General features: G+C 49.5%; 120 protein-coding genes, 5 tRNA genes and 3 pseudogenes (1 of these 128 cut by a window edge). 90 read left to right on the top strand and 38 right to left on the bottom strand.

The window, feature by feature from the left end; translation table 11 throughout:
• The 4 genes from ACTHUR_RS09470 to topA form a co-directional block, all read left to right on the top strand.
• Window positions 1-112, top strand: the 3' portion of a protein-coding gene (locus ACTHUR_RS09470) for a sigma-54-dependent transcriptional regulator (RefSeq protein WP_004520182.1). 1163 nt of this gene lie to the left of the window's left edge; the window shows 112 of its 1275 coding nt (coding positions 1164-1275); its start codon lies beyond the left edge, outside the window; its stop codon occupies window positions 110-112.
• A 235-nt stretch (window positions 113-347) separates the two neighbouring features.
• The gene (gene dprA, locus ACTHUR_RS09465; protein ID WP_004520183.1) at window positions 348-1538 is read left to right on the top strand and encodes a DNA-processing protein DprA; all 1191 of its coding nucleotides are present in this window, start codon (window positions 348-350) and stop codon (window positions 1536-1538) included.
• 24 nt (window positions 1539-1562) lie between these two features.
• Entirely contained in the window at window positions 1563-2018 is a 456-nt protein-coding gene (locus tag ACTHUR_RS09460; RefSeq protein ID WP_004520184.1) for a DUF494 family protein, read from the top strand.
• A gap of 73 nt (window positions 2019-2091) precedes the next feature.
• Window positions 2092-4398 carry a type I DNA topoisomerase gene (gene topA / locus ACTHUR_RS09455; RefSeq protein WP_004520185.1) on the top strand — a complete coding sequence of 769 codons (2307 nt, stop codon included), beginning with the start codon at window positions 2092-2094 and terminating at the stop codon, window positions 4396-4398.
• Between the two features lie 113 nt (window positions 4399-4511).
• Here topA and ACTHUR_RS09450 read toward each other — a convergent pair whose 3' ends face one another.
• Complete coding sequence (locus ACTHUR_RS09450) at window positions 4512-4862, bottom strand: hypothetical protein (protein ID WP_079453718.1); 351 nt, start codon at window positions 4860-4862, stop codon at window positions 4512-4514.
• 366 nt (window positions 4863-5228) lie between these two features.
• Between ACTHUR_RS09450 and rsmD the strand changes: the two genes are divergently transcribed.
• The 48 genes from rsmD to rplQ all read left to right on the top strand — a co-directional run bounded on the left by rsmD (window position 5229) and on the right by rplQ (window position 38588).
• The gene (gene rsmD / locus ACTHUR_RS09445; protein WP_004520186.1) at window positions 5229-5801 is read left to right on the top strand and encodes a 16S rRNA (guanine(966)-N(2))-methyltransferase RsmD; all 573 of its coding nucleotides are present in this window, start codon (window positions 5229-5231) and stop codon (window positions 5799-5801) included.
• A gap of 122 nt (window positions 5802-5923) precedes the next feature.
• The gene (locus ACTHUR_RS09440) at window positions 5924-6175 is read left to right on the top strand and encodes a YfhL family 4Fe-4S dicluster ferredoxin (RefSeq protein WP_003679513.1); all 252 of its coding nucleotides are present in this window, start codon (window positions 5924-5926) and stop codon (window positions 6173-6175) included.
• A gap of 98 nt (window positions 6176-6273) precedes the next feature.
• A tRNA-Tyr gene (locus ACTHUR_RS09435) sits at window positions 6274-6357 on the top strand.
• Window positions 6358-6388: 31 nt separating this feature from the next.
• Window positions 6389-6462 (top strand) — tRNA-Gly (locus ACTHUR_RS09430).
• 9 nt (window positions 6463-6471) lie between these two features.
• Window positions 6472-6546 (top strand) — tRNA-Thr (locus tag ACTHUR_RS09425).
• 48 nt (window positions 6547-6594) lie between these two features.
• Window positions 6595-7779, top strand: coding sequence for an elongation factor Tu (gene tuf / locus ACTHUR_RS09420; protein ID WP_004520187.1), 1185 nt, complete (start codon window positions 6595-6597; stop codon window positions 7777-7779).
• A 6-nt stretch (window positions 7780-7785) separates the two neighbouring features.
• Window positions 7786-7861 (top strand) — tRNA-Trp (locus ACTHUR_RS09415).
• Between the two features lie 131 nt (window positions 7862-7992).
• Window positions 7993-8268, top strand: a complete 276-nt coding sequence (secE, locus tag ACTHUR_RS09410) for a preprotein translocase subunit SecE (RefSeq protein WP_004521090.1) — start codon at window positions 7993-7995, stop codon at window positions 8266-8268.
• 2 nt (window positions 8269-8270) lie between these two features.
• Window positions 8271-8804 (top strand): transcription termination/antitermination protein NusG, encoded by a 534-nt coding sequence (nusG, locus tag ACTHUR_RS09405; protein ID WP_003680697.1) that lies wholly within the window; start codon window positions 8271-8273, stop codon window positions 8802-8804.
• 104 nt (window positions 8805-8908) lie between these two features.
• Window positions 8909-9343, top strand: a complete 435-nt coding sequence (rplK, locus tag ACTHUR_RS09400) for a 50S ribosomal protein L11 (protein WP_002220151.1) — start codon at window positions 8909-8911, stop codon at window positions 9341-9343.
• Window positions 9343-10038 carry a 50S ribosomal protein L1 gene (gene rplA, locus ACTHUR_RS09395; protein WP_003677918.1) on the top strand — a complete coding sequence of 232 codons (696 nt, stop codon included), beginning with the start codon at window positions 9343-9345 and terminating at the stop codon, window positions 10036-10038. Before rplK ends, rplA begins: the two co-directional genes overlap by 1 nt.
• Before the next feature lie 223 nt (window positions 10039-10261).
• Complete coding sequence (rplJ, locus tag ACTHUR_RS09390; RefSeq protein WP_003680699.1) at window positions 10262-10762, top strand: 50S ribosomal protein L10; 501 nt, start codon at window positions 10262-10264, stop codon at window positions 10760-10762.
• A gap of 57 nt (window positions 10763-10819) precedes the next feature.
• Window positions 10820-11191 carry a 50S ribosomal protein L7/L12 gene (gene rplL, locus ACTHUR_RS09385; RefSeq protein WP_003677916.1) on the top strand — a complete coding sequence of 124 codons (372 nt, stop codon included), beginning with the start codon at window positions 10820-10822 and terminating at the stop codon, window positions 11189-11191.
• 189 nt (window positions 11192-11380) lie between these two features.
• On the top strand, window positions 11381-15559 hold the full coding sequence (gene rpoB, locus ACTHUR_RS09380) for a DNA-directed RNA polymerase subunit beta (RefSeq protein ID WP_004521091.1): 4179 nt from the start codon (window positions 11381-11383) through the stop codon (window positions 15557-15559).
• Between the two features lie 156 nt (window positions 15560-15715).
• The gene (rpoC, locus tag ACTHUR_RS09375) at window positions 15716-19891 is read left to right on the top strand and encodes a DNA-directed RNA polymerase subunit beta' (RefSeq protein ID WP_004521093.1); all 4176 of its coding nucleotides are present in this window, start codon (window positions 15716-15718) and stop codon (window positions 19889-19891) included.
• 329 nt (window positions 19892-20220) lie between these two features.
• Complete coding sequence (gene rpsL / locus ACTHUR_RS09370) at window positions 20221-20592, top strand: 30S ribosomal protein S12 (protein ID WP_002218431.1); 372 nt, start codon at window positions 20221-20223, stop codon at window positions 20590-20592.
• Window positions 20593-20709: 117 nt separating this feature from the next.
• Entirely contained in the window at window positions 20710-21180 is a 471-nt protein-coding gene (gene rpsG / locus ACTHUR_RS09365; RefSeq protein WP_002240962.1) for a 30S ribosomal protein S7, read from the top strand.
• An 18-nt stretch (window positions 21181-21198) separates the two neighbouring features.
• Window positions 21199-23304 carry an elongation factor G gene (fusA, locus tag ACTHUR_RS09360; protein WP_003749269.1) on the top strand — a complete coding sequence of 702 codons (2106 nt, stop codon included), beginning with the start codon at window positions 21199-21201 and terminating at the stop codon, window positions 23302-23304.
• An 88-nt stretch (window positions 23305-23392) separates the two neighbouring features.
• Window positions 23393-24577, top strand: a complete 1185-nt coding sequence (gene tuf, locus ACTHUR_RS09355; protein WP_004520187.1) for an elongation factor Tu — start codon at window positions 23393-23395, stop codon at window positions 24575-24577.
• A 17-nt stretch (window positions 24578-24594) separates the two neighbouring features.
• On the top strand, window positions 24595-24906 hold the full coding sequence (gene rpsJ, locus ACTHUR_RS09350) for a 30S ribosomal protein S10 (protein ID WP_002642322.1): 312 nt from the start codon (window positions 24595-24597) through the stop codon (window positions 24904-24906).
• Window positions 24907-25158: 252 nt separating this feature from the next.
• On the top strand, window positions 25159-25803 hold the full coding sequence (gene rplC / locus ACTHUR_RS09345; RefSeq protein WP_004520188.1) for a 50S ribosomal protein L3: 645 nt from the start codon (window positions 25159-25161) through the stop codon (window positions 25801-25803).
• Window positions 25803-26423 carry a 50S ribosomal protein L4 gene (gene rplD / locus ACTHUR_RS09340; RefSeq protein ID WP_003684798.1) on the top strand — a complete coding sequence of 207 codons (621 nt, stop codon included), beginning with the start codon at window positions 25803-25805 and terminating at the stop codon, window positions 26421-26423. The genes rplC and rplD overlap by 1 nt, the downstream gene beginning before the upstream one ends.
• On the top strand, window positions 26420-26734 hold the full coding sequence (gene rplW / locus ACTHUR_RS09335) for a 50S ribosomal protein L23 (protein ID WP_002243944.1): 315 nt from the start codon (window positions 26420-26422) through the stop codon (window positions 26732-26734). The genes rplD and rplW overlap by 4 nt, the downstream gene beginning before the upstream one ends.
• A gap of 5 nt (window positions 26735-26739) precedes the next feature.
• Complete coding sequence (gene rplB / locus ACTHUR_RS09330) at window positions 26740-27573, top strand: 50S ribosomal protein L2 (RefSeq protein WP_003684813.1); 834 nt, start codon at window positions 26740-26742, stop codon at window positions 27571-27573.
• Between the two features lie 5 nt (window positions 27574-27578).
• Window positions 27579-27857, top strand: a complete 279-nt coding sequence (gene rpsS / locus ACTHUR_RS09325; protein ID WP_002215422.1) for a 30S ribosomal protein S19 — start codon at window positions 27579-27581, stop codon at window positions 27855-27857.
• A gap of 8 nt (window positions 27858-27865) precedes the next feature.
• On the top strand, window positions 27866-28195 hold the full coding sequence (gene rplV / locus ACTHUR_RS09320) for a 50S ribosomal protein L22 (RefSeq protein WP_003749277.1): 330 nt from the start codon (window positions 27866-27868) through the stop codon (window positions 28193-28195).
• A gap of 9 nt (window positions 28196-28204) precedes the next feature.
• Window positions 28205-28897 carry a 30S ribosomal protein S3 gene (gene rpsC / locus ACTHUR_RS09315; RefSeq protein WP_004520189.1) on the top strand — a complete coding sequence of 231 codons (693 nt, stop codon included), beginning with the start codon at window positions 28205-28207 and terminating at the stop codon, window positions 28895-28897.
• Window positions 28881-29297, top strand: coding sequence for a 50S ribosomal protein L16 (rplP, locus tag ACTHUR_RS09310; RefSeq protein WP_003684741.1), 417 nt, complete (start codon window positions 28881-28883; stop codon window positions 29295-29297). The genes rpsC and rplP overlap by 17 nt, the downstream gene beginning before the upstream one ends.
• Complete coding sequence (gene rpmC / locus ACTHUR_RS09305; protein WP_003684705.1) at window positions 29297-29488, top strand: 50S ribosomal protein L29; 192 nt, start codon at window positions 29297-29299, stop codon at window positions 29486-29488. The genes rplP and rpmC overlap by 1 nt, the downstream gene beginning before the upstream one ends.
• On the top strand, window positions 29488-29751 hold the full coding sequence (gene rpsQ, locus ACTHUR_RS09300; RefSeq protein WP_003684766.1) for a 30S ribosomal protein S17: 264 nt from the start codon (window positions 29488-29490) through the stop codon (window positions 29749-29751). Before rpmC ends, rpsQ begins: the two co-directional genes overlap by 1 nt.
• Before the next feature lie 227 nt (window positions 29752-29978).
• Window positions 29979-30347 carry a 50S ribosomal protein L14 gene (rplN, locus tag ACTHUR_RS09295; RefSeq protein WP_002215434.1) on the top strand — a complete coding sequence of 123 codons (369 nt, stop codon included), beginning with the start codon at window positions 29979-29981 and terminating at the stop codon, window positions 30345-30347.
• An 11-nt stretch (window positions 30348-30358) separates the two neighbouring features.
• The gene (rplX, locus tag ACTHUR_RS09290) at window positions 30359-30682 is read left to right on the top strand and encodes a 50S ribosomal protein L24 (protein WP_004520190.1); all 324 of its coding nucleotides are present in this window, start codon (window positions 30359-30361) and stop codon (window positions 30680-30682) included.
• 9 nt (window positions 30683-30691) lie between these two features.
• Entirely contained in the window at window positions 30692-31231 is a 540-nt protein-coding gene (gene rplE, locus ACTHUR_RS09285; RefSeq protein WP_003684750.1) for a 50S ribosomal protein L5, read from the top strand.
• A 2-nt stretch (window positions 31232-31233) separates the two neighbouring features.
• Window positions 31234-31539, top strand: coding sequence for a 30S ribosomal protein S14 (gene rpsN / locus ACTHUR_RS09280; protein WP_003684736.1), 306 nt, complete (start codon window positions 31234-31236; stop codon window positions 31537-31539).
• Between the two features lie 14 nt (window positions 31540-31553).
• On the top strand, window positions 31554-31946 hold the full coding sequence (gene rpsH, locus ACTHUR_RS09275; protein WP_003684738.1) for a 30S ribosomal protein S8: 393 nt from the start codon (window positions 31554-31556) through the stop codon (window positions 31944-31946).
• 13 nt (window positions 31947-31959) lie between these two features.
• The gene (gene rplF, locus ACTHUR_RS09270) at window positions 31960-32493 is read left to right on the top strand and encodes a 50S ribosomal protein L6 (protein WP_004464590.1); all 534 of its coding nucleotides are present in this window, start codon (window positions 31960-31962) and stop codon (window positions 32491-32493) included.
• Window positions 32494-32506: 13 nt separating this feature from the next.
• Window positions 32507-32860 (top strand): 50S ribosomal protein L18, encoded by a 354-nt coding sequence (rplR, locus tag ACTHUR_RS09265; protein WP_003749287.1) that lies wholly within the window; start codon window positions 32507-32509, stop codon window positions 32858-32860.
• A 17-nt stretch (window positions 32861-32877) separates the two neighbouring features.
• Complete coding sequence (rpsE, locus tag ACTHUR_RS09260) at window positions 32878-33396, top strand: 30S ribosomal protein S5 (protein ID WP_003684704.1); 519 nt, start codon at window positions 32878-32880, stop codon at window positions 33394-33396.
• Window positions 33389-33574: a 50S ribosomal protein L30 gene (gene rpmD, locus ACTHUR_RS09255; RefSeq protein ID WP_003684808.1), complete on the top strand. Its 186-nt coding sequence runs from the start codon at window positions 33389-33391 to the stop codon at window positions 33572-33574. Before rpsE ends, rpmD begins: the two co-directional genes overlap by 8 nt.
• A 1-nt stretch (window position 33575) precedes the next feature.
• Window positions 33576-34010: a 50S ribosomal protein L15 gene (gene rplO, locus ACTHUR_RS09250; RefSeq protein WP_004520192.1), complete on the top strand. Its 435-nt coding sequence runs from the start codon at window positions 33576-33578 to the stop codon at window positions 34008-34010.
• Between the two features lie 13 nt (window positions 34011-34023).
• Window positions 34024-35337 (top strand): preprotein translocase subunit SecY, encoded by a 1314-nt coding sequence (gene secY, locus ACTHUR_RS09245; RefSeq protein WP_004520193.1) that lies wholly within the window; start codon window positions 34024-34026, stop codon window positions 35335-35337.
• A 4-nt stretch (window positions 35338-35341) separates the two neighbouring features.
• Complete coding sequence (gene infA, locus ACTHUR_RS09240; protein WP_003684714.1) at window positions 35342-35560, top strand: translation initiation factor IF-1; 219 nt, start codon at window positions 35342-35344, stop codon at window positions 35558-35560.
• An 18-nt stretch (window positions 35561-35578) separates the two neighbouring features.
• Window positions 35579-35692 carry a 50S ribosomal protein L36 gene (gene rpmJ, locus ACTHUR_RS09235; protein ID WP_003697674.1) on the top strand — a complete coding sequence of 38 codons (114 nt, stop codon included), beginning with the start codon at window positions 35579-35581 and terminating at the stop codon, window positions 35690-35692.
• A gap of 67 nt (window positions 35693-35759) precedes the next feature.
• Window positions 35760-36122, top strand: coding sequence for a 30S ribosomal protein S13 (gene rpsM / locus ACTHUR_RS09230; protein ID WP_003749295.1), 363 nt, complete (start codon window positions 35760-35762; stop codon window positions 36120-36122).
• A gap of 19 nt (window positions 36123-36141) precedes the next feature.
• On the top strand, window positions 36142-36537 hold the full coding sequence (gene rpsK / locus ACTHUR_RS09225) for a 30S ribosomal protein S11 (protein ID WP_002216249.1): 396 nt from the start codon (window positions 36142-36144) through the stop codon (window positions 36535-36537).
• 19 nt (window positions 36538-36556) lie between these two features.
• Window positions 36557-37177, top strand: coding sequence for a 30S ribosomal protein S4 (gene rpsD / locus ACTHUR_RS09220; protein ID WP_003749296.1), 621 nt, complete (start codon window positions 36557-36559; stop codon window positions 37175-37177).
• A 25-nt stretch (window positions 37178-37202) separates the two neighbouring features.
• Window positions 37203-38189 (top strand): DNA-directed RNA polymerase subunit alpha, encoded by a 987-nt coding sequence (locus ACTHUR_RS09215; RefSeq protein ID WP_003684706.1) that lies wholly within the window; start codon window positions 37203-37205, stop codon window positions 38187-38189.
• A 24-nt stretch (window positions 38190-38213) separates the two neighbouring features.
• Entirely contained in the window at window positions 38214-38588 is a 375-nt protein-coding gene (gene rplQ / locus ACTHUR_RS09210; RefSeq protein WP_039862272.1) for a 50S ribosomal protein L17, read from the top strand.
• 145 nt (window positions 38589-38733) lie between these two features.
• On the opposite strand, the pseudogene cas2 reads toward rplQ, so the two are convergent.
• The 7 genes and pseudogenes from cas2 to ACTHUR_RS09175 form a co-directional block, all read right to left on the bottom strand.
• Window positions 38734-39059, bottom strand: a pseudogene (cas2, locus tag ACTHUR_RS09205) (CRISPR-associated endonuclease Cas2).
• Window positions 39052-39953 (bottom strand): annotated as a pseudogene (gene cas1 / locus ACTHUR_RS09200) (type II CRISPR-associated endonuclease Cas1). The pseudogenes cas2 and cas1 overlap by 8 nt, the downstream one beginning before the upstream one ends.
• Before the next feature lie 176 nt (window positions 39954-40129).
• Window positions 40130-42112 (bottom strand): annotated as a pseudogene (gene cas9, locus ACTHUR_RS09195) (type II CRISPR RNA-guided endonuclease Cas9); the annotation flags it as partial.
• A 269-nt stretch (window positions 42113-42381) separates the two neighbouring features.
• A complete protein-coding gene (locus ACTHUR_RS09190) occupies window positions 42382-43806 on the bottom strand; it encodes an alanine/glycine:cation symporter family protein (protein ID WP_004520201.1) in 1425 nt (474 codons plus the stop codon).
• Between the two features lie 263 nt (window positions 43807-44069).
• Complete coding sequence (gene lysS / locus ACTHUR_RS09185) at window positions 44070-45581, bottom strand: lysine--tRNA ligase (protein ID WP_440361276.1); 1512 nt, start codon at window positions 45579-45581, stop codon at window positions 44070-44072.
• Window positions 45582-45751: 170 nt separating this feature from the next.
• Window positions 45752-47194 carry an aldehyde dehydrogenase gene (gene aldA / locus ACTHUR_RS09180; protein ID WP_440361275.1) on the bottom strand — a complete coding sequence of 481 codons (1443 nt, stop codon included), beginning with the start codon at window positions 47192-47194 and terminating at the stop codon, window positions 45752-45754.
• 312 nt (window positions 47195-47506) lie between these two features.
• A tRNA-Lys gene (locus tag ACTHUR_RS09175) sits at window positions 47507-47582 on the bottom strand.
• Between the two features lie 182 nt (window positions 47583-47764).
• Between ACTHUR_RS09175 and ACTHUR_RS09170 the strand changes: the two genes are divergently transcribed.
• Window positions 47765-48196, top strand: coding sequence for an Ag473 family lipoprotein (locus ACTHUR_RS09170; protein WP_003749309.1), 432 nt, complete (start codon window positions 47765-47767; stop codon window positions 48194-48196).
• A gap of 69 nt (window positions 48197-48265) precedes the next feature.
• On the opposite strand, the gene ACTHUR_RS09165 is transcribed toward ACTHUR_RS09170, so the two are convergent.
• Together ACTHUR_RS09165 and ACTHUR_RS09160 are read right to left on the bottom strand one after the other, a co-directional pair.
• A complete protein-coding gene (locus tag ACTHUR_RS09165; protein ID WP_070695180.1) occupies window positions 48266-49240 on the bottom strand; it encodes a TerC family protein in 975 nt (324 codons plus the stop codon).
• A gap of 33 nt (window positions 49241-49273) precedes the next feature.
• Window positions 49274-49723 carry a CopD family copper resistance protein gene (locus ACTHUR_RS09160; protein WP_036493576.1) on the bottom strand — a complete coding sequence of 150 codons (450 nt, stop codon included), beginning with the start codon at window positions 49721-49723 and terminating at the stop codon, window positions 49274-49276.
• Window positions 49724-49977: 254 nt separating this feature from the next.
• Here ACTHUR_RS09160 and ACTHUR_RS09155 point away from each other — a divergent pair, with 254 nt between their 5' ends.
• Window positions 49978-50190: a glycine zipper 2TM domain-containing protein gene (locus tag ACTHUR_RS09155; protein WP_003684747.1), complete on the top strand. Its 213-nt coding sequence runs from the start codon at window positions 49978-49980 to the stop codon at window positions 50188-50190.
• Between the two features lie 63 nt (window positions 50191-50253).
• Here the strand turns inward: ACTHUR_RS09155 and ACTHUR_RS09150 are convergent, their stop codons facing one another.
• The 5 genes from ACTHUR_RS09150 to ACTHUR_RS09130 form a co-directional block, all read right to left on the bottom strand.
• On the bottom strand, window positions 50254-51174 hold the full coding sequence (locus ACTHUR_RS09150) for a hydrogen peroxide-inducible genes activator (protein ID WP_003749313.1): 921 nt from the start codon (window positions 51172-51174) through the stop codon (window positions 50254-50256).
• Window positions 51175-51177: 3 nt separating this feature from the next.
• Window positions 51178-51441 carry a cell division topological specificity factor MinE gene (minE, locus tag ACTHUR_RS09145; RefSeq protein WP_003680625.1) on the bottom strand — a complete coding sequence of 88 codons (264 nt, stop codon included), beginning with the start codon at window positions 51439-51441 and terminating at the stop codon, window positions 51178-51180.
• 3 nt (window positions 51442-51444) lie between these two features.
• A complete protein-coding gene (gene minD, locus ACTHUR_RS09140; protein WP_003749316.1) occupies window positions 51445-52260 on the bottom strand; it encodes a septum site-determining protein MinD in 816 nt (271 codons plus the stop codon).
• Between the two features lie 26 nt (window positions 52261-52286).
• Entirely contained in the window at window positions 52287-53006 is a 720-nt protein-coding gene (gene minC / locus ACTHUR_RS09135; RefSeq protein WP_003749320.1) for a septum site-determining protein MinC, read from the bottom strand.
• 147 nt (window positions 53007-53153) lie between these two features.
• Window positions 53154-54389, bottom strand: a complete 1236-nt coding sequence (locus ACTHUR_RS09130; protein ID WP_070695181.1) for an FAD-binding domain-containing protein — start codon at window positions 54387-54389, stop codon at window positions 53154-53156.
• Window positions 54390-54514: 125 nt separating this feature from the next.
• Here ACTHUR_RS09130 and ACTHUR_RS09125 point away from each other — a divergent pair, with 125 nt between their 5' ends.
• The 6 genes from ACTHUR_RS09125 to ACTHUR_RS09100 all read left to right on the top strand — a co-directional run bounded on the left by ACTHUR_RS09125 (window position 54515) and on the right by ACTHUR_RS09100 (window position 62923).
• A complete protein-coding gene (locus ACTHUR_RS09125; protein WP_070695182.1) occupies window positions 54515-55357 on the top strand; it encodes an ATP-grasp domain-containing protein in 843 nt (280 codons plus the stop codon).
• A gap of 385 nt (window positions 55358-55742) precedes the next feature.
• The gene (locus ACTHUR_RS09120; RefSeq protein ID WP_070695183.1) at window positions 55743-57134 is read left to right on the top strand and encodes an alanine/glycine:cation symporter family protein; all 1392 of its coding nucleotides are present in this window, start codon (window positions 55743-55745) and stop codon (window positions 57132-57134) included.
• 83 nt (window positions 57135-57217) lie between these two features.
• Window positions 57218-58474 (top strand): D-amino acid dehydrogenase, encoded by a 1257-nt coding sequence (locus ACTHUR_RS09115; RefSeq protein WP_049336835.1) that lies wholly within the window; start codon window positions 57218-57220, stop codon window positions 58472-58474.
• Between the two features lie 180 nt (window positions 58475-58654).
• Complete coding sequence (gene zupT, locus ACTHUR_RS09110) at window positions 58655-59464, top strand: zinc transporter ZupT (protein WP_002224778.1); 810 nt, start codon at window positions 58655-58657, stop codon at window positions 59462-59464.
• Between the two features lie 96 nt (window positions 59465-59560).
• Entirely contained in the window at window positions 59561-62389 is a 2829-nt protein-coding gene (locus ACTHUR_RS09105; protein ID WP_070695184.1) for a valine--tRNA ligase, read from the top strand.
• Window positions 62390-62458: 69 nt separating this feature from the next.
• The gene (locus ACTHUR_RS09100; protein WP_049336837.1) at window positions 62459-62923 is read left to right on the top strand and encodes a hypothetical protein; all 465 of its coding nucleotides are present in this window, start codon (window positions 62459-62461) and stop codon (window positions 62921-62923) included.
• Window positions 62924-63030: 107 nt separating this feature from the next.
• Here ACTHUR_RS09100 and ACTHUR_RS09095 read toward each other — a convergent pair whose 3' ends face one another.
• Together ACTHUR_RS09095 and ACTHUR_RS09090 are read right to left on the bottom strand one after the other, a co-directional pair.
• Window positions 63031-63972: an ABC transporter ATP-binding protein gene (locus ACTHUR_RS09095; RefSeq protein WP_070695185.1), complete on the bottom strand. Its 942-nt coding sequence runs from the start codon at window positions 63970-63972 to the stop codon at window positions 63031-63033.
• Between the two features lie 15 nt (window positions 63973-63987).
• Window positions 63988-64878: an NUDIX hydrolase gene (locus ACTHUR_RS09090; protein WP_049343715.1), complete on the bottom strand. Its 891-nt coding sequence runs from the start codon at window positions 64876-64878 to the stop codon at window positions 63988-63990.
• Between the two features lie 120 nt (window positions 64879-64998).
• Between ACTHUR_RS09090 and ACTHUR_RS09085 the strand changes: the two genes are divergently transcribed.
• The 6 genes from ACTHUR_RS09085 to ACTHUR_RS09060 all read left to right on the top strand — a co-directional run bounded on the left by ACTHUR_RS09085 (window position 64999) and on the right by ACTHUR_RS09060 (window position 72772).
• The gene (locus ACTHUR_RS09085; protein WP_049336840.1) at window positions 64999-65583 is read left to right on the top strand and encodes a beta-class carbonic anhydrase; all 585 of its coding nucleotides are present in this window, start codon (window positions 64999-65001) and stop codon (window positions 65581-65583) included.
• A gap of 18 nt (window positions 65584-65601) precedes the next feature.
• Window positions 65602-66207, top strand: coding sequence for a nicotinate-nucleotide adenylyltransferase (gene nadD / locus ACTHUR_RS09080; protein WP_049343716.1), 606 nt, complete (start codon window positions 65602-65604; stop codon window positions 66205-66207).
• Between the two features lie 58 nt (window positions 66208-66265).
• Window positions 66266-66652 carry a ribosome silencing factor gene (rsfS, locus tag ACTHUR_RS09075; RefSeq protein ID WP_002246503.1) on the top strand — a complete coding sequence of 129 codons (387 nt, stop codon included), beginning with the start codon at window positions 66266-66268 and terminating at the stop codon, window positions 66650-66652.
• Between the two features lie 108 nt (window positions 66653-66760).
• The gene (gene hrpA, locus ACTHUR_RS09070) at window positions 66761-68155 is read left to right on the top strand and encodes an ATP-dependent RNA helicase HrpA (RefSeq protein WP_004520228.1); all 1395 of its coding nucleotides are present in this window, start codon (window positions 66761-66763) and stop codon (window positions 68153-68155) included.
• A gap of 129 nt (window positions 68156-68284) precedes the next feature.
• Window positions 68285-69862 (top strand): lipooligosaccharide phosphoethanolamine transferase, encoded by a 1578-nt coding sequence (lpt3, locus tag ACTHUR_RS09065; RefSeq protein ID WP_440361274.1) that lies wholly within the window; start codon window positions 68285-68287, stop codon window positions 69860-69862.
• Between the two features lie 66 nt (window positions 69863-69928).
• Window positions 69929-72772 carry a DUF3418 domain-containing protein gene (locus ACTHUR_RS09060; protein WP_440361273.1) on the top strand — a complete coding sequence of 948 codons (2844 nt, stop codon included), beginning with the start codon at window positions 69929-69931 and terminating at the stop codon, window positions 72770-72772.
• 447 nt (window positions 72773-73219) lie between these two features.
• Here ACTHUR_RS09060 and ACTHUR_RS09055 read toward each other — a convergent pair whose 3' ends face one another.
• The 4 genes from ACTHUR_RS09055 to ACTHUR_RS09040 all read right to left on the bottom strand — a co-directional run bounded on the left by ACTHUR_RS09055 (window position 73220) and on the right by ACTHUR_RS09040 (window position 75953).
• A complete protein-coding gene (locus ACTHUR_RS09055) occupies window positions 73220-73531 on the bottom strand; it encodes a hypothetical protein (protein WP_070824046.1) in 312 nt (103 codons plus the stop codon).
• Between the two features lie 377 nt (window positions 73532-73908).
• On the bottom strand, window positions 73909-74679 hold the full coding sequence (locus tag ACTHUR_RS09050; protein WP_003681348.1) for a ParA family protein: 771 nt from the start codon (window positions 74677-74679) through the stop codon (window positions 73909-73911).
• Window positions 74680-74746: 67 nt separating this feature from the next.
• Window positions 74747-75376, bottom strand: a complete 630-nt coding sequence (rsmG, locus tag ACTHUR_RS09045) for a 16S rRNA (guanine(527)-N(7))-methyltransferase RsmG (protein ID WP_036493627.1) — start codon at window positions 75374-75376, stop codon at window positions 74747-74749.
• 82 nt (window positions 75377-75458) lie between these two features.
• Window positions 75459-75953, bottom strand: coding sequence for a hypothetical protein (locus ACTHUR_RS09040; RefSeq protein WP_440361272.1), 495 nt, complete (start codon window positions 75951-75953; stop codon window positions 75459-75461).
• A gap of 434 nt (window positions 75954-76387) precedes the next feature.
• Between ACTHUR_RS09040 and ACTHUR_RS09035 the strand changes: the two genes are divergently transcribed.
• The 3 genes from ACTHUR_RS09035 to ACTHUR_RS09025 all read left to right on the top strand — a co-directional run bounded on the left by ACTHUR_RS09035 (window position 76388) and on the right by ACTHUR_RS09025 (window position 79221).
• On the top strand, window positions 76388-77860 hold the full coding sequence (locus tag ACTHUR_RS09035; protein ID WP_070695188.1) for a malate:quinone oxidoreductase: 1473 nt from the start codon (window positions 76388-76390) through the stop codon (window positions 77858-77860).
• 142 nt (window positions 77861-78002) lie between these two features.
• Entirely contained in the window at window positions 78003-78785 is a 783-nt protein-coding gene (trpC, locus tag ACTHUR_RS09030; RefSeq protein ID WP_440361271.1) for an indole-3-glycerol phosphate synthase TrpC, read from the top strand.
• Window positions 78786-78849: 64 nt separating this feature from the next.
• Window positions 78850-79221, top strand: coding sequence for a DUF488 domain-containing protein (locus tag ACTHUR_RS09025; protein ID WP_440361270.1), 372 nt, complete (start codon window positions 78850-78852; stop codon window positions 79219-79221).
• A 72-nt stretch (window positions 79222-79293) separates the two neighbouring features.
• Here the strand turns inward: ACTHUR_RS09025 and ACTHUR_RS09020 are convergent, their stop codons facing one another.
• From ACTHUR_RS09020 to argG, 5 genes are all read right to left on the bottom strand, one after another.
• Window positions 79294-79926: a DUF421 domain-containing protein gene (locus ACTHUR_RS09020; RefSeq protein WP_440361269.1), complete on the bottom strand. Its 633-nt coding sequence runs from the start codon at window positions 79924-79926 to the stop codon at window positions 79294-79296.
• A 14-nt stretch (window positions 79927-79940) separates the two neighbouring features.
• Complete coding sequence (locus ACTHUR_RS09015; protein WP_036493644.1) at window positions 79941-80390, bottom strand: DUF3290 domain-containing protein; 450 nt, start codon at window positions 80388-80390, stop codon at window positions 79941-79943.
• Window positions 80391-80510: 120 nt separating this feature from the next.
• Window positions 80511-80726, bottom strand: coding sequence for a hypothetical protein (locus tag ACTHUR_RS09010; RefSeq protein ID WP_070695190.1), 216 nt, complete (start codon window positions 80724-80726; stop codon window positions 80511-80513).
• Window positions 80719-80934, bottom strand: a complete 216-nt coding sequence (locus ACTHUR_RS09005; protein WP_036493650.1) for a DUF4177 domain-containing protein — start codon at window positions 80932-80934, stop codon at window positions 80719-80721. The genes ACTHUR_RS09010 and ACTHUR_RS09005 overlap by 8 nt, the downstream gene beginning before the upstream one ends.
• Window positions 80935-80977: 43 nt before the next feature.
• Entirely contained in the window at window positions 80978-82321 is a 1344-nt protein-coding gene (gene argG / locus ACTHUR_RS09000; RefSeq protein WP_440361268.1) for an argininosuccinate synthase, read from the bottom strand.
• A gap of 109 nt (window positions 82322-82430) precedes the next feature.
• Between argG and ACTHUR_RS08995 the strand changes: the two genes are divergently transcribed.
• Genes ACTHUR_RS08995 through ACTHUR_RS08985 form a run of 3 tightly spaced genes read left to right on the top strand, consistent with a single transcriptional unit; the run spans window position 82431 to window position 84820 of the window.
• Window positions 82431-83231, top strand: a complete 801-nt coding sequence (locus ACTHUR_RS08995; RefSeq protein WP_070695191.1) for a competence/damage-inducible protein A — start codon at window positions 82431-82433, stop codon at window positions 83229-83231.
• Window positions 83231-83866, top strand: a complete 636-nt coding sequence (locus tag ACTHUR_RS08990) for a phosphatase PAP2 family protein (protein ID WP_070695192.1) — start codon at window positions 83231-83233, stop codon at window positions 83864-83866. Before ACTHUR_RS08995 ends, ACTHUR_RS08990 begins: the two co-directional genes overlap by 1 nt.
• A gap of 3 nt (window positions 83867-83869) precedes the next feature.
• On the top strand, window positions 83870-84820 hold the full coding sequence (locus ACTHUR_RS08985) for a YheT family hydrolase (RefSeq protein ID WP_070695193.1): 951 nt from the start codon (window positions 83870-83872) through the stop codon (window positions 84818-84820).
• Between the two features lie 94 nt (window positions 84821-84914).
• Here the strand turns inward: ACTHUR_RS08985 and ACTHUR_RS08980 are convergent, their stop codons facing one another.
• From ACTHUR_RS08980 to ACTHUR_RS08955, 6 genes are all read right to left on the bottom strand, one after another.
• Entirely contained in the window at window positions 84915-85211 is a 297-nt protein-coding gene (locus ACTHUR_RS08980) for a helix-turn-helix domain-containing protein (RefSeq protein ID WP_003680641.1), read from the bottom strand.
• A 404-nt stretch (window positions 85212-85615) separates the two neighbouring features.
• Window positions 85616-86416 carry a type I methionyl aminopeptidase gene (gene map, locus ACTHUR_RS08975; RefSeq protein ID WP_223168906.1) on the bottom strand — a complete coding sequence of 267 codons (801 nt, stop codon included), beginning with the start codon at window positions 86414-86416 and terminating at the stop codon, window positions 85616-85618.
• A 42-nt stretch (window positions 86417-86458) separates the two neighbouring features.
• On the bottom strand, window positions 86459-87052 hold the full coding sequence (locus ACTHUR_RS08970) for a hypothetical protein (protein ID WP_070649309.1): 594 nt from the start codon (window positions 87050-87052) through the stop codon (window positions 86459-86461).
• A gap of 67 nt (window positions 87053-87119) precedes the next feature.
• Window positions 87120-87731: a BON domain-containing protein gene (locus ACTHUR_RS08965; protein WP_070461240.1), complete on the bottom strand. Its 612-nt coding sequence runs from the start codon at window positions 87729-87731 to the stop codon at window positions 87120-87122.
• A gap of 73 nt (window positions 87732-87804) precedes the next feature.
• Window positions 87805-88398: a phosphoheptose isomerase gene (locus ACTHUR_RS08960; protein WP_003749391.1), complete on the bottom strand. Its 594-nt coding sequence runs from the start codon at window positions 88396-88398 to the stop codon at window positions 87805-87807.
• A 4-nt stretch (window positions 88399-88402) separates the two neighbouring features.
• On the bottom strand, window positions 88403-88750 hold the full coding sequence (locus tag ACTHUR_RS08955) for a YraN family protein (protein ID WP_070695194.1): 348 nt from the start codon (window positions 88748-88750) through the stop codon (window positions 88403-88405).
• 65 nt (window positions 88751-88815) lie between these two features.
• On the opposite strand from ACTHUR_RS08955, the gene rsmI reads away from it, so the two are divergent.
• A complete protein-coding gene (gene rsmI / locus ACTHUR_RS08950; RefSeq protein WP_150540687.1) occupies window positions 88816-89694 on the top strand; it encodes a 16S rRNA (cytidine(1402)-2'-O)-methyltransferase in 879 nt (292 codons plus the stop codon).
• 157 nt (window positions 89695-89851) lie between these two features.
• On the opposite strand, the gene ACTHUR_RS08945 is transcribed toward rsmI, so the two are convergent.
• The 3 genes from ACTHUR_RS08945 to ACTHUR_RS08935 all read right to left on the bottom strand — a co-directional run bounded on the left by ACTHUR_RS08945 (window position 89852) and on the right by ACTHUR_RS08935 (window position 94153).
• Entirely contained in the window at window positions 89852-90661 is an 810-nt protein-coding gene (locus tag ACTHUR_RS08945; protein ID WP_150540688.1) for an alpha/beta hydrolase, read from the bottom strand.
• A 106-nt stretch (window positions 90662-90767) separates the two neighbouring features.
• The gene (locus ACTHUR_RS08940; protein ID WP_036493692.1) at window positions 90768-91757 is read right to left on the bottom strand and encodes a peptidylprolyl isomerase; all 990 of its coding nucleotides are present in this window, start codon (window positions 91755-91757) and stop codon (window positions 90768-90770) included.
• Window positions 91754-94153, bottom strand: a complete 2400-nt coding sequence (locus tag ACTHUR_RS08935) for an LPS-assembly protein LptD (protein WP_349291118.1) — start codon at window positions 94151-94153, stop codon at window positions 91754-91756. Before ACTHUR_RS08935 ends, ACTHUR_RS08940 begins: the two co-directional genes overlap by 4 nt.
• A gap of 69 nt (window positions 94154-94222) precedes the next feature.
• On the opposite strand from ACTHUR_RS08935, the gene amgK reads away from it, so the two are divergent.
• Window positions 94223-95227, top strand: a complete 1005-nt coding sequence (amgK, locus tag ACTHUR_RS08930) for an N-acetylmuramate/N-acetylglucosamine kinase AmgK (protein ID WP_004520257.1) — start codon at window positions 94223-94225, stop codon at window positions 95225-95227.
• Window positions 95228-95311: 84 nt separating this feature from the next.
• On the top strand, window positions 95312-97207 hold the full coding sequence (gene mnmG / locus ACTHUR_RS08925; protein WP_314765966.1) for a tRNA uridine-5-carboxymethylaminomethyl(34) synthesis enzyme MnmG: 1896 nt from the start codon (window positions 95312-95314) through the stop codon (window positions 97205-97207).
• A gap of 156 nt (window positions 97208-97363) precedes the next feature.
• Here the strand turns inward: mnmG and ACTHUR_RS08920 are convergent, their stop codons facing one another.
• Window positions 97364-97951: a GNAT family protein gene (locus tag ACTHUR_RS08920; protein ID WP_314765965.1), complete on the bottom strand. Its 588-nt coding sequence runs from the start codon at window positions 97949-97951 to the stop codon at window positions 97364-97366.
• Window positions 97952-98045: 94 nt separating this feature from the next.
• The gene (locus tag ACTHUR_RS08915; RefSeq protein WP_070765213.1) at window positions 98046-98636 is read right to left on the bottom strand and encodes a 5-formyltetrahydrofolate cyclo-ligase; all 591 of its coding nucleotides are present in this window, start codon (window positions 98634-98636) and stop codon (window positions 98046-98048) included.
• Between the two features lie 78 nt (window positions 98637-98714).
• Between ACTHUR_RS08915 and ACTHUR_RS08910 the strand changes: the two genes are divergently transcribed.
• The 14 genes from ACTHUR_RS08910 to ACTHUR_RS08845 all read left to right on the top strand — a co-directional run bounded on the left by ACTHUR_RS08910 (window position 98715) and on the right by ACTHUR_RS08845 (window position 110277).
• Window positions 98715-98957, top strand: a complete 243-nt coding sequence (locus ACTHUR_RS08910) for a hypothetical protein (RefSeq protein WP_070608453.1) — start codon at window positions 98715-98717, stop codon at window positions 98955-98957.
• Window positions 98958-99135: 178 nt separating this feature from the next.
• Entirely contained in the window at window positions 99136-99864 is a 729-nt protein-coding gene (gene rpsB, locus ACTHUR_RS08905; protein WP_002230071.1) for a 30S ribosomal protein S2, read from the top strand.
• A gap of 123 nt (window positions 99865-99987) precedes the next feature.
• Window positions 99988-100842, top strand: coding sequence for a translation elongation factor Ts (gene tsf, locus ACTHUR_RS08900; protein ID WP_002215087.1), 855 nt, complete (start codon window positions 99988-99990; stop codon window positions 100840-100842).
• 218 nt (window positions 100843-101060) lie between these two features.
• Window positions 101061-101780, top strand: a complete 720-nt coding sequence (gene pyrH / locus ACTHUR_RS08895; protein WP_003708812.1) for a UMP kinase — start codon at window positions 101061-101063, stop codon at window positions 101778-101780.
• Between the two features lie 159 nt (window positions 101781-101939).
• Entirely contained in the window at window positions 101940-102410 is a 471-nt protein-coding gene (gene rlmH, locus ACTHUR_RS08890; RefSeq protein ID WP_036493712.1) for a 23S rRNA (pseudouridine(1915)-N(3))-methyltransferase RlmH, read from the top strand.
• A gap of 145 nt (window positions 102411-102555) precedes the next feature.
• Window positions 102556-103197, top strand: a complete 642-nt coding sequence (pyrE, locus tag ACTHUR_RS08885) for an orotate phosphoribosyltransferase (protein ID WP_003682682.1) — start codon at window positions 102556-102558, stop codon at window positions 103195-103197.
• Between the two features lie 101 nt (window positions 103198-103298).
• Window positions 103299-103694 (top strand): MJ0042-type zinc finger domain-containing protein, encoded by a 396-nt coding sequence (locus tag ACTHUR_RS08880; RefSeq protein ID WP_150540693.1) that lies wholly within the window; start codon window positions 103299-103301, stop codon window positions 103692-103694.
• Complete coding sequence (argA, locus tag ACTHUR_RS08875) at window positions 103691-105004, top strand: amino-acid N-acetyltransferase (protein WP_150540694.1); 1314 nt, start codon at window positions 103691-103693, stop codon at window positions 105002-105004. The genes ACTHUR_RS08880 and argA overlap by 4 nt, the downstream gene beginning before the upstream one ends.
• Before the next feature lie 44 nt (window positions 105005-105048).
• The gene (locus ACTHUR_RS08870) at window positions 105049-105828 is read left to right on the top strand and encodes an exodeoxyribonuclease III (protein WP_003684015.1); all 780 of its coding nucleotides are present in this window, start codon (window positions 105049-105051) and stop codon (window positions 105826-105828) included.
• Window positions 105815-106159, top strand: a complete 345-nt coding sequence (locus ACTHUR_RS08865) for a hypothetical protein (protein ID WP_049330844.1) — start codon at window positions 105815-105817, stop codon at window positions 106157-106159. The genes ACTHUR_RS08870 and ACTHUR_RS08865 overlap by 14 nt, the downstream gene beginning before the upstream one ends.
• A 10-nt stretch (window positions 106160-106169) precedes the next feature.
• Complete coding sequence (locus tag ACTHUR_RS08860; RefSeq protein ID WP_440361267.1) at window positions 106170-106703, top strand: alpha/beta hydrolase; 534 nt, start codon at window positions 106170-106172, stop codon at window positions 106701-106703.
• 159 nt (window positions 106704-106862) lie between these two features.
• Window positions 106863-108971: a TonB-dependent receptor gene (locus ACTHUR_RS08855; RefSeq protein ID WP_440361266.1), complete on the top strand. Its 2109-nt coding sequence runs from the start codon at window positions 106863-106865 to the stop codon at window positions 108969-108971.
• Window positions 108972-109140: 169 nt separating this feature from the next.
• Window positions 109141-109836: a thiol:disulfide interchange protein DsbA/DsbL gene (locus ACTHUR_RS08850; protein ID WP_003749428.1), complete on the top strand. Its 696-nt coding sequence runs from the start codon at window positions 109141-109143 to the stop codon at window positions 109834-109836.
• Between the two features lie 141 nt (window positions 109837-109977).
• Complete coding sequence (locus tag ACTHUR_RS08845) at window positions 109978-110277, top strand: hypothetical protein (protein WP_083314038.1); 300 nt, start codon at window positions 109978-109980, stop codon at window positions 110275-110277.
• A gap of 102 nt (window positions 110278-110379) precedes the next feature.
• On the opposite strand, the gene ffh is transcribed toward ACTHUR_RS08845, so the two are convergent.
• Window positions 110380-111750, bottom strand: coding sequence for a signal recognition particle protein (gene ffh, locus ACTHUR_RS08840; protein WP_003684000.1), 1371 nt, complete (start codon window positions 111748-111750; stop codon window positions 110380-110382).
• Between the two features lie 181 nt (window positions 111751-111931).
• Here ffh and ACTHUR_RS08835 point away from each other — a divergent pair, with 181 nt between their 5' ends.
• Complete coding sequence (locus ACTHUR_RS08835; RefSeq protein WP_070695210.1) at window positions 111932-112744, top strand: cytochrome C assembly family protein; 813 nt, start codon at window positions 111932-111934, stop codon at window positions 112742-112744.
• Window positions 112745-112885 lie beyond the last annotated feature (141 nt).

Genomic DNA, 112885 nt, shown 5'->3' with positions numbered 1-112885 from the left:
TATGAGCCGCGTGGCGCAAAAGGTCGGTTTGGAGCGTACACACCTTTACCGCAAACTCAAACAACTCGGTATCAGCGTATCGCGCCGCAGCGCCGACAAATCCGAAGAATAAGCGCAATATCGGTTCAAACACAAAAGAGGCCGTCTGAAAGCCATCAGGTTTTTCAGACGGCATCGTCATTTGACGGTTTGCTTAGACAAGCAATACTTTATAAAAATAATGGTATGGCTAGGCATTGTTATTTTGCCTTTTAAGCCGACAGAAGTTTTATATCAATAAAATTTTCAGACGGCCTTGATTTACTTCAGGCCGTCTGAAAAAAACATTACGAAAAGGGAACAGATTGATGACGGAAAACGAGCGTTTTGCTTGGTTGCAACTGGCATTTACGCCCTATATCGGCGCAGAAAGTTTTTTGGTGCTGTTGCAGCAATTCGGTAGCGCACAAGCTGCCTTGAATGCGCCGGCAGACAAAATTGCCGCGTTGGTGCGCCATAAACAGGCAGCCGAGTCGTGGCGTAATGCGGACAAACGGGCTTTGGCGCAGCAGTCTGCTGAAGCCGCTTTACAATGGGAAATGCAGGACGGTTGCCGTTTGTTGCTGCTGCAAGATGATGATTTCCCCGAAATGCTGACACAAGGCATTACCGCGCCGCCGGTCTTGTTTTTACGCGGCAATGCAGAGCTGCTGCACACACCTTCTGCCGCGATGGTCGGCAGCCGCCATGCCACGCCGCAGGCAATGCGAATTGCCAAAGATTTCGGTAGGGCGTTGAGCGAAAAAGGCATTCCCGTCGTATCGGGTATGGCTTCGGGTATCGATACCGCCGCCCATCAGGGGGCATTGCAGGCAGATGGCGGCACCATCGCCGTCTGGGGAACCGGTATAGACCGCATTTATCCGCCGTCCAATAAAAACCTTGCTTATGAAATTGCCGAAAGGGGATTGATTGTCAGCGAGTTCCCTTTAGATACGCGTCCGTTTGCAGGCAACTTTCCGCGCCGCAACCGTTTGATTGCCGCATTATCGCAGCTGACATTGGTGGTCGAGGCGGCATTGGAATCTGGCTCATTGATTACCGCCAAGCTGGCGGCAGAGATGGGGCGCGAAGTGATGGCGGTGCCCGGGTCGATAGACAATCCGCATAGCAAAGGCTGCCACAAGCTGATTAAAGACGGGGCAAAACTGGTGGAATGTCTGGACGATATTCTCCATGAGTGTCCGCAGCTATTGCAAAATACGCCTGTTCCATCATATTCTATAAATAAGACGGTAAAACTGAAAAACGATCAAACCAAACATCTGCAACCAAAAACAATAGCGGATGAACCGCAAAGGCCGTCTGAAAACCTATCTGCCGCCCCATCAACAAGCGCTTTATTGGAAGCAATGGGTTACGACCCGATACATCCCGATATTTTGGCGCAACAAACCAATACGGCGGCGGCAGACGTGTACGCACAGCTTTTGGAATACGAACTTGACGGTATCGTTGCCGCCTTGCCGGGCGGCCGTTATCAGCGTGTCAAAGCATGAATTATCTATATTTAAGGAACCAGCATGACCGAAGTCATTGCCTATTTAATCGAACACTTCCAAGATTTCGACAATTGTCCGCCTCCGGAGGATTTGGGTCGCCTCTTGGAAGATGCGGGTTTTGATGCTACGGAAATCGGCAATACATTAATGATGATGGAAGTCTTGTTCAATACGTCCGAATTCTATGCTGAGCCGTTTAACAGCGACTCCCTGCGCGTATTCTGCCGTGAAGAAGCTGACAACCTGCCGCAGGAAGTCATGGGCTTGATGCAGTATTTGGTTGCCGAACACGCAATTACTTATGAGCAACGCGAAATCGTCATTCATGCCCTGATGCACATTCCATCGGACGAAATCACCCTCGATACCGCCAAAGTGTTGGTATTGCTGGTGTTGTGGATGCACAAGAGCGAGTTACCCGTCCTGATAGGCGACGACTTGATGAGTGCGTTGACCGGACAAAACGTGATGCACTAAACCTTTTTTCAGACGGCCTCAATAATAAAGGCCGTCTGAAACATAAACCCAATACATCCAAAAGAGAACAACAATGGCGAAAAACCTATTAATCGTCGAATCCCCGTCCAAAGCCAAAACCCTGAAAAAATATCTGGGCGGTGATTTTGAAATCTTGGCGTCTTACGGTCATGTCCGCGATTTGGTTCCGAAAAGCGGAGCAGTCGATCCTGACAATGGCTTTGCCATGAAATACCAACTGATCAGCCGCAACAGCAAACACGTCGATGCCATCGTTGCCGGTGCCAAAGAAGCTGAAAACATCTACCTCGCAACTGACCCGGATAGGGAAGGCGAAGCCATTTCTTGGCATCTTTTGGAAATCCTTAAATCCAAACGCGGATTGAAAAACATCAAACCGCAGCGTGTCGTGTTCCACGAAATCACCAAAAACGCCGTGCTCGATGCGGTTGCCCATCCGCGCGAAATCGAAATGGATTTGGTCGATGCGCAACAAGCCCGTCGCGCTTTGGACTATTTGGTTGGTTTCAACCTTTCGCCATTGTTGTGGAAAAAAATCCGCCGCGGTTTGAGCGCAGGCCGTGTGCAAAGTCCCGCACTGCGTTTGATTTGCGAACGCGAAAACGAAATCCGCGCGTTTGAAGCGCAGGAATATTGGACGGTGCATCTCGACAGCCACAAAGGCCGCAGCAAGTTCACCGCCAAACTCGCCCAATACAACGGCGCGAAACTCGAACAATTCGACCTACCGAACGAAGCCGCGCAAGCCGACGTGTTGAAAGAACTCGAAGGCAAAGAGGCTGTCGTTACCGCCATCGAAAAGAAAAAGCGCAGCCGCAACCCAGCCGCGCCGTTCACCACATCCACCATGCAGCAGGATGCCGTGCGCAAACTCGGTTTCACTACCGACCGCACCATGCGTACCGCCCAGCAGCTTTACGAAGGTATAGACGTAGGGCAGGGCGCCATCGGTCTGATTACCTATATGCGTACCGACAGCGTGAATTTGGCCGATGAAGCGTTAACCGAAATCCGCTATTACATCGAAAACAAAATCGGCAAAGAATATCTGCCAAGTTCGGCCAAGCAGTACAAAACCAAGTCCAAAAATGCCCAAGAAGCCCACGAAGCGATCCGCCCGACTTCTGTGTACCGCACGCCTGAAAGCGTCAAACCCTTCCTGAGCGCAGACCAGTTCAAACTCTATCAAATGATTTGGCAGCGTACCGTTGCCTGTCAGATGACGCCCGCCAAATTCGACCAAACCACTGTCGATATTACCGTCGGCAAAGGCGTATTCCGCGTAACCGGACAAGTGCAGACTTTCGCAGGCTTTTTGAGCGTGTATGAAGAAAGCAGTGACGACGAAGAGAGCGAAGACAGCAAAAAACTGCCTGAAATGAGCGAAGGCGACAAACTGCCTGTGGACAAACTCTACGGCGAACAACACTTTACCACCCCGCCGCCGCGCTACAACGAAGCCACGCTGGTTAAAGCCCTCGAAGAATACGGCATCGGCCGCCCCTCGACCTACGCCAGCATCATCTCCACGCTCAAAGACCGTGAATACGTTACCCTTGAGCAAAAACGCTTTATGCCCACCGACACAGGCGACATCGTCAACAAATTCCTGACCGAACACTTCGCCCAATATGTCGATTACCACTTCACCGCCAAACTCGAAGACCAGCTTGACGAAATTGCCAACGGCAAACGCCAATGGATTCCCGTGATGGATAAATTCTGGAAACCATTTATCAAGCAAGTAGAAGAAAAAGAGGGTATCGAACGCGCCAAATTTACCACGCAGGAACTCGACGAAACCTGCCCGAAATGCGGCGAACACAAACTGCAAATCAAATTTGGCAAAATGGGTCGTTTCGTTGCGTGTGCCGGTTATCCCGAGTGCAGCTACACCCGCAACGTTAACGAAACCGCCGAAGAAGCGGCCGAACGTATTGCCAAAGCGGAAGCAGAGCAAGCTGAACTCGACGGACGCGAATGCCCTAAATGCGGCGGTCGTCTAGTGTACAAATACAGCCGTACCGGCAGTAAATTCATTGGCTGCGCCAACTATCCGAAATGCAAACACGTTGAGCCGCTGGAAAAACCGAAAGACACCGGCGTCCAATGCCCGCAATGCAAAAAAGGCAACCTCGTCGAACGCAAATCCCGTTACGGCAAACTGTTTTACAGTTGCAGCACTTATCCTGACTGCAACTACGCCACTTGGAACCCGCCCATTGCAGAAACCTGCCCAAAATGCGCGTGGCCGGTTTTGACCATCAAAACCACCAAACGCTGGGGCGTGGAAAAAGTGTGCCCACAAAAAGAATGCGGATGGAAAGAACAGATTGAACCGCCGGCACCGAAAGAGTAATTGGTTAAAGCTTGGATAGAAAAAGGCCGTCTGAAAAATGATTTTCAGACGGCCTTTTTTTAAATATTTTCAATTAAGCTAGAGAAGAATATCCATAAAGTTAAGGAGATGGTTCAATAACATCCAAATTGGTTACAGGTTTTACTAAAATAATTGCCCTGAGAATTTCTTCCATTCATAAAAGTGGTATCTCCAATTCTTTGGGTGGTCATATCCCAAGAATTACCATTTGCTGCACGACCATTAGTATAAGTAGTGTTGCCAATATGCATACTTTCTTGAGACCAATTGCTTCCAGTTCGAGAATTATATCCATTTACATAGGTAGTATCGCCAATTGTTTGGATACTATAAGTATTCCCGCTATTGTCATTGCAAGTGTGAAATGAGTCGCTTCCATAGCAAGCTGCGAAAGAAGAAACTGGTGTTACAAGTAAAGTAAAAAGTAAGACGATATTTTTCATACAAAACCTCAATATTCATTATAGGTAATATGAAAATATAATATAAAAATATAATTTACTCAACTATATTTGATAATTTAACCATCCATATAAAAATCAAACTATTTTGAAGCAAGGAGGAAAAGTCGTTAGATATGTAAATTAAATAAAAAAGTGGGTGTTTGAAAAGTTAGAGATGTCTATAGACATATTAGAATTTAGCCTTTGAAACAATTAACTTCTTTTATTTAGAACAAACTAAGGCCGTCTGAAAAATGAGTTTCAGACGGCCTTGTTGTCTCTAAAAGCAGAGATCGAAATATGGTTTGATAGCAGTTTCACTATATAATTGAGGCCGTCTGAAAAATCGGTATCTTTTTAAGAATTATGGCAAACAACAAACATTCCAAACACAGCAATCAAGTACGTATCATTGGTGGACAATGTAGGGGACGAAAGTTAACATTTTTATCTGCAGATGGTCTGCGCCCGACGCCTGACAGCGTGCGTGAAAAACTGTTTAACTGGCTGGGTCAGGATTTAACTGGAAAAACAGTATTGGATTTATTCAGCGGCAGCGGTGCTTTGGGAATGGAGGCTGCTTCTCGTCATGCGGCAAAAGTGGTAATGGTCGATAACCACCGCCAAACTGTTCAAACACTTCAGAAAAATATCCGTGAATTAGGTTTGAAACAGGCGAAAATCGAATGTTCAGACGGCATGGCTTATCTGGCAAGGCTGTCTGAAAAATTTGATGTTGTGTTCCTTGATCCGCCGTTTGCATGGGAAGATTGGCAAAATCTGTTTATCCGATTGCAAAGCCACTTGAAAAATGGGGCAATGGTCTATATTGAAGCAGGGAAGCTGCCTGAAAAACCGGATTGGCTGGAAATTTATCGGGAAGGAAAGGCGGGAATGAGCAGGTTTGAATTGTTGCTCTATTCGCAAGTTGCTGAATAGTATAGAATTTGAGAATCATTCCCAAGGTGTAAAACATTCTTTCAAACGGATTGTTCCGACGTCATTTGTGCTATAATCCGCGCCCAATCGGTTTTGATAATTTAAGAAAAAAGGAAATAGAAATGTCGCTCTTTATTACAGATGAGTGCATTAACTGCGATGTGTGCGAGCCGGAATGCCCTAATGATGCCATTTCGCAAGGTGAAGAAATTTACGAAATCAATCCAAATTTGTGTACGCAATGTGTAGGCCATTACGATGAGCCTCAGTGCCAACAGGTATGTCCTGTCGACTGTATCTTGATTGATGAAGAGCATCCTGAAACGCACGAAGAGCTGATGGCTAAGTACGAAAAAATCATTCAGTTTAAATAAATAGTGTTTAAAAGCAAAAGCTTGGATGTTTTTGAAGAAATAAATAAAAAAAAATCTTGACGGAAATCTAAGTTGCCAATAAACTAGCGTTCTCTTTTGGAGGGATTCCCGAGCGGTCAAAGGGGGCAGACTGTAAATCTGTTGCGTGAGCTTCGAAGGTTCGAATCCTTCTCCCTCCACCAAAAATTCTTACTTGGAGCAAATAGTGAGTATGCGGGTGTAGCTCAATGGTAGAGCAGAAGCCTTCCAAGCTTACGGTGAGGGTTCGATTCCCTTCACCCGCTCCAAACAATTTCGCCCATGTAGCTCAGGGGTAGAGCACTCCCTTGGTAAGGGAGAGGTCGGCAGTTCAAATCTGCCCATGGGCACCATCTCATTATTACCCTTTCTTTCAAAAGCTTAGATTATAGGATATTGCCATGGCTAAGGAAAAATTTGAACGTAGCAAACCGCACGTAAACGTTGGCACCATCGGTCACGTTGACCATGGTAAAACCACTCTGACTGCTGCTTTGACTACTATTTTGGCTAAAAAATTTGGTGGTGCTGCAAAAGCTTACGACCAAATCGACAACGCTCCTGAAGAAAAAGCCCGCGGTATTACCATTAATACCTCACACGTAGAATACGAAACTGAAACCCGTCACTACGCACACGTAGACTGCCCAGGCCACGCCGACTACGTTAAAAACATGATTACCGGTGCTGCCCAAATGGACGGCGCGATCTTGGTATGTTCCGCAGCTGACGGTCCTATGCCACAAACTCGCGAACACATCCTGTTGGCCCGCCAAGTAGGTGTACCTTACATCATCGTATTCATGAACAAATGCGACATGGTTGACGATGCCGAGTTGTTGGAACTGGTTGAAATGGAAATCCGTGACTTGTTGTCAAGCTACGACTTCCCAGGTGATGACTGCCCAATCGTACAAGGTTCTGCACTGAAAGCCTTGGAAGGTGACGCTGGTTACGAAGAAAAAATCTTCGAATTGGCTGCTGCTCTGGACAGCTACATCCCAACACCTGAGCGTGCTGTGGACAAACCTTTCTTGTTGCCTATCGAAGACGTATTCTCTATCTCCGGTCGTGGTACAGTAGTAACCGGTCGTGTAGAGCGCGGTATCATCCACGTTGGTGACGAGATCGAAATCGTAGGTCTGAAAGAAACTCAAAAAACCACTTGTACCGGTGTTGAAATGTTCCGCAAACTGCTGGACGAAGGTCAAGCAGGTGACAACGTAGGCGTATTGCTGCGTGGTACTAAACGTGAAGATGTAGAGCGTGGTCAAGTATTGGCTAAACCAGGTACTATCACTCCTCACACCAAATTCAAAGCAGAAGTATACGTACTGAGCAAAGAAGAGGGTGGTCGTCACACTCCATTCTTCGCTAACTACCGTCCACAATTCTACTTCCGTACTACTGACGTAACTGGTGCAGTTACTTTGGAAGAAGGTGTAGAAATGGTAATGCCAGGTGAGAACGTAACCATTACTGTAGAACTGATTGCGCCTATCGCTATGGAAGAAGGTCTGCGCTTTGCGATTCGCGAAGGTGGTCGTACCGTAGGTGCGGGTGTGGTTTCTTCTGTAATCGCTTAAGTTTACAGGCCAATAGCTCAATTGGTAGAGTATCGGTCTCCAAAACCGAGGGTTGGGGGTTCGAGACCCTCTTGGCCTGCCAAATAAAAAATTAACCGGCCTTGTGCCGGTTAATTTTTTTGTACTTAAGTTTTAAGATTATTTGGAATTAATTAATGGATCAATGCCACTATCTAAAATAAAGGCGGGTGGGGTATTGATAAGTGAGTAAAGATGACAGAACATCCGTCTGGACGCAAAGAAGACCATCAGAAAAAGGAAGTTGTGGTAAGTAATAAGCCAGCTCCTGAAAAGAAAGAAGGTCTGTTTGCATATTTTAAGAGCTCTTGGACTGAGTTTAAGAAGGTAGTTTGGCCGAGTCGTGATGAAGCGGTCAAAATGACTGTATTCGTGATTATCTTCGTTGCAGTTTTAGCAGCCTTCATTTATACGGCAGATACAATTATTTCATGGTTGTTTTTTGATGTTTTATTAAATAGGAAAGGGTAAAGATGTCAAAGCGTTGGTATGTGGTACAGGCCTATTCCGGTTTCGAGAAAAATGTTCAAAAAACATTGAAAGAGCGTATTGCTCGTGAAAACATGGAAGAATATTTCGGCCAGATTCTCGTTCCTGTGGAGGAAGTAGTAGATATCAAGAATGGCCGAAAAACCATCAGTGAGCGTAAATTCTATCCAGGCTATGTATTGGTTGAAATGGAAATGACTGATGATTCATGGCACTTGGTTAAGAGTACCCCTCGAGTAAATGGTTTTGTAGGCGGTAGTGGAAATCGCCCGATCCCAATTTCTCAAAAAGATGCAGATGCTATTTTGCAACAAGCTAAAACAGGTGTTGAGAAGCCAAAACCAAAAGTTGAGTTTGAAGTTGGTCAGCAAGTTCGAGTAAACGAAGGCCCATTTGCTGATTTTAACGGTATTGTTGATGAAGTTAACTACGAACGTAATAGACTGCGTGTTTCAGTTCAGATTTTTGGTCGTGAAACACCGGTTGAATTAGAGTTCGGTCAGGTTGAAAAGATTTAAGTGGTTTAATTCGCTTGAAAATTTTTTTTTAAGCGGATATAATCGCAAATTCTGTTTGGGAAGCGGAATGGTTCCGCGTTATACCCGTTTTTAGGAGTTCTTAAGTGGCAAAGAAAATTATCGGCTACATCAAACTGCAAATTCCTGCAGGTAAAGCCAATCCATCTCCCCCAGTTGGTCCTGCTTTGGGTCAACGTGGTTTGAATATCATGGAATTCTGTAAAGCATTTAATGCTGCAACCCAAGGTATGGAACCTGGTTTGCCAATTCCAGTCGTTATTACTGCATTTGCGGATAAATCATTCACTTTTGTGATGAAAACCCCTCCAGCTTCTATCTTGTTGAAAAAAGCTGCTGGTCTGCAAAAAGGTAGTTCTAATCCTCTGACTAATAAAGTGGGTAAATTGACCCGCGCCCAGTTGGAAGAAATTGCTAAAACTAAAGAGCCTGATTTGACTGCTGCTGACTTGGATGCGGCTGTTCGCACTATTGCCGGCTCTGCTCGCTCAATGGGCTTGGACGTGGAGGGTGTTGTATAATGGCTAAAGTATCTAAACGCTTGAAAGCTCTGCGCTCTTCTGTTGAAGCTAACAAACTGTACGCAATCGACGAAGCAATTGCTTTGGTTAAAAAAGCTGCTACTGCTAAATTTGACGAGTCTGTTGACGTATCTTTCAACCTGGGTGTTGATCCTCGTAAATCTGACCAAGTTATTCGTGGTTCAGTCGTTCTGCCTAAAGGTACCGGTAAAACAACTCGCGTAGCTGTGTTTACTCAAGGTGCAAATGCAGATGCTGCTAAAGAAGCTGGCGCAGATATTGTCGGCTTTGAAGATCTGGCTGCTGAAATTAAAGCTGGTAACTTGAACTTTGACGTTGTTATTGCTTCTCCTGATGCAATGCGTATCGTTGGTCAATTGGGTACCATCTTGGGTCCTCGTGGTCTGATGCCAAACCCTAAAGTAGGTACTGTTACTCCTAACGTTGCTGAAGCAGTTAAAAATGCAAAAGCAGGTCAAGTACAATACCGTACAGATAAAGCAGGTATCGTTCATGCAACTATCGGTCGTGCTTCTTTCGCTGAAGCTGACTTGAAAGAAAACTTCAATGCGTTGCTGGATGCTATCGTTAAAGCCAAACCTGCTGCTGCTAAAGGCCAGTACCTGAAAAAAGTTGCTGTATCCAGCACTATGGGTTTGGGTGTTCGCGTTGATACTGCAAGCGTGAACAACTAAGAAATTTTCAGGTGATCCAGTTTTCTGGATTGCCTGAATTTGGGCTACTTAAAATTAAGTAGATGTCCAAGACCGTAGGGATCGTAAGATTTAATCGTAACTGCCCTACGCAGACGGTAGTCCTGAAACACATTGCAAGATTGCTTGTAAGATGTCTTTTTAGGTTACCGCGCTGGTGGGATATCATTTCGGTATCCTGTTTATAAACAGTGGGAGGTAGACCTTGAGTCTCAATATTGAAACCAAGAAAGTGGCCGTAGAGGAAATTAGCGCAGCAATTGCTAACGCTCAAACTCTCGTAGTCGCTGAATATCGCGGTATCAGTGTTTCCAGCATGACTGAGCTTCGTGCGAATGCACGTAAAGAAGGCGTGTACTTGCGTGTTCTGAAAAATACTCTGGCTCGTCGCGCAGTAGAGGGTACTTCATTCGCAGGTTTGGCCGATCAAATGGTTGGTCCATTGGTTTACGCTGCTTCTGAAGATGCTGTTGCTGCTGCTAAAGTGCTGCACCAATTCGCGAAAAAAGATGACAAAATTATCGTTAAAGCCGGTTCTTACAATGGCGAAGTGATGAACCCTGCTCAGGTTGCTGAGTTGGCTTCTATTCCAAGCCGCGAAGAACTGTTGTCCAAACTGTTGTTCGTTATGCAAGCTCCTGTATCAGGCTTTGCACGTGGTTTGGCTGCTTTGGCAGAGAAAAAAGCTGGCGAAGAAGCCGCTTAATCGATTTTGTTTCATTTAATCAATTATTTTTTAATACAATATTTGGAGTAAAATAGCATGGCTATTACTAAAGAAGACATTTTGGAAGCCGTTGGTTCTTTGACCGTAATGGAATTGAACGACCTGGTTAAAGCTTTTGAAGAGAAATTTGGCGTTTCTGCTGCTGCCGTTGCAGTTGCAGGTCCTGCAGGTGCTGGTGCAGCTGCTGCTGAAGAAAAAACTGAATTTGACGTAGTATTGGCTTCTGCTGGTGATCAAAAAGTTGGCGTGATTAAAGTTGTCCGCGCTATCACTGGCTTGGGTCTGAAAGAAGCTAAAGACATCGTTGACGGTGCACCTAAAACTCTGAAAGAGGGTGTTTCTAAAGCTGAAGCTGAAGACATCCAAAAACAACTGGAAGAAGCCGGCGCTAAAGTCGAAATCAAATAATTTAATGCTTCCTGTGAAGGCTGGCAGTTTTCTGCCAGCCTTATTTTGCTTCTTCAAATAAGCATCAGGCATTGTTTACATTTATTTGCATAGTCTTGATAAAACCATTGCAAATAAATGTAAATATCAGGTTGATGCATGCCGTTGTTTTAGACGGCCTATTATTTAAAATTGCTTTTCGGAGTGTATATGAGCTATTCGTTTACCGAGAAAAAACGTATCCGTAAGAGTTTTGCAAAGCGAGAGAATGTCTTGGATGTTCCTTTCCTGCTGGCAACCCAAATTGATTCTTATGCGAAATTTTTACAGTTGGAAAACGCTTTTGACCAACGTACTGATGATGGTCTGCAAGCAGCATTCAATTCTATTTTCCCGATTGTGAGCCATAATGGTTATGCACGATTGGAGTTTGTGCATTACACATTGGGCGAACCTTTGTTCGATATTCCTGAATGTCAATTGCGCGGTATTACTTATGCGGCTCCATTGCGTGCACGTATCCGTTTGGTGATTTTGGATAAAGAAGCGTCTAAACCGACCGTAAAAGAAGTTCGTGAAAACGAAGTATATATGGGCGAAATTCCGTTGATGACGCCAAGTGGCTCTTTTGTCATCAATGGTACAGAGCGTGTAATTGTTTCCCAGTTGCACCGTTCTCCTGGTGTGTTCTTTGAGCATGACCGTGGTAAAACACATTCTTCCGGTAAGTTGTTGTTCTCTGCTCGTATTATTCCTTACCGTGGTTCATGGTTGGATTTCGAATTTGATCCAAAAGATTTGCTGTATTTCCGTATCGACCGTCGCCGTAAAATGCCGGTTACGATTTTGTTGAAAGCTTTGGGCTATAACAATGAACAAATCTTGGATATTTTCTACGACAAAGAAACTTTCTATTTGTCTTCAAACGGTGTTCAAACTGATCTGGTTGCAGGCCGTCTGAAAGGTGAAACTGCCAAAGTTGACATCTTGGATAAAGAAGGCAATGTACTGGTTGCCAAAGGTAAACGCATTACTGCGAAAAATATCCGTGATATTACCAATGCAGGCTTGACTCGTTTGAATGTAGAGCCAGAAAGCTTGATAGGCAAAGCATTGGCTGCTGACCTGATTGATCCGGAAACCGGTGAAGTATTGGCTTCTGCTAACGATGAAATTACAGAAGAACTGTTGGCTAAACTTGATATCCATGGTGTAAAAGAAATTACGACCCTTTATATCAACGAATTGGATCAAGGCGGTTACATCTCCAGCACTCTGCGTACAGACGAAACTGCTGATCAGCAAGCTGCACGCGTAGCGATTTACCGCATGATGCGTCCTGGCGAACCGCCTACCGAAGAAGCTGTTGAGCAGCTCTTCAACCGCTTGTTCTTCAGTGAAGACAGCTATGATTTGTCTCGCGTAGGCCGTATGAAATTCAATACGCGCACATACGAGCAAAAACTGTCTGAAGCACAACAAAACTCTTGGTATGGCCGTTTGCTGAACGAAACTTTGGCCGGTGCTGCCGAAAAAGGTGGTTACGTTCTGAGCGTTGAAGACATTGTTGCTTCCATTGCTACATTAGTTGAACTGCGTAACGGTCATGGTGAAGTAGACGATATTGACCACTTGGGTAATCGTCGTGTTCGTTCTGTGGGTGAGTTGACTGAAAACCAATTCCGCAGCGGTTTGGCTCGTGTAGAACGTGCAGTTAAAGAGCGTTTGAACCAAGCAGAATCTGAGAACTTGATGCCGCATGACTTGATCAATGCGAAACCTGTTTCTGCCGCGATTAAAGAATTCTTCGGTTCCAGCCAATTGAGCCAATTTATGGATCAGACCAACCCATTGTCTGAAGTAACCCATAAACGCCGTGTATCTGCATTGGGCCCGGGCGGTTTGACTCGCGAACGTGCAGGCTTTGAGGTGCGAGACGTACATCCGACCCACTATGGCCGTGTATGTCCTATTGAAACACCTGAGGGTCCAAACATTGGTTTGATCAACTCATTATCCGTTTATGCGCGTACCAATGATTATGGTTTCTTGGAAACTCCTTACCGCCGTGTTGTCGATGGCAAAGTAACTGAAGAAATCGACTACTTGTCTGCTATCGAAGAAGGCCGTTATGTGATTGCACAGGCGAATGCCGATTTGGACAAAGACGGTAATTTGATTGGCGACTTGGTCACTTGTCGTGAAAAAGGCGAAACCATTATGGCGACGCCTGACCGCGTTCAATATATGGACGTGGCAACCGGTCAAGTGGTATCCGTTGCAGCATCTCTGATTCCATTCTTGGAACATGATGACGCGAACCGTGCATTGATGGGTGCCAACATGCAACGTCAGGCTGTACCGTGTCTGCGCCCTGAAAAACCGATGGTTGGTACCGGTATTGAGCGCTCTGTTGCCGTTGACTCTGCAACTGCAATCGTTGCCCGCCGCGGCGGTGTGGTTGAGTATGTAGATGCCAACCGTGTTGTAGTTCGTGTTCATGATGATGAAGCGACTGCCGGTGAAGTGGGTGTCGATATTTACAACTTGGTTAAATTCACCCGTTCTAACCAATCTACCAACATCAACCAACGTCCGGCCGTAAAAGCAGGCGATGTGTTGCAACGTGGTGACTTGGTGGCCGACGGTGCATCTACCGACTTGGGCGAGTTGGCTTTGGGTCAAAACATGACCATCGCCTTCATGCCATGGAACGGTTACAACTACGAAGACTCGATTCTGATTTCAGAAAAAGTGGCTGCAGACGATCGTTATACTTCGATTCACATTGAAGAGCTGAACGTTGTCGCACGTGACACTAAACTGGGTGCGGAAGACATTACCCGCGATATTCCGAACTTGTCTGAGCGTATGCAAAACCGTTTGGATGAATCCGGTATCGTATATATTGGTGCAGAAGTAGAAGCTGGTGACGTCTTGGTAGGTAAAGTAACACCTAAAGGCGAAACCCAACTGACTCCTGAAGAAAAACTGCTGCGTGCCATCTTCGGTGAAAAAGCGTCTGACGTAAAAGATACTTCATTGCGTATGCCTACCGGCATGAGCGGTACCGTTATCGATGTTCAAGTCTTTACTCGTGAAGGTATTCAACGCGACAAACGTGCTCAATCCATTATTGATTCTGAGCTGAAACGTTACCGTCAAGACTTGAGCGACCAGTTGCGTATTTTTGATAACGACGCATTTGACCGTATCGAGCGTATGATTGTTGGTCAAAAAGCCAATGGTGGTCCGATGAAGCTGGCTAAAGGCAGTGAAATCACTACCGAATATTTGGCGAGCCTGTCCAGCAAACATGATTGGTTTGACATCCGTTTGGCTGACGAAGATTTGGCCAAACAGTTGGAACTGATTAAATTGAGCCTGCAACAAAAACGCGAAGAAGCGGATGAGTTGTATGAGATCAAGAAGAAAAAACTGACCCAAGGCGACGAGCTGCAACCGGGCGTACAAAAAATGGTGAAAGTATTTATCGCCATCAAACGCCGTCTGCAAGCCGGTGACAAAATGGCGGGTCGCCACGGTAACAAAGGTGTGGTATCACGCATTCTGCCGGTGGAAGACATGCCTTACATGGCTGACGGCCGTCCGGTAGACATTGTACTGAACCCATTGGGCGTACCTTCCCGTATGAACATTGGTCAGATTTTGGAAGTTCACTTGGGTTGGGCGGCAAAAGGTATCGGTGAACGCATCGATCGTATGCTGAAAGAGCAACGCAAAGCCAGCGAGCTGCGTGAATTCTTGAACAAACTCTACAACGGTAGCGGTAAGAAAGAAGATTTAGACAGCCTGACAGATGAAGAAATCATCGAATTGGCTTCTAACCTGCGCAAAGGTGCGTCTTTCGCCTCTCCTGTATTCGACGGTGCGAAAGAGTCTGAAATCCGCGAAATGTTGAACTTGGCTTACCCAAGTGAAGATCCTGAGGTTGAGAAACTGGGCTTCAACGACAGTAAAACTCAAATCACGCTGTATGACGGCCGTTCCGGCGAAGCATTTGACCGCAAGGTTACAGTCGGTGTGATGCACTATCTGAAACTGCACCACTTGGTTGACGAAAAAATGCACGCCCGTTCTACCGGTCCATACAGTTTGGTTACCCAGCAGCCTTTGGGCGGTAAAGCTCAGTTCGGTGGCCAACGTTTCGGCGAGATGGAGGTTTGGGCATTGGAAGCATACGGCGCGGCATACACGCTGCAAGAGATGCTGACTGTGAAGTCTGACGACGTGAACGGCCGTACCAAAATGTACGAAAATATCGTCAAAGGTGAACACAAAATCGATGCCGGTATGCCTGAATCCTTCAACGTATTGGTTAAAGAGATTCGCTCACTGGGCTTGGATATCGATTTGGAACGCTACTAAACAGAAGTTTTCAGACGGCCTTTTAAGGTCGTCTGAAAAAGCGGTTTCAGAATAAGAATGAAGCAATCGGCATTTAGGCCATCTGAAATCAAAAGTACCGTTTCCCAATATCGAAAATCCGCCATGCGGTAAAAATACTTCCTTCAAGGAGCAAAAATGAATTTGTTGAACTTATTTAATCCGTTGCAAACTGCCGGCATGGAAGAAGAGTTTGATGCCATCAAAATCGGTATTGCCTCTCCCGAAACCATCCGCTCATGGTCTTATGGCGAAGTTAAAAAACCTGAAACCATCAACTACCGCACGTTCAAACCTGAGCGTGACGGTTTATTCTGTGCCAAAATCTTTGGCCCGGTCAAAGACTATGAATGTTTGTGCGGTAAATACAAACGCTTGAAATTTAAAGGCGTAACCTGTGAAAAATGTGGCGTAGAAGTGACCCTGTCTAAAGTACGCCGCGAACGCATGGGCCACATTGAATTGGCAGCACCAGTTGCCCATATTTGGTTCTTGAAATCCCTGCCTTCCCGCTTGGGTATGGTACTGGACATGACTTTGCGCGATATCGAACGCGTATTGTACTTTGAAGCATTTGTGGTAACCGATCCCGGCATGACTCCGTTGCAACGTCGTCAATTACTGACTGAAGACGATTACTACAACAAACTGGACGAATACGGCGACGACTTCGATGCCAAAATGGGTGCAGAAGGTATCCGTGAATTGTTGCGCACCTTGGATATTACCGGCGAAATCGAAATCCTGCGTCAAGAGCTGGAATCTACCGGTTCTGACACCAAAATTAAAAAAATTGCCAAACGTTTGAAAGTATTGGAAGCTTTCCACCGTTCCGGTATGAAACTGGAATGGATGATTATGGACGTGCTGCCGGTATTGCCGCCTGATTTGCGTCCGTTGGTTCCATTGGATGGTGGTCGTTTTGCCACTTCCGATTTGAACGATTTGTACCGCCGCGTTATTAACCGTAACAACCGTCTGAAACGTCTGTTGGAACTGCATGCGCCTGACATCATCGTTCGTAACGAAAAACGTATGTTGCAAGAAGCAGTTGACTCTCTGTTGGATAACGGCCGTCGCGGTAAAGCCATGACCGGCGCCAACAAACGTCCGCTGAAATCATTGGCTGACATGATTAAAGGTAAAGGCGGCCGCTTCCGTCAAAACCTGCTGGGTAAACGTGTGGACTACTCTGGTCGTTCCGTGATTACCGTAGGTCCATACCTGCGTCTGCACCAATGTGGTCTGCCGAAAAAAATGGCGTTGGAACTGTTCAAACCATTCATTTTCCACAAATTGGAAAAACAAGGTTTGGCGTCTACCGTTAAAGCTGCGAAAAAATTGGTAGAACAAGAAGTACCTGAAGTATGGGATATCTTGGAAGAAGTGATCCGCGAACATCCGATTATGCTGAACCGTGCGCCAACCCTGCACCGTTTGGGTATTCAAGCGTTCGAACCTATCCTGATCGAAGGTAAAGCGATTCAGTTGCACCCATTGGTGTGTGCCGCATTTAACGCCGACTTTGACGGTGACCAAATGGCTGTACACGTTCCATTGAGCTTGGAAGCACAAATGGAAGCACGCACGCTGATGCTGGCTTCAAACAACGTATTGTCTCCAGCCAACGGCGAACCAATCATCGTACCTTCTCAAGATATCGTATTGGGTCTGTACTACATGACCCGCGACCGTATCAATGCCAAAGGCGAAGGCAGCCTGTTTGCCGATGTGAAAGAAGTGCATCGTGCATACCATACCAAACAGGTTGAACTGGGTACGAAAATTACCGTACGTCTGCGCGAATGGGTAAAAAACGAAGCAGGTGAGTTTGAGCCTGTCGTTAACCGTTACGAAACGACTGTCGGCCGTGCATTGTTGAGCGAAATCTTGCCTAAAGGCCTGCCGTTCGAGTACATCAACAAAGCGCTGAAGAAAAAAGAAATTTCTAAACTGATTAACGCATCATTCCGTCTGTGCGGTTTGCGTGACACAGTTATTTTTGCCGACCACTTGATGTATACCGGTTTCGGTTTTGCGGCTAAAGGCGGTATTTCCATTGCGGTTGACGATATGGAAATTCCGAAAGAAAAAGCAGCCTTGCTGGCTGAGGCTAATGCCGAAGTTAAAGAAATCGAAGACCAATACCGTCAAGGTTTGGTGACCAACGGCGAACGTTACAACAAAGTGGTCGATATTTGGGGTCGTGCCGGCGATAAGATCGCTAAAGCGATGATGGACAATCTGTCCAAACAAAAAGTTATCGACCGTGACGGCAACGAAGTTGATCAAGAGTCCTTCAACTCTATTTACATGATGGCCGACTCTGGTGCCCGTGGTTCTGCAGCTCAGATTAAACAGTTGTCCGGTATGCGTGGTTTGATGGCCAAACCTGACGGCTCTATTATCGAAACGCCAATTACCTCTAACTTCCGCGAAGGTTTGACTGTATTGCAATACTTTATTGCGACCCACGGTGCGCGTAAAGGTTTGGCGGATACCGCGTTGAAAACGGCAAACTCTGGTTACCTGACCCGTCGTCTGGTAGACGTAACTCAAGACTTGGTCGTTGTTGAAGACGATTGCGGTACTTCAGACGGCTTTGTCATGAAAGCAGTAGTACAAGGCGGTGACGTAATTGAAGCGTTGCGCGATCGTATTTTAGGCCGTGTTACAGCATCAGATGTTGTTGATCCTTCAACTGGCGAGACTTTGGTTGAGGCAGGTACACTGCTGACTGAGAAATTAGTTGATATCATTGACCAATCTGGTGTTGACGAGGTTAAAGTCCGTACGCCAATTACTTGTAAAACCCGTCATGGCTTGTGTGCACACTGTTATGGCCGCGACTTGGCGCGCGGTAAACTGGTTAACGCTGGTGAAGCTGTAGGTGTAATTGCTGCACAATCTATTGGTGAGCCAGGTACTCAGCTGACCATGCGTACGTTCCACATCGGTGGTGCGGCATCTCGTGCGGCTGCTGCCAGTCAAGTGGAAGCCAAATCCAATGGTACAGCTCGTTTCAGCAGCCAAATGCGTTACGTTGCCAACAACAAAGGCGAATTGGTTGTCATTGGCCGCTCTTGTGAAGTAGTGATTCACGACGATATCGGTCGCGAACGTGAACGTCACAAAGTACCTTACGGTGCAATCCTGCTGGTACAAGACGGCGAAGCCATTAAAGCCGGTCAAACTTTGGCAACTTGGGATCCGCATACCCGTCCGATGATCACCGAACACGCAGGTATGGTGAAATTCGAAAACGTGGAAGAGGGTGTTACCGTTGCGAAACAAACTGACGATGTAACCGGTTTGTCTACTTTGGTAGTGATTGACGGCAAACGTCGTTCTTCTAGTGCTTCTAAACTGTTGCGTCCGACTGTCAAACTGTTGGATGAAAATGGTCTGGAAATTTGCATTCCTGGTACGACTACCCCAGTTTCTATGGCATTCCCGGTCGGTGCGGTGATTACTATCCGTGAAGGTCAGGAAGTCGGTAAGGGTGATGTGTTGGCGCGTATTCCACAAGCGTCTTCTAAAACCCGCGATATTACCGGTGGTTTGCCGCGCGTTGCTGAGTTGTTTGAAGCACGCGTGCCGAAAGATGCCGGCATGTTGGCTGAAATTACCGGTACCGTTTCCTTCGGTAAAGAAACCAAAGGTAAACAGCGTCTGATTATTACCGATGTAGACGGTGTAGCATACGAAACGCTGATTTCTAAAGAGAAACAGATTTTGGTACACGACGGTCAAGTGGTAAACCGCGGTGAAACCATCGTGGATGGTGCCGTAGATCCGCATGACATTCTGCGTCTGCAAGGTATCGAAGCATTGGCTCGCTACATTGTTCAAGAGGTACAAGAGGTTTACCGCTTGCAAGGTGTGAAGATTTCCGATAAACACATCGAAGTCATCATCCGCCAAATGCTGCGCCGTGTGAACATTGTGGATGCTGGTGATACAGAGTTTATTACCGGCGAACAAGTTGAGCGTAGCGATGTGATGCTTGCCAATGAGAAAGCCATCGCTGAAGGCAAAGAGCCGGCACGTTATGAAAATGTGTTGTTGGGTATTACCAAAGCTTCCTTGTCTACCGACAGCTTCATTTCTGCAGCATCGTTCCAAGAAACAACCCGCGTCTTGACCGAGGCCGCTATCATGGGCAAACAAGACGAGCTGCGCGGTTTAAAAGAGAACGTGATTGTCGGTCGATTGATTCCTGCCGGTACAGGTTTGACCTACCACCGCAGCCGTCATCAACAATGGCAGCAAGCCGATCAAGTAACTTCTGAAACCGAAGCTTTAGACGAATAATCCCGAGGGATTATTGTGAAAATAAAACCGCAAGCCAGTCTTGCGGTTTTATTTTTTAGAGGACTTAAAAGAGGGTAGAGTTTAAGGCCGTCTGAATAAATAAGGAAAGCAATGGAGAAAATAAGTAGAGAACTAAATTGCGGACTTATTTAAAATGACAAAGGCCGTCTGAATATTTCAGACGGCCTTTGTTTCCAAAATTTAGACATAAATTGGAAAACACCAAACTTTATCAGTCATTTGCTTGACTAAACCCTTGCAATAAAAATATAATTCCAATCTTGTCGACATGGTGTCGGCAAGTATTTAACTCAACAGGACGAGAAAATATGCCAACTATTAACCAATTGGTACGCAAAGGCCGTCAAAAGCCTGTGTACGTAAACAAAGTGCCTGCACTGGAAGCTTGCCCGCAAAAACGTGGCGTCTGCACCCGTGTATACACAACTACCCCTAAAAAACCTAACTCTGCATTGCGTAAAGTATGTAAAGTTCGCCTGACCAACGGTTTTGAAGTAATTTCATATATCGGCGGTGAAGGCCACAACCTGCAAGAGCACAGCGTCGTATTGATTCGCGGCGGTCGTGTAAAAGACTTGCCAGGTGTACGTTACCACACTGTACGCGGTTCTTTGGATACTGCAGGTGTTAAAGACCGTAAACAAGCCCGTTCTAAATACGGTGCTAAGCGTCCTAAATAATTATCGGGACTCAAATAGGCACGTCGGCCGCCTAAGCTGAACAACGGCCGAGTAAGTGAATACTCAATTGGGTATTCATGGGAATTGCCCCAACTGAATAGATTAAAGGAAATTAAAATGCCAAGACGTAGAGAAGTCCCTAAGCGCGACGTACTGCCAGATCCTAAATTCGGCAGCGTTGAGCTGACTAAATTCATGAACGTATTGATGATTGACGGTAAAAAATCTGTTGCAGAACGTATCGTTTACGGTGCGTTGGAGCAAATTGAGAAAAAAACCGGCAAAGTAGCAATTGAAGTATTTAACGAAGCCATTGCAAACGCCAAACCTATCGTGGAAGTGAAAAGCCGCCGTGTAGGTGGTGCAAACTACCAAGTTCCTGTTGAAGTTCGTCCTTCACGTCGTCTGGCCTTGGCAATGCGCTGGGTTCGCGATGCGGCCCGTAAACGTGGTGAGAAATCTATGGACCTGCGTTTGGCAGGCGAATTGATTGATGCGGCTGAAGGTCGTGGCGGTGCGTTGAAAAAACGTGAAGAAGTACACCGCATGGCTGAAGCTAACAAAGCATTCTCTCACTTCCGTTTCTAATATCGAAAGGCTAACAAAATGGCTCGTAAGACCCCTATCAGCCTGTATCGCAATATCGGTATTTCTGCCCATATTGACGCGGGTAAAACAACCACAACAGAACGTATTTTGTTCTATACAGGTTTGACTCATAAATTGGGCGAAGTGCATGACGGCGCGGCTACTACCGACTACATGGAACAAGAGCAAGAGCGTGGTATTACCATTACTTCTGCTGCTGTGACTTCTTATTGGTCTGGTATGGCGAAACAGTTCCCTGAGCACCGTTTCAACATCATCGACACTCCGGGACACGTTGACTTTACTGTAGAGGTAGAGCGTTCTATGCGTGTATTGGACGGCGCGGTAATGGTTTACTGTGCAGTAGGCGGTGTTCAACCTCAATCTGAAACCGTATGGCGTCAAGCTAACAAATACCAAGTACCTCGCTTGGCATTTGTAAACAAAATGGACCGTCAAGGTGCCAACTTCTTCCGCGTTGTTGAGCAAATGAAAACCCGTTTGCGCGCAAACCCAGTACCTATCGTGATTCCGGTTGGTGCGGAAGACAGCTTCAGCGGTGTCGTTGACCTGTTGAAAATGAAATCCATTATTTGGAATGAAGCCGATAAAGGTACAACCTTTACCTATGGCGACATTCCTGCTGAATTGGTTGAGACTGCCGAAGAATGGCGTCAAAACATGATTGAAGCTGCAGCAGAAGCCAGCGAAGAATTGATGGACAAATACTTGGGCGGTGATGAGCTGACTGAAGAAGAAATCGTAGGCGCATTGCGTCAACGTACTTTGGCCGGTGAAATTCAACCAATGTTGTGCGGTTCAGCATTTAAAAACAAAGGTGTTCAACGTATGTTGGATGCAGTTGTAGAATTGCTGCCTGCTCCTACCGACATTCCTCCAGTTCAAGGTGTTAACCCTAACACTGAAGAAGCCGACAGCCGTCAAGCCAGCGATGAAGAGAAATTCTCTGCATTGGCGTTCAAAATGTTGAATGATAAATACGTTGGTCAGCTGACTTTCATCCGCGTTTACTCTGGTGTGGTGAAATCCGGTGATACCGTATTGAACTCTGTAAAAGGTACTCGCGAACGTATCGGTCGCTTGGTGCAAATGACTGCTGCAGACCGTACTGAAATTGAAGAAGTACGCGCTGGTGATATTGCAGCTGCGATCGGTCTTAAAGACGTTACTACTGGTGAGACCTTGTGTGCAGAAAGCGCACCTATCATCTTGGAACGCATGGAATTCCCTGAGCCGGTAATCCATATTGCCGTTGAGCCGAAAACCAAAGCCGACCAAGAGAAAATGGGTATCGCCCTGAACCGTCTGGCGAAAGAAGACCCTTCTTTCCGCGTTCGTACAGACGAAGAGTCCGGTCAAACCATTATTTCTGGTATGGGTGAGCTGCACTTGGAAATTATTGTTGACCGTATGAAACGCGAATTCGGCGTGGAAGCAAACATCGGTGCGCCTCAAGTGGCTTACCGTGAAACCATCCGCAAAGAAGTTGAAGCTGAATACAAACATGCCAAACAATCTGGTGGTAAAGGTCAATACGGTCACGTTGTGATCAAAATGGAACCTATGGAACCAGGTGGTGCGGGCTACGAATTTATCGATGAAATTAAAGGTGGTGTGATTCCTCGCGAATTTATTCCGTCTGTCGATAAAGGTATTCGCGATACTTTGCCTAACGGTATCGTTGCCGGTTACCCAGTAGTTGACGTACGTGTGCGTCTGATCTTCGGTTCTTCACACGATGTTGACTCCTCTCAACTGGCCTTCGAATTGGCTGCGTCTCAAGCCTTCAAAGAAGGTATGCGTAAAGCCAATCCAGCTCTGTTGGAACCAATCATGGCAGTTGAGGTGGAAACACCTGAAGAATACATGGGTGACGTAATGGGCGACTTGAACCGTCGTCGTGGTGTTGTATTGGGTATGGATGATGACGGCATCGGCGGTAAAAAAGTCCGTGCCGAAGTGCCTCTGGCAGAAATGTTCGGTTATTCTACCGACCTGCGTTCTGCAACCCAAGGCCGCGCTACTTACTCTATGGAGTTCAAGAAATATTCTGAAGCTCCTGCCCACATAGCTGCTGCTGTAACTGAAGCCCGTAAAGGCTAATCAGGCAAATAGGTCGTCTGAAAGGCTGAAATGATTTTTCAGACGGCCTCTGTTCTTTAATCGATCTTTAATGTAAAGGAATTAGCTCATGGCTAAGGAAAAATTTGAACGTAGCAAACCGCACGTAAACGTTGGCACCATCGGTCACGTTGACCATGGTAAAACCACTCTGACTGCTGCTTTGACTACTATTTTGGCTAAAAAATTTGGTGGTGCTGCAAAAGCTTACGACCAAATCGACAACGCTCCTGAAGAAAAAGCCCGCGGTATTACCATTAATACCTCACACGTAGAATACGAAACTGAAACCCGTCACTACGCACACGTAGACTGCCCAGGCCACGCCGACTACGTTAAAAACATGATTACCGGTGCTGCCCAAATGGACGGCGCGATCTTGGTATGTTCCGCAGCTGACGGTCCTATGCCACAAACTCGCGAACACATCCTGTTGGCCCGCCAAGTAGGTGTACCTTACATCATCGTATTCATGAACAAATGCGACATGGTTGACGATGCCGAGTTGTTGGAACTGGTTGAAATGGAAATCCGTGACTTGTTGTCAAGCTACGACTTCCCAGGTGATGACTGCCCAATCGTACAAGGTTCTGCACTGAAAGCCTTGGAAGGTGACGCTGGTTACGAAGAAAAAATCTTCGAATTGGCTGCTGCTCTGGACAGCTACATCCCAACACCTGAGCGTGCTGTGGACAAACCTTTCTTGTTGCCTATCGAAGACGTATTCTCTATCTCCGGTCGTGGTACAGTAGTAACCGGTCGTGTAGAGCGCGGTATCATCCACGTTGGTGACGAGATCGAAATCGTAGGTCTGAAAGAAACTCAAAAAACCACTTGTACCGGTGTTGAAATGTTCCGCAAACTGCTGGACGAAGGTCAAGCAGGTGACAACGTAGGCGTATTGCTGCGTGGTACTAAACGTGAAGATGTAGAGCGTGGTCAAGTATTGGCTAAACCAGGTACTATCACTCCTCACACCAAATTCAAAGCAGAAGTATACGTACTGAGCAAAGAAGAGGGTGGTCGTCACACTCCATTCTTCGCTAACTACCGTCCACAATTCTACTTCCGTACTACTGACGTAACTGGTGCAGTTACTTTGGAAGAAGGTGTAGAAATGGTAATGCCAGGTGAGAACGTAACCATTACTGTAGAACTGATTGCGCCTATCGCTATGGAAGAAGGTCTGCGCTTTGCGATTCGCGAAGGTGGTCGTACCGTAGGTGCGGGTGTGGTTTCTTCTGTAATTGCTTAATTGAGGGATATTGATAAATGGCAAACCAAAAAATCCGTATCCGCCTGAAAGCTTATGATTACAGTCTGATTGACCGTTCTGCGCAAGAAATCGTTGAAACTGCCAAACGTACTGGCGCTGTTGTTAAAGGTCCGATTCCTTTGCCAACTAAAATCGAACGTTTCAACATCTTGCGTTCTCCTCACGTGAATAAAACTTCTCGTGAACAATTGGAAATCCGTACCCACTTGCGTCTGATGGACATCGTGGACTGGACTGACAAAACTACTGATGCACTGATGAAACTGGATCTTCCAGCGGGTGTGGATGTAGAAATTAAAGTTCAATAAGAACTGAAAAACCGAACAGCTTGGCTGTTCGGTTTTTTTATAGAATTCTTAGGCCGTCTGAAAATTGTCAGACATTTGGCAACGCTTCATCCGAAAAAAATGATGGTTTTAAGAAGTTAAATTGAAATTTTTGTTGATATTTCTTTGATTTGTCAATTATAATGGTGGACTTGGTACATCCGTATCAAGTTTAACTTTGTCTGAAAGGCAGGCCAATCGTAGCCCGCCCCTTTACTTAAAAGGAAAATAATCATGACTTTAGGTCTGGTTGGACGCAAAGTTGGTATGACTCGCGTGTTCGACGAACAGGGTGTTTCTGTTCCGGTAACTGTTTTGGATATGTCTGCCAACCGCGTTACACAAGTGAAATCCAAAGATACTGACGGCTACACTGCTGTACAAGTTACCTTTGGTCAGAAAAAAGCTAATCGTGTCAACAAAACTGAAGCCGGTCACTTTGCTAAAGCGAGTGTTGAAGCTGGTCGCGGTTTGGTTGAGTTTGCTTTGACTGAAGAAAAGCTGGCTGAATTAAAAGTCGGTGATGAAATTACCGTTTCTATGTTTGAAGTTGGTCAATTGGTAGATGTAACCGGTACCTCTAAAGGTAAAGGTTTCTCTGGTACGATCAAACGTCATAACTTCGGTGCTCAACGTACTTCCCACGGTAACTCCCGTTCTCACCGTGTTCCTGGTTCTATCGGTATGGCACAAGACCCTGGTCGCGTGTTCCCTGGTAAACGTATGGCAGGTCAATACGGTAACACTAAAGCAACTGTTCAAAAATTGGAAGTTGTGCGTGTTGATGCTGAACGCCAACTCTTGTTGGTTAAAGGTGCTGTTCCGGGTTCGGTTAACAGCGACGTCGTGGTTCGTCCTAGCGTGAAAGTAGGTGCGTAATGGAATTGAAAGTAATTGACGCTAAAGGACAAGTATCTGGCAGCTTGGCTGTTTCTGATGCTTTGTTTGCTCGTGAATACAATGAAGCTCTGGTTCACCAACTGGTTACTGCTTACTTGGCAAATGCCCGTTCTGGTAATCGTGCTCAAAAGACTCGTGCCGAAGTAAACCACTCTACTAAAAAACCATGGCGCCAAAAAGGTACCGGTCGTGCTCGTTCCGGTATGACTTCTTCTCCGCTGTGGCGTAAAGGTGGTCGTGCATTCCCAAACAAACCTGACGAAAACTTCACTCAAAAAGTGAACCGTAAAATGTACCGTGCCGGTATGGCGACTATTTTGTCCCAATTGGCTCGTGATGAACGTTTGTTTGCAATCGAAGCATTGACTGCTGAAACTCCTAAAACCAAAGTTTTTGCTGAACAAGTGAAAAATTTGGGTTTGGAGCAAGTTCTGTTTGTAACTAAACAGCTCGACGAGAATGTTTACTTGGCTTCACGCAACTTGCCTAACGTATTGGTTTTGGAAGCTCAACAAGTTGATCCTTACAGCTTGCTGCGTTACAAAAAAGTCGTTATCACTAAAGATGCAGTTGCACAATTAGAGGAGCAATGGGTATGAATCAACAACGTTTGACTCAAGTAATCTTGGCACCTATCGTTTCTGAAAAAAGCAACGTATTGGCTGAAAAACGTAACCAAATGACGTTTAAAGTTTTGGCAAATGCAACAAAACCTGAAATTAAAGCGGCTGTTGAGCTGCTGTTCGGCGTTCAAGTTGCAGACGTTACTACTGTTACCATTAAAGGTAAAGTTAAACGTTTTGGTCGCACTTTAGGTCGTCGCAGCGATGTTAAAAAGGCTTATGTAAGCTTGGCTGCCGGTCAAGAGTTGGATTTGGAAGCCGCTGCTGCAGCTGCAGATAAGGAATAAACAAAATGGCAATCGTTAAAATGAAGCCGACCTCTGCAGGCCGTCGCGGCATGGTTCGCGTGGTAACAGAAGGTTTGCACAAAGGTGCACCTTATGCACCTCTGCTAGAAAAGAAAAATTCTACTGCCGGTCGTAACAACAATGGTCATATCACTACCCGTCATAAAGGTGGTGGCCATAAACATCATTACCGCGTTGTAGATTTTAAACGTAACAAAGACGGTATCCCTGCAAAAGTAGAGCGTATCGAATATGACCCTAACCGTACTGCATTTATCGCACTGTTGTGCTATGCAGATGGTGAGCGTCGCTACATCATTGCTCCTCGTGGTATTCAAGCCGGTGCAGTATTGGTTTCCGGTGCTGAGGCTGCTATCAAAGTAGGTAACACTTTGCCGATCCGCAATATTCCTGTTGGTACAACTATTCACTGTATCGAAATGAAACCAGGTAAAGGTGCGCAAATTGCGCGTTCTGCTGGTGCTTCTGCGGTATTGCTTGCAAAAGAAGGTGCTTACGCTCAAGTTCGTTTGCGTTCTGGTGAAGTACGCAAAATTAGCGTAAATTGCCGTGCAACTATCGGTGAAGTTGGTAACGAAGAACAAAGCCTCAAAAAAATCGGTAAAGCTGGTGCTAACCGCTGGCGTGGTATTCGTCCGACCGTTCGTGGTGTTGTAATGAACCCTGTTGATCACCCGCATGGTGGTGGTGAAGGCCGTACTGGTGAAGCTCGCGAACCGGTTAGCCCATGGGGTACTCCTGCTAAGGGCTACCGCACTCGTAATAACAAACGCACGGATAACATGATTGTTCGTCGTCGTTACTCAAATAAAGGTTAATTAGTATGGCTCGTTCATTAAAAAAAGGCCCATATGTAGACCTGCATTTGCTGAAAAAAGTAGATGCTGCTCGTGCAAGCAACGACAAACGCCCAATTAAAACTTGGTCACGTCGTTCTACCATTTTGCCTGATTTCATTGGTCTGACTATCGCTGTACACAACGGTCGCACTCACGTGCCTGTGTTTATCAGTGACAACATGGTTGGTCATAAATTAGGTGAGTTCTCATTGACCCGTACCTTTAAAGGCCACTTGGCCGATAAAAAGGCTAAAAAGAAATAAGGTGAATCATGAGAGTAAGTGCACAACATAAAAACGCCCGTATTTCAGCTCAAAAAGCTCGTTTGGTAGCTGATTTGATTCGTGGTAAAGACGTTGCCCAAGCTTTGAATATCTTGGCATTCAGCCCTAAAAAAGGTGCTGAGCTGATTAAAAAAGTATTGGAATCAGCAATCGCCAATGCCGAACACAACAATGGTGCAGACATTGACGAACTGAAAGTGGTAACTATCTTTGTTGACAAAGGTCCAAGCTTGAAACGTTTTCAAGCTCGTGCCAAAGGTCGCGGTAACCGCATCGAGAAACAAACTTGTCATATTAACGTGACAGTGGGCAACTAAGGAAAAGCTATGGGACAAAAGATTAACCCTACAGGCTTTCGCCTGGCGGTAACTAAAGACTGGTCTTCAAAATGGTTTGCTAAAAGCACCGACTTTTCTACTGTTTTGAAACAAGATATTGATGTTCGTAACTACTTGCGTAAAAAACTGGCTAATGCTTCAGTTGGTCGCGTAGTGATCGAGCGTCCTGCTAAATCTGCACGTATTACTATTCACTCTGCTCGTCCAGGTGTGGTTATTGGTAAAAAAGGTGAGGATATTGAAATCTTGAAGCGTGACTTGCAAACTCTGATGGGTGTGCCTGTTCATGTAAATATTGAAGAGATTCGTCGTCCTGAATTGGATGCACAAATCATTGCTGATGGTATTGCCCAGCAGCTTGAAAAACGTGTTCAATTCCGTCGCGCTATGAAACGTGCAATGCAAAATGCAATGCGTTCTGGTGCTAAAGGCATCAAGATCATGACTTCAGGTCGTCTGAATGGTGCTGATATCGCTCGTAGCGAATGGTACCGTGAAGGTCGTGTGCCTTTGCATACTTTGCGTGCGAACGTAGATTATGCAACTAGCGAAGCGCACACTACTTATGGTGTACTGGGTCTGAAAGTTTGGGTTTATACAGAAGGTAATATTAAATCTTCTAAACCTGAGCATGAGAAGAAACAAAGAAAGGCAGGTGGACGTAATGCTGCAGCCAACTAGACTGAAATATCGCAAGCAACAAAAAGGTCGTAATACCGGTATTGCTACTCGCGGTAACAAAGTAAGTTTCGGTGAGTTCGGTTTGAAAGCCGTAGGTCGTGGTCGTTTGACTGCCCGCCAAATCGAAGCTGCTCGTCGTACTATGACTCGTCATATTAAACGTGGCGGTCGTATTTGGATTCGTGTATTCCCTGATAAACCAATTACTGAAAAACCTATCCAAGTTCGTATGGGTGGCGGTAAAGGTAATGTGGAATATTACATTGCTGAAGTTAAACCAGGCAAAGTATTGTACGAAATGGACGGTGTTCCTGAGTCTTTGGCTCGTGAAGCATTTGAATTGGCCGCTGCCAAATTGCCTATTCCTACAACCTTTGTAGTAAGACAGGTGGGTCAATAATGAAAGCAAATGAATTGAAAGACAAATCTATTGAGCAATTAAACTCTGATTTGTTGGACTTGTTGAAAGCTCAGTTTGGCTTACGCATGCAAAATGCAACCGGTCAGTTGGGTAAATCTAGCGAGTTGAAACGTGTACGTCGCGATATTGCTCGTATTAAAACCATTTTAACTGAAAAAGGTGCTAAGTAATGAGCGAAGCTAAAAATGTTCGTACTTTGCAAGGCAAAGTGGTAAGCGACAAAATGGACAAAACTGTTACAGTATTGGTTGAACGTAAGGTTAAACACCCTCTGTACGGTAAAATTATTCGTTTATCAACTAAAATCCATGCCCATGATGAAAACAATCAATATGGCATTGGTGATGTAGTGGTAATCGAGGAATCTCGTCCTTTGTCAAAAACCAAGTCTTGGGTTGTAAAGGAATTGGTTGAGAAAGCCCGTACTGTTTGATTTAAAACACAGTAATGCAGCTTAATAAGAAACGAAGTCTTGCAGCAAAGTTAATTTGCGTGTAAACTTCGTTTCTTATCTTCCAGCTTCTTATGGAAGTTTCTCTCCCTTCGGGATCCAAGACTGGTTTACTAGAACCGTGATGGTTTCATTTAATAAGCAGCTTAAAGTAAGGTGCGAGTTATATGAAAGTGGTAAATTAAGTTGGTTAATTTAAAGGTACTAATATGATTCAAATGCAGACCATCTTAGATGTGGCTGATAACTCTGGTGCGCGTCGCGTAATGTGCATCAAAGTATTAGGCGGATCTAAGCGTCGCTACGCTTCTGTTGGCGACATTATTAAAGTTGCAGTTAAAGATGCAGCCCCGCGTGGTCGTGTCAAAAAAGGTGATGTATACAATGCGGTAGTTGTTCGTACTGCTAAAGGTGTGCGTCGTCCTGATGGTGCGTTAATTAAATTCGATAACAATGCTGCTGTGTTGTTGAATAATAAACTTGAACCTCTGGGTACCCGTATTTTTGGTCCGGTAACCCGTGAATTGCGTACTGAGCGATTTATGAAAATCGTTTCATTGGCGCCTGAAGTATTATAAGGAATAGCGCGATGAATAAAATCATTAAAGGCGATCAGGTTGTAGTGATTACCGGTAAAGATAAAGGTAAGCAAGGTCAAGTAGTTCGAGTATTGGGTGATAAAGTTGTTGTTGAGGGTGTTAATGTTGTAAAACGCCATCAAAAACCTAATCCAATGCGTGGTATTGAGGGTGGCATTATTGCTAAAGAAATGCCTTTAGATATTTCTAATATTGCAATCCTGAATCCGGAAACTAATAAAGCAGACCGTGTTGGTATTAAGCTGATTGAAAATGAAGGCAAAGTTAAACGCGTTCGTTTCTTCAAATCAAATGGCTCTATCATTGGAGCATAAGGAGATAACATGGCTCGTTTGAGAGAGTTTTATAAAGATACAGTTGTTCCTGAATTGGTTAAACAATTTGGTTACAAATCAGTAATGGAAGTTCCACGTATTGAAAAAATCACCTTAAATATGGGTGTAGGTGAAGCTGTTGCTGATAAAAAAGTAATGGAGCATGCTGTTTCTGATTTAGAGAAAATTGCTGGTCAAAAACCAGTTGTTACTGTTGCTCGTAAATCTATCGCAGGTTTTAAAATCCGTGATAACTATCCAGTTGGTTGCAAAGTAACATTGCGTCGTGATCAAATGTTTGAATTCTTAGATCGTTTGATTACTATTGCATTGCCTCGCGTACGTGACTTCCGCGGTGTAAGCGGTAAATCATTTGATGGTCGTGGCAATTACAATATGGGCGTTCGTGAGCAAATTATTTTCCCGGAAATTGAATACGATAAAATCGATGCTTTGCGTGGTTTGAATATTACTATTACAACTACTGCAAAAACTGATGAAGAAGCGAAAGCTTTGTTGTCACTGTTCAAGTTTCCGTTTAAAGGATAATCATGGCTAAGAAAGCACTTATTAATCGTGAGCTGAAACGTCAAGCATTGGCGAAAAAGTTTGCAGCTAAACGTGAGGCAATTTTCGCTGTTATTAATGATGCTAATGCGACTGAAGAAGAACGTTTTGAGGCACGTTTGAAATTTCAATCCATTCCTCGTAATGCAGCACCTGTACGTCAACGTCGTCGTTGTGCTTTAACAGGTCGTCCTCGTGGCACTTTCCGTAAATTTGGTTTGGGCCGTATTAAAATCCGTGAAATCGCTATGCGTGGCGAGATCCCTGGTGTTGTTAAAGCTAGCTGGTAATAGGAGTATAAATAATGAGTATGCATGATCCTATTTCCGATATGTTGACTCGTATTCGCAATGCGCAACGTGCTAATAAAGCAGCAGTTGCCATGCCTTCTTCTAAACTGAAATGTGCAATTGCAAAAGTTCTGAAAGAAGAAGGTTATATCGAGGATTTTGCGGTTTCTGCTGATGCAAAACCGGTATTGGAAATTCAATTGAAATACTATGCAGGTCGTCCTGTGATTGAGCAAATTAAACGTGTTTCACGTCCAGGTTTGCGTATTTACAAAGCATCAAGTGAGATCCCTAGCGTAATGAATGGCCTGGGTGTCGCTATTGTTAGTACTTCTAAAGGTGTAATGACTGATCGCAAAGCCCGTTCTGAGGGTGTTGGTGGTGAGTTGTTGTGCATCGTAGCCTAGTGGAGAAAAGTAAATGTCACGCGTCGCAAAAAACCCAGTGACTGTTCCTGCTGGTGTAGAAGTAAAATTCGGAACAGATGCATTGGTTATCAAAGGTAAAAACGGCGAATTGTCTTTTCCTTTGCATTCCGATGTTGCTATTGAACTGAACGATGGTAAATTGACTTTTGCTGCAAAAAATGACAGTAAACAGGCTAATGCTATGTCTGGTACTGCTCGTGCATTGGTTAATAACATGGTTAAGGGTGTTTCTGAAGGTTTTGAGAAAAAACTTCAATTGATTGGTGTGGGTTATCGTGCCCAAGCTCAGGGCAAAGTTTTGAACTTGTCTTTGGGTTTCTCTCATCCAATCGTATACGAAATGCCTGAAGGTGTTTCTGTTCAAACTCCTAGCCAAACAGAAATCGTTTTGACTGGTGCAGATAAACAAGTGGTTGGCCAAGTCGCTGCTGAAATTCGTGCATTCCGTTCTCCTGAGCCTTATAAAGGTAAAGGTGTTCGTTATGTGGGTGAAGTAGTAGTGATGAAAGAAGCCAAGAAAAAATAATTGAGGTTCACTAATGGATAAACATACAACCCGACTCCGTCGTGCACGCAAAACCCGTGCGCGTATTGCGGACTTGAAAATGGTAAGATTATGTGTGTTCCGCAGCAATAATCATATTTATGCTCAAGTAATTAGTGCTGAAGGTGATAAAGTATTGGCTCAAGCCTCTACATTGGAAGCTGAAGTACGTAGTAGCCTGAAATCAGGTAGTAACGTTGAAGCAGCAGCTGTAGTTGGTAAGCGTATTGCTGAAAAAGCTAAAGCAGTGGGTGTTGAAAAAGTTGCTTTTGACCGTTCAGGTTTCCAATATCACGGTCGTGTGAAAGCTTTGGCTGAAGCTGCACGTGAAAATGGTTTAAGCTTCTAATATTTGGAGACTTTCAGATGGCAAAACATGAAATTGAAGAACGCGGTGACGGCCTGATTGAAAAGATGGTCGCAGTTAATCGCGTGACTAAAGTAGTTAAAGGTGGCCGTATCATGGCTTTCTCTGCACTGACTGTTGTTGGTGATGGTGATGGTCGCATCGGTATGGGCAAAGGTAAATCAAAAGAAGTACCAGTTGCTGTTCAAAAAGCAATGGATCAAGCTCGACGCTCTATGATTAAAGTACCTTTGAAAAACGGTACTATTCATCATGAAGTTATTGGTCGTCATGGTGCTACTAAGGTATTTATGCAACCTGCTAAAGAAGGTAGCGGTGTGAAAGCTGGTGGTCCAATGCGTTTAGTATTTGATGCTATGGGTATTCATAACATTTCAGCTAAAGTACATGGTTCTACTAATCCTTACAATATTGTACGCGCTACATTAGACGGTTTGTCTAAATTGTATACCCCTGCTGATATTGCTGCTAAACGTGGCTTGACAGTAGAAGATATTTTGGGAGCTAACCATGACTGAGCAAAAAAAGATTAAAGTTACATTGGTTAAGAGCCTGATCGGTACAATTGAATCTCATCGTGCATGTGCTCGCGGTTTAGGTTTGCGCCGTCGTGAACATACTGTAGAGGTTTTGGATACCCCTGAAAACCGTGGCATGATCAATAAAATCAGCTACTTGTTGAAAGTGGAGTCTTAATATGTTTTTGAATACTATTCAACCTGCTGAGGGTGCTACTCACGCTAGTCGTCGTGTAGGCCGTGGTATTGGTAGCGGCTTGGGTAAGACAGGTGGTCGTGGTCATAAAGGTCAAAAAAGCCGTTCTGGTGGCTTCCACAAGGTAGGTTTTGAAGGCGGTCAAATGCCTTTGCAACGTCGTCTGCCGAAACGTGGTTTCAAATCTTTGACTGCGGCCGCTAATGCTGAAGTTCGTTTGAGTGAATTGAATCTGATTGCTGTGAACGAGATTGATGTCTTGGTTCTTAAACAAGCTGGTCTGATTCCTGCAACTGCTTCTAATGTAAAAGTTATTGCTTCTGGTGAAATCTCAAAAGCAGTTACCTTGAAAGGTGTAAAAGCTACTAAAGGTGCTAAAGCTGCTATTGAAGCTGCCGGTGGTAAAGTAGAAGAATAAGGCTTGCACTACAGTGGCTAATCAACAATCTTTATCAGGATTATCCAAATTTGGTGATCTGAAAAAACGTCTGGTGTTCCTTTTAGGTGCTTTAGTCGTTTTCCGTATTGGTGCTCATATACCGGTACCGGGCGTAGATGCTGTTGCATTAGCTAAGTTATACGAAGGCGCTGCAAACGGCATATTCGGAATGTTAAATATGTTCTCGGGTGGTTCGTTGGAGCGCTTTAGTATATTTGCAATTGGTATCATGCCTTATATTTCATCGTCGATTATTGTTCAGCTTGCTTCTGAAATTGTTCCTTCTTTAAAAGCTTTAAAGAAGGAAGGTGAGGCTGGTAGGAAAATAATTACGAAATATACTAGGTATGGGACGGTATTATTGGCTGTATTGCAAAGCTTTGGTGTTGCAACATTTGTTTATCAACAAGGTGTTGTTGTAACGAGTTCGCTTGAGTTTCATATTTCTACAGTGGTCTGTTTGGTTACAGGTACTATGTTTCTGATGTGGTTAGGGGAGCAAATTACCGAGCGTGGTATTGGTAATGGTATTTCTTTAATTATTACAGCAGGCATTGTATCGGGTATCCCATCCGGTATTGTTCGGTTATTAACTTTGACTGAACAAGGCTCTATGAGTATGTTGATGGCGGTATCAATTGTGATTGGTATTTTGCTGTTGATCTATGCTGTAGTTTATTTTGAGAGTGCTCAGCGTAAAGTTCCTGTGCATTATGCTAAAAGACAGTTTGGCTCTGGAATAATGCCGGGACAAAGCATTCATATGCCGTTCAAGCTAAATATGGCAGGTGTTATTCCTCCTATTTTTGCTTCCAGTATTATTTTATTTCCATCTACACTTTTAGGTTGGTTTGGTTCAAATAGTACGAATTCTGTTCTTCATAAGGTTGCTGCAATGCTGCAACACGGACAGCCTTTGTATATTGGATTGTTTGCAACAACTATTATCTTCTTCTGCTATTTCTATACTGCTTTAGTATTTAGCCCTAAAGAAATGGCTGAGAATTTGAAGAAAAGTGGTGCATTTGTACCTGGTATTCGCCCAGGTGAGCAAACTTCTAGATATTTGGAAAAAGTTGTACTGAGACTAACATTATTTGGTGCTTTGTATATCACTACAATCTGTCTGATACCTGAATTTTTAACGACAGCATTGAATGTACCTTTCTATTTAGGCGGAACATCTTTGCTTATCTTGGTTGTCGTTACAATGGATTTTAGGACGCAAATCAATTCCTACGTAATGAGCAGTCAGTATGAAGATTTGATGAGTCGTCCAGATATGAAATCTTTATCACGTAAGTAGGCTTATGGCTAAAGAAGATACCATACAGATGCAGGGTGAAATCCTTGAGACTTTGCCCAATGCAACGTTTAAAGTAAAACTGGAAAATGATCATGTAGTACTTGGTCATATCTCTGGAAAAATGCGAATGCACTATATCCGTATTTCTCCAGGTGATAAGGTAACAGTTGAATTAACTCCTTATGATTTAACCCGTGCTCGGATTGTTTTCCGAGCAAGATAAACGATAAAAGGAAATAAAATGCGTGTACAACCTTCTGTAAAGAAAATTTGTCGCAATTGCAAGATTATTCGTCGTAATCGTGTAGTTCGCGTAATTTGTACTGACCCACGTCACAAACAACGTCAAGGTTAAGAAGCTAGTTTTCTTAACTATTGATTTTGTGGTATAGTGACATACTTTGCCCTAAAAAGGAAAAAATATGGCTCGTATTGCAGGGGTAAATATCCCTAATAATGCCCATATCGTAATTGGCCTTCAGGCTATTTATGGTATTGGTGCGACTCGTGCTAAATTGATTTGTGAGGCAGCAAATATTGCTCCTACTACTAAAGCAAAAGATTTGGACGAGGCTCAATTAGACGCTTTGCGTGAGCAAGTTGCTAAATATGAAGTTGAAGGCGATTTGCGTCGTGAAGTAACGATGAGCATTAAACGACTGATGGATATGGGTTGCTATCGCGGCTTCCGTCATCGTCGTGGCTTGCCTTGTCGTGGTCAACGCACTCGCACAAATGCTCGTACCCGTAAAGGTCCGCGCAAAGCGATTGCCGGTAAGAAATAAATTTTAAGGAATTTGATTAATGGCTAAAGCAAACACAGCTTCGCGTGTACGTAAAAAAGTACGTAAAACCGTAAGCGAAGGTATTGTGCACGTTCATGCATCTTTCAACAATACCATCATTACAATCACTGACCGTCAAGGCAATGCATTGTCTTGGGCTACCTCTGGCGGCGCTGGTTTTAAAGGTTCTCGTAAAAGTACACCATTTGCAGCACAAGTTGCAGCAGAAGCAGCTGGTAAAGTTGCCCAAGAGTATGGCGTTAAAAATTTAGAAGTCCGCATTAAAGGCCCTGGCCCTGGTCGCGAATCTTCTGTACGTGCTTTAAACGCTCTTGGTTTCAAGATTACCAGCATTACTGACGTTACCCCGTTGCCTCATAACGGTTGCCGTCCGCCTAAAAAACGTCGTATTTAATATTGGAGTGATTTAAAACATGGCACGTTATATTGGCCCTAAATGTAAATTAGCACGTCGCGAAGGTACGGATCTGTTTTTGAAGAGTGCACGTCGCTCTTTGGATTCAAAATGTAAAATGGATTCTGCACCTGGTCAGCACGGTGCGAAAAAACCACGTTTGTCAGACTACGGTTTGCAATTGCGTGAAAAACAAAAAATCCGTCGTATTTATGGTGTGTTAGAACGCCAATTCCGTCGTTACTTTGCGGAAGCTGATCGTCGTAAAGGTTCTACCGGTGAATTGCTGTTGCAATTGCTGGAGTCCCGTTTGGATAATGTCGTTTATCGTATGGGTTTTGGCTCTACCCGCGCTGAAGCACGTCAATTGGTTTCTCATAAAGCTATCGTTGTAAACGGTCAGGTTGTTAATATCCCTTCTTTCCAAGTTAAAGCAGGCGATGTTGTAGCTGTTCGTGAAAAAGCTAAGAAACAAGTACGTATCCAAGAGGCATTGAGCTTGGCTACTCAAATTGGCTTGCCAAGCTGGGTATCTGTTGATGCCGACAAATTGGAAGGTGTATTCAAAAATATGCCGGATCGCTCAGAATTGTCTGGCGATATTAATGAACAGCTGGTGGTAGAGTTCTACTCTAAATAATGCTAGCTCAATGAGGGACAGTTAAATGCAAAATAGCACAACCGAATTTTTGAAACCTCGTCAAATCGATGTAGATACCTTGTCTTCTACTCGAGCTAAGGTGTCTATGCAGCCATTTGAGCGTGGTTTTGGTCATACTTTAGGTAATGCTTTGCGTCGTATCTTACTGTCATCCATGAATGGCTTTGCCCCAACTGAAGTAGTTATTTCTGGCGTATTGCACGAATACTCTACTATTGATGGTGTTCAGGAGGATGTTGTTGACGTTCTCTTGAACATTAAAGGTATCGTATTCAAGCTTCACGGTCGTAACCAAGTTCAGTTGACTTTGAAGAAAACAGGTGCCGGTGCAGTTGTAGCCGGTGATATTGATTTGCCACACGATGTGGAAATCATCAATCCTGAACATGTTATTTGCCACTTGGCTGACAATGGCCAAATCGACATGGAAATTAAAGTAGAGCAAGGTCGTGGTTATCAGTCTGTTTCAGGCCGTCGCGTATTGCGTGATGAGAACAAACAGATTGGTGCGATTCAGTTGGATGCGAGCTTTTCGCCCATCAGTCGTGTTAGCTTTGAAGTTGAACCTGCACGCGTAGAGCAACGCACGGATTTGGATAAATTGGTTTTGGATATTGAAACCAATGGTTCTATTGATCCAGAAGAAGCTGTACGTAGTGCCGCACGTATCTTAATTGACCAAATGTCTATTTTTGCAGATCTGCAAGGTACTCCGGTTGAAGAGGTTGAAGAAAAAGCACCTCCTATCGATCCTATCTTGCTGCGTCCTGTAGATGATTTGGAATTAACCGTACGTTCAGCTAATTGTCTGAAAGCTGAAGATATTTACTATATTGGCGATTTGATTCAACGTACTGAAACCGAGCTTCTCAAGACCCCTAATTTGGGTCGTAAATCTTTGAATGAGATCAAAGAAGTGTTGGCCTCTAAAGGTCTGACATTAGGTTCCAAATTAGAAGCTTGGCCGCCTGTAGGCTTAGAAAAGCCGTAAGTTTGAAGATTAAAGGATAATGACATGCGTCATCGTAATGGCAACCGCAAATTAAACCGTACTAGCAGCCACCGTGCTGCGATGCTGCGCAATATGGCGAATTCCTTGTTGACTCACGAAACCATCGTGACAACTTTGCCTAAAGCAAAAGAATTGCGCCGCGTAGTTGAGCCCTTGATTACCTTGGGTAAAAAACCTTCTTTGGCAAACCGTCGTTTGGCTTTTGACCGCACTCGCGATCGTGATGTTGTAGTTAAATTGTTTGACGAATTGGGTCCACGCTTTGCTGCTCGTAACGGCGGCTATATTCGTGTACTGAAATACGGTTTCCGTAAAGGCGACAATGCTCCTTTGGCATTGGTTGAATTGGTTGATAAAGCAGCTGATTCTGCTGAATAAGCAAATTAATATGAAAGCACTACCTGTTTAGGTGGTGCTTTTTTATTTGGATAGACCCTTTCTCATTTCGCAGTGCTACAATACTTCAACGGGAAACCCTTATTCTATAAGGGTTTCCCGTTTTATTTTGTCTAAAAAAGCAGCCTTAAAATAATAATAGTTGGTCGGAATTTACCCTTTTTTCTTGGATTTTCAGCTCTCCCAACAGCAGTTTCATGGTGGTATATTGCTTTTCTGTTACTTCCAAACAGCGGATTGAGCCTTCTTGCGGTAGGTTTGCACATAGCCTATTGTGGTGTTTTTGCAACGAATCTCGACCTTTGACAATACGGCTGTATACGGAAAGTTGGAGCATTTGGTATCCATCTTTTAAAGGAACTGGCGGAATTGATTGGCGGCTTTGCGCTTGGCCGCCGTGGTAACAGGTAGGTCGAAGAAGACGATAATCCTCATAAATTTAGCCTCACTCATATTGGTATTCTTTCAATGGCAAGATTTCGGGCAGTTTCAGCTGTTTAGCGTTTTTGTTAGTTACGCTGGCTTGAAATGAAGAAATCATTTTGTCGATGGCAGCCAAGGTGCTGAAATGTTGCCGTTCGATGCAGATTTGATAGTGAAGGATCTTGATAAGGTTTTGTTTGAGGTTGGGTGTCAGTTCAGTTTTCAGACGGCCTTGTTTATGCAAATGTATAACGACCAGGTCGGCCAATGGGCGTAAGGGTTCGAGAAAGTCATCGGCGAGGTTGAATGGATTTAGTTCGCTCCTATGAAACAAGCCTAATGCAGGCAACCAACCATATAAGGTCAGGGCGCGTGCTACTGCTGCACGGAGTACGGCGTAGGTGTAGTTCAATGCGGCATTGACGTACGGGTAAACTTTTCCCCAAAGAGGGCTTGGAAGTAGAGGGCGGCAGCTTGGGCTTCACGGTTTCCTGTATCGCCTGAACGGACTTCGACTGCCAAAGTGCGCAGCCGTTTGGTTGCAAGATCATTGCCTGTTTCGTCTGCGACAAATGCTTGATTTAGGATTTTTTGGCGGACGATATGTTGCCAGAGTTGCTTTTTTAAGGGTTCGCTTATATTCAGTTGCAGCTTGAGGATTTTAAGTTGGCGGTGATATTGGGCATAAGGCAGCCATTGTCCGTAGGGTAGGAATTGCTCATCACATGTCAGCAGGGTTGCACTATGATCGGCTAAGGCTGATAAGAGCGGGGCGGTAATTAGGGTTTCGCGGTTTTCGATGATGATAACGGCGATGTCTTCTAATGGTACGGTATGGGACTCGCCGTTTTGTTGAATCAGCAGTTGCCGGCGTTGTAAGGATAATTTACCGCCGTTTTGAATGAGCAGGCTGCGCCAAGTCATGTTTTTCCCCTTATTTTTTATAAAAAATCCCTGCTTCAGGCCGTCTGAAACAGGGATAGATTAATTTAACGGACAGGTGGGCGTTTTTTCAGACGGCATGGTCTGATTTCTTTGCCGAGTTCGTCGATTTGGTATTTTGGGAATGAAAGGGCGGTTTTGACACCGATTCGATATATGCCGTCTTCGTCGAATTTTTGCAGCAGAATCCGTTGTTTTTTACTGCGAGGAAAACGGCTGGTTTCAACACGCGCTTTAAATTCCTGCCATTCGCGGCTGTTGTCTTTGCCGTTGAAGTATTCGTAAGGGGTTTGATTACCTTTGTTTTGGTTTTCGCTGCCCAATACCAGCACTTTATTGTTGAAACTGTCGTCCCATGTGCGCGAGAACGGCAGGGCATGGTCGATTTCGATATAGCCTTTTTCGTTCAGACGGCCTAGGTTGATTTCTTTGCCCGAATACAGGCATTTGCCGTGTTGTTGCTCGTACAGGCGCAGTTTCAGAATATCTTTGGATTTGGGTTCGCCGACAAAATTGGGGAAATACTCTCGGAACTTAGCGGCGGCTTTTTCCCGGTCTTTACGGTTTTCTTCTTGGCGTTTTTCGATTTCTTTGCGGTCTTTAAACGATTTGCCTACTTCCCTTGCCGTTTCAATATGGATACGTGCAGGGGAGCCGTACCGGCGTACAACGGCATTTATGACTTTTCTGGCTTGAGATAAGGCGCGCAAGACGACGGGGTTGCGGATTTCGTCGGCGGGAATCGGCGGCAGATAAATCTTTTCTTCCGCATTTTTCTTGCCGTAATGGTCTCCGTAGATTTCGGCGCAGGCTTCATCGTAACGTTTGCCTTGCTCCATTAGAGGCACAATTCGGCGCAATGCTTTCAAGGAAATTTGGACGAACTTGTCGAAGCTGATGTGTTTTAACAGCGCTTCTAAAATTTCGGGCTGAACACGGTCTTTCAGACGGCCTGTAATGTCTTCATCGGTTTTGAACAGGGAGAATGCCGTGCCGATTTCGTCTTGTAATTCGGGAGAAAGGTTTAATGGGGATTTTTTGTCTTTCAATCCTTCTTTTTCCAGCGCACGGCTGATGGCATGGTAGGCCTTCATTTCCATCAATGTTGAGGCTTCGGCATTGTCTTTACCATAGCGCAAGCCTTTGAAAAAGGCGGTATCTTCTAAACCCAGCAGCTTACGGGCTTGTGCGTAAGTCAGTTTGGATTTTCTGTATGGCTCGTCCATAAGCGTGGCGCGTTCGGTAGTGGTCAATGGCCGCTCGCTGCCTTGCTCTAAAATACGCAGGTTGTTCAGCTTGGTCAGCCAGATGAAACGTCCGGCGGTGTAGGTGTTTTTAGCGGCTTTCGGCTCTGTCGGCTCAAAGGTGCAATACCCCAACATTTTTTGAACAGCATCGCCAGACAGGGCAGGGCGTTGCGCCATCAGCAGGGTTTCAATACCTTCTTTAAGGCCGTCTGAAACATGCGGATTGCCGAATTCTTTTTGTTTTTCAAACAGTAAATTCAGCTCTGCTTGTAAATCTTTGCGGTTGAACGTATGCGAATAATCGCCGCGTTGGTTGCGGATATGGCCGCTTTCTTTCTCAAATTTATTTAAAGCTAATTCGGCTGGTGTGCGGAAATTGCCTGTTTGTAAGGCATGGGCATTGTCGGCTACGCCTTTAAGCAAAGCGCCAAGCTCCTTATCGGCAGTTTCGCCCTCGTTTTTTCTTTGCGACAAATAGCCGCGATGTTTGATTAAATGCAACAAGACTGCCGACCACTCCAAAGGCGTCAGTTTGCGATCTAATGCGGCTGCGCGAAGTTGCCATGGTGTATTCGGTAAGGATTTAATCAAGCCGTTTTCATCAAAATCGGCGGCTTGTAATACGCCTTCGCGTTTCAATAGACGGCGGGCCCGAAGCAGACGGTGGGCGCGACGGCGGGTCAGGCGGCGAACACTGCGTGCCAAGCGTCTTGCCGCTGCGAGAGAGTCGCCTGTTTTCGGTACTTCTGCACGCTCAAATACGCGCACGCCCAAATCAATCAGGCGGATGGGGTTTTCTTCTTCGTTAATTTCTACCATCGCCCAGCCGACGGATGCAATGCCGATATCGAGACCGAGGATGTAGTTGATTGGATTGGGTTTGAATGCAGCCATCAGTTTCTCCGTAATGTGATGTTTGGTAAGTATAAATATATCCTAGGTAAGTATTACTATGCAAATGAAATGCTTGACTGGGTGCCGATTTGGAATTAGAATCCGTCCATATTGTTGCACTGCGAAATGAGAAACGTTGCTACAATAAGGCCGTCTGAAAAGATGTGCCGCAACGCTCTGCCCCTTAAGGCTTCTGCTTTAAGGGGCATCGTTTTATCTAGATGGCAGGGATTAAAAAGGCCGTCTGAAATTTCAGACGGCCTTTGGTATTACCAGATATCGGATTTGATTTTGCGTTTCAAGCCTGGGTGTTCAGAGAGTTTGAACTCTGGGTCTTTACCCATTTTCAGCTTGGCTGTGTAGTCTTTCAACAGCAGGAAGGCAAGTGGTGACAGGAGCAGGATGGCAACGAGGTTAATCCATGCCATGATGCCCATGGCCATGTCTGCCATATCCCATACCAAGGGTACGTTGGCAACTGCGCCGAAGTAGACCCATGCCAAAACCAGCATACGGAAAACGGCGGTAACCAGCCAATGGCTCTTGATGAATTGGACGTTGGACTCAGCATAGGCATAGTTGCCGATAACGGTTGAAAAGGCAAACATAAACAGGATGGCGGCAAGGAAGCCCGCGCCCCATTCGCCTACCTGGCTGACGATTGCCGCTTGGGTCAGCGCCGCACCACTCAGGTCGCCGTAAGGCTGTTGATAGGTCAAGACGATAAAGGCAGTGCATGAGCAGACGATGATGGTATCGACGAAAACGCCCAGCATTTGAATCATGCCTTGGGAGACGGGGTGTTTCACTTCGGCTGCGGCTGCGGCGTTCGGCGCAGAACCCATACCCGCCTCATTGGAATACAGGCCGCGTTTGATACCCTGCATCATGGTGGTCGAAATCAGACCGCCGAGGAAACCGCCTGCAGCCGAATCGAAGTTGAACGCGTTGGAGAAAATCTGATCGAACACATCAGGAATCAGGGAAATATTGGTAGCAATGATGAAGAGTGCTATGACGAGATATAAAACCGCCATCAGCGGAACGATAATTTCCGCGGCTTTAGATACGCGACGGATACCGCCGAAGATAATAGGGGCAGTCAGAATGACCAGGGCGACACCGACATAGTGTTGATCCCAGCCCCATGCCGCTTTGGTGGTATCGGCGATGGTATTGGTCTGTACGGCTTCAAATACAAAGCCGAAACAGAAAATCAGGCTCAGGGCGAACAAAACGCCCAGCCATTTTTGTCCCAGGCCTTGAGTTATGTAGTAGGCAGGACCGCCGCGGAAGTGGTGGTTGTCGTAGTCCCGGACTTTAAAGAGTTGGGCCAGTGAAGATTCGACAAACGCCGAACTCATGCCGATTAAGGCGGTTACCCACATCCAGAATACCGCGCCCGGCCCGCCGAGTTTGATGGCAATCGCCACGCCGGCGATGTTGCCCACGCCTACGCGGCTGGCCAAGCCGGTAACGAATGCTTGGAACGGTGTGATTCCGTGCGGATCATCACCTTGTTTGCGGCCGCCCAGCATTTCTTTGATACTGCGGCCGAAGAGGCGGAATTGTACAAAACCGGTGGTAACGGTGAAAAAGAGGCCTGCGCCTAAAAGCATATATACCAACCCCGACCACATTGGGTCGTTGATGGCGTTTACCCAGCCGTGAAGCTGTTCGAAAAATTGATCCATACAAACCTTTCAGAGTTTTTGCATTTTCAGACAGCCTGTGTGTGTGGGCTGTCCTGTAATTGGATGTATTCTAGCAGACTGTCAACAAACTGAAAAACGTTTACATATTCTTTTTTATATTATGCTTTTGATTATCATGGAATTTTATTATTATAATGTAAAGGAATTGTCGATTTTAATTTTTCCGTTTTACATATTTGAACAAAAAGGCCGTCTGAAAACAGAATCTTGTTTTCAGACGGCCTTGATTTTATTTCAATGTGTTATTCGGGACGCATTTGCGGGAACAGAATCACGTCGCGGATGGTTTGCGAATCGGTCAGCAACATTACCAAGCGGTCGATGCCGATGCCGCAGCCGCCGGTCGGCGGCAGGCCGAATTCCATGGCACGGATGTAGTCGGCATCGTAGTGCATGGCTTCGTCGTCGCCAGCGTCTTTTTGCGCCACTTGTGCCTTGAAGCGTTCGGCTTGATCTTCCGGATCGTTCAACTCGGAGTAGCCGTTTGCCAGTTCGCGGCCGACAACGAAAAGCTCGAAGCGTTCGGTCAAACCCGGTTTGCTGTCGGATGCGCGTGCCAATGGCGATACTTCGACAGGGTAGTCGATGATGAAAGTCGGGTTCCACAGTTTGCTTTCTGCACAACCTTCAAACAGGGCAAGTTGCAGGCTGCCGATGCCCGGAGACGGAGGCAGGCTTTCGCCGTGTTTGACGATTTCTTTTTTCAGCCATTCTTCATCGTTCAACTGCTCGTCGGTGTAGTGCGGATTGTATTTCTTGATGGCTTCGAGAATGGTCAGGCGTTCAAACGGGCTTTCCAAATCGACTTCTTTGCCGTTGTAGCTGATTTTTGCCGTGCCGTTTACCGCGCGGGAAGCGTTGCGGATGATGTCTTCCGCCATTTGCATCATGCGTTCGTAGTCGGAGAAGGCTTCGTAGAATTCGATCATGGTGAATTCAGGGTTATGGCGCACGGACATGCCTTCGTTACGGAAGCTGCGGTTGATTTCAAACACGCGCTCCAAACCGCCGACCACCAAGCGTTTCAGATACAGCTCGGGCGCAATGCGCAGGTAGAGCGGAATGTCCAAAGCATTGTGGTGGGTAACAAAAGGTTTCGCTGTTGCGCCGCCCGGAATCGGATGCATCATCGGGGTTTCGACTTCGAGATAATGCTCGTTCACCATGAAATTACGCACGGATTGGATGATTTGGCTGCGTTTGATGAAGGTATTGCGCGATTCTTCGTTGGCAATCAAATCGACGTAGCGTTGACGGTATTTGGTTTCCTGATCGCTCAAGCCTTTGTGTTTGTCCGGCAGCGGACGCAGGGATTTGGACAGCAGGCGGATGTCGGACACGCGCACGGTCAATTCGCCATGGTTGGTTTTAAACAAAGTACCTTCCGCACCGACGATGTCGCCCAAGTCCCAGTGGTTGAAGTCGTCCAAAACTTCTTGGCTCACGCCTTTGTTGTTTAGATAAAGCTGGATTTGACCGGTAACGTCTTGAATGGTGGCGAAGCTGGCTTTGCCCATTTGACGTTTGAGCATCATGCGGCCGGCCACTTTGACGGGAATGCCTTGCGGGTCGAGTTCTTCTTTGCTGATTTCACCGTATTGGGTATGCAGGTTGGCGGCAAAGCTGTCGCGTTTGAAATCGTTAGGGTAGGCGTTGCGTTCTTTGCGGATGTTGTGCAGTTTCTCGCGGCGCAGGGCGATGATTTGGTTTTCGTCCAACTGCGGCTCGATTTGCGGATTGTTTTGTTCGCTCATGGTGTTTTCCGGAAAAATGAGTCAGGCTGCCGGAGTTTTCAGACGGCCTGAATAAAGTGAAAAATTGGCTCTATTTTACGCGATGTCGGTGTTTTTTTCTATAAAGGCAGAAAGGCCGTCTGAAACCTGAAAAATTGGTTTCAGACGGCCTTTTGTTTCATGAAGGTCAGTTAGATATCGGTTTCCAAATAAACGACTTGGGTTTGCAGATATTCTTCCAAACCGTGTTTACCGTCCGCGCCGCCGATACCTGATTTTTTCCAACCGGCATGGAAGCCCTGCATGGCTTCAAAGTTTTCGCGGTTGATGTAGGTTTCGCCGAAACGCAGGCGGCGGGTTACATAAAACGCTTCATTCAGATTGGTGGTATAGACGGAGCTGGTCAGGCCGAATTCGCTGTCGTTTGCCAAGGCGATGACTTGATTGAGCGTGTCGAAAGTGGCAACCGGCAGGACGGGGCCGAAGGTTTCTTCCTTCATAATGTCCATGCTGTTGTCGGTATCAGTCAGCAGGGTAGGTTCAAAGAAGTAGCCTTTGCCGTTGGCACGTTTGCCGCCGCAAACCAAAGTTGCGCCTTGTCGAACTGCGCGTTCGACTTTCTCGGCAACGGCTTTGACGGCACGCTCTTCAATCAACGGGCCCATTTCCAGTGAGCCGGGTTCGGCTTCGGCCGGGTTGCCGTAGCGTACGCCTTTCATGGCGGCGGTCATTTTTTCGATAAACGCGTCTTTCAGGCTGCTGTGGACATATACGCGTTCGGCGCAGTTACAGATTTGGCCGGTGTTGCCGACGCGCGAAGCCAAGATGGATTTCACTGCCAAGTCCAAATCCGCGTCTTTCAAAACGATGGCAGGGGCTTTGCCGCCGAGTTCCAATGAGACTTTGGTAATGTTAGTGGCGGCGGCTTCCATTACTTGGCGGCCTGCTTCTACAGAACCGGTCAGGCTGACCATGTCGACTTGCGGATGTGATGCCAAGGCATTGCCGATTTCTGCACCCGGGCCGTTGACGACGTTGAATACGCCGGCCGGTAAGCCTGAAGCGTGAACGATTTCAGCAAAGATGTGGCAGTTGATCGGGGTGACGCTGCTGGGTTTGACGACGATGGTATTGCCTGTTACCAAAGCCGGGCCCATTTTGCGGGCAATCAGGAAGAAGGGGAAATTCCACGGCAAAATGCCGGCGATTACGCCCAAAGGACGTTTGAACAATAAAATGTTTTCGCGCGGGCGGTCGCTTTGGATGATTTCGCCTTCATAACGGCGCGCCCATTCGGCTTGATAATCGAGATAGTCGGCAGTGAACATGACTTCTATGCGTGCCAAGTCTTTGGTTTTGCCACCTTCGGCGACAATGGTGTCGGTCAGCTCGTCGGCGCGTTCACGGATGCCTTGGGCGATTTTGCGCAAGTATGCGCCGCGTTCAACGGCAGGCAAACGCTCCCATGCGGCTTGCGCCTCTCTGGCGGCGGCAACGGCACGGTCAACATCGGCTTTTCCGCCTTTAGGCTCACGCGCGATGACTTCTTCGGTTGCCGGATTCAATACATCGCGCCATGTGCCGTTAAAATCGGTTTCAAAACGGCCGTTGATATACATAGACAGTTGTTTCATCAAACTTTCTCCTATTGTTGTAGTTGAATGTAGTTTTAGTCTATGCCTAAATTGTCTGGCATACAAGAGTATTTAGAGTGGGTTGACGGTAGGTATTTGGAAGTTTTTAGAAAAAGTTGATGGAAGGGGGAGTCGGACTTGGTTGATTAAAGGTAGGTTGGTGCTGGTGTGATGCGTTGGGTAACGTTCATGCGCGGCATTGGGACAAAGCCTGTATATGGCTTGATTTTGAAGATAGGGGAGGTATCGTATGGAGAAGGGTTTGATAGGGATGTAAAAAAACCTGCTTTTTTCAAAGCAGGTTTTTATATTTGGTGGGTCGTGAGCGATTCGAACGCTCGACCAACGGATTAAAAGTCCGCTGCTCTACCGACTGAGCTAACGACCCGATAGGCTGTGCATTATAGGTGGCTTGTTTCTTTCCGTCAACTGTTTTTTTGAAATTTTTTTCAAAAAACGTAAATCGATTGTTATTTGGCGTTAATTCTCCCGTTTCCGAGTATTAATTATGTTATGATTTTCTAATCTGTCAGTTCTGATGGATATTTTTTAGACCAAAGGATATACAACATGAAAAAATTATTGATTGCTGCGATGATGGTGGCTGGTTTGGCTGCTTGTTCTCAAGAGGCGAAACAGGAAACTCAAGAAGCGGCTTCTGCCGTTGCTTCTGATGTGAACGCTGCTGCTGAACACGCGGCTTCTGCTGCTGATGCTGCTGCTTCCGAAGCTAAAGGCGCTGCTGAACAAGCTGTTTCTGACGCTAAAGAAGCCGGTGCCGATGCGAAGGAAACTGCGGAGAAAGCAATTTCCGATGCTAAAGAAACTACCGGTAAAGCCATCGATGGTGCTAAAGAAGCCAGCGACAAAGCTTTGGACGATGCAAAAGCTGCTGTGGGCGAAGCTAAAGACGCTGCCAAAGATGCGGCTAAAGATGCTTTGGGTAAAGCTGCCGATGCAACTCAAGAAGCTGCCGACAAATTGAAAGATGCTGCTAAATAAGCCGGTGTCCGATATTTGAAAAGGCCGTCTGAAAAAATGTTTTTCAGACGGCCTTTTTGTATCGGCGGATTATTTTTTTTCTTGCTGACGCGTGTACACCAAAGAAGTCAGGATGGATGCGCCCAGTGCGCCGAAGACGACGGACAGGGAAATGGAAATCGGAATATGTACCCAGTGCATAATCAGCATCTTGATACCGATAAAGCTCAATACGAAGGCCAAGCCGTATTTGAGGAAGATAAAGCGTTCGGCAAAATCCGCCAGCAAAAAGTACATGGCACGCAGGCCTAAGATGGCAAAAATGTTGGAGGTAAGGACGATGAACGGGTCGGTGGTGACGGCAAAAATAGCAGGAATGCTGTCCACGGCAAAGATGACGTCGCTCAATTCGATCATAATCAATACCAGTAAAAGCGGCGTAGCGATGCGTTTGCCGTTTTCAATGGTAAAGAATTTTTCACCGTCAAACTGTAGGCTGGTCGGGATGACTTTTTTGAGCAGGGTCAGGATCTTATTTTGGGAAAGGTCTTCTTCAGCTTCGGCTTCGGGCTTCATCATGTGAATGCCGGTGTATAAGAGGAAGGCGCCGAAGAGGTAGAGAATCCATTCAAATTGTTGTACCAAGGCTGCGCCGATGAAGATCATGATGGCGCGTAGGACGATGGCGCCGAATACGCCATAGAGTAAGACGCGGTGTTGGAATTTGGGTTCGACTTTGAAATAGCCGAAAATCATCAGGAAAACGAAGATGTTGTCGACGGCAAGGGATTTTTCGAGCACATAGCCGGTGAAGAATTCGAGGACTTTTTCTTTGGCGACAACGACCCCGTAAGCCGGGTTGCCCGCCAGTTCGAAATAGAGCCAGCCGGCAAACGCGCAGGATACGGCCACCCAAATGCCGCTCCAAGCGAGGGCTTCTTTAATGCTGACTTTGTGGGCACCGTTTTTTTTCAGCGACACCATATCGATGGCGATCATAATTAAGACGGCAATAAAGAAGATGCCGTAAAACATCGGCGAGCCGACGGACGGGTATTGGGTCATAAACAATCCTTGTGTGTGGGGTATGGGTAAGGTTTACCAAGACAGGTAGAACATTGCTTTGGCAAAAAAGACGATAAACAGCATATGGCTGAATACGACGGCGTGTATGTATTTCGACCAGCCGACGGTAAGGGTGTGCCGTGCCATTTTGACGACGGCGATGGCAAAATGTACCAAAACGCTTACTGCCAACAGGATTTTGATGCTCAGCATGATGCCGAAGGAGCTGTCGAATGGGTGGTGCAGTATCGGCAGGTAGCGGTTGTACACCATCACGATGCCGCTGATGAACAGGGTAATGACGACAGGCGGCATCACGCGGACGGCACGATAGGACATGGCACGTTCGACTTCACGGCGCGATTCGCGCGAAACGCGGCCGGTGTGTAAAACGGAGAGGACCAGCATTTCGAAAAATACGCCGCCGACAAAGGCAATCGCGCAATAAACGTGGATGATGTGTGCCAGTGCGTAGATACTCATGACGGGTGTTTCCGGTAATTCAGACAAGTCGTCATTGTATCACTACCGAATGCGGTTGATGTATGCGCAATTTTATGCCAAGTATATTAAAATTTATAAATATTCTTTTGGAATTGCCGTTTGTTTTTGTATTTAACCGCTCATCAAGAGCGTTATCTTAGTTTAATCTGTCTTTACTTATCAGAAAATATATTAATGAAAGGTTGTGCCATACTGTTTCATATACAGCTTAACCCCTGATGGAGAATCAAACCATGAAGAAAACTTTTGCAAAAACTGTGACCTTGATCATGTTGGCCGCTTCTTTGGGTGCATGTGCCAATATGACTCAAACCCAACGCAACACTGCTGCTGGTGCGGTATTGGGCGGCGTGGCAGGTAATTTGATTGGTGGCGATACCGGCTCTACCTTGGGTGGCGCGGCTTTGGGTGGTGTTATCGGCAGTCAAGTTCATACCCGCTACTAATCCTTTATTTGGTTAAAAATAAAAAGGCCGTCTGAATGTTCAGACGGCCTTTTGTTTTACGGTTTATTCGTTGACGAACGTTACACCGGTCAGTTGCGATTGCAAAATAGCAGTGCGCAAGGCAGTCAGTGCTTTCGGACGGACAAAGTTGCGGCGATAAGCCAAAACGACACGGCGGTGCGGTGCAGTGCCTTCAAACGGGATAATGCTGAAAAGCATGTGGTCGTTTTCGGTCAAGGCGGTAGCCGGCATGACGCTGATGGCCAGGCCGCTGGCAACCATGTGGCGGATGGTGTTGATGGAGCTGCCTTGCAGGGTATTGGTCAAGCCCTGGATTTTTTGCTTGGAAGCCAATTCGGAACAGCTTGCCAACACTTGGTCGCGCATACAGTTGCCTTCGGATAGCAGTAACACTTGTTCTTCGCTCAAAAGCTGAGGCGTAACGGCATCGAGTTCTTCAAAGTGATGGCCTTTGGGAACGATGACGAAGAAAGGTTCGTCATACAGGGGCTCGGTTACGATGCCCGGCTCTTGGAACGGTTCGGCAACGACGATTGCATCGACATCGCCGCGTTTGAGCGACTCGGTCAGGATGTGGGTATAGTTCTCTTCCAGCATCAGCGGCATTTTCGGCGCGGTTTCACGCAGCGCGGTAATGAGCTTGGGCAGAAGGTAGGGGGCAACGGTAAAAATCAGGCCGAGTTTGAACGCGCCTTCCAATTCGTTTTGCTCTTCATTGGCAAGGTGCTTGATGAGTTCGGCTTCTTCCAGAACCCGGCGGGCTTGGGCGACAATGCGCTCGCCCGCTTCGGTCGTGATGATGTCGTTGCTGCTACGGTCGAACAGGGATACCGACAGCTCTTCCTCCAGCTTTTTGATGGCGATGGAGAGGGTGGGCTGGCTGACAAAGCAGCGTCGTGCGGCACGTCCGAAGTGACGTTCTTGTGCGACGGCTACGATGTAACGCAATTCGGTCAAGGTCATGTGTTAAGCCTTTTTTTGTTCCGGCAGGGTGATGTTCAGCTCAAGAACGTCCAAGCCGTCTTGTTTCTCTTGGGAGATGCGGATGTCGTCCAATGATACGTTGACGTATTTGGACAGGACTTCCAGCAGCTCTTTGCGCAAGGTCGGCAGATAATCTGGAGCTTGGCCTTCTTGTGCGCGTTCTTGCGCGATGATGATTTGCAGGCGGTCGCGCGCGACGGTGGCGGTTTTCGGCTTTCTGCCGAACAGCATATCGAGCAGTGACATGTATTAACCTCCGAACAGTCGTTTTAAGAAACCTTTTTTCTCGGCTTCAAGGAAACGCATTTCGCGGTTTTCACCCAAGAGGCGGGCAATAACGTCTTTGTAGGCTTCGGCTGCGGCGGCATTGTCTTGGTGGATGACAGGTTCGCCGGCGTTGGAGGCCTGCAGTACGTTTTGTGATTCAGGAATCACACCGATCAACGGAATACGCAAGATGTCGCAGATATCTTGAACAGACAGCATTTCGCCCTTGGCCACGCGCTCAGGGGAGTAGCGGGTAATCAGCAGGTGCTCTTTAACTGTGCCGCCTTGTTCGGCTTTGCGGGATTTGCTTTGCAAAATGCCCAAGATGCGGTCGGAGTCGCGGACGCTGGATACTTCCGGATTGGTGGTGATGATGGCTTCGTCGGCAAAGTAGAGCGCCATCAGTGCGCCTTGTTCGATACCAGCAGGGGAGTCGCAGATAATGAACTCGAAGCCCATTTTTTTGCTGGACAGCTCTTTCATCACTTTGTCGACGCCGTCGCGGGTCAACGCGTCTTTGTCGCGGGTTTGCGAGGCGGGCAGGATGTAGAGGTTTTCGCAGTTTTTGTCTTTAATCAGGGCTTGGTTGAGTGTGGCTTCGCCTTGGATGACGTTGATGAGGTCATACACGACGCGGCGTTCGCAACCCATAATCAGGTCGAGGTTGCGCAAACCGACGTCGAAGTCGATTACGGCGGTTTTGTGGCCGCGCAGGGCCAGGCCGGTTGCGATGCTGGCGCTGGTAGTGGTCTTGCCTACGCCGCCTTTACCTGAAGTTACTACGATGATTTTGGACACGATATTTCCTTTTTAAGTACTGATGTTTATTCGGCGTCGATTGCGCTGATAACCAGTCGGTTGTCTTGCAATGATACTTGTACGGGTTTTTTGTGCAGATGCTCGGGCAGGTCTTGCTCGAAGTTGCGGTAGATGCCGGCAACGGAGACTAACTCGGCCTGCATGGAATGGATGAAGATGCGCGCGTTGGTGTTGCCTTTCGCACCGGCCAACGCCCTGCCGCGCATGGGGGCGTAAATATGGATGTTGCCGTCGGCGATAAGTTCTGCACCTTGGCTGACGATGCCGGTAACGATGAGGTCGCCGTTTTCAGCGTACACCTGCTGGCCGGTACGCACGGGCGTGCTGACCAATACGGTCGGATTGTTGATGACGGTGGCCTGTACGTCTTGCGGCTGCGGTGCTTGGCGCGGGGTGGGCGCTGCCTGTGTGTCGGCTGCCTGGGTGGCGTTGCCTTGTTTGAATACCAAGTGGTAACGCGCCGCCGCCGCTGCCCATGTGTCGCTGGTGTGGTGCAGCCCTAAAATTTGCATGCCGTAACGGGCAAACAGGGAAATCATGCCGCCCAAATCGATGGATTCGGGATGGTCGAAATCTTGTACGTCTAAAATGAAGGGAACGAATTCGTCTTGGGATTGGCCTGCCAGTTGGCGCAGGAATTCTTCCAATTCGGTTAGATCTGCGGTGTGCAGATGGATGGATAAGACGTCCAAACGTGACGTTTTTATGTCGAATGCGGGTTTCATTGTAATGAAATAATAAAATTTTTTAATGACGTAAGTTTACCGTGTAAATCTTGGCTATTCAATCTGTTTGGCCGTCTGAAACCAAAATATTTTGTTTGAACGTTTTTCAGCTGTATTTAGTGTGGTTTTTTGGTGTGAACGTAGGTTTCAGACGGCCTTGGGAAAGGGGTAGCCGTGTGTGTCGATGTCGTCGGCGGCGGCCCACGGCGTGTGGATGAGGGTGGAGGGCAGGTGCGCCAATTCGGGGAGGTAACTGCGGATGTAGCTGCCGTCGGGGTCGATTTGATGTGAACGGTGGGCATAGCGGACGGTGGCCGTGTCTTGTGCGGCAAGGTGCCAGTTAGCTTGGTTGAGCGCGGGGTCGGTGCCGGTTTGGACGGAGGTTGTCCACGCGATGCCTTGGTTAGGGTCAAAGTTGAGGGCATGGCAGAAATAGTGGGCGCACAGCTGCTGGAGAACGGGGTGTAAGTGGCCGGTGGCTTCGAGGCCGCGGATGGAGGCGTCGATGATGGGCACGCCGGTTTGGCCGTGTCGCCAGTATTCGCATATCGGAGCGGCATCGGTTGTTTCGGGCAGGCGGCGGTGGTAGGCGAGCTGGTAGCAGTAGTCGCGGAAAATAAGCTTGTCCAGCCACTCGAAATGTCGGTTTGCCAAGCCTTCGGCGGCCAGCAGGCGCGGTGAAATGCAGCCTGCGGACAGGTAGGCATTGAGGAGGCTGGTGTTTTTTCGTGCCGGAAAATTTTGGGTAATCGGGTAGTGAACCAAATTCTGTTTGAACGCGTGCCATTGCGTTAAGGCCGCGGTTTCGCCACCCTGTTGATAGGCAGGCAATACTGCGCCGGTATGGGCTGGAAACAGTGGAACGTTTTGTCCGGTTTGAACAGGCAATTCGGTTTCAGACGGCCTTTGTCCTGAATAAGCCTGCAACCATGCTTGTTTATAGGCGGCAAAATCGGTGTAGGGCAGGCCGTTGGCATCCATGAGGGGGGATTTGGCCAAAATGCCGCGGTCGTTGGCGTGTTGCAGGGCAATGCCTGCTCGGTCGAAATTGTGCCAGAGGTGGTTGTCTTGACGGATTTCGGCTTCGGTGTAGGCTTCGTCTGTGATGACGGTATGGGCATTGAGCGCAGCAGCCAAGGGGAGGAGGTCTTCGTCGGAGGCAACGACATATAAAGGAATATGGTGTGCCGCCAGACGGGTATGCAGCTCTTGCGCGGCTTGATAGTGGAACAGGCTTTGACGCGGATTGTGGTTTTCAGACGGCCTTTGGCTGACCCAGACGCAGGTGATGGGCAAACCGCTTGCAACGGCGGCATTAAGCGCGGCATTGTCGTGCAGGCGGAGGTTGCGGCGGAACCAGACAAGGACGTGGGCAGATTTCATGAGCATGTTCCGACGAAAAAGGGGAAACCATTTTATCAGAATCGGCCTCATGTATCAGGCTGTCTGAAAAATCTTTTGGTTTGATTTCGCTATATAATTTTGGTTTTAGCGACGAGGTGGCAACCATGACCGAGCAAACCGTTTTGGCACTCATTACCTGCCAAACCTATCCCGAACCATCGGACAACCTGAAAACATTGGCGGCATGCTTGGAAAGCATGGGCGTGAAAACCGTATTTGATGCGTGGCAAAACCATCCGTCCGCACCGTTTTTACTGCCTTTGTGCGCATGGGATTATGCCGCCGAACCCGAAGTCTTCCGCCAATGGCTGGAGCATGCCGAGCAGGCGGGGCAGCGTTTTATCAATCCGCCCGAGCTGATGGCTTGGAATATGGAAAAGACTTATTTGTGCGATTTGGCAGAACGCGGTGCGCAAGTGATTCCCAGCGTGTTCGTTCCGCCGCAAAAAGCCGAATTGGCCGACATCCTGAACCGACAAGGTTGGATGGAAGCAGTCATCAAGCCGGCATTTGGGCAGAGCGGCAAAGGCGTGGTTAAAGTTTGTGCGGACGCATTGGACGTGAACATGGCGGATTATCCGCAAGGTATGATTGTTCAACCGTATATCCGCGAAATCGAAACAGCGGGTGAAACCTCGCTGGTGTTTTTCAACGGCATACTCAGCCATGCCGTGCGCCGTCAGCCGCCGCAAGGCGAATGGCGCGCCAACTCGGCCTATGGCGTGTCGGTGTTCGGTATTGAGCCGCCCGAGTTTGCCGTCCGTGCCGCGCAAGACGTACTGGCCGCTTTGCCGCAAATTCCGGTTTACGCTCGGGTGGACGGTACATTGGTCGGCGACACCTTCCTGCTCAATGAATTGGAACTCATCGAGCCCGCCCTGTATTTGCACACCAGCGAAGGCGCAACGGAACGCTTTGCCCGATTGTTGGCGCAGTTGCTTGGGTAACATTCATCAACCTGACTTTATCAATATAAATAGCAAGCCTCAGGCCGTCTGAAAACCATCTTTCGGACGGCCTGAAGCTTTTTAAAACAAGATTTGCGTGTTTGTATTTTTCAATAATGTGCCATTTGTCGATTGTGTCATTTTAATTGTTGCAGTCTTAATTGATGGTTGATTAACTTTCATTTGGCATTTTCTCTCGGCCGCAGCCTTTATTTTTAGCGGATTGTAAACAATCTGGCCGGTCTAAATAGATATCTTTTTAGGGTAAAACCTCAAAAATCTTTTTAAAAAGAAAGATATTGTCTTATTGAATATTCTGTGCTGAAATTACATGACACTACAAAAAGTAGTGCATAAAAAAATAAAACAGACAAAGGAGAAAGCCATGCAATTGTTTTTAGACAATCTTAAAGCCTTTTTCGAAACCATCAGCGGCTGGGTCTGGGGACCTATTATGTTGATGCTGCTGGTTGGTACGGGCATTTTGCTGACCGTTTTGCTGAAAGGCTTGCAGTTCACCATGTTGGGTTATGCTCTGAAACAGGCGTTTGTGCCGTCAAAGAAGCATGAAAACGGCGAAGACCACGAAGGCGATATTTCCCATTTTGCGGCGTTGATGACCGCGCTGTCTGCCACCATCGGTACGGGTAACATTGCCGGTGTGGCGACTGCGGTGGTAACCGGCGGCCCGGGCGCGGTATTTTGGATGTGGATGACCGCCATTTTCGGTATGGCCACCAAATACGGCGAGGGCGTGTTGGCGGTGAAATACCGCGTCACCAATTCCAAAGGCGAAATGTCCGGCGGCCCGATGTATTACATCGAAAAAGGCTTGGGCAAAAACTGGAAATGGATGGCCGTCGCATTTGCGCTGTTCGGCACATTTGCTTCCTTCGGTATCGGCAGCTCGGTGCAGTCCAACTCGGTTGCGCAGGCAGTGCAAACCAGCTTCGGTGTCGAACCTGCCTACACAGGCGTGATATTGACCGTATTAACGGCCATTGTACTTTTGGGCGGCATTAAGGGCATCGCCAAAGCCGCGTCCTTTATCGTGCCTGCCATGGCAGTGTTTTATGTAGTAGGCGGTATTGCCATTATCGTGATTAATTCCGATGTATTGATGCCCGCCGTCAAACTGATTTTCTCCGATGCGTTTAGCGCGCAAGCCGTGGCAGGCGGCGCCATCGGTACGGTCATCCGCTACGGCGTGGCGCGCGGCGTGTTCTCCAACGAGGCAGGTATGGGTTCTGCGCCGATTGCCGCCGCCGCCGCGAAAACCGACCACCCCGTCCGCCAGGCTTTGGTTTCCATGACCGGTACTTTTTTGGATACCATCGTTGTCTGCTCGATTACCGGTATCGTGTTGGTCATGGGTCTGCTCGGCGCAGGTGGCGAGTTTGTCAAACCTGAATTGAGCGGCGCGGCGCTGACAACCGTCACTTTCCAAAAAATGCTGCCCGGTATCGGCGGCTGGATTGTCACCATCGGCCTGATTTTCTTTGCCTACTCAACCATTCTCGGCTGGTGTTATTACGGCGAGAAATGCGCGGTTTACGTCTTCGGCGAGAAGTTTGCCGGTTTGTACCGCGTTGGTTATGTTTCTTCAGTTATGCTGGGAACCGTGTTGAGCCTTGATTTGGTGTGGCTGGCTTCGGATACATTCAACGGCTTGATGGCATTGCCCAACCTGATTGCGCTTTTGTTGATGGCGAAAGTCATCGTCAATGAAACGCGTGACTTCAAACAAAAAATCAAAAACGGCGAATTGCCGCATTAATGTCCAAGGCCGTCTGAACCTGAACATTCAGACGGCCCGATGGATATTAAGTTTGTTTTGAAAAAAGTCAGAGGAGGAGAAAAATGAAAGTGCTTGTTTTAGGTGCTGGTGTTGCCGGCGTATCTTCCGCGTGGTATCTGGCAGAGGCAGGGCATGAAGTAACGGTCATCGACCGCGCCGAGGGCGTGGCGATGGAAACCAGTTTTGCCAATGCAGGCCAGCTTTCTTACGGCTATACCACGCCTTGGGCTGCACCCGGTATCCCGACCAAAGCACTGAAATGGCTGTTTAAAAGCCATCCGCCTTTGCTGTTTCGCCCTGACGGCAGCCTGTATCAAATCGAATGGCTGTGGCAAATGCTGCAAAACTGCACGTCAGCGCGCTATCAAATCAATAAAGAGCGCATGGTCAGGATTTCTGAATACAGCCGAGAAATGTTCCGCCGTTTTGAAGCGCAAACCGGCATGAATTTTGAAGGGCGCAAAAAAGGGACGTTGCAGATTTTCCGCCAAGCCAAAGAAGTTGAAGCGGCAGAACAAGACATTGCCGTTTTGGAACGCTACGGCGTGCCGTACCGCCGTCTGAAACCCGAAGAATGCGCAGAGTTTGAGCCTGCGCTGGCACGCGTTACCGCCAAAATTGCCGGTGGCCTGCACCTGCCCGCAGACGCGACCGGCGACTGCCACCTCTTCACTGAAAACCTATACAAATTGTGTCAGGAAAAGGGAGTACAGTTTCATTTCAACCGAACCATCCGCCGCATCGAACAGGGCGGCCAGCGCATCAGCGCAGTGGAAACCGAAACAGAACGGTTTGAAGCAGATGCCTTCGTCTGTGCGCTCGGCTGCTTCAGCAGGACGGTTTTGGCGCAGTTGGACCTCGATCTGCTCATTTACCCCGTCAAAGGCTATTCCTTGACCCTGCCTGTCACAAACTCAGACGGCGCGCCAGTGTCCACCGTTTTGGATGAAAGCTACAAAGTCGCCATCACGCGCTTTGACAACAGAATCCGCGTCGGCGGCATGGCGGAATTATCGGGCTACGAAATCAAACTGCCCGAAAAACGCCGCGAAACCCTGGCTTTGGTCGTCAACGATTTGTTCCCCGAAGGCGGCGACTTGAATCAGGCATTGTTCTGGAGCGGCCTCAGACCAATGACGCCCGACAGCACGCCGTTAATCGGGCGCACCCGCTTTGACAACCTGTTCCTAAATACAGGCCACGGCACTTTGGGCTGGACCATGTCGCTGGGTTCGGCAAAATTAACCGCCGATATCGTGAGCGGTAAAGACACCGAAATCCGCAGCGATGATTTGAGCCTGTCGCGCTATCAGGCTTAAGCTGGAAAGCGATAAGGTTTAGTGACATTTCAAACTTAAAGGCCGTCTGAAAATTATTTTTCAGACGGCCTTTTGTTTCAAAATCTGTGTACCTAATCAATAAAATAAATAATAACTATTATCATATGCATTAAAAAGTGTTAGTCTGAACCTGTCCCAGCTTTTAGCGCAGGTTTTCTCATGCCCGATTTTTCGATGTCCAATTTGGCCGTTGCCTTTTCCATCACGCTGGCCGCTGGTTTGTTTACCGTATTAGGCAGCGGCTTGGTGATGTTTTCCAAAACGCCCAATCCGCGCGTGTTGTCGTTTGGTTTGGCATTTGCCGGCGGTGCGATGGTATATGTTTCCCTGACGGAAATTTTCAGTAAATCCAGCGAGGCATTCGCTGAAATTTATGATAAAGACCACGCGTTTGCGGCGGCGACCATGGCATTTTTGGCTGGGATGGGCGGCATTGCGCTGATCGACCGCCTGGTGCCGAACCCGCATGAAACCTTAGATGCGCAAGACCCGTCGTTTCAAGAAAGTAAACGCCGCCATATCGCACGAGTCGGTATGATGGCGGCGTTTGCGATTACGGCGCACAATTTCCCCGAAGGTTTGGCGACGTTTTTTGCCACCTTGGAAAATCCGGCGGTCGGGATGCCTTTGGCCTTGGCGATTGCCATCCATAATATTCCGGAGGGCATTTCCATCGCCGCGCCGGTTTATTTTGCCACCCGCAGCCGTAAGAAAACGGTATGGGCGTGTCTGCTATCCGGCTTGGCCGAGCCTTTGGGGGCGGCTTTGGGCTATTTGGTTTTGCAGCCGTTTTTATCGCCTGCCGTGTTTGGTTCGGTGTTCGGCGTGATAGCCGGTGTGATGGTGTTTTTGGCGTTGGACGAGTTGTTGCCGGCCGCCAAACGCTATTCAGACGGCCATGAAACCGTTTACGGCCTGACAACGGGCATGGCAGTGATTGCCGTCAGCCTGGTATTGTTCCATTTTTAAAACCCGTATGCCAAAGGCCGTCTGAAATGATTCAGACGGCCTTTTTGCGTTATAATCCGCACATCAAAAATAACCTTAATTTCACAAAGTTCCATCATGTTAGACAAATACAATCCAGCCGAAATCGAATCCAAACATTATCAAAACTGGGAAAAGCAGGGCTATTTCCAGCCTGATATGGATTTGACCAAACCGTCTTTCTCCATCCAACTGCCGCCGCCCAATGTAACCGGCACGCTGCACATGGGCCATGCCTTCAACCAAACCATTATGGACGGCCTGACCCGCTATTACCGCATGAAAGGCTGCAACACCGCCTGGATTCCGGGCACCGACCACGCGGGCATCGCCACGCAAATCGTGGTCGAGCGTCAGCTTGCCGCACAAAACGTATCCCGTCATGACTTGGGCCGCGAAAAATTCTTGGAAAAAGTGTGGGAATGGAAAGAAGTTTCCGGCGGCACGATTACGCAGCAGATGCGCCGCGTGGGTTGCTCTGCCGACTGGACGCGCGAGTATTTCACGATGGACGACGTGCGCGCCGAAACCGTGACCGAAGTGTTCGTGCGCCTTTTTGAACAAGGCTTGATTTACCGCGGCAAACGCTTGGTGAACTGGGATCCAGTATTGGGTACCGCAGTGTCGGATTTGGAAGTGGAAAGCGTGGAAGAACAAGGCTCTATGTGGCACATCCGCTATCCGCTGGCCGACAATCCTGCCGAAGCCGTTATCGTGGCGACTACCCGTCCCGAAACGTTGCTGGGCGACGTGGCCGTTGCCGTCAACCCTGAAGACGAACGTTATACCCACTTAATCGGCAAGGAATTAATCCTGCCACTGACCGGCCGCACCATCCCCGTGATTGCTGACGAATACGTTGAAAAAGATTTTGGCACCGGCTGCGTGAAAATCACGCCTGCGCACGACTTCAACGACTATGAAGTCGGCAAACGCCACGACACGCGCCTGATTAATGTGTTCGACTTGGAAGCCAAAGTGCTGGCAAACGCCGAAGTGTTCAACTTCAAAGGCGAAGCGCAACAAGGCTTTGCCCTGCCTGAAAAATACGCAGGCTTGGACCGCTTTGCCGCGCGCAAACAAATGGTTGCCGATTTGCAAGAACAAGGCTTCTTGGTCGAAATCAAACCGCACACGCTGATGACGCCGAAAGGCGACCGTACCGGTTCAGTGATTGAGCCGATGCTGACCAGCCAATGGTTTGTCGCCATGTCCGCCACGCCAAACGGCGGCGAGCCTGACAGCGAATTCAAAGGCTTAAGCCTTGCCGACAAAGCCAAAAAAGCCGTCGACAGCGGCGCAGTGCGCTTTATCCCTGAAAACTGGGTCAACACCTACAACCAATGGATGAACAACATCCAAGACTGGTGTATCTCGCGCCAACTGTGGTGGGGCCATCAAATCCCTGCGTGGTATGACAACGAAGGCAATGTGTACGTTGCCCGCAATCAGGAAGAAGCCGAAAAACAAGCCGGCAAAACCGGTTTGATCCGCGAAGAAGACGTATTGGATACATGGTTCTCCTCCGCGCTCGTGCCGTTCTCCACATTGGGCTGGCCGTCTGAAACCGACGAACTCAAAGCCTTCCTGCCGTCCAACGTCTTGGTCACCGGCTACGAAATCATCTTCTTCTGGGTGGCGCGCATGATTATGATGACCACCCACTTCACCGGTAAAGTACCGTTTAAAGACGTGTACATCCACGGCATCGTGCGCGACCATGAAGGCAAAAAAATGTCCAAATCCGAAGGCAACGTCATCGACCCTGTGGATTTGATTGACGGCATCGACTTGGAAAAACTGCTGGTGAAACGTACCACCGGCCTGCGCAAACCCGAAACCGCGCCGAAAGTGGAAGAAGCAACCAAAAAACTCTTCCCCGAAGGCATTCCGAGCATGGGTGCGGACGCATTGCGCTTCACCATGGCGAGCTACGCCAGCCTCGGCCGCAGCGTCAACTTCGACTTCAAACGTGCCGAAGGCTACCGCAACTTCTGCAATAAATTGTGGAACGCCACCAACTTCGTGTTGATGAACACCGAAGACAAAGACTGCGGCCAAGACGAAATGCAGCCGTTGGCGTTTACCTTTGCCGACCAATGGATTATCGGCAAACTGCAACAAGCCGAAGCCGCCGTTGCCGAAGCCTTTGAAACCTACCGCTTCGACCTTGCCGCGCAAACGCTGTACGAATTTGTGTGGAACGAATATTGCGACTGGTACATCGAGCTGGCAAAAGTGCAAATCCAAACCGGCTGCCCGACAACCCAGCGCACCACACGCCGCACCCTCGTGCGCGTACTCGAAACCATCCTGCGCCTGCTGCACCCAATCATGCCGTTCATTACCGAAGAGCTGTGGCAGGTCGTTGCGCCTCTGGCGAATGCCAAAACCGCCGACAGCATTATGTTGGCCGCTTATCCCAAAGCCGACCCGGAAAAAATCGTGCAGGCTGCTTTTGACCAAATGGCGCAACTGCAAGACCTGATTGGCGCCGTGCGCAACCTGCGTGGCGAAATGGGCATTGCCCCGAACGTGAAAGCGCCGCTGTTTGTGGAAGGCAGTGTGCCTGAAGCGCTGCTGAAATACCTGCCCGCCCTCACGCGCCTGACCGAAGCCAAAACAGTGGACAGGCTGCCCGAAAGCGAAGACGCACCTAGCGCCGTCTGCAATTGCGCGCGCCTGATGCTGAAAGTCGAAATCGATAAAGCCGCCGAAACCGCCCGTTTGAGCAAAGAAGCCGAGAAGCTGCAAAAAGCCTTGGACAAACTCAATGCCAAACTCTCCAAACCCGGCTACACCGAAAAAGCCCCCGTGCATCTGGTGGAAAAAGACAAAGCCGATTTGGCGGAGTTGGAAGACAAAATGGCGAAAGTTCAAACTCAGTTGGCGAAGTTGAAAGACTGATTTTGATTGAATAGACAAGGCCGTCTGAAAAATGTTTTTTCAGACGGCCTCTTTAAAAAAAGGAAATAGATGAAACTCTTTATTCTGCCGGTGCTTTTATCCGCAACAACTGCTCTGGCTTCTCCAATTGTCGGTACATGGCATTGCGTTGGCTCTGATGAAAACATTCAGAGTGATACAAAAGTCGAATATCTTCAGGACGACAGTTTCCGTGGCGACGCTAAGCTCAAAGTGGACGATGACGGCAATGTTTTGGCATACCATGTTGTTGGTGGGGGTAAATGGCGTTTTGCGAACAATGCCTTAACTCAAAGCCAAATCAAGTACAGTGAAGTTTCACGACTCCACAGCCCTGAAACATTGGCATGGTTGGAAGAATCAGAAGACGGCCAATTCTTGGAAAGTATGATATACACCGGATTGGTCGCGCAGATGGACAAGCCCGGTGAAGACGAGGTTTATCAACTGGATAAAACAGGCAAATTGGTGTTTGAAGACGGGACTGCCCGTGAGGTATGTACGAAAGTGAAGTAAAAAGCGACCATAGGTCAGATAGGTTTGTTTGATTGATGGCTAGATAACAAAGGCTGTCTGAAACTTAATTTTCAGACGGCCTTTTTCTTTTTCTTAATCCATCAAATTCAATCAAACCAAACGATCTGACTTTCATCCACGCTGATGCGGATTTCCTGTCCGGTTTGCGGTTTGTCCGTATCGTGGTCAGCGTGGGGATACCAAATCAAATCGCCGTATTGCGGATGGGCGAGGGTGAGGCGTGTGCCTTCGGCGAGGGGAACGGCTTCGCTGATGCGGACGGCCGTGCCGTCTGGGTCGAATCGAATGGCGTGTTGGGGAATGTAGCGTGTGTCGCCGGTGTTGGCCAAACCGAGCAGTAGGGCGGCTTGGGCGTTGACGGGGCGGTGGATAAGGGTTTCCGGCGTGCCGTGTTGGAGGATGCGGCCTTCGTGCATGATGGCGATGGTGTCGGCCATGGTGCAGGCTTCCTCGGCGGAGTGGGTCACGAGGATGGCGGGGATGTTTTGACTGCGGATGCGTTCGGCGGTCAGGGTGCGCAGGTGGCGGCGCAGGTGGGTGTCGAGGCTGGAGAAGGCTTCGTCCAAGAGCAACAGCGACGGGCGCGTGATGAGGGCGCGTGCGAGGGCGAGGCGTTGCTGTTCGCCGCCGGAGAGGCTTTCGGGTTTGCGTTGCGCTTCGTGTTCCAAACCGATGTCGCGCAAGGCCTGCATGGATTGTTCTTCGATTTCGGCTTTGGGCAGGCGGCGCATTTTGAGGCCGAAACCGACGTTGTCGAGGGCGGTTAAATGCGGCAAAAGGGCGTAGTCTTGAAACATCAGCGAGATATTGCGCTTTTCAGACGGCATGTCGGTGATGTTGTCGCCGTTGAGCCAGACTTCGCCGCTGTCGGGACGCACCAGGCCGACGATGGTTTTGAGCAGGGTGGATTTGCCGCAGCCGGAGCGGCCGAGTACGGCGAGGATTTCGCCTGCTTCGACGTTTAGATTAATGTCTTGGGCAACGGTTTTGCTGCCGAAGCGTTTGTTGATGTTTTTGAGTTGTAACATGGTTTCAGACGGCCTTTAAAAATGGGGTCGGCAACGGATGCTGTCGAGCCATGCGGACAGCAGATGTTTGGGGTCGATCAGGCCGTATCGACGGCAGGCTTCGATTGTGACCAACTGGGCATCGTGCATCATGTGTCCGCCCAACATGGCATCAAGCAGGGTGGGGATGTCCATCAGTTCAAAACCGGCGACTTCGCCGTCTTGGTTGGCGGGTTGGAAGCCTTCGGGCAGGACGATGTCGAAGATATACAGGATTTCGTTGTGGACACCGCGGTTAACGGGGCGCAAACTATATATTTGGGCAGTCGGTCGGATATGAGGTGTTAATGAAGCGGGAATGCCTGCTTCTTCTTCGCCCTCGCGGCAGACGGCTTCAGACGGCCTCTCGCCGCTGCTGATGCCGCCGCCGGTCAGATTGTCGAGTTTGTTTGGATCGACGGCTTTGTGCGGACTGCGGCGGCCTATCCAAAAGCGCAAACCGTCTTCTGTTTCGACCAATCCGTTCAAATGCACTGCCTGACTCATCAGGCCGAACGGACGGAAGGCTGCGCGTTCGAGTGCGCATAAAGGCTTGCCCGACTGGTCGCAGATGTCGAACTTTTCACCGCGCCAACCTTTGAGCCAACCGCACTCGCGCCATTGTTGCGCCAGCGTTTGTAAACTGTCGCCCATCTGAGCCCAGCTGTCTGTTTCCAAATTCAGGCCGTCTGAAAGGGTTGACTGCCTGCCTGTCCAATCTTGCCCGAGGCGTTCGCGCCATAATGGGTTCAGACGGCCTAAAGGCAGGCCGTTGAGATACAGAATGCACCAATCGTCGGATGCGCCATAGCTGGTTTGCGCCCAATCCCACAATGCGTCGTGGACATCGGACGCGAATACCTGTTCAAAACGGAAAGACTGAGACATGGCGCATCCTCCAAAAGAACTAAAGATACGTCGATTTTAGCCGTTTATGGCGAATTTGCAAAACAACCGCACTACCCGAAAACCGCTATAATAGAGTAAACCATCCGAAACGAGCACATCATGAGCGAATTGAGCGAAATCCTCGCCTATAACCAACATTTCGTCGAAACGGGCGAATACGAAAAATACTTTACCAACAAATACCCCGGCCGCGAGCTGGCCATCCTCTCCTGCATGGACGCGCGCATTATCGAATTGCTGCCCAACGCGTTGGGTTTGAAAAACGGCGATGCCAAGCTCATCAAAAACGCCGGCGCGCTGGTGACCCACCCTTGGGGTTCGGTGATGCGCAGTTTGTTGGTGGCCGTATTTGAACTTAAAGTCAAAGAAATCATGGTCATTGCCCACCACGATTGCGGTATGCGCGGATTGCACGCCGAAGAGTTCCTCCAACGCGTACACGACAGCAATATCCCCGACGACCGCATCGAAACCCTGCGCAATGCCGGTATCGATTTGGACGGCTGGCTGACCGGTTTTGACGATGTCGAAGACAGCGTGCGCCATACCGTCGAGCTGATTCGCAAACATCCGCTGATGCCCGACAACATCGCCATCCATGGCCTAGTCATTCACCCGACCACAGGCAAGCTCAACCTGATTGTTGACGGCAGTCTGCCTGCTTCAGACGGCCAAAACATCTAACGCAGACATCACCACGAAATGAAAAACATCGGATTATTCGGCGGCACGTTTGACCCCATTCACAACGGCCACCTCCACATCGCCCGCGCCTTCGCCGACGAAATCGGTTTGGATCTCGTCGTCTTCCTGCCGGCAGGCGACCCGTACCACAAAGACAGCACGCGCACGCCGGCACAAGAGCGCCTCAATATGGTTGAACTCGCCATCGCCGACGAGCCGAAATTCGCCGCCAGCGACTGTGATATCGTCCGCGACGGCGCAACTTATACGTTTGACACCGTCCAAATCTTCCGCCAGCAGTTTCCCAGCGCGCAACTGTGGTGGCTGATGGGCAGCGACAGCCTGATGCAGCTGCACACATGGAAAAAATGGCAAACCCTCGTGCGCCAGACCCATATCGCCATCGCCATGCGACAAGGCGACAACCTCAACAAAACCCCGCGCGAATTGCACGCATGGCTCGGCGAAGCACTGCAAAACGGCAGCGTCCGCATCCTCAACGCGCCGCTGCACAACACCAGCTCCACCCAAATCCGTGCCAATCTTGCCAAAACGCACCATTCAGACGGCCTGCCGCAACCGGTCGCCCAATACATCCGCCAACACAAACTCTATGAAAAATAGCGTTTATTCAGGCAGATAAGCTATAATGCCGTCTGAAAACATTTCAATTAGGAAAATAATGAACGAACAAGAATTGCAAGACCTGCAAAAAATGGTCGAAGTGGCCGTAAACGCCCTCGAAGACATCAAAGCCAAAGACATCTCTGTTTTGGAAACCCAAGACAAAACCTCCCTGTTCGCCCGCATGATTATTGCCAGCGGCGACAGCACACGCCAAGTCAAAGCACTGGCAAACAACGTTGCCGTCGATTTGAAAGAAGCCGGTTTCGAAATCCTCAGCACCGAAGGCGACAGCGGCGAATGGACGCTTGTCGACGCAGGCGACCTCGTTGTCCACGTCATGCTCCCTGCCGTGCGCGACTTCTACGACATCGACACCTTGTGGGGCGGAGAAAAACCGAGTTTCCACGCCGGTATGCAAAAACCTTGGCACGCCGCCGACTAAAACGGTTTATCCATACAAAGGCCGTCTGAAACTTGAAAGCAAGCAAGTTTCAGACGGCCTTTTGCTATAATTCCATTCTTTTCACATTATTTAATTTATTGCACCATCATGCCGCAACCCGATTTCGCCCAAACCCTCTCCAAAGACCGCCATTTTCTGCGATCTGCCTTTAAGAACCCCAATAAATACGGCGGCCTGGCCAAGGTTGAGGAAAAATACAAAAAATCGCACGACCTCTATCTGCAACGCCTGTCCAAACTGCCCAAGCCCGAATTCGACAACACGCTGCCCGTTCACGAAAAGCTCGACGAAATCAAAAAAGCCATTGCCGAAAATCAGGTAACGATTATTTGCGGCGAAACCGGTTCGGGCAAAACCACGCAGTTGCCCAAGATTTGTTTGGAACTCGGGCGTGGGGCGGCAGGATTGATCGGGCATACCCAGCCGCGCCGTTTGGCTGCGCGTTCCGTAGCAGAGCGGATTGCCGAAGAGCTGAAATCCGAAATCGGCAACGCGGTCGGCTATAAAGTGCGCTTTACCGACCACACCTCGCGCGATGCCTGCGTCAAGTTGATGACCGACGGCATCCTGCTGGCAGAAACCCAGACCGACCATTATCTCGCCGCATACGACACGATTATCATCGACGAAGCGCACGAACGCAGCCTGAACATCGACTTCCTCTTGGGCTATTTGAAACAGCTGCTGCCGCGCCGCCCTGATTTGAAAGTCATCATCACCTCGGCAACGATAGATGCAGAACGCTTCTCCCAACACTTCAACGGTGCCCCTGTTTTAGAAGTGAGCGGACGGACGTATCCCGTCGAAATCCTCTACCGACCGCTGACCAGCAAAGACGAAGACGACGCAGAAGTCGAGCTGACCGACGCAATTGTCGATGCAGCCGACGAATTGGTACGCTATGGCGAAGGCGATATTTTGGTGTTCCTGCCGGGCGAGCGCGAAATCCGCGAAGCCGCCGAAGCCCTGCGCAAATCCACGCTGCGCCGCAACGACGAAATCCTGCCCCTATTCGCACGCCTGTCGCACGCCGAGCAGCACAAAATCTTCCACCCATCAGGCGCAAAACGCCGCATCGTGCTGGCAACCAACGTCGCCGAAACCTCGCTCACCGTACCGGGCATTAAATACGTCATCGACACCGGCCTCGCGCGCGTCAAACGCTATTCCGCACGGGCGAAAGTGGAGCAGCTTCATGTCGAAAAAATCTCCCAAGCTGCCGCCTGCCAACGCTCCGGTCGCTGCGGACGCGTCTCCGCAGGCGTGTGTATCCGACTGTTTTCAGAAGAAGATTTCAACAGCCGCCCCGAATTTACCGCCCCCGAAATCGTCCGCAGCAACCTAGCCGCCGTCATCCTACGCATGGCATCGCTGAACTTGGGCGACGTAGCAGCATTCCCATTTTTAGAAATGCCCGATTCGCGGTATATCAATGACGGTTTTCAGGTATTACTGGAGTTGGGTGCGGTGGAGGCCATCTGAAAAGTAAAAGAAAATGGTAGATTATGTTTCATTTTCAGACGGCCTAAATCATTGAGAAACTAAAAACTATTGAAAAGGGAATATTGGGTTTTAAAACTCAATCGGTAAATTTTTTATTGTGAAATATTAATGATGAAAAAATCTTTCCTCACGCTTGTTCTGTATTCGTCTTTACTTACTGCCAGCGAAATTGCCTATCGCTTTGTATTCGGAATTGAAACTCTGCCGGCGGCAAAAATTGCAGAAACGTTTGCGCTGACATTTGTGATTGCTGCGCTGTATCTGTTTGCGCGTTATAAGGCTTCACGGTTGCTGATTGCGTTGTTTTTTGCGCTCAGCATCATTGCCAACAATGTGCATTACGCGGTTTATCAAAGTTGGATAACGGGCATTAATTATTGGCTGATGCTGAAAGAGGTTACCGAAGTTGGCAGCGCGGGCGCGTCGATGTTGGATAAGTTGTGGCTGCCTGTGTTGTGGGGCGTGTTGGAAGTCGTGCTGTTTTGCAGCCTTGCCAAGTTCCGCTGTAAGACGCATTTTGCTGCCGATATTTTGTTTATTGCGGCGATGTTGCTGATTTTTGGACGTTCATTCAGTACGACGCAGGAACACGGTATTTCGCCCAAACCAACATACAGCCGCATCAAAGCCAATTATTTCAGCTTTGGCTATTTTATCGGACGCGTGTTGCCGTATCAGTTGTTTGATTTAAGCAAGATTCCTGTGTTCAAACAGTCTGCGCCAAGCAAAATCGGGCAGGGCAGTGTTCAAAATATCGTCCTGATTATGGGCGAAAGTGAAAGCGCGACGCATTTGAAACTGTTTGGTTACGGACGCGAAACTTCGCCATTTTTGACCCAGCTGTCGCAAGCCGAATTTAAGCCGATTGTGAAACAAAGCTATTCCGCCGCTTTGATGACGGCTGTGTCCCTGCCCAGCTTTTTTAATGCGATACCGCATGCCAACGGCTACGAGCAAATCAGCAGCGGCGATACCAATATGTTCCGCCTCGCTAAAGAGCAGGGCTATGAAACGTATTTTTACAGCGCGCAGGCGGAAAACGAGATGGCGATTTTGAACTTAATCGGTAAGAAATGGATAGACCATCTGATTCAGCCGACGCAGCTTGGCTACGGCAACGGCGACAATATGCCCGATGAGAAACTGCTGCCGCTGTTTGACAAAATCAATTTGCAGCAGGGCAAGCATTTTATCGTGTTGCACCAACGCGGTTCGCACGTCCCATACGGTGCATTGTTGCAGCCTCAAGATAAAGTATTCGGCGAGGCCAATATTGTGGACAAGTACGACAACACCATCCATAAAACCGACCAAATGATTCAAACCGTATTCGAGCAGCTGCAAAAGCAGCCTGACGGCAACTGGCTGTTTGCCTATACCTCCGATCATGGTCAGTATGTACGCCAAGATACCTACAATCAAGGCACGGTACAGCCCGACAGCTATCTTGTGCCGCTGGTGTTGTACAGCCCGGATAAGGCCGTGCAACAGGCTGCCAACCAAGCTTTTACACCTTGCGAGATTGCCTTCCATCAGCAGCTTTCAACGTTTTTGATTCACACACTGGGCTACGATATGCCGGTTTCAGGTTGTAGTGAAGGCTCGGTAACGGGCAACCTGATTACAGGCGATGCAGGCAGCTTGAACATTCGCGATGGCAAGGCGGAATATGTTTATCCACAATAAGCGGCGTGAAAACCAATAAAGACAAATTTAGATGATGTCGGGGATAGATGCCCGATTGACAAGACTATGCAAAATATGAAAAACCAAGTACGCGGATCAGGCATTGATGCCCGATTCAACCCAGCCAATATTTCAGACGGCCTGCAAAACAGTTCAGGCCATATCGGTGCCAACACGCGCTACCGTCTGACCAAGCTCGGCGAACAAATGGCGCGCCTGCCCATCGACCCGAAAATCGCGCGTATTTTACTGGCGGCGAAGAAACACGACTGCATGGCGGAAATATTGGTGATCGCGTCCGCACTGTCGATTCAAGACCCGCGCGAGCGGCCGTTGGAAGCGCGCGATGCCGCGGCCAAGGCGCATGAACGCTTTACCGATAAGCAATCTGACTTTCTTGCCTATCTGAATATTTGGGACAGCTTCCAGCGCGAGCGCGACAAAGGTTTGTCCAACAAGCAGCTGGTGCAATGGTGCCGTCAATATTTCCTGTCGCATCTGCGGATGCGCGAATGGCGCGAGCTGCACCACCAGCTTGCTCAAACCGCGATTGAAATGGGTTTGACCACCAAAGAAGCCGCGTTTAGACAACCTCCTTCCCAAGAACAATTAAGGCCGTCTGAAAGCCAAGGCGACCAAGATTTGGCGGCAAAGCTCAAACAAAAACAACTGGATAAGAAACAACACCGCGCCCAAATCCGCGCCGCTAAAGAAGCCGGATACGAACAAATCCACCGCGCCCTGCTGACCGGCCTTATCGCCAACGTCGGCATGAAATCACCCGACGGCAACGACTATACTGGCGCGCGCGGCAGCCGTTTCCACCTTTTCCCGGCATCAGCCTTGTTCAAAGCCAAACCTAAATGGGTGATGGCGGCAGAATTGGTTGAAACCACGCGCCTTTACGCGCGCGACGTCGCCGTTATCCAGCCCGAATGGATAGAGCAGGAAGCGCCGCACCTCGTCCGCTATCATTATTTCGAGCCGCACTGGGAGCAAAAACGCGGCGAAGTCATCGCCAGTGAACGCGTGACGCTTTACGGCCTGACCGTATTGCCGCGCCGCCCCGTGTCTTACGGCAAAGTTGCGCCCAAAGAAGCGCGCGAAATCTTTATCCGCGGCGCATTGGTGGCGCAGGAAAGCAATCTTCAGACGGCCTTTTTTGCCCACAATAAAAAGCTGATTAAAGAAATTACCGAACTCGAACACAAATCGCGCAAACAAGACGTATTGGTCGACGACGAAGCCCTGTTTGCGTTTTATAACGAACGCCTGCCCGAGCTGGTGTGGAAAGACGCGAAAGGCGGCATTTGGGGAAGTGAAGAGGGCGGACAAAACCTGTCAGATAAAAATGCCGAACAAAACGGATCAGACAACAAGACCAATCAGCATGCCGCAAAAGGCAAAGGCCGTCTGAAACCTTTGCCCCTTGCCGATATCCGCACCTTTGAAGCCTGGCTCAAAACCGCCGAACGCGACAATCCGCGCCTGCTGTTTCTCAGCCGCGACGATTTGATGCAACACGCCGCCGCGCACATTACCGAAGAACAGTTCCCCAAATTCTGGCAAACCGCAGACGGCAAGTTCAAACTTTCCTACCGCTTTGAGCCGCACCATCCGCTCGACGGCGTGACCATGACCGTGCCGCTGACCGTCCTCAACCGCCTGCACGCGCCGTCGCTCGAATGGCTGGTGCCCGGTATGTTGCGCGAAAAAATCCAGCTGCTGATTAAAGCCCTGCCGAAGCAAATCCGCCGCATTTGCGTGCCCGTACCCGATTTCATCACCAAATTTCTCGAAAGCAATCCCGACCGCCAAGCGGCCATCATTCCCCAGTTGGCGCACTTTATCGCCAAAAGCGCCGGCGATATGCGGATTCTCGAGCAAATCGACCAAGACGCATGGGTGGCGCAAGAATTGCCCGAACACTGCTATCTGAATCTGCGCATTATCGACGACGGCGGACAAGAGCTTGCCGGCGGCCGCAAACTGCATGAATTGCAACAACAACTCGGCCAAGCCGCCGCCGTTACCTTCCGCGACAACACCCAAGAATTCGAGCGCGACAACGTTACCGCATGGGACATCGGCACCCTGCCCGAATCCATCAAATTTGCCCGTGGCAAACAACAGCTCACCGGCTATCTCGGCCTGCAAAAAGAAAAAGACGGCCGCATCGCCCTGCGCCTGTTTGACACCACCGAAGCCGCCGAACAGGCACACCGTCAAGGCGTAATCGAATTGATGAAGCTGCAATTAAAAGAACAAGTTAAAGACCTGAACAAAGGCATCCAAGGCTTTACCCAAGCCGCCATGCTGCTCAAACACATCAATGCCGACACCCTGCGCGACGACCTCACCCAAGCCGTCTGTGACCGCGCCTTTATCGGCGAAGACGAGCTGCCACGCAACGAAAAAGCCTTTAAAGAGCAAATCAAACGCGCCCGCAGCCGCCTGCCTGCCGTCAAAGAAGCCCTCAGCCGCTACTTGCAGGAAACCGCAGCCGCCTATGCCGAACTCAACGGCAAACTCGGCAAGCATCCATTGACCCACCTCCTAAGACTACGCCTGCAAACCCTGCTCGCCGCCGGCTTCGCCACCCGCACCCCGTGGGCACAATGGCCGCGCCTCCCCATCTACCTAAAAGCCATGACCCTGCGTCTCGAAAAATACAGTAGCAACCCCGCCCGCGACGCAGCCCGCGAAGCCGATATTCAAGAGCTGGAACAAATGTGGCAAGAAAAAACCGACAGTTTGGTGAAACAAGGACTACCCGTTTCAGACGGCCTTGCAGGGTTTAAATGGATGATTGAAGAATTGAGAGTGTCGCTGTTTGCACAGGAATTGAAGACACCGTATCCGGTGTCGGTGAAGAGGTTGTTGAAGGAGTGGGGAAAATTCGGTATGTAAATTTCTATATTAGGATTGTTTTTGTAAAACTTGTTCATTGTGCAACAAAAAGCCGTTTGGCTTATAACCAAACGGCTTGCAAATTGTAATGTATTAAAAATACCTCAACACAATTACTTTGAAATATAGATTTTAAAAGGCTTTCCTTTAGCACGAATTACCTTACCATTGGGCAATTTACGAGTCCAACGTAAGATAAAAGTGCCTCGATCGTCTGTATACATATATACACTTTCTATCCGAGGATGTTGCCCAACGCTTAACGGATAGTAGACAATCGCAGACGTTATGGTTAAAATCTAAGAACTTTTAGTCAGAAAGTTAGCAGTTTATAACCTAGTTGCTGTTGTAATGAGCGGCTGGGAATGCTGCATTGTATTCAATGCGTCAACATTGAATACCTACCTGCCGACCTTAATTACGTCAATAATTAAGGTCGGCTTTATTTTATCCATGAGGTTTATTTCGATATTGCTCTAATGCTTTAGCTAAACGTTCGCTATCCATATAAGAAAGTGAGTTAATATCGACTTTCACTAAAAGAGCCCTATTAGCCGGTTCATCAGATACTTCAAAACCAGCTTGCCTTAAAATTAACATAGAAGTTTCAAGCATTTTTTTTGTTGCACGTTTGTAACCTAACTCCTCTTTTAACAGATCGTAAGGTACGTAATATCGACCAACATGCTCACTACCAAATTCACTAACAAGGCGTAAATAAGCCTCTTTTAGTGAATTAATAAGGTTATTTAAGTTCATATCAGCCACCAGTTAAAATTTATTTTCCTTGATTATATGTTAGTAGAGATTTTTTGTCAACGTATTATCTTAAATAACTTTATTTAAGGGTAAATTAATAATTTTTTAGGTATGAATTATGCTGTAAAAGAAATATTTAATTTATTAAAATCAATTAATTATATTAAAATAAGCAAGCCGTAGCCTCCATGCAACCGCGTGCGTGCCTTTGGGCACACACCCTACCTATGAATTACAAAGAGTTTAAAATTTATGTGTAGGGTGTGTGCGGTACGCACGCACGCGGTCTTTTTTAAAAATGTTCTTTCCAATCAAACCAAAGGCCGTCTGAAAGTATTTCCCAACTTTCAGACGGCCTTTTATATTCATATTTCTGTTTATTTTTCCAACCGTGCAATCAGTTCATCGGCCAAGTCGAGATAAGCCTGCGTGCCTTTGGCGTGGGCATCGTAGGCGAGGGCGGGGAGGCCGTGGCTGGGGGCTTCGGCGAGGCGGATGTTGCGGGGGATGACGGTGTCGAAGAGCAGGTTGCCGAAGTGTTGTTTGAGCTGTTCGCTGACTTCGACGACGAGGCGGCTGCGGCTGTCGTACATGGTGCGGACGATGCCGGTTACGTCGAGGTCGGGGTTGATGGCTTGGCGGATTTTGCGGACGGTGGCCACTAAATCGGAAATGCCTTCGAGGGCGTAGTATTCGCAAAGCATGGGGACGATGACGCCGTTGGCGGCGACTAAGCCGTTGAGGGTGAGCAGGGTCAGGGACGGGGGGCAGTCGATGAGGACGTAGTCGTAGTTGTCGGCAACGAGCTGCAGGGCGTTTTTGAGGCGGATTTCGCGTGCGATTTCTTGGACGAGTTCGACTTCTGCGCCGGCCAGTGTGCGGTTGGCGCCCAATACGTCGTAGCCGCCTTCTTTGCTGCGGACGACGGCGTTGGGGATGTCGGTTTCTCCGAGGACAACTTGGTAAACGCCGTTTTCGATGGTGGCTTTGTTGATGCCGCTGCCTGTGGTGGCGTTGCCTTGGGGGTCGAGGTCGACGACGAGGACGCGGCGGCCTTTGGAGGCCAGGGAGGCGGCTAGGTTGACGGTGGTGGTGGTTTTGCCGACTCCGCCTTTTTGGTTGGCGACGGCGAGGATTTGTGCGCTCATGTGCTTTGCTGTCGTGTTAAGTGTGGATGGCTGGATTGTACCGTTATTCGGTATGCTTGGGTTGTTTTCAGACGGCCTTTTTGCGGATGATGACGATATGGCGTTCGGCATTGAGTTGGGGGACGTGCAATGCTTCGACTTTTTCGACGGCGACGCTTTCGGGGAGTTTGTCGATTTCTTCTTGCGGATATACGCCTTTCATGGCTGCCCAGTAGCCGCCGTCTTTGAGGAGGTGTTCGGTCCAGTTGACGAAGTCGGCGAGTTCGGCAAAGGCGCGGCTGGTGATGACGTCGGCGCGGCAGTCGGCGGCGGCTTCTACGCGGCCGCTGATGACGCGGACGTTTTTAAGGCCGAGTTCGATGACGGCTTGTTGCAGAAAGGCGGTTTTTTTGGTGTTGGCATCGAGGAGGGTAATGTCGAGGTCGGGGCGGCAGATGGCAGTGGGTATGCCGGGCTGTCCGCCGCCGGAGCCGACGTCAAGCATGGTTTGCGCGTGTTCGATATAGGGCAGGAGGGTCAGGCTGTCGAGCAGGTGATGACTGACGGTTTGGGCGGGATCGCGCAGGGCGGTCAGGTTGTAGGTTTTGTTCCACTTTTGCAGCAGGGCGGCATAGTCTAGCAGTTTGGCTTGTTTGGCTTCGTCGATGTCCAAACCCAGTGCCTGTATGCCGTCGCGGAGCTGTTGCGCCTGATTCATTTGTTATTCCTTATTGGTTAAAACGCGTTGGATGTAATGGTAACGGAAAGCATACCGTCTGAAAATGTTTGCGCCTGTTGAATCAACGTTTCATCTTGTGAAAGACGATGGGCTGCTCCGGCGCGCGCGTGAGCTGTTTGGGCAGGGTCAGCATGGCGATGATCCATACGGAGAGGGTGTAGTAGAACACGCCTTGCCCACGCATGCCTGCCAATGCGGCATTGCCTAAGATGGCTTCAAAAATCAAGCCTGCCACCGCTGAGGCACACGCTGCGACACCGGCAAGGAAGATGGCGTAACGCGAATGCCGGCGCATCATTTTTTTATACGCCAGCTTGGTCAGTCCGCCGGCAATCGGCAAGTTGAGGAAGGCAAACATGCCGCAGACAAACCATGCGACGGAATCCTGCCAGCCGCTTTGCCATGCCCATGTGCCGTTTTTGACTGTGACCAGCAGTCCTTGGCTGTCTGAAAAGGCGATTTGCACGATATTGTGCAATATCATCGCCAGCGGCAGGGTGAGGAACATCAGTGCGACCAATAGGGGGCGGTAGGGTTTTTCTTGTGTCAGATACATGGCGGCTTGCCTTGTTGTGGGATAAGTCGAAATGATAGCAGATTGGCGGTTGATTCACGTTTGTTAGCGCTGAAATTGCTGACAAAAACGGTCAATTAAAAAAGAAATGAAAAATTCTTTTTTCTTGGCAAACGTTGGCGGATAAAGGTTAAGAAAACGTTTTCAGACGACCTAATCTCTTATTTTTATATGAACCGAACAGAAAATCTTTGCATTTCTCCGTAAAATCTACTAAATTCTCAATAACATATTATAAAGACCTGAAATCTGGAACCCAAACCGAAACTGCCTTCCGCCATTTACGCTCGGAAACTCAGCAGGCAACAAAAGTTTCACACACAACAAAAATACAAAATAATTCCTATGAAATCAGTTGTTTATAATGATAGATAACCACAAGGCAAACCATGCCTGACTTTAGTAGGAGTAAAACCATGGCTGAAGCAACCGATGTCGTATTAGTAGGCGGCGGCATTATGAGCGCTACTTTGGGCGTATTGCTCAAAGAACTCGAACCATCTTGGGAAATCACCCTGATCGAACGCTTGGAAGATGTAGCGTTGGAATCATCAAATGCATGGAACAATGCCGGTACGGGACACTCTGCGCTGTGTGAATTGAACTATGCGCCCCTGACTGCCGATGGCACGATTGATCCGACCCGCGCCCTCAATATTGCCGAACAATTCCATATCAGCCGCCAATTTTGGGCGACTTTGGTCGAAGAAGGCAAACTGACCGACCGCACTTTCATCAATTCCGTCCCCCATATGTCGCTGGTGATGAACGCCGACCATTGCAGTTATCTGCAAAAACGTTTCGACGTGTTCAAAAACCAAAAACTCTTTGAAAAAATGGAGTTTTCTACCGACCGCGCCAAAATTGCCGAATGGGCGCCGCTGGTTATCAACGGCCGTGATGAAAACCAATCCATCGCCGCCAACTACTCCGCCGAAGGCACGGACGTCGATTTCGGCAGCCTGACCCGCCAGATGGTCAAATACTTGAGCGACAAAGGCGTAAAAATCAAATTCAACCGCCATGTCGACGACCTCAACCGCGAATCGGACGGCGCATGGGTGCTGAAAACCAGCAGCACCAAAGACGATGACGACCCGTTGACACTCCGCACCCGTTTCGTCTTCCTCGGCGCAGGCGGCGGCGCACTGACCCTGCTGCAAAAATCCGGTATCCCCGAAGGCAAAGGCTACGGCGGCTTTCCGGTTTCCGGCCTCTTCTTCCGCAACAGCAATCCCGAAACGGCCGCGCAACACAACGCCAAAGTGTACGGCCAAGCCTCCGTCGGCGCGCCCCCAATGTCCGTTCCGCACTTGGATACCCGCAACGTGGACGGCCAACGCCATTTGATGTTCGGCCCGTATGCAGGCTTCCGCCCCAACTTCCTCAAACAAGGCTCGCTCATGGATTTGCCGATGTCCATCCACATGGACAACCTCTACCCCATGCTCCGCGCCGGTTGGGACAATATGCCGCTGACCAAATACCTCTTGGGCGAATTGCGCAAAACCAAAGAAGAACGCTTCGCCTCGCTGCTCGACTACTATCCCGAAGCCAATCCTGACGATTGGGAACTGATTACCGCCGGTCAGCGTGTGCAGATCATCAAAAAAGACCCGAAAAAAGGCGGCGTACTCCAATTCGGTACCGAAATCGTCGCCCATGCCGACGGCTCGCTGGCCGCATTGCTGGGCGCGTCTCCCGGTGCATCGACAGCAGTTCCGCTGATGATCAGACTTGTTCACCAATGCTTCCCCGATCATGCCGAATCATGGTCAGGCCGTCTGAAAGAATTGGTGCCCGGTTACGGCATCAAGCTGAACGACAATCCGTCTTTGGCGGACGAAATCATCAGCCACAACGCGACCGTTTTGGGCATTCATCACTAAATTGAAGCAAGCACAAAGGCGGGCATTCTTGCCCGCCTTTTTTCAAACCATTAAAATAACGGCATTCAGGCCGTCTGAAACCTAATCGGCAACGGCATGTTGCACGATTTAAACCCGAAAATCAGCTCAGTAGAAAAACGCCATGACCGATATTCTCAACAAAATCCTTGCCACCAAAGCAGAAGAAGTGGCCGCCCAAAAAGCCGCCGTTTCCTTGGAAGACATCAAAGCCCAAGCGCAGGCTGCTGCGCCGGTTCGCAGCTTTATCGGCTCGATCCGTGCAAAACACGCACAAAACCTGCCCGCCATTATTGCCGAAGTCAAAAAAGCCAGCCCGAGCAAAGGCCTGATCCGCCCTGATTTTCATCCTGCCGAAATCGCCGTTGCCTATGAAAAAGCGGGTGCGGCCTGTTTGTCCGTGTTGACGGACGAACCTTATTTCCAAGGCTCGCCGGAGTATTTGAAACAGGCGCGTGCGGCCGTGGCGCTGCCGGTCTTGCGTAAAGACTTTATCATCGACGAATACCAAATTTATCAGGCGCGCGCGTGGGGTGCGGATGCGGTTCTTCTGATTGCCGCCGCATTGGAAGCCGAGCAACTTGAGCGTTTTGAAGCCGTCGCCCACGAATTGGGCATGACCGTATTGTTGGAATTGCACGATGCGTCCGAGCTGGAAAAATGCCGCAACATGACCACAGCGCTGTGGGGCGTCAACAACCGCAACCTGCGTACGTTTGAAGTGACCCTGCAACAAACCCTCGACCTCTTGCCTGAGTTGAGCGGCAAAACCGTTGTAACCGAAAGCGGCATCCGCAACAAAGAAGACGTCGATTTCATGCGCGGCCACGGCGTGCATACTTTCCTGATCGGCGAAACCTTTATGCGTGCCGACGATATCGAAGCCGAAGTCAAAAAACTGTTTTAAATCCTAAAAAACATCAGGCCGTCTGAATTTTCAGACGGCCTGAATCGATTTGAAGGCAGACATAATGTTTACCGTACAACGCATTTACGCCTATCAACCCGATTCTAAACAAACCGCCGTCTTTATCGACCGCCTCTATCCGCGCGGCGTCCGCAAAGAGGTTTTTGCCACTGCGCTTTGGCTGAAAGACATTACGCCCAGTGCAAACCTGCGCCGCTGGTATCACGAAAATCCGGCTCAAAATTTTGACGGTTTTGTCAGCCGTTATCACGAAGAGTTGCACAATGAAACTGCACAAGCCGCCATCAAGCGGCTGCTGGATTTGGAAAAACAGCACGGCAATATTTTATTGCTGACCGCCGTCAAAGACCCTCGACATTCCCACGTCTCCGCACTGGCTCAATTTTTGGGTGCAAGGTTTGAATATCGCGATTAAAAAATCAGTGTTTGGGCTGAATACAAAAAGGCCGTCTGAAATCAAGGTTTCAGACGGCCTGCTATTTTCAAATCAAGAAGGATAACGGTGTGCCACCAATTTTCCGTCTATGTATTCGCCGATATAGACTTGCGAGGCTTCAAGGTGGAGGCGGTCGAGTTCCTGTTGCAGCCATTCTTCATCACGCTTAATGATTTCGAGGATGTCGGGGTCAACTTGGCCGTCTGTAATCAGTGGATAGCGCAGGCTTTCGTCGCCGTACTTAATGACGGCGAGCTGGCCGTTTTGTTCCATCACGGCACGTTTGACGGCAGAGATTTCGTAGATGCCGGCGGCGCGGAGTTTGAACATGAGGTCGTGCGCGCTGATGCCGTTTTTCATGCATTCATCGGTTTGGATTTCGCCGTTGACGATAACCCAGACGGATTTGCCGTCAATGATGGATTTGACCCAGCGGTTGTGGTTTTTGATGAATTTCAGGCTCAAGACCAACAGCGTCCACAAAATCAGCACGAGGAAAAATTGCAACAGGCCGACGCTGTCGCTGTAAATCACGCCACCGATGATGCCGCCGAGTACATAGTTTTGCACTTGGTCCATGGCGGAGGTCGGCGCGAGGTTGCCTTTGCCTAAGAGGTTGATTTGCAAAATCAAACCTAAAAAACCCATCAGCAGTTTGAGGGCGAGCAGGGAGTATGCTTCCATGTGTGTGTATCCTGTTATTCTTTATCGATGAGTTCGATATTGTTGTTGACCAAATTGATGGGCGTCAGCGTGTAGGCGGAGAAGTCTTGATTGAAATGGACTTCGTAGTATTGGTTTTTAATGCCGATAATCATGCCGTTGAACAGGCGCGTGCTGTTGACGATGATGTCTTGTTTTTCAACTTTTTGGTTTTCAATCAAAGCATTGAGAAAACCCACCATGCGCGAAGTGTCGGCGGCAAAGTTTTGACGCTCGCTGTACGAAAGATATTGCGTGCCGCAGATGAGGATGAGCAACAGCAGCGCAATAATGCTCAGGTCGCGGTATTTGGTGTCCATGCGGTGGCGCAGGTATTGCGATACGGCGAGCAGGAGGATGACGAGGGCGGCGAAAATCAGGATGTATTTCAAGTAGTCGTTGAAATACATATGATTTTCAAGATAAAAGTGAGAAAAGAATTTCATGGTATTTGATAAATTTGGGAAGGGTAATAAGGCCGTCTGAAACTTAAATTTCAGACGGCCTTGTCTATTAAACAAGGATGTTGCGTTAAGTTTTCAAAATAGGGTGTTTTTAAAGCGGTATCAGTTGATAAATCCGTCGTCTTTCATTTTCTTTTCGGCAAAATACTGGCCGATGACCAGTAAGCTGGCCAGAATGATAATGAAAAGACCGGCCATGGTCAGGGAGATTTTGAAAAACAAATCGGCGTCGATAAAGGCAAACCACAGTTGCAAAATCAAGAGCAACACCCAGCCGACGAACAATCCGAGACAGGCATAGACGCCGAGCTTAAACACGTTCTTTTTCCAAAATGACGACGTAGGCTTCACGCACGAAAAACAGCAGCATGCGGCGCTGGTCTTTTTCCATGGTAACGACCTTCCAGCCTTGCGAAGCGTGGCTGTTGAGGAAATCGCTGAATTTGACCGGATTGATTTTGGCGCTGCCGAAAATCAAGCTGGAAAGCAGGTTCTCTTGATAAATGACGGCTTTATATTCTTTCATTTTATTCCTTTAAAATAAGGGGGCCTTAAGACCCCCTATGATTCTACTCTTTATTGTTCAACTGCGGCAATACGGAACCTTCGCCCAAGGACAACAAACCGCTTTGCGAGTAAATACCCAGTTTGGCGCGGGTGTCGGTGATGTCGAGGTTGCGCATGGTCAGTTGGCCGATGCGGTCGAGCGGGGTGAATGCGGCGTCTTCAACTTTTTCCATGCTCAGGCGTTCGGGTTGGTAGGTCAGGTTGGGCGATTCGGTGTTCAGAATCGAATAGTCGTTGCCGCGGCGCAGTTCGAGGGTAACTTCGCCGGTAATGGCTTTGGCAACCCAGCGTTGTGCGGTTTCGCGCAACATGAGGGCTTGGCTGTCAAACCAGCGGCCTTGGTAGAGCAGTCGGCCGAGACGCAGGCCGTTGATGCGGTATTGTTCGATGGTGTCTTCGTTGTGGATACCGGTCACCAAACGCTCGTAGGCGATGTGGAATAATGCCATGCCCGGGGCTTCGTAGATGCCGCGCGATTTGGCTTCGATGATGCGGTTTTCGATTTGGTCGCTCATGCCCAAACCGTGGCGTCCGCCGATGCGGTTGGCTTCGAGGAAGAGTTCGACGGGGTCGGCGTATTCTTTGCCGTTTAATGCAACCGGCACGCCTTCTTCAAAGCGCACGCTGACTTCTTCGGGTTTGACTTCGACGCTTTCGTCCCAGAAGGCAACGCCCATGATGGGCTTAACGATCTTGATGCCGCTGTTGAGGAATTCCAAATCTTTGGCTTCATGCGTTGCGCCGAGCATATTGGAGTCGGTGGAATAGGCTTTTTCAACCGACATTTTGTAGTTGAAGCCGTTGGCAATCAGAAATTCGCTCATTTCGTGACGGCCGCCGAGTTCGTCGATAAATTGTTGATCGAGCCAAGGTTTGTAGATTTTCAACGCGGGATTGGTCAAGAGGCCGTAGCGGTAGAAACGCTCGATGTCGTTGCCTTTGTAGGTGCTGCCGTCGCCCCAGATATTCACGTCGTCTTCTTTCATGGCGGAAACGAGCATGGTGCCGGTCACGGCGCGGCCCAGAGGTGTGGTGTTGAAGTAGGCGATGCCGCCGGTGGAAACGTGGAACGCGCCGCATTGGATGGCGGCGATGCCTTCGTGTGCCAACTGCGCGCGGCAGTCGATTAAGCGGGCGTTTTCTGCGCCGTATTCCATCGCTTTTTTAGGAATGGCGTTGTAATCGTCTTCGTCGGGCTGACCGAGGTTTGCGGTGTAGGCGTAAGGCAGCGCGCCTTTGAGTTTCATCCACAACAGCGCGGCAGAGGTATCAAGGCCGCCGGAGAAGGCGATGCCGACTTTTTGACCGACGGGGAGATTTTGTAAAATGGTATGGTTTTGGCTCATGGGAATTTCTCCAGACTTGAAAAGTTGAAACCATTATCTTATAAATGGAATACATTGTCAGCAATAGGCCGTCTGAATGTTCGGAAGGCCGTATTAAAGAAACCTCATCATGAACGCTTTTAACCTCATTATCATCGGCGATGAAATCCTGCACGGCAGCCGCCAAGACAAGCATTTCGCCTTTTTCAAATCTTTATTGGAATCGCACGGGCTGAAACTCAATCAGGTGCAATATCTGCCCGACGAACCCGAATTGCTGGTCAAACAGCTGCGCCGCAGCTTTTCAGACGGCCTGCCGACTTTCGTTACCGGCGGCATCGGCTCTACACCTGACGACCATACGCGCCAAGCCGCAGCGGCTGCTTTGGATTTGCCCGTTATCCGCCATCCTGAAGCCGCCAAGTTTATCGAAGGCGTAACCCTGAAACGCGGCGAGCCGCTCGATTCGCCGGAACACGCCCAGCGTCTGAAAATGGCGGATTTTCCCGAAGGCGCGGAATTGGTACCCAATCCGTTTAACAACATCGCCGGATTTTCCATCCGCGAGCATTATTTCTTCCCCGGCTTCCCCGTGATGGCGCACCCGATGGCCGAATGGGTATTGGAAACTTATTACGCCGACCGCTTCAACCAAACCGAACGCGGCAGCCGCAGCGTGTATGTGTTCGACCAACCCGAATCGCGCATTACGCCGATTATGGAACATCTTGAGCGTACCTACGCCGGTATCCGTTCGTACAGCCTGCCCACCGTGGGCCGTACCGCTTCAGACGGCCGTTATATTCCGCCGCATATCGAGTTCGGCATCAAAGCGGAAGGCGAGGCATGCCGCTTGCTGGATGCGGCGTGGGCAGATGCGTTGCAGGGTTTGCAGGCGATTGGCGCGACTTTGAAAGAAACGGTGGAATAATGCACTTGTCTCCAGCCCAAGCCAAACGCGCACTGGCTTTCGCTTCTTTGCTGTTTTTACCGCCGACCCTCGTTATCGGCATTTGGCTGGCGCAATATGGCGGCTTCGCTTTCGAGCCGCCGCTGATGCACGCCGTCCATGCCCACGCGGGCACATGGTTTGACCCGATTGCCACCGTGTTGCACTATCTGGGCAAAACCGCGATTGCCGTGCCGCTAATCGGCGCGGTTGCCGCCGCCCTGTATTTCGCCGATAAGAAGCGCGAAGCACTGTTTTGCGTGTTGGCGGCATTGGTGCCGACTGTGAACATGCTGATTGTGAAGGTTTGGTTTGCCCGCGAACGCCCACTGCTTTGGCCGCGCCTAATTGAAGAGAGCAATTTTTCCTTCCCCAGCGGCCACAGTACGTTTTCCGCCGCCATTGCCGTCATGCTGATATTGCTTTGCCGCCGCACGCGCTACCGCCGCGCCGCTTGGGTGGCCGGTATTGCCTTTGCCCTGTTGACCGGGTTTTCACGCATTTATTTGGGCGTGCATTATCCCACCGATGTTTGGGCAGGTTGGACAAACGGCACGCTGACTGCCTTGCTGGTGTATATGCTTATCTTCAGGCCGTCTGAAAAACAGAAGAAATAAACTATGAATATACGTTTGCCCAACACACCTTATTGGCTCAGAAACGGCCACGCCGACACCCTGTTTGCCAAGTTGCTGCAAGGCAAGGCGCCCGACTACCGCCGCGAGCTTTTGCCCGACAGTACCGGCAAAACCCAAGTTGCCTACGATTTTGTCGATAGTGCCAATCCCGATGCGCCGTTGGTGGTTTTGTTTCACGGACTGGAAGGCAGCAGCGAGAGCCATTACGCGGTCGAGTTGATGAAAGCCGTGCAGCAGCGCGGTTGGAACGGCGTGGTTGCCCATTTCCGCAGTTGCGGCGGCATCGCAAACACCGCGCCCGTGTTCTACCACCTCGGCGATACGACTGAAATCGCCTTTATGCTCAACACGCTGGCCCGGCGCTATTCAACCATTTACGCCGTCGGCGTTTCTTTGGGGGGCAATGCCTTGGCCAAATATCTGGGCGAGCAGGGCAGCAATGCCGTTCCGCGTGCTTCTGCCGTCGTTTCCGCGCCGGTCGATGCCGTGGCGGCCGGTACGCGTTTTGATCAGGGCATGACGCGACTGATTTACACGCGTTATTTTTTGAATTCGCTGCTGCCGAAAGCCCGAGCGATTCCTCAGTTTCAGACGGCCTTGAGCCGGCAAAACTGCAAAACGCTTGGCGATTTTGACGACCGCTTTACCGCGCCGCTTCACGGTTTTGCCGACCGCCACGATTACTACCGCCGCAATTCCTGCAAGCCATTTCTGAAAGGCGTGGATACACCGTTGCTGCTGCTCAATGCCGTCAACGACCCCTTCCTGCCGCCGGAAGCCCTGCCGACCGGGCGGGACGTGTCCTCGGCCGTTACGCTGCTGCAACCGGCATACGGCGGGCATGTCGGCTTTGTCAGTCGCGATTGGGGCCGTCTGAATCTGCAATGGCTGCCGCAAACGGTGTTGGATTATTTCAAACAGTATCAGCCGTAAATGAAAAAGGGCATGTATGCGACATGCCCTTAGTGTGCAGAAAGTAAAAAGGCCGTCTGAAAACGAATTTCAGACGGCCTTTTGAATGGCTTGATTATTTGCCTTTGTTGTCGGCTTTGGCTTCTTTTTTCAGAGAAGCGTACAACTCAGGGTCGCGGTTTTTCAGCAGGGAAGCAACGGCCAAGTCGTCACGGTTGACTTTAGCTAAATCTACGCGCTCGATATGTACCAAACGCAGCAATTCGCGTACAGGTTTAGGCATATTGCGGCCGGATTCGTAACGGGAACCACCGGATTGAGTCACACCAATGCGGCTCCAGAAGTCCATTTGGTTCAGGCCGAGTTTTTTACGGATATCGCGGATGTTTTCAATTTTTTCGAACGATTTCATGAATCTTCCTTATTGTGGTATTTGTTGCATGCCTCTAGGCATAAAAATGGGTCTGCAAGAATGCCGGCATCCCTTTTCCTGTAGGCTTTTGGGGTGATATGTGGGCGTATTGCAAATGACTGATCTAGATAATTAGACAGTATATTCGAAAGAAGTTTGCCGCTGTTTGCCATAATTTGTGTAAATATTTCTTAATTCATTATTTCGTATAATTTTTGGCATATAAATCATCAAATTATGCGATTATCTTAAATATGGCGTGGGCAAATTTTTACACAACTAAACAATTCATTATGGGTAAAAACTTAATTTTGAGCTTTTATTCGGTTTGACGGGTCGGGAAAACGGATAAATTTCAGGCCGTCTGAATCTGTATTTTCAGACGGCCTGAAAATTTTTCAAGTTTAAGGCTTGCCGGTGGCAGGGCTGATGGTGAGGATTTCGTAGCCGGTTTCGGTAACCAAGACTTCGTGTTCCCATTGGGCGGAAAGGGAGCGGTCTTTGGTGACCACTGTCCAACCGTCGTTCAGGATGCGCAGGTGGCGTTTGCCTTGGTTGATCATCGGCTCGATGGTAAAAATCATACCCGGTTTGAGGACGAGGCCCTGACCTTTGCGGCCGTAGTGGACCACTTGCGGCGCTTCGTGGAAACCGCGGCCGATGCCGTGGCCGCAGAATTCTTGAACTACGGAGTAGCCGGCATTTTCGGCAACCTGTTGGCAGGCATAGCCGACATCGCCGAGGGTGGCGCCGGGTTTGACTGCTTCGATACCCGCCATCATGGAGGCGTGGGTCACGTCGATCAGGCGCTGGGCAATCGGGGAGACTTTGCCAACGGTAAACATGCGGCTGGAATCGCCGTGGAAGCCGTCTTTTTTAATGGTCAGGTCGATGTTGACGATGTCGCCTTCTTTCAGCGGCTTGTCATCGGGAATGCCGTGGCAGATGACGTGGTTGACGGAGGTACAGCAGGATTTCGGGTAGGGCGGGTTGCCGTAGTTGAGGGGGGCGGGATAACCGCCTTGAACGTTGACGTGGTAATCGTAAACGAGTTTGTCGATTTCGTTGGTGGTGACGCCGGGTTTGACGAATTGGCCGATGTAATCGAGGGCTTCGGCGACCAAGCGGCCGAGTTCGCGCATTTTTTCGATTTCTTCGGGGGTTTTGATGATGACTTTGTCCATGAGGTTTCCTTCTTGTTTCAGACGGCATGGGGGCCGTCTGAACGGGACGGGTGTGCCGTCTGTTTAAAACAGGTTGTCGAGATTGTCTTTATTGCGCGGTTTGGCTTGTGGTTTGGCCTCAGGTTCGGCTTTGGGAGTCGGTTTGGCCTCAGGCTCGGCTTTGGGAGTCGGTTTGGACTCGGGGGCTTTGGCTTTTGCCGATTTGTTTTCTACCGGCTGGCTGTCTGTTTGAGGTGTGTTTTGAGCGGCAGGGCTGCTGTTGTCGGATTGTGTGTTTTCTGATTTGTCGGCTTCAACGCGTTTGTTTTCTGTGCGTTTGCTGCGGTGTGTAGTGGGGCGGTCGGTTTTTACACCTTCTTCCGCTTTTTCGCCTTTTTCGTCTTGTGGGACGACAGGATTGCCGGAGGCGGTTTTTGCGTCGCCGTCTTTGGCAGGTTGAACGGTTTCAGGTTCGACTGCGCCGTTGGGGCGCCAAACTTCAATGCGTGTGTCGGTTTGTTCGGCAGGGCTTTTTTCTGGTACGTCGGTTTTACCGGAGTTTAGGGTGCTGAATACGCCGGCAACAAGGGCTGCGACGGCGATAAAGCTGACAAGGAATAAAGCGCGGATTAGGTGTTTGGGCTTAAGTTGGAAAGGAGTTTTATTATTCTTTGACATGATGGGTCGGGTAATCGTTGGAGGAATGGCCGTCTGAATATTCAGACGGCCCCGGGTTGCCTGTGAATCAGTTGGCAACGTAGTTTTGATAGAGGGTCACGACTTTTTGTACGCCGACGGTCGTGCTGACTTTTTGGGTCACGCGGGCTTGCTCGTCAGGCGTGAGAATGCCCATCACATAGGTCACGTTGCCGTAAGTCACGATTTTGACGCGTGCTTGGGTGGCCGGGCTGAGGCCCAACAGGGTGGCGCGGACTTTGGATGTACCCCAAGTATCGTTGGTCACATCACCGAACGAACGCGCTTGTGAGGCAACGGTAATGTAGTTGTACACGCCTTCTGCGGCTTGTTCGGAGCGGGCGATGCGTTCAACAAATTGTTTTTCGCCTTCGGTGGCCACTTGGCCGAGCAGGAGCAGGTGGCGGTTGTAGCCGACAACGTTCAGTTTGGGCTTGTAGCCTTGGACTTGGTTGTTTTGGCGCAGGTAGGAGCGTGCGGTGGTTTCGACGCGCAGGGCCATAACGTTGTCGTCGGTTTGCGCACCGGTGGTGCGGCGGTCGACGGCGGATTTGGTGCCGACGGCTGCACCGCCGATCAGTGCGCCGACGCAGCCGCTCAGACTCAGGCTCAAGAGGGTCGCTGTCAGAACGGGGAGGGCGTAGCGTTTGATATTCTTCATATCCTTTTCCTTGGGTATGGACGGGTGGGCGTTCAGACGGCCTCTAAGGGATGGGCCGTCTGAAAAGAAAGGGTTACATGCCTTCAAGCAGGACGGAGTCGATGCAGTCGCACATGGCGTGAATCAGCAAAATATGGTTTTCTTGAATGCGGGCAGTGCGCGGATAAGGGACGTTGAGCAAAACGTCGGTATCTTTGAGCATGGCAGCGATTTTTCCGCCGTCGCGGCCGGTCATGGCGATGACGTGCATGTCGCGCTCGTGTGCGGCTTTGATGGCTTCGATGACGTTGGCGGAATTGCCGGAGGTGGAGATGCCGACCAATACGTCGCCTGCACGTCCGAGTGCGCGCACTTGTTTGCTGAATACATGGTCGAAACCGTAGTCGTTGCCGATGGCGGTCAGGGCGGAGGTGTCTGTCGTCAGCGCGACAGCGGCCAATTCCATGCGTTCTTTTTCAAAACGGCCGGTCATTTCTGCGGCGAAGTGTTGAGCGTCGGCAGCCGAACCACCGTTGCCGCAGGCCAGGATTTTACCGTCGTTCATCAGGCATTGCAGCATCAGCTCGGCAGCCTGTGCGGTCGGCTCGACCAGTACTTTTTCGGCTTCCTGCTTGGCGCGGATGCTCTCGGCAAAATGCGCGGAAACGCGTTCTTGTAATGTTGTCATGAGGTTAACCTGTAATATTTTGAATCCATTCGGGTTGACCGTCGCCTTCAATCAGTACCGCGTCTAGGCGGCAGGGCGCATGGTTTAACCCGTGCTTTTGCAGATAATACTCTACACTTCGTTGCAATTTCAATAATTTGGACGGCGAGATGCTGTATGCGGCACCACCGAAACCTCGGTTTTTGCGGTATTTTACTTCAACAAACACAATCGTACCGCCGTTTTTGACGATTAAATCGATTTCGCCGTAGGCACAATGCCAGTTCCGTGCCAGCAGCGAGCAGCCTTTGGCCTGTAGGAACGCCAGTGCCGCATCTTCGGCCGCCGCCCCCTGTTTGTGGTTTAAGCGCATGAAAAGTTTACCCGTTATATAATCATTGTTTTTAAAGAGACGCCGTTTCAGACGGCCTTGAATCTATGTACACAAAACACCTGCAAAAAGCCGTCGACAGCATCGAAAAACAGATATTATACGTTGTTGCCACACCCATCGGCAATTTAGCCGACATAACGTTGCGCGCACTGGCCGTGCTGCAAAAGGCCGACATTATCTGCGCCGAGGATACCCGTGTTACCGCCCAGCTTTTGAGTGCGTACGGTATTCAGGGCAAACTCGTGAGCGTTCGCGAACACAACGAGCAACAAATGGCCGATAAAATCATCGCCCATCTTTCAGACGGCCTGAGCGTCGCCCAAGTTTCGGATGCGGGTACGCCTGCGGTTTGCGATCCGGGTGCGAAACTTGCCGCCCGCGTGCGCGAAGCCGGATTTAAAGTGGTGCCTGTGGTCGGCGCAAGCGCGGTCATGGGGGCGTTGAGCGTGGCCGGTGTGACGGAATCCGATTTTTACTTCAATGGTTTCCTGCCGCCTAAGGCCGGCGAACGCCAAAAGCTGCTGGCCAAATGGGCGGAAGCCGATTTTCCGATTGTGATGTTTGAAACGCCGCACCGTATCGAAGCAAGCCTTGCGGATATGGCCGCGCAGTTTCCCGAACGCCGTTTGACTTTGGCGCGCGAAATCACCAAAACATTTGAAACCTTTCTCAGCGGTACGGTTGCCGAAATCCAAGCCGCCCTTAAAAACGACAGCAACCAAACGCGCGGCGAGATGGTGCTGGTGTTGCACCCTGCTGTGAAAGAAAAGCACAGTGATTTGCCCGAAGCGGCGCAAAACACCATGAAAATCCTTGCGGCCGAGTTGCCGACCAAACAAGCAGCCGAGCTTGCCGCCAAGATTACCGGCGAGAATAAAAAGGCGCTGTATGATTTGGCTTTGGAATGGAAAAAGCAGGGATAATGGCTGATTGGCAAACCGTATATCAAAGGCCGTCTGAACAATAGATTTCAGACGGCCTTTTTATAATTGGATTTTGGAGGGTTTTAAATTGATCCGATAGGTTCAATACGCTTCTAAGTTTGCGTTTCAGACGGCCTCAATGTTTGGCAAACCTGCTTTAACGCTGCCATACGTTGCGCAAATATTCGATGCAGTCGGTCAGGGCGTAAAACGGGGCGTTGCCGTGATTGGCGTTGGGGTAGAGGGTAAAGCGGACATCCGCACCGAGGTGGTGCAAAGTGCCGGCAAGAATTTTGGCTTGTGCAACCATGCCGCTGCTGGTTTGGTCGGGGCGGTTGTTTCTGCCTTCATGTTCGCCTGCGCCAAGGCGGATGCCGATTCCTTGTGGCAAAGTGTCGGGCAGCCAATCGAGTACGCGGCGGTCTTGCCACCAGATAGACGGTGACACCAGCAAATAATGGCGGAATCGTTCGGGGCGGGTAAATAGGGAATAGAGGCCGTACAGTGCGCCGAACGAATGGCCGAAGACGGCTTGGTTTTGGGTGTCGATGCGGTATTTGCTGTCGAGCAGGGCGGAGAGTTCGTCATCGATAAAGCGGCTGAAGCGGTCGGCTTGGCCGTATTGTTTGCGTTCGGATTCGGGCGCGTTGTCGGGCAGCGGCGGCGTGTAGTCGAGGGCGCGTTGGCTTAAGTCGCGGATGGTGCCGCCGGTGTAGCCGATGCCGACAATCAGACAGGCGGCATGGCTTTTGGTGATGGGGTTGATGAGCAGGGATTGCGCCATATTGAGGATGGCAGGGAAAAAGGCATCCCCGTCAAGAATATACAGTACGGGATAGCCGCCTGCCGGACGCTCGCCGAGTGCCGCGGCTTGAATGCGGTAGGTGCGGCCGGTGTGTGCGGAGGTAATGGAGGTTTCTTCGGCTTGCAGCAGGGTGGCGGCTTGCCAGTTAGGACGGATGGACATGATGGGGTGCTTTAATCAATGGTTGCTTAAGGGAAAAGGCCGTCTGAATAATGGTTTTCAGACGGCCTTATTGTACGGATTTCTGCCTTTTTAACAATACGCGCAATTAGCGTACGTCAACGTAGGAGCTGCTGTGCAGTTCGCGCAGGAGGTTGGTGGTCGCCTGTTGCGCTTTTTGTTGGGACAGGTATTGGCGGACGGCGTTTTGTTGGCGCTCTTCAGGCGTACCTGCTTCGCGGACGTCGTTCAGCTTGATGATGTGCCAGCCGAATTGGGTGCGGACAGGGGCGCTGATTTGGCCGGGTTTGAGTTTGTGGACGGCTTCTTCAAATGGGGCAACCATCATGCCGTCGGCAAACCAGCCCAAGTCGCCGCCGTTGCCGGCGCTGCTGTCTTGCGAGTATTGGCGTGCCAAACCGCCGAAATCTGCGCCGCTGCGGGCTTGTGAGTAGATTTTGCGGATGGTGCTTTCTGCGCCGACGGCGGCATTGTCGTTGTCGGCTTTAATGAGGATGTGTTGGGCATGATATTGGCGCACAGGGTCGGCTTCGGGCAGGGTGATGCCTTGTTGTTTGGCCTGCTCGATGTAGCGTGCCACTTCGGAGTCGCTCACGCGGCTGTTTTGCATGATGGCCTGTTGGCGCACTTTTTCAACAATAATGCTGTCGGCGATGTCTTGACGGACGGCGGCAGACGGATTTTTGATGTTGGGATTGTGCGCGATAACGGCTTCGATTTCGCTATCGGTCGCTTGGATGTTGCGGCGTTTGCCGGCTTGGAGGATCAGGGATTGGTTGATCATTTGTGCCAAAACCTGTTGGCGCAGCTCGTTGGCGTCCATTTGCGTGCCTTTAGGCATGGTTTGACGCGCTTGTGCCACGGCTTGTTCTACTTGGCGGTGGGTAATGACTTCGTTGTCGACAACCGCGGCAATGCCGTCTGAAAGATGTACGCCGCTTTGTACGGCAGGCATGGCGGTGGCGCTGACGGCAGGGGCTTTGGCTGCGCGCGCTTTGCCTGCTTTGGCTTTAGGAGCGGCGTGTGCGCCTACTGCGAGAGTGAGTGCGGCGACGAGAATCAGGGGTTTGAAGTTCATTGTTTGACTACCTCGTTGGTTTTGCTGTAACCGGGGATGGCTAAGCGGAGTTTTTCGAATGGGTTGTTGCCGATATTGCTTAAGTCTTTGAGTTGGAGGTTGAAGAATACGGCGTTTTTGTGGCTGTTTTCGCCGGTAACATAGCGTTGGCCGACCAAGCTTGCGCTCCAGCAGCCGCAGTTGCTTTTGTATTCTGCACCGATGAGCATTTCCAGCGGTTTTTTGGCTTCGATTTCGTAGTTGTAACGGGCGACGGCGTATAGGTTTTTGCTCAACGGCCATTGGGCGGCAAGGTCGACTTGGCTGAGTTTGTCATAGAAATAGTCGCCGTTGGCTTGCAGATAGATGCGCTCGTTGCGTCCGTATTTGTAGCGCGCGCTTAAGACTTTGCCCGGTTCGGGGTTGTAGGTAATCCCTGCAGCGTAGCTTTCGGCACGGCTTTGGTTTTGGTTGTAGTGGATGTCCAAGTCGATGCGGATGCTCGGGGTAATGTTGCCGTGTGCAAAGGCTACCCAGTCGGATTGGCTGCGCGGATAATTGCTGACGTTGCCGTCAGGCAGGACGTTGTCTTTTTTGAAATAAAACTTCTGGCCGATACCTGCACGGAAGAGTTCCGCACCGGTATTGGGGTTGAGGATGCGGCTTTGTGTGGCCAGCGTCAGGCTGTTGGCAGAATTGATGCGGTCGTTGCCGGAATACAGGTTTTCGCGGAACAGCTGCGAATAGGTAAAGCTGTTTTCGGAGCTGTCGAAATTGGGCAGGTCGTTTTGGGACTTGGTCGGAATGTAGTTGTAAAACAGGCGCGGTTCAAGTGTTTGCAGGTATTCTCCGCCGAATAGACGGGCCCTGCGCTCGAAAGTCAGGCCGCTGTCGACGTTGATGATCGGCAGGACGCGGCTGACATTGCGGCCGCTTTGACCATTGAAGCTGTTGAGGCTGTAATAAGTGGCATGTACGCCAACTTTAGGTCGGATGTAGCCCCATTGGTTGTGGAAGTCCCATTTGACGCTCGGGTAGAGCACCACGCGGCTGCCGTCTTGCTTGGTATCGTGGTCAAAACGGGTGAATTGGCCGAACACGTTGAGTTGAGCCTTGCCGAGATGGCTTTGCCAACGGCCGGTCAGACGGGGCATGATGGCATAAGGTTCGTCTTTATAGCCGTCTTGGTTGGCCAGCGTTTGGTATTTTTGTACGCGCAACGAGCCGTCGAAGCTGCCGCCCAACAGTTTGTCGCTGTAATTGAGCCATGCCTGACGGTCGAGGTTGACGTTGCGCGCGATGTCTTCGCGGCCGTAGAAGTCGCGGTAGTAATCGTCGTCGGAAACTTGGTTGTAGTTGATGCCGCCGCTGATTTTGCTGTTCAGCTGCTGCTGGTGTTTCCATTTGAACTGGTAGCGGTTGTTGTGGACGCTTTTTTGGTCGTTCGGCATCCAGTCGCCATCGACTTCGCCGCTGTAATTCGGCTGCAGATAACGCACTTGGCCGCCCAGTTGCACACCGCGTTTGCTGATGATGCCCGGGCGGATGGTGGCATCCAAATTCGGCGCAAGGTTGAAGTAGTAGGGCAGGCTCAGCTCAAGGCCGTCTGAACCGGTGGCAATGGTCGGAACGAGCAGGCCGCTTTTGCGGTTGCCATTGATGGGGAAGTCCGCCCAAGGCGTGTAGAGGACGGGGACGCCGCCGAATACGAGCGAAGCGTGTTTGGCCACACCGATGCCTGTCGATTCATCGGCTTCGATGCTTTGCGCTTGGATATACCAGCTGGCGTCGCCGGGCGAACAGGTGTTGAATTTGGTATTGATGAGTTTGTAGAGGCCTTTGCCTTTGAGTTCGGCTTTTTCGCTGACACTTTGAAGGCGGCGGCCGCCTTGTTCAGTATTGAGGCGCACGGCGGTGCCGGAACCGGTTTGGTTTTTGAGGTTGTAAACCAATTGGTCGCCGGATACGGTCGAACCGTTTTGATACAGGGTAAAGCGGTCGCCGGCGGTAACGGTATCGGTGGCTTGGTCGTATTGCGCCCAATCGGCGTTGAGAACATCGGCATTGCGCTCGACAATGACGTCGCCTTCGGCACGGACGCCGACTTGGGTCTGACCTTCTATTTTATCGGCGTTGACGCGGGTGTAATCGGCAGGCAGGGCTGGCTCGCCGCTGCGTTTGATTTCGGCGGTTTCGGCCGGCTTGGCATCTTCGTGGTCGCAAAACAGGCAAGTGCTGCCCAAGGAAAGCGGATCGGCTTCGCTTTGGCCGGTTTTTGCCGGTTTGGATTCGGCGGTGTGGGCAGGGGTATAGTCTTCCGCCTGCGGAACAGAAGCATCTTCCGCGCGCACGGCTGTTGCGCCAAAGCCCATAATTAAGGCGAGTACCAAGGGTTTGAGTGAAAATAAACGAGCCAAAATCGCCCCTTAAATCGGTTTGCCAGTTAGAATAGCGGTTATTGTAACCTGAAATTCTGCGATACCGCTATGCAACGACAAACCGAATTACAAAACTGGCTGGAGTCTGTTTACCCGAACCAGCCGTTCGAATTGAGCTTTGCGGCAGCCGATGCCGACTTCCGCCGCTATTTCCGCGCGACGTTTTCAGACGGCCAAACCGTCATCTGTATGGACGCGCCTCCTGAGAAGATGAGTGTTGCGCCGTATTTGAAAGTGCAAAAATTGTTTAATATGGTCAATGTGCCGCAAGTGCTTCATGTGGATGAAGCGTTGGGCTTTATGGTGTTGAACGATTTGGGCAACACCACATTCCTGACTGCCATGAATCAGGAAAACAGTGAAACCGCCCACAAAGCCCTGCTGCTCGAAGCCATCGACGAACTGATCGAGCTGCAAAAAGCCAGCCAACCCGGCAAACTGCCGGAATACGACCGCGAAGTCATGCTGCGCGAGATTAACTTGTTCCCCGAATGGTTTGTGGCCAAAGAATTGGGCCGCGAGCTGACCTTCAAGCAACGCCAGTTGTGGCAGCAAACCGTCGATACGCTGCTGCCGCCCCTGTTGGCGCAGCCCAAAGTGTATGTCCACCGCGACTTTATCGTCCGCAATCTGATGTTGGCAAAAGGCCGCCCGGGCGTGTTGGACTTCCAAGACGCGCTTTACGGCCCGATTTCCTATGATTTGGTGTCGCTGTTGCGCGATGCGTTTATCGAATGGGAAGAAGAATTTGTATTGGACTTGGTCATCCGTTATTGGGAAAAAGCACGCGCTGCCCAGCTGCCCGTGCCTGCCGAGTTTGACGAGTTCTACCGCTGGTTTGAATGGATGGGCGTACAACGCCATTTGAAAGTGGCCGGTATTTTTGCCCGCCTGTACTACCGCGACGGCAAAGACAAATATCGTCCTGAAATCCCGCGCTTCTTGAACTACCTGCGCCGCGTATCCCGCCGTTACAACGATTTGGCGCCGCTGTATGCGTTGCTGGTCGAATTGGTCGGCGATGACGAATTGGAAACAGGCTATACCTTCTAAGCTTGGTTTTTTAAGATTTTATTCCACTTTTCAGACGGCCTGATCAACAAAAGGCCGTCTGAAACCTTTACAGAACACATAAACATGACTTACATGATTTACCCCAAAACCTACGACGTGATTGTCGTCGGCGGCGGCCATGCCGGTACCGAAGCCGCACTTGCCGCCGCACGCATGGGTGCGCAAACCCTGCTGCTTTCACACAACATCGAAACCCTCGGTCAAATGTCGTGCAACCCCTCCATCGGCGGTATCGGCAAAGGCCACCTCGTGCGCGAACTCGACGCATTGGGCGGTGCGATGGCGTTGGCCACCGACAAATCCGGCATCCAGTTCCGCCGCTTGAACGCCAGTAAAGGCGCGGCAGTGCGAGCCACGCGCGCGCAGGCAGACCGTATCCTATATAAAGCCGCCATCCGCGAAATGCTGGAAAACCAAGAAAATCTGGAGCTTTTCCAACAAGCCGTTGAAGACGTAACGCTTGATGGCGAACGCATCAGCGGCGTGGTCACCGCGATGGGCGTGGAGTTTAAAGCACGCGCCGTTGTGTTGACTGCCGGCACGTTTTTGTCCGGCAAAATCCATATCGGTTTGGAAAACTACGAAGGCGGCCGCGCCGGCGATCCTGCCGCCAAATCCTTGGGCGGCCGTTTGCGCGAATTGAACCTGCCGCAAGGCCGTCTGAAAACCGGCACGCCGCCGCGCATCGACGGCCGCACGATTGATTTCTCCCAGCTGACCGAACAGCCCGGCGACACGCCCGTGCCCGTCTTCTCCGTGCGCGGCAACGCCGAAATGCACCCGCGCCAAGTGTCCTGCTGGATTACGCATACCAATTTGAAAACACACGAAATTATCCGCAGCGGCTTCGACCGCAGCCCCATGTTCACCGGCAAAATCGAAGGCGTCGGCCCGCGCTACTGCCCGTCTATCGAAGACAAAATCAACCGCTTCGCCGACAAAGACAGCCACCAGATTTTCCTCGAACCCGAAGGCCTGACCACCAACGAATACTACCCCAACGGCATCTCCACCAGCCTGCCGTTCGACATCCAAATTGCGCTCGTGCGCAGCATGAAAGGTCTGGAAAAAGCCCATATCCTGCGCCCCGGCTACGCCATCGAATACGACTACTTCGACCCGCGCAACCTCAAAGCCAGCCTCGAAACCAAAACCATCCAAGGCCTCTTCTTCGCCGGACAAATCAACGGCACAACCGGCTACGAAGAAGCCGCCGCACAAGGCCTGCTTGCAGGCGCGAACGCCGTGCAATACGTCCGCGAACAAGACCCGCTCCTGCTGCGCCGCGAACAAGCCTATCTCGGTGTATTGGTGGACGACCTTATCACCAAAGGCGTGAACGAGCCTTACCGAATGTTCACCAGCCGCGCCGAATACCGCCTGCAACTCAGGGAAGACAACGCCGACATGCGCCTGACCGAAGACGGCTACAAAATCGGTTTGGTGGGTGAAGAGCAATGGCGCATGTTCAACGAAAAACGCGAAGCCATCGAACGCGAAATCCAACGTTTGAAAACAACGTGGTACACGCCGCAAAAACTCGCCGAAGAAGAACAAATCCGCGTGTTCGGCCAAAAACTCAGCCGCGAAGCCAATCTGCACGACCTCCTGCGCCGCCCGAACCTCGACTACGCCGCACTGATGACCCTGCCCGACGCACAACCTGAAACCGCACTTGCCGACAGCGTGGTCGAACAAGTCGAAATCCAAGTCAAATACCAAGGCTATATCGACCGCCAAAACGAAGAAATCGACAGCCGCCGCGACATCGAGACCTTAAAGCTGCCCGAGGATATCGATTACAGCAAAGTCAAAGGTTTGTCGGCAGAAGTGCAGCAAAAGCTCAACCAGCACAAACCCGAAACCGTCGGCCAAGCCAGCCGCATTTCCGGCGTAACGCCTGCCGCCGTTGCATTGCTGATGGTGCATTTGAAACGCGGATTTAAAGATGCGAAGTAAGGTTTAATCCGAATAAAGGCCGTCTGAAATGTTCAGACGGCCTTTATTTATCAGGGGATTGACGGTGTTGCACCTTATTTCATTAATTTTTAAAGAGTTCGGATTTTCAGCAAGATGGGCGTGTTCTGATGAAAAAATGAAGAAGAAAACGTTTTTTCAGGACGCGTCATAAGCTGCCGCTTTTTCGAGCAGTTTTACCCTTGCCTGCGGCCATTCCTCACGCAGCAGGCTGTATTCAACCGTATCGCGCACGCTGCCGTCTTTCCGCAGCTTGTGGCAGCGCAAGATGCCGTCTTGGTGTGCACCCAAGCGTTCGATGGCGCGTTGGGAGGCGGTGTTGAGGTTGTCGGTCTGCCAGCAGGCGCAACGGCAGTTTAAAGTGTCGAAAACGTAGTCGAGCAACATGATTTTGCAGGCGGTATTAATGTGCGTGCGCTGTGCCGACAGGGCATACCATGTGAAACCGATGTAGAGGCGTGGGATGGCGAGGTCGATGTGGTAAAGCGAAGTCGAGCCAACAATTTTTCCCGTGTCTTCGTCGATGACGGCAAAGGCGAGGCGGGTTTGTATGGCGGTGCGGATATAGTCAGCTACTTGGTGGGGTTCGGGCGCGGTGGTTACGTTCAGCTTCCAAACTTCGCCGTCGCAAACTGCTTCGCGCAAACCGGCTTCGTGTGCCGTTGTTAAAGGTTCGAGACGGACGCGATCGAAGGACAAAACGGGAGCGGATGAAAAATCAGCCATGTGGTTTCCTTTGTATTTGATGGTTTGATTTTTCAGACGATCTTTTATAGTGTCTTAACGGACGGCTTTTTTGAGGTCGTCTGAAAGCTATTGATTAATGATGTTTGAACACCAGCACGCCCGACTCCGATACAAACCCGTCCAACGGCAGGTCGTGCGGTTCGCGCGGCAGTGTGTCGGTCAGTTGGCAGCCGAAGCCTACGCCCAGTGTTCGGGTTTGCAGGCGGTATTTCATGGCGGAGAGGGTGGCGTCGTAATAGCCGCCGGCTTGTCCAAGGCGGTAGCCGCGTTTGTCGATGCCGACGATGGGGACCAGCAGCAGGCTGAGTTGGTGGACGCGGATTTTTTTGCCGGTGAATTGGGGGACATGCAATTTGGCGCGGCCGCGTTTGCGTTCTTGTTTGGCGCCGTCGGCAGGGTAGGGGGTGAACCACATCCGCCGCGTGTTCGGTTCGATATAGGGCAGGTAGAGTTTTGCGCCGCGTTTTTGTGCGGCACGGACAAAGCCGTCCAATCGCAATTCCTTGCCCATCGGCCAATACACGCCTATTTTCCGTCCTTTTTTAATGTAGGGCTTGAGCAGGCGGTTGATGGTTTCGGTGGCGGCGTTTCGCTCGGCGGCGCTCATTTGGGCGCGTGCGCGGCGGAACTGTTTGCGTAGTGCCGATTTTTCGGGATTCCTCATTTTCAGACGGCCTTTCGGGATTGCGGTAGAATGTTGCGATTATAACGATTTTGTTAACATTCAAACAGGACGCACACGATGTGGCACATTGTCGCCATCGGCTATCTTTTTGTTGCCGTGATGTTTTCCGCCGCGCAGCCGAGTATTGCGCGCGCGTTGATTTATTTGGTTTTTTGGGCAGTGTTGCCCACCGTGTTCACGGTCTTCGTCGTGACCATCCGCCGCCGCAACCGCCGGATGAAACGGCAGGAGCAGGCGGAGTTTGAAGCGGCCCGCCAAAAGGCGGTACAGACGGATGAAAAACAGGACGGAAAGGTATGAAATCCCTTTTCAGACGGCCTCTTATCCGCTATAATCCGTCAGTTTTCCATTTGGGAAACACGCTTTTATTTTTTTAAAACTTATGCCCACTTTCGCCGAAGGGTGCTTGACAATAGGCGCCGCCTATCAAGTTCTATGCGATTGAATGTGTGCTCTTTAACCCTTTCAAGGAAATAACATGTCTCAAATTACTATGCGTCAGATGATTGAAGCCGGTGTTCACTTCGGTCACCAAACCCGTTTCTGGAACCCGAAAATGGCCCAATACATTTTCGGTGCGCGCAACAAAATCCATATCGTAAACTTGGAAAAAACCCTGCCGATGTTCCAAGAGGCGCAAGAAGCCGTACGTCGTCTGGTTGCCAACAAAGGTACAGTATTGTTCGTAGGTACCAAACGCCAAGCCCGCGACATTATCCGCGAAGAAGCTACCCGTGCCGGTATGCCTTTCGTTGATTACCGCTGGTTGGGTGGTATGCTGACTAACTACAAAACCGTTAAGCAATCCATCAAACGCCTGGAAGAAAAAACTGCTGCCCTGGAAAACGCTGCTGAAGGCGGTTTCAACAAAAAAGAAATTCTGGAAATGCAACGCGACGTTGAAAAACTGGAACGTTCTTTGGGCGGTATCAAAAACATGAAAGGCCTGCCTGACGCGATTTTCGTTATCGATACCGGCTACCAAAAAGGTACTCTGGTTGAGGCTGAAAAATTGGGCATCCCTGTTATCGCCGTAGTCGATACCAACAACAGCCCTGACGGCGTGAAATACGTTATCCCTGGTAACGATGACTCCGCTAAAGCCATCCGCCTGTACTGCCGCGGCATCGCTGACGCAGTTTTGGAAGGCAAAAACCAAGCGCTGCAAGAAACTGTAGCCGCTGCCCAAGAAGCTGCTGCCGAATAATTCGGTACACAGAAGAGGGGCGTTATGCCCCTTTTCTCAAATCCCGTTCTGAAATCCGTTTCAGACGGCCACTATTTCCAAACACGGCAATGGCCGTGTTCCCAAAAATCTAGGAGATTCAAAATGGCAGAAATTACTGCAAAAATGGTTGCCGACCTGCGCGCCGCTACCGGCCTGGGCATGATGGAATGCAAAAAAGCCTTGGTTGAAGCTGAAGGCAACTTCGACAAAGCCGAAGAAATCCTGCGTATTAAATCTGGTGCGAAAGCCGGTAAACTGGCTGGCCGTACTGCTGCCGAAGGCGTATTGGCTTACGCGATCAACGGCAATGTCGGCGCATTGGTTGAAGTAAACTGCGAAACCGACTTCGTTGCTAAAGACGCCGGCTTCGTAGAATTTGCCAACTTCGTTGCTAAAACTGCTGCCGAGAAAAAACCGGCTTCTGTTGAAGAACTGAGCGAACTGGTTGAAGCAGAACGCAAAGCCATCATCGCTAAATTGGGCGAGAACATGTCTGTTCGCCGCTTCCAAGTGATCGACACTGCCAACCAACTGGTTGCCTACATCCACGGTGCTTTGGCTACCGAAGGCGTATTGGTTGAGTACAAAGGCTCTGAAGACGTAGCACGCAAAATCGGTATGCACATCGTTGCCGCTAAACCACAATGCGTAAGCGAAGCCGAAGTAGATGCTGAAACCGTTGAAAAAGAACGCCACATCTACACCGAACAAGCTATCGCTTCCGGCAAACCTGCCGACATCGCCGCTAAAATGGTTGAAGGCCGTATTCGCAAATTCTTGGCTGAAATCACTCTGAACGGCCAAGCATTCGTGATGAACCCTGACCAAACTGTTGCCCAATTCGCTAAAGAAAACGGCACTGAAGTGGTTAGCTTCGTACGCTACAAAGTAGGCGACGGTATCGAGAAAGCCGTTGTTGACTACGCAGCCGAAGTTGCTGCCGCTGCTAAAGTGTAAGGCACTTATGAAAAAGAAAGCACCTAGATTCCAAACGAATCAGGGTGCTTTTTTTTGAGAAAACCGTTTACGGTACCTATTTTAAGACGGCTGAATATAAAGGCCGTCTGAAAACAAAACAATAATAGAACGACACACCATATCATTGTAATCCGACCGTTTGAAAATTCAGACGGCCCGAACTCCGACCGACGACATTCAAGAAAGCAAGGTATCCCATGACACAGCAAATCAAATACAAACGCGTATTACTGAAACTCTCCGGCGAATCCCTGATGGGCTCTGATCCATTCGGCATCAATCACGATACCATCGTTCAAACTGTCGGCGAAATTGCCGAAATCGTGAGAATGGGCGTGCAAGTCGGTATCGTTGTCGGCGGCGGTAACATTTTCCGCGGCGTATCCGCCCAAGCAGGCAGCATGGACCGCGCCACTGCCGACTACATGGGCATGATGGCAACCGTGATGAACGCGTTGGCACTCAAAGACGCATTTGAAACTTTGGGCATCAAAGCGCGCGTACAATCCGCACTGTCTATGCAGCAAATCGCTGAAACTTACGCCCGTCCTAAAGCCATTCAATATTTGGAAGAAGGCAAAGTTGTGATTTTCGCCGCCGGTACCGGTAACCCATTCTTCACGACCGACACTGCCGCTGCATTACGCGGCGCGGAAATGAACTGCGACGTGATGCTCAAAGCCACCAACGTCGACGGCGTGTACACCGCAGACCCGAAAAAAGACCCATCTGCAACACGCTACGAAACCATTACTTTTGACGAAGCCTTGTTGAAAAACCTCAAAGTGATGGATGCCACTGCTTTTGCCCTCTGCCGCGAACGCAAGCTCAATATCGTGGTATTCGGTATTGCTAAAGAAGGCTCGCTCAAACGCGTGGTAACCGGCGAAAACGAAGGTACACTGGTTCACTGCTAATCATTGAAAGGCCGTCTGAAACAGTCGAACGGGATACATTCGGCTTTCAGACGGCCTTTTATTTTCAGTCGGTTGCATGGGTATTGGCTCATGGTTTGAAAAGGTTAAGGGCTTGCTTGACCATAATATCCAACCGACAACGATACAAAAGGATACCCCATGAATATCACCGTCTTGGCTGTCGGCACGAAAATGCCGCGTTGGGTGGATGAAGCCGTCGGCGAGTACGCCAAACGCTTCGGGCGCGATGTTAATTATGCGCTGAAAGAAATCAAGCCAGAGAAACGCGGCGCGGGTGTGAATGCGGCTCAGGGCATGGCGGCTGAAGAAAAACGCCTGCTGGAAGCCATACCGCAGGGCGCGTTTTTGGTGGTATTGGACGAGCGCGGCAAAGCGCCGACTTCGGTCGAATTGGCGCAACATTTGAAAAGCTGGCAGCAAAACGGCGAACACGTCTGCTTTATTATCGGCGGCGCAGACGGCATGACCGACCGTTTGAAACAGCAGGCAAATATGATGATGCGCCTTTCCAGCCTGACCTTGCCGCACGGTATGGTGCGCGTTTTGCTGACCGAGCAGCTTTATCGCGCCGTTTCGATTTTGCACAACCATCCGTATCATCGGGAATAATCCGCTTTGAGTGCAGGGATAAGAAGGCAATGCCGCCTTGTCGGTTTAACGCGGGGTTGAACCTGCTTTCAGACGGCCTGATTTTTCCGCATGAATCCTTTATAATCGTTTCTTTGATAAATCAACATCTTTCGGGAGAACCCAAATGTCCGATTTCCGTCAAGACTTCCTCAAATTCGCTTTGGCACAAAATGTGTTGAAATTCGGCGAATTTACGACCAAGGCCGGCCGTCAGTCGCCTTATTTTTTCAATGCCGGTTTGTTCAATGACGGCGCATCGACTTTGCAGCTGGCGAAGTTTTACGCCGAGGCCATTATTGCCAGCGGCGTGAAATTCGATATGCTGTTCGGCCCAGCCTATAAAGGCATTATTTTGGCGGCGGCAACAGCGATGATGTTGGCGGAAAAAGGCGTAAACGTACCGTTTGCCTACAACCGCAAAGAAGCCAAAGACCACGGCGAGGGCGGCGTGTTGGTGGGTGCGCCTTTGAAAGGCCGCGTGCTGATTATCGATGATGTGATTTCCGCCGGTACATCCGTGCGCGAGTCGGTCAAACTGATTGAGGCCGAAGGCGCAACGCCTGCCGCAGTGGCTATTGCGCTCGACCGCATGGAAAAAGGCACGGGCGAATTGTCGGCGGTGCAGGAAGTCGAAAAACAATACGGCCTGCCGGTGGTTTCGATTGCCAACCTGAATGACTTGTTCACGCTCTTGCAAAACAATGCCGAATTTGGCGGCTTCTTCGAGCCGGTCAAAGCCTATCGCGAACGTTACGGCGCGGTTTAAACCATAACATCATGCTCAGGTCGTCTGAAAACTGTTTCAGACGGCCTGAAACATTAGCTAAAATATATATTTTTGATTCAATACACTTACGGAAAATACTCATGCCTGCTTGTTCTTGTCCTCATTGTAAAACACCACATTGGGTGAAAGATGCCCAGTTGAACGTGGCGCAGGGTTTCGTGGTCTGCACGCGTTGTTCGGGGATGTTTAAGGCCAAGGATTATCTGTCGGGCAACCTGCCGGCCGATCCGGCTCATCTGCCTGTGGCGGTAACGGATGTGCGCCTCGTGCATAACATCGGCGCGCAAATCCTCAAGCATTCCAAACTCTCGCGCAAAGAAATTTCCAATTTGCTCAACAGCGCGATCAAGGAAGAGCCTAAGGCGGAAGAGCAGGCGGCGGTCAAAACGCGCAAGGACGGTTTCAACTGGACGTTGGCATCGCTGATTGCGCTGACGGTTTTGATTATGCAACTCTTTTATCTTGCCCTGCTATGAGTGCCATCGCCCATTTTGTTGCCAGCTTTCGCGAGGCCGCGCCCTATATACAATATTTGCGCGGCAAAACCATGGTGGTCGGCGTGACCGACAGCTTGTTGGAAGGCGAAACCCTGATTCGTTTGGCCGCAGATTTGAACCTGTTGGCCAGCTTGGGCTTGCGTTTGGTCTTGGTACATGGTTCGCGGCATTTGCTCGACAAATTGGCTTCGGGTCGGGATTTTGTTCCGAAATACAGCGGCAGCCGACGAATTACCGATGAAGCAACTTTGATGGAAGTGAAGCAGGTGGCGGGGATTATCCGCAGCGATGTCGAAGCCGCCTTGTTCAGCAGCGTATCCGCACCGCAACGGAGCAAGCCGCCGGTTATCGCGTGCGGCAACTTTATTACCGCCCGTCCGTTGGGCGTTATCGACGGTGTGGACATGGGCTATACCGGTACCGTCCGCAAAATCGACGCAGAAGAAATCCGTTTGCGCTTAGATGGCGGCGCCGTGGTGCTGATCAGCCCTTTGGGGCATTCGTACAGCGGCAAAACCTTCAATCTGAGTATGTGTGAAACCGCTCAGGAAGTGGCAATGGCTTTGCAGGCGGAGAAGCTGGTTTTCTTGACCGAAGAAGCCGGTATCCGTCGTGCCGACGGCTCTTTGGCCAATACTTTGTCTGTCGGTGAAGTGCAGGAGCTGATACACGATAATCCCGATGCGCCGGCCGATTTGTTGCATGCAGCGGTAGGTGCGTTGGAAAACGGCGTATCGCGGGTGCAGATTCTCAACGGCCGTGAAGACGGCAGCCTGTTGCGCGAGCTGTTTACCCGCGAGGGCAGCGGTACATCTATTGCCCGTGAGCCGTTTGTTTCCATCCGTCAGGCACGCAGCGACGACATTCCGCACATCATCGCCTTAATCCGTCCGTTGGCGGAACAAGGCATCTTGTTACACCGCAGCCGCGAGTATTTGGAAAACCATATTTCTAGTTTTTCCGTATTGGAACACGATCAAAACATTTACGGCTGCGTGGCGTTGAAAACCTTTTCCGAACCGGACTGCGGCGAATTGGCCTGCCTGGTGGTGTCGCCCGAAGCGCGTGATGGCGGCTACGGCGAATTGCTGTTGGAACATCTGTTTCAAAAAGCACGCGCCTTAAATATTAAAACGCTCTTCGCCTTATCCACGCATACGGGCGAATGGTTTGTCGAACGAGGCTTTCAGACGGCCTTAGCCGATGACCTGCCTGCCGAACGCCGGCAGGAATACAATGCCAACGGCCGCAATTCCAAAGTATTTGTTTATGACTTGCAGGCCGTCTGAAAACTCCAATCCTATTATCCGTTTTTAAAAATTACTCAAATCTTATGTTGAAAATCATCTCTGCCAACGTCAACGGCATCCGCTCCGCCTATAAAAAAGGTTTTTATGAATACATCGCCGCATCGGGCGCGGACATTGTCTGCGTGCAGGAACTGAAAGCTCAAGAAGCCGACCTGTCAGACGATATGAAGAATCCGCACGGTATGCACGGCTACTGGCATTGCGCCGAAAAGCGCGGTTACAGCGGCGTGGCGGTGTACAGTAAACGCAAACCCGACAATGTGCAAATCGGCATGGGCATTGAAGAATTCGACAGGGAAGGCCGTTTTGTCCGTTGCGATTTCGGCAAGTTGTCGGTAATTTCGCTGTATCTGCCCAGCGGCAGCAGCGCGGAAGAGCGCCAACAAGTGAAATACCGCTTTTTGGACGCGTTCTATCCCATGCTCGAAGCCATGAAAAACGAAGGGCGCGATATCGTCGTCTGCGGCGACTGGAACATTGCCCACCAAAACATCGACTTGAAAAACTGGAAGGGCAATCAGAAAAATTCGGGCTTCTTGCCAGAAGAGCGCGAATGGATAGGCAAAGTCATCCACAAACTCGGTTGGACGGATATGTGGCGCACACTTTATCCCGATGTGCCGGGCTATACCTGGTGGAGTAACCGCGGACAAGCGTATGCGAAAGATGTCGGGTGGCGTATCGATTATCAGATGGTGACGCCGGAGTTGGCCGCCAAGGCCGTTTCCGCACACGTTTATAAAGATGAAAAATTCTCAGATCACGCCCCGTTAGTTGTGGAGTATGACTATGTTGCCGAATAAGGTTTTTGGTAAATATGATTGGAATATAAACGGCAAGACTGGCGTAGGTGCGGCGTGGGTCGTGGCGGCATTTGTATTGCCCATGCTGGTGTGGGCGGTGTTTATGTTGGCACGGATGTCCGGTTGGGTTGCGCCGACCAAGGCCAATCCGACGTGGGCGTTGGTATGGCTGCTGTTTTCTCTGCCTTGCCTGCTGATTGCGGCCAAATGTTTTGCTTGGAAGGGTTGGCGGCTGATTGCCAACATCGTACTTTGTTTGGCGACTTGTGCCATCCTCAGCGTGCCAGCCGCATTGCTGATTGCATTTACACTCAACGACTTGCTCAAATAGGCCGTCTGAAATGCAGAGCTTCGAACTCGAAGAAATGGCACTGTTTCTGATACGCGATGCGGATGAAGCGGAAATGTGGATAGATCGCTGGGCGGTCAGCTATCCGATTGTTCAAACTGCCGAAGCCGATAGTCGGCAAACCATTTCCGAATGGCAACACGCTATTCAGACGGCCTTCGACCATATCGTCAGCAGAAATATTGCCGTCGTGGCTCATGGTGCCGGCGTGTCCGCATTTTTAGCATGGCTGTACCAAGCCGACATCCTGACGCAAAAACGCCTGACCAATATTATTTTGGTCTCGCCGCGTCCCGAAGCTTTTCCCAAGGACGAAATCCATACGTTCCAACGTGTCCGCTGTCCTTGCCGTACGGCGTTGGTCATCGCCGAAACAAACGGCACGCCACGCGATTGGGCGCAAGAACAGGCTGACCGCTGGCATGCACGCCTGCTTCAATCGCCGCATTCGGGCCAGTTAAACGGCGCACTCAGCGGCTGGCAATGGGGCATGAAGCTGATGCAGGAAATGCTGTTGAGTAAGTAGTTTAGAAGTGCCTATCAAGAAGAGAGGCCGTCTGAAACCGATATGTGTTTCAGACGGCCTTTGTTTACAAATATCATGTTAAATATAATTAAAAGAAACTATTCTCATTTCTTTTGTGAGACAATATAATTCGGTTGTTTCGTTAAATTGAGTATAAAAATGCAAATACCATTTCATTTGGCTTTATTACCCACGCTGATTATCGCTTCTTTCCCTGTTACTGCCGCCGATACGCAGGACAATGGTGAACATTACACCGCTACTTTGCCCACTGTTTCTGTGGTCGGGCAGTCTGACACCAGCGTACTCAAGGGCTACATCAACTACGACGAAGCCGCCGTTACCCGCAACGGACAGCTCATCAAAGAAACGCCGCAAACCGTCGATACGCTCAATATCCAGAAAAACAAAAATTACGGTACGAACGATTTGAGTTCCATCCTCGAAGGCAATGCCGGCATTGACGCTGCCTACGATATGCGCGGCGAAAGCATTTTCCTGCGCGGCTTCCAAGCCGATGCATCCGATATTTACCGCGACGGCGTGCGCGAAAGCGGACAAGTGCGTCGCAGTACCGCCAACATCGAGCGCGTGGAAATCCTGAAAGGCCCGTCTTCCGTCCTTTACGGCCGCACCAACGGCGGTGGCGTTATCAACATGGTCAGCAAATACGCCAACTTCAAACAAAGCCGCAACATCGGTGCAGTTTACGGCTCGTGGGCAAACCGCAGCCTGAATATGGACATCAACGAAGTGCTGAACAAAAACGTCGCCATCCGCCTCACCGGCGAAGTCGGGCGCGCCAATTCGTTCCGCAGCGGCATAGACAGCAAAAATGTCATGGTTTCGCCCAGCATTACCGTCAAACTCGACAACGGCTTGAAATGGACGGGACAATATACCTACGACAATGTGGAGCGCACGCCCGACCGCAGCCCGACCAAGTCCGTGTACGACCGCTTCGGACTGCCTTACCGCATGGGCTTTGCCCACCCGAACGATTTTGTGAAAGACAAGCTGCAAGTTTGGCGTTCCGACCTTGAATACGCCTTCAATGACAAATGGCGCGCCCAATGGCAGCTTGCCCACCGCACGGCGGCGCAGGATTTCGACCATTTTCATGCAGGCAGCGAAAACGGCAGCCGAATCAAACGCAACTACGCCTGGCAGCAGACCGACAACAAAACCCTGTCGTCCAATTTCACGCTCAACGGCGACTACAACATCGGCCGTTTTGAAAACCACCTGACCGTAGGCATGGATTACAGCCGCGAACACCGCAACCCGACATTGGGTTACAGCCGCGCCTTTACTGCCTCCATCGACCCTTACGACCGCGCAAGCTGGCCGGCTTCGGGTAGATTGCAGCCCGTACTGACCGAAAACCGCCACAAAGCCGACTCCTACGGCATCTTTGTGCAAAACATCTTCTCCGCCACGCCCGATTTGAAATTCGTCCTCGGCGGCCGTTACGACAAGTACACCTTCAATTCAGAAAACAAACTCACCGGCAGCCGCCGCCAATACAGCGGTCACTCATTCAGCCCCAACATCGGCGCAGTGTGGAACGCAACGCCTGCCCACACGCTCTACGCCTCGTATAACAAAGGCTTCGCACCTTATGGCGGACGCGGCTATTTGAGCATCGATACGTCGTCTTCCGCCGTGTTCAACGCCGACCCCGAGTACACCCGCCAATACGAAACCGGCGTTAAAAGCAGTTGGCTAGACGACCGCCTCAGCACTACGTTGTCTGCCTACCAAATAGAACGCTTCAATATCCGCTACCGCCCCGACGCGCAAAATGATCCCTACACTTGGGCAGTCGGCGGTAAACACCGTTCGCGTGGCGTGGAATTGTCCGCCATCGGGCAAATCATTCCCAAAAAACTCTATCTGCGCGGTTCGTTGGGCGTGATGCAGGCGAAAGTCGTTGAAGACAAAGACAATCCCGACCGAGTGGGCATTCATTTGAATAACACCAGCAACGTTACCGGCAACCTGTTTTTCCGTTACACCCCAACCGAAAACCTCTATGGCGAAATCGGCGTAACCGGTACGGGCAAACGCTACGGCTACGATTCAAGAAACAAAGAAGTTACCACGCTTCCCGGCTTTGCCCGAGTTGATGCCATGCTCGGCTGGAACCATAAAAACGTCAACGTTACCTTTGCCGCAGCCAATCTGCTCAATCAAAAATATTGGCGTTCGGACGCCATGCCGGGTAATCCGCGTGGCTATACCGCCCGGGTAAATTACCGTTTCTGATGAAATCAGGCAAAGGCCGTCTGAAAATAAGGCTATGATCTAAGCCATATTTCAGACGGCCTTTATAAAGGTTGAAATAAAACTAAACACATTTTTTCACTCAAATCGAACACACCTCCAACGAAATGCCATAAAATCCGCCCATTGATTTGAATGTAAAGAGATACCTATGAAACTGAAAACCTTAGCCTTGACTTCATTGACCCTGTTGGCATTGGCCGCTTGCGGCAAACAGGCGGAAACCAGCGTTCCGGCAGACAGCGCCCAAAGCAACACATCCGCTCCGGCAGCCCCTGCCGCATTGACCGAAGGTGTCAATTACACCGTATTGTCCAATCCGATTCCGCAACAGCAGGCCGGCAAAATCGAAGTATTGGAATTCTTCGGCTACTTCTGCCCGCATTGCGCCCATCTTGAGCCGGTTTTGAGCGAGCACATCAAAACGTTTAAAGACGATACCTATATGCGCCGGGAGCATGTTGTGTGGGGTGATGAAATGAAACCTTTGGCACGTTTGGCGGCCGCAGTGGAAATGGCCGGTGAATCAGATAAAGCCAACAGCCATATTTTCGATGCGATGGTTAACCAAAAAATCAACTTGGCCGATACCGATACCCTGAAAAAATGGTTGTCTGAGCAAACCGCGTTTGACGGCAAAAAAGTATTGGCTGCATTTGAAGCGCCCGAAAGCCAAGCACGTGCGGCCCAAATGGAAGAATTGACCAATAAATTCCAAATCAGCGGCACACCGACTGTGATCGTTGGTGGCAAATACCAAGTCGAATTTAAAGACTGGCAGTCCGGCATGACCACGATTGACCAGTTGGTGGACAAAGTACGCGAAGAGCAGAAAAAGCCGCAATAAGTTGAGGATTGAATAAGCAAGGATTTCGCGCTCCTTCCACTTCGTTTTCCTTTACTATGCTGAAAGATCCAAACAATGTGTGATTACTGTTCTGACCTGCGACCTACCGTTCGTATCAGGGTTCCGAAAGAATTATCGCAAATGTTACTGCGAGCCTCTGATCGTTTAGCAGACGGCACGCTCATCGACATTACCCCAGCCTACGCCAAAGTTTATGGTCCCAGCCTTGATTTTGCTAAAACCATTGCCAATAGCGGTTACATTACCCATACTGATTCTCAGGGTAATCGTGACATATATGGTTGGAACGATTTCGTGGTACATTATTTTCAATGTACGCACTGCAATGCCGTTTTCAGGCTTGGTGCCGAAACCTACCATGGTAGTGGTGGCCAATGGGAAATGTTGGAAGAGGCATCGGTACGCTATGAAAATCCTTAAAAGGAATAGATTTCATAGTTATATGTGAATAGTAATTCTTGCTAGAGTAAAAATAAAAACGCCGTCTGAAACTTTTCAGACGGCGTTTACTGTCAAATTAGCTTACAAACCCGGGAACATGCCTTTCATTCCCTTCATACCTTTGGCCAAGCGCATCAGTTTGCCCAAACCGTTGCCGCTGAACATCTTCATCATCTGTTGCATTTGTTCAAACTGCTTGAGCAATTTGTTCACTTCCTGCACGGTCGTACCCGCGCCCATTGCAATACGGCGTTTGCGGCTGGCTTTGAGCAGGGCAGGGTTAGCGCGTTCTTTTGGAGTCATCGAGTTGATGATGGCTTCTACTTTGCCCATCGCTTTTTCAGCCGTGCCTTCGGGGATTTGTTTCGATATTTGACCCAGTTCGCCCGGCATTTTCGACATCAGGTTTTCCAAGCCGCCCATATTGCGCATCTGTTGGATTTGTTCTTTAAAGTCATTGAGGTCGAAGCCTTTGCCTTTTTGCAGCTTTTTTGCCATTTTGGCGGCGGCTTCTTCATCAATACCTTTTTGAACGTCTTCAATCAGGGTCAATACGTCGCCCATGCCGAGGATACGGCTGGCAAGACGGTCGGGGTGGAAAGGTTCGAGGCCGTTGATTTTCTCGCCGACACCGATAAATTTAATCGGTTTGCCGGTTACATGGCGTACGGACAATGCCGCACCGCCGCGCGAGTCGCCGTCCATCTTGGTCAATACGACACCGGTCAGCGGCAGGGCTTCATTAAATGCCTGAGCAGTGTTCACAGCATCCTGACCTAACATGGCATCGATGACGAACAAAGTTTCAACCGGGTTAACCGCAGCATGAAGCGCTTTGATTTCGTTCATCATTTCTTCATCGATTGCCAGGCGGCCGGCGGTATCGACCATCAATACATCGTAAAAATGTTTTTTGGCGTAATCGACGGCGGCAGTTGCAATCTCAACCGGTTTTTGGTTGGTATCGGATGGGAAAAAGTCCACGCCGACCTGTTCGGCCAATAGGCGCAGCTGTTCAATCGCGGCAGGGCGGTAAACGTCGGCAGATACCACCAAAACTTTTTTCTTCTGATCGTTTTTCAGCAGGCGGGCGAGTTTGCCGACGGTTGTTGTCTTACCGGCACCCTGCAAACCGGCCATTAAAACGATGGCAGGCGGTGAAACCGATAAATCCAGTGTTTTGTTTTCCTTGCCCATCAGCTCGACTAAGGCTTGGTTGACCACACCAATAAAGGCTTGGTCAGGTGTCAGACTGCCGACGACTTCTTGACCAAGGGCCTGTTCTTTGACTGTGTTGACGAATTCTTTAACGACGGGCAATGCAACGTCGGCTTCCAGCAGGGCAAGACGAACCTCGCGCAAGGCTTCTTTAATATTGTCTTCGGTCAGTGTTGATTGGCCGCGAATATTTTTAAGTACCTTGCTGAAGCGGTTGGTCAGGTTGTCTAACATACTTATCCTTGATAATGAGAATAGCTGCCCAATACAGGGCATTCTTTGTTAAAATAAAATTCGGATTATTTTACACGATAGTCCGAAGTTATGCTTCAAGAACACAAACACGACACCAAGGCCGTCTGAAACCCTGCCGGGTGTCCGTCTAGTGTTCACACGTCTATTGAGAAAGATATTTATGCCGATTGTCTTAATCTGCCTTATGCTGGTGTATGCCGGATTGGGCGTATTTTCCTGGTTGCAACATAAAAAGCACAATAATAAGTCTTACCCGCTGAAAACCGAGCTGCTGATTTTGAGTGGCGCATTATTGGTACATGGCGCAGCATTAATGTTCCCTGTATTGCAGGATAGGGTATTGATTACCGGTTTTGGTTATTCTCTCAGTCTGATAGTTTGGCTGATGCTGATGATGTACTGCCTGGGCAGCTTCTTTTATTGTCTGCGCGGTGTGCAACTCTTATTGTATCCCTGTGCTGCATTGACCTTATTGCTGGGTTTCCTTTTCCCGGGAGATTTCACAGGTCGTCAAATTGTAGACTTATTGCCGCTATCGCACATTGCATCATCATTGCTCGCATACGGATTGTTTGGCATCGTTACCTTATTTGCCATCCTGATCCTTTTGCTCGACCGCAATCTGCACAAACGCCGTTTTTCCGCATTAGTTAGTTTCTTGCCGCCATTATTGAGTTTGGAAAAACTTATGTTCCAAGGTATGTGGGCAGGATTCGTTTTATTGACCTATTCAGTTATCAGCGGGACGTTTTTTGCCGAAGCCATTTTCGGCAAACCCATGACCTTCACGCATAAAACCATCTTCAGTATTATGTCGTGGCTGATTTATGGCGCATTATTGTTGAAACACAGCATGACCGCATGGCGCGGCAAGAAAGCCGCCGTTTGGACTATTGTCGGATTTGTCAGTCTGATTTTTGCCTATGTGGGCAGTAAATTTGTCCTAGAAATTGTCCTTCAACGTATTGGATAAATAGAAACCATAAAAAAAGGCCGTCTGAAAGAGCATTTCAGACGGCCTTTAGTTTGTATTTTTTTGTATGTATGGATAGTGTGGGAGTTTGATAGTATTTTTTTAGAAATAAAAACCCTGTTAAAACAGGGAAGTGATTAA

The organism is Neisseria sp. P0021.S007, from assembly GCF_051956855.1.
This window is presented reverse-complemented; position numbering and strand designations above follow the sequence as displayed.

Bases quoted from the DNA above. Each gene is read 5' to 3' on its own strand.
- rplN (WP_002215434.1), top strand. From the start codon at position 29,979: ATGATTCAAATGCAGACCATCTTAGATGTGGCTGATAACTCTGGTGCG.
- rplR (WP_003749287.1), top strand. From the start codon at position 32,507: ATGGATAAACATACAACCCGACTCCGTCGTGCACGCAAAACCCGTGCG.
- rplD (WP_003684798.1), top strand. From the start codon at position 25,803: ATGGAATTGAAAGTAATTGACGCTAAAGGACAAGTATCTGGCAGCTTG.
- ACTHUR_RS08970 (WP_070649309.1), bottom strand. From the start codon at position 87,052: ATGTCAAAGAATAATAAAACTCCTTTCCAACTTAAGCCCAAACACCTA.
- dprA (WP_004520183.1), top strand. From the start codon at position 348: ATGACGGAAAACGAGCGTTTTGCTTGGTTGCAACTGGCATTTACGCCC.
- rpsQ (WP_003684766.1), top strand. From the start codon at position 29,488: ATGAGCGAAGCTAAAAATGTTCGTACTTTGCAAGGCAAAGTGGTAAGC.
- rpsG (WP_002240962.1), top strand. From the start codon at position 20,710: ATGCCAAGACGTAGAGAAGTCCCTAAGCGCGACGTACTGCCAGATCCT.
- rplL (WP_003677916.1), top strand. From the start codon at position 10,820: ATGGCTATTACTAAAGAAGACATTTTGGAAGCCGTTGGTTCTTTGACC.
- ACTHUR_RS08990 (WP_070695192.1), top strand. From the start codon at position 83,231: ATGCACTTGTCTCCAGCCCAAGCCAAACGCGCACTGGCTTTCGCTTCT.
- rlmH (WP_036493712.1), top strand. From the start codon at position 101,940: ATGAATATCACCGTCTTGGCTGTCGGCACGAAAATGCCGCGTTGGGTG.
- ACTHUR_RS09040 (WP_440361272.1), bottom strand. From the start codon at position 75,953: ATGTATCTGACACAAGAAAAACCCTACCGCCCCCTATTGGTCGCACTG.
- rpoC (WP_004521093.1), top strand. From the start codon at position 15,716: ATGAATTTGTTGAACTTATTTAATCCGTTGCAAACTGCCGGCATGGAA.
- ACTHUR_RS08860 (WP_440361267.1), top strand. From the start codon at position 106,170: ATGCAGAGCTTCGAACTCGAAGAAATGGCACTGTTTCTGATACGCGAT.
- ACTHUR_RS08870 (WP_003684015.1), top strand. From the start codon at position 105,049: ATGTTGAAAATCATCTCTGCCAACGTCAACGGCATCCGCTCCGCCTAT.
- ACTHUR_RS09095 (WP_070695185.1), bottom strand. From the start codon at position 63,972: ATGTTACAACTCAAAAACATCAACAAACGCTTCGGCAGCAAAACCGTT.
- rpsK (WP_002216249.1), top strand. From the start codon at position 36,142: ATGGCTAAAGCAAACACAGCTTCGCGTGTACGTAAAAAAGTACGTAAA.
- pyrE (WP_003682682.1), top strand. From the start codon at position 102,556: ATGTCCGATTTCCGTCAAGACTTCCTCAAATTCGCTTTGGCACAAAAT.
- topA (WP_004520185.1), top strand. From the start codon at position 2,092: ATGGCGAAAAACCTATTAATCGTCGAATCCCCGTCCAAAGCCAAAACC.
- ACTHUR_RS09035 (WP_070695188.1), top strand. From the start codon at position 76,388: ATGGCTGAAGCAACCGATGTCGTATTAGTAGGCGGCGGCATTATGAGC.
- rplA (WP_003677918.1), top strand. From the start codon at position 9,343: ATGGCTAAAGTATCTAAACGCTTGAAAGCTCTGCGCTCTTCTGTTGAA.
- ACTHUR_RS08945 (WP_150540688.1), bottom strand. From the start codon at position 90,661: ATGTCCATCCGTCCTAACTGGCAAGCCGCCACCCTGCTGCAAGCCGAA.
- ACTHUR_RS08940 (WP_036493692.1), bottom strand. From the start codon at position 91,757: ATGAACTTCAAACCCCTGATTCTCGTCGCCGCACTCACTCTCGCAGTA.
- ACTHUR_RS08865 (WP_049330844.1), top strand. From the start codon at position 105,815: ATGTTGCCGAATAAGGTTTTTGGTAAATATGATTGGAATATAAACGGC.
- secE (WP_004521090.1), top strand. From the start codon at position 7,993: ATGACAGAACATCCGTCTGGACGCAAAGAAGACCATCAGAAAAAGGAA.
- ACTHUR_RS09170 (WP_003749309.1), top strand. From the start codon at position 47,765: ATGAAAAAATTATTGATTGCTGCGATGATGGTGGCTGGTTTGGCTGCT.
- rpmD (WP_003684808.1), top strand. From the start codon at position 33,389: ATGACTGAGCAAAAAAAGATTAAAGTTACATTGGTTAAGAGCCTGATC.
- rpsB (WP_002230071.1), top strand. From the start codon at position 99,136: ATGTCTCAAATTACTATGCGTCAGATGATTGAAGCCGGTGTTCACTTC.
- hrpA (WP_004520228.1), top strand. From the start codon at position 66,761: ATGCCGCAACCCGATTTCGCCCAAACCCTCTCCAAAGACCGCCATTTT.
- rplP (WP_003684741.1), top strand. From the start codon at position 28,881: ATGCTGCAGCCAACTAGACTGAAATATCGCAAGCAACAAAAAGGTCGT.
- rpsD (WP_003749296.1), top strand. From the start codon at position 36,557: ATGGCACGTTATATTGGCCCTAAATGTAAATTAGCACGTCGCGAAGGT.
- rplV (WP_003749277.1), top strand. From the start codon at position 27,866: ATGAGAGTAAGTGCACAACATAAAAACGCCCGTATTTCAGCTCAAAAA.
- ACTHUR_RS09060 (WP_440361273.1), top strand. From the start codon at position 69,929: ATGCAAAATATGAAAAACCAAGTACGCGGATCAGGCATTGATGCCCGA.
- rpsS (WP_002215422.1), top strand. From the start codon at position 27,579: ATGGCTCGTTCATTAAAAAAAGGCCCATATGTAGACCTGCATTTGCTG.
- ACTHUR_RS08855 (WP_440361266.1), top strand. From the start codon at position 106,863: ATGCAAATACCATTTCATTTGGCTTTATTACCCACGCTGATTATCGCT.
- ACTHUR_RS08960 (WP_003749391.1), bottom strand. From the start codon at position 88,398: ATGACAACATTACAAGAACGCGTTTCCGCGCATTTTGCCGAGAGCATC.
- rpmC (WP_003684705.1), top strand. From the start codon at position 29,297: ATGAAAGCAAATGAATTGAAAGACAAATCTATTGAGCAATTAAACTCT.
- rsmG (WP_036493627.1), bottom strand. From the start codon at position 75,376: ATGAATCAGGCGCAACAGCTCCGCGACGGCATACAGGCACTGGGTTTG.
- zupT (WP_002224778.1), top strand. From the start codon at position 58,655: ATGCCCGATTTTTCGATGTCCAATTTGGCCGTTGCCTTTTCCATCACG.
- ACTHUR_RS09155 (WP_003684747.1), top strand. From the start codon at position 49,978: ATGAAGAAAACTTTTGCAAAAACTGTGACCTTGATCATGTTGGCCGCT.
- rpsL (WP_002218431.1), top strand. From the start codon at position 20,221: ATGCCAACTATTAACCAATTGGTACGCAAAGGCCGTCAAAAGCCTGTG.
- ACTHUR_RS08835 (WP_070695210.1), top strand. From the start codon at position 111,932: ATGCCGATTGTCTTAATCTGCCTTATGCTGGTGTATGCCGGATTGGGC.
- rpsH (WP_003684738.1), top strand. From the start codon at position 31,554: ATGAGTATGCATGATCCTATTTCCGATATGTTGACTCGTATTCGCAAT.
- nusG (WP_003680697.1), top strand. From the start codon at position 8,271: ATGTCAAAGCGTTGGTATGTGGTACAGGCCTATTCCGGTTTCGAGAAA.
- rsmD (WP_004520186.1), top strand. From the start codon at position 5,229: ATGGCAAACAACAAACATTCCAAACACAGCAATCAAGTACGTATCATT.
- rplO (WP_004520192.1), top strand. From the start codon at position 33,576: ATGTTTTTGAATACTATTCAACCTGCTGAGGGTGCTACTCACGCTAGT.
- minC (WP_003749320.1), bottom strand. From the start codon at position 53,006: ATGAAACCCGCATTCGACATAAAAACGTCACGTTTGGACGTCTTATCC.
- nadD (WP_049343716.1), top strand. From the start codon at position 65,602: ATGAAAAACATCGGATTATTCGGCGGCACGTTTGACCCCATTCACAAC.
- amgK (WP_004520257.1), top strand. From the start codon at position 94,223: ATGCAACGACAAACCGAATTACAAAACTGGCTGGAGTCTGTTTACCCG.
- ACTHUR_RS08910 (WP_070608453.1), top strand. From the start codon at position 98,715: ATGTGGCACATTGTCGCCATCGGCTATCTTTTTGTTGCCGTGATGTTT.
- ACTHUR_RS08920 (WP_314765965.1), bottom strand. From the start codon at position 97,951: ATGGCTGATTTTTCATCCGCTCCCGTTTTGTCCTTCGATCGCGTCCGT.
- mnmG (WP_314765966.1), top strand. From the start codon at position 95,312: ATGACTTACATGATTTACCCCAAAACCTACGACGTGATTGTCGTCGGC.
- trpC (WP_440361271.1), top strand. From the start codon at position 78,003: ATGACCGATATTCTCAACAAAATCCTTGCCACCAAAGCAGAAGAAGTG.
- rpsN (WP_003684736.1), top strand. From the start codon at position 31,234: ATGGCTAAGAAAGCACTTATTAATCGTGAGCTGAAACGTCAAGCATTG.
- argA (WP_150540694.1), top strand. From the start codon at position 103,691: ATGAGTGCCATCGCCCATTTTGTTGCCAGCTTTCGCGAGGCCGCGCCC.
- rplB (WP_003684813.1), top strand. From the start codon at position 26,740: ATGGCAATCGTTAAAATGAAGCCGACCTCTGCAGGCCGTCGCGGCATG.
- ACTHUR_RS09025 (WP_440361270.1), top strand. From the start codon at position 78,850: ATGTTTACCGTACAACGCATTTACGCCTATCAACCCGATTCTAAACAA.
- lpt3 (WP_440361274.1), top strand. From the start codon at position 68,285: ATGATGAAAAAATCTTTCCTCACGCTTGTTCTGTATTCGTCTTTACTT.
- ACTHUR_RS09120 (WP_070695183.1), top strand. From the start codon at position 55,743: ATGCAATTGTTTTTAGACAATCTTAAAGCCTTTTTCGAAACCATCAGC.
- ACTHUR_RS09105 (WP_070695184.1), top strand. From the start codon at position 59,561: ATGTTAGACAAATACAATCCAGCCGAAATCGAATCCAAACATTATCAA.
- rpsC (WP_004520189.1), top strand. From the start codon at position 28,205: ATGGGACAAAAGATTAACCCTACAGGCTTTCGCCTGGCGGTAACTAAA.
- rpoB (WP_004521091.1), top strand. From the start codon at position 11,381: ATGAGCTATTCGTTTACCGAGAAAAAACGTATCCGTAAGAGTTTTGCA.
- rplE (WP_003684750.1), top strand. From the start codon at position 30,692: ATGGCTCGTTTGAGAGAGTTTTATAAAGATACAGTTGTTCCTGAATTG.
- tuf (WP_004520187.1), top strand. From the start codon at position 6,595: ATGGCTAAGGAAAAATTTGAACGTAGCAAACCGCACGTAAACGTTGGC.
- ACTHUR_RS08845 (WP_083314038.1), top strand. From the start codon at position 109,978: ATGTTACTGCGAGCCTCTGATCGTTTAGCAGACGGCACGCTCATCGAC.
- ACTHUR_RS09125 (WP_070695182.1), top strand. From the start codon at position 54,515: ATGACCGAGCAAACCGTTTTGGCACTCATTACCTGCCAAACCTATCCC.
- rplX (WP_004520190.1), top strand. From the start codon at position 30,359: ATGAATAAAATCATTAAAGGCGATCAGGTTGTAGTGATTACCGGTAAA.
- aldA (WP_440361275.1), bottom strand. From the start codon at position 47,194: ATGAAACAACTGTCTATGTATATCAACGGCCGTTTTGAAACCGATTTT.
- fusA (WP_003749269.1), top strand. From the start codon at position 21,199: ATGGCTCGTAAGACCCCTATCAGCCTGTATCGCAATATCGGTATTTCT.
- ACTHUR_RS09050 (WP_003681348.1), bottom strand. From the start codon at position 74,679: ATGAGCGCACAAATCCTCGCCGTCGCCAACCAAAAAGGCGGAGTCGGC.
- rplF (WP_004464590.1), top strand. From the start codon at position 31,960: ATGTCACGCGTCGCAAAAAACCCAGTGACTGTTCCTGCTGGTGTAGAA.
- pyrH (WP_003708812.1), top strand. From the start codon at position 101,061: ATGACACAGCAAATCAAATACAAACGCGTATTACTGAAACTCTCCGGC.
- ACTHUR_RS09085 (WP_049336840.1), top strand. From the start codon at position 64,999: ATGAGCGAATTGAGCGAAATCCTCGCCTATAACCAACATTTCGTCGAA.
- lysS (WP_440361276.1), bottom strand. From the start codon at position 45,581: ATGAGCGAACAAAACAATCCGCAAATCGAGCCGCAGTTGGACGAAAAC.
- ACTHUR_RS09165 (WP_070695180.1), bottom strand. From the start codon at position 49,240: ATGACCCAATACCCGTCCGTCGGCTCGCCGATGTTTTACGGCATCTTC.
- ACTHUR_RS09190 (WP_004520201.1), bottom strand. From the start codon at position 43,806: ATGGATCAATTTTTCGAACAGCTTCACGGCTGGGTAAACGCCATCAAC.
- minE (WP_003680625.1), bottom strand. From the start codon at position 51,441: ATGTCACTGCTCGATATGCTGTTCGGCAGAAAGCCGAAAACCGCCACC.
- argG (WP_440361268.1), bottom strand. From the start codon at position 82,321: ATGAGCCAAAACCATACCATTTTACAAAATCTCCCCGTCGGTCAAAAA.
- ACTHUR_RS09115 (WP_049336835.1), top strand. From the start codon at position 57,218: ATGAAAGTGCTTGTTTTAGGTGCTGGTGTTGCCGGCGTATCTTCCGCG.
- ACTHUR_RS09215 (WP_003684706.1), top strand. From the start codon at position 37,203: ATGCAAAATAGCACAACCGAATTTTTGAAACCTCGTCAAATCGATGTA.
- ACTHUR_RS08850 (WP_003749428.1), top strand. From the start codon at position 109,141: ATGAAACTGAAAACCTTAGCCTTGACTTCATTGACCCTGTTGGCATTG.
- ACTHUR_RS08980 (WP_003680641.1), bottom strand. From the start codon at position 85,211: ATGAAATCGTTCGAAAAAATTGAAAACATCCGCGATATCCGTAAAAAA.
- ACTHUR_RS08955 (WP_070695194.1), bottom strand. From the start codon at position 88,750: ATGCGCTTAAACCACAAACAGGGGGCGGCGGCCGAAGATGCGGCACTG.
- tsf (WP_002215087.1), top strand. From the start codon at position 99,988: ATGGCAGAAATTACTGCAAAAATGGTTGCCGACCTGCGCGCCGCTACC.
- rsmI (WP_150540687.1), top strand. From the start codon at position 88,816: ATGTACACAAAACACCTGCAAAAAGCCGTCGACAGCATCGAAAAACAG.
- ACTHUR_RS08880 (WP_150540693.1), top strand. From the start codon at position 103,299: ATGCCTGCTTGTTCTTGTCCTCATTGTAAAACACCACATTGGGTGAAA.
- rpsE (WP_003684704.1), top strand. From the start codon at position 32,878: ATGGCAAAACATGAAATTGAAGAACGCGGTGACGGCCTGATTGAAAAG.
- ACTHUR_RS09005 (WP_036493650.1), bottom strand. From the start codon at position 80,934: ATGAAAGAATATAAAGCCGTCATTTATCAAGAGAACCTGCTTTCCAGC.
- ffh (WP_003684000.1), bottom strand. From the start codon at position 111,750: ATGTTAGACAACCTGACCAACCGCTTCAGCAAGGTACTTAAAAATATT.
- ACTHUR_RS09015 (WP_036493644.1), bottom strand. From the start codon at position 80,390: ATGAAATTCTTTTCTCACTTTTATCTTGAAAATCATATGTATTTCAAC.
- rpmJ (WP_003697674.1), top strand. From the start codon at position 35,579: ATGCGTGTACAACCTTCTGTAAAGAAAATTTGTCGCAATTGCAAGATT.
- ACTHUR_RS08915 (WP_070765213.1), bottom strand. From the start codon at position 98,636: ATGAGGAATCCCGAAAAATCGGCACTACGCAAACAGTTCCGCCGCGCA.
- rplW (WP_002243944.1), top strand. From the start codon at position 26,420: ATGAATCAACAACGTTTGACTCAAGTAATCTTGGCACCTATCGTTTCT.
- ACTHUR_RS09020 (WP_440361269.1), bottom strand. From the start codon at position 79,926: ATGGAAGCATACTCCCTGCTCGCCCTCAAACTGCTGATGGGTTTTTTA.
- ACTHUR_RS08985 (WP_070695193.1), top strand. From the start codon at position 83,870: ATGAATATACGTTTGCCCAACACACCTTATTGGCTCAGAAACGGCCAC.
- ACTHUR_RS09090 (WP_049343715.1), bottom strand. From the start codon at position 64,878: ATGTCTCAGTCTTTCCGTTTTGAACAGGTATTCGCGTCCGATGTCCAC.
- ACTHUR_RS08965 (WP_070461240.1), bottom strand. From the start codon at position 87,731: ATGAAGAATATCAAACGCTACGCCCTCCCCGTTCTGACAGCGACCCTC.
- tuf (WP_004520187.1), top strand. From the start codon at position 23,393: ATGGCTAAGGAAAAATTTGAACGTAGCAAACCGCACGTAAACGTTGGC.
- infA (WP_003684714.1), top strand. From the start codon at position 35,342: ATGGCTAAAGAAGATACCATACAGATGCAGGGTGAAATCCTTGAGACT.
- ACTHUR_RS09055 (WP_070824046.1), bottom strand. From the start codon at position 73,531: ATGAACTTAAATAACCTTATTAATTCACTAAAAGAGGCTTATTTACGC.
- ACTHUR_RS09440 (WP_003679513.1), top strand. From the start codon at position 5,924: ATGTCGCTCTTTATTACAGATGAGTGCATTAACTGCGATGTGTGCGAG.
- rpsJ (WP_002642322.1), top strand. From the start codon at position 24,595: ATGGCAAACCAAAAAATCCGTATCCGCCTGAAAGCTTATGATTACAGT.
- ACTHUR_RS09460 (WP_004520184.1), top strand. From the start codon at position 1,563: ATGACCGAAGTCATTGCCTATTTAATCGAACACTTCCAAGATTTCGAC.
- ACTHUR_RS09450 (WP_079453718.1), bottom strand. From the start codon at position 4,862: ATGAAAAATATCGTCTTACTTTTTACTTTACTTGTAACACCAGTTTCT.
- rpsM (WP_003749295.1), top strand. From the start codon at position 35,760: ATGGCTCGTATTGCAGGGGTAAATATCCCTAATAATGCCCATATCGTA.
- ACTHUR_RS08995 (WP_070695191.1), top strand. From the start codon at position 82,431: ATGAACGCTTTTAACCTCATTATCATCGGCGATGAAATCCTGCACGGC.
- rplC (WP_004520188.1), top strand. From the start codon at position 25,159: ATGACTTTAGGTCTGGTTGGACGCAAAGTTGGTATGACTCGCGTGTTC.
- ACTHUR_RS09100 (WP_049336837.1), top strand. From the start codon at position 62,459: ATGAAACTCTTTATTCTGCCGGTGCTTTTATCCGCAACAACTGCTCTG.
- rplQ (WP_039862272.1), top strand. From the start codon at position 38,214: ATGCGTCATCGTAATGGCAACCGCAAATTAAACCGTACTAGCAGCCAC.
- ACTHUR_RS09160 (WP_036493576.1), bottom strand. From the start codon at position 49,723: ATGAGTATCTACGCACTGGCACACATCATCCACGTTTATTGCGCGATT.
- rsfS (WP_002246503.1), top strand. From the start codon at position 66,266: ATGAACGAACAAGAATTGCAAGACCTGCAAAAAATGGTCGAAGTGGCC.
- ACTHUR_RS09130 (WP_070695181.1), bottom strand. From the start codon at position 54,389: ATGAAATCTGCCCACGTCCTTGTCTGGTTCCGCCGCAACCTCCGCCTG.
- ACTHUR_RS09150 (WP_003749313.1), bottom strand. From the start codon at position 51,174: ATGACCTTGACCGAATTGCGTTACATCGTAGCCGTCGCACAAGAACGT.